The 89897-nt window shown below is 46.4% G+C and carries 93 protein-coding genes, 1 pseudogene and 2 other annotated features; of the genes and pseudogenes, 81 read left to right on the top strand and 13 right to left on the bottom strand.

Annotated features, from left to right (window positions below):
• From tuf to rpsI, 38 genes and pseudogenes are all read left to right on the top strand, one after another.
• A pseudogene (gene tuf, locus V6C11_RS15840) lies at positions 1–158 on the top strand (elongation factor Tu); the annotation flags it as partial.
• Positions 159–336: 178 nt separating this feature from the next.
• Complete coding sequence (gene rpsJ / locus V6C11_RS15835) at positions 337–645, top strand: 30S ribosomal protein S10 (RefSeq protein WP_003544757.1); 309 nt, start codon at positions 337–339, stop codon at positions 643–645.
• A gap of 74 nt (positions 646–719) precedes the next feature.
• The gene (gene rplC, locus V6C11_RS15830) at positions 720–1349 is read left to right on the top strand and encodes a 50S ribosomal protein L3 (protein ID WP_333532169.1); all 630 of its coding nucleotides are present in this window, start codon (positions 720–722) and stop codon (positions 1347–1349) included.
• A 32-nt stretch (positions 1350–1381) separates the two neighbouring features.
• Complete coding sequence (gene rplD, locus V6C11_RS15825; RefSeq protein ID WP_333532168.1) at positions 1382–2002, top strand: 50S ribosomal protein L4; 621 nt, start codon at positions 1382–1384, stop codon at positions 2000–2002.
• Positions 2002–2289, top strand: a complete 288-nt coding sequence (gene rplW / locus V6C11_RS15820; protein ID WP_333532167.1) for a 50S ribosomal protein L23 — start codon at positions 2002–2004, stop codon at positions 2287–2289. The genes rplD and rplW overlap by 1 nt, the downstream gene beginning before the upstream one ends.
• A 14-nt stretch (positions 2290–2303) precedes the next feature.
• Positions 2304–3131, top strand: a complete 828-nt coding sequence (gene rplB, locus V6C11_RS15815; protein ID WP_333532166.1) for a 50S ribosomal protein L2 — start codon at positions 2304–2306, stop codon at positions 3129–3131.
• 67 nt (positions 3132–3198) lie between these two features.
• The gene (gene rpsS, locus V6C11_RS15810) at positions 3199–3483 is read left to right on the top strand and encodes a 30S ribosomal protein S19 (protein ID WP_333532165.1); all 285 of its coding nucleotides are present in this window, start codon (positions 3199–3201) and stop codon (positions 3481–3483) included.
• Positions 3484–3495: 12 nt separating this feature from the next.
• Positions 3496–3837 (top strand): 50S ribosomal protein L22, encoded by a 342-nt coding sequence (gene rplV / locus V6C11_RS15805; RefSeq protein ID WP_333532164.1) that lies wholly within the window; start codon positions 3496–3498, stop codon positions 3835–3837.
• Between the two features lie 4 nt (positions 3838–3841).
• The gene (rpsC, locus tag V6C11_RS15800; RefSeq protein WP_333532163.1) at positions 3842–4507 is read left to right on the top strand and encodes a 30S ribosomal protein S3; all 666 of its coding nucleotides are present in this window, start codon (positions 3842–3844) and stop codon (positions 4505–4507) included.
• Positions 4508–4510: 3 nt separating this feature from the next.
• Complete coding sequence (gene rplP / locus V6C11_RS15795) at positions 4511–4945, top strand: 50S ribosomal protein L16 (protein ID WP_333532162.1); 435 nt, start codon at positions 4511–4513, stop codon at positions 4943–4945.
• Positions 4935–5132, top strand: a complete 198-nt coding sequence (rpmC, locus tag V6C11_RS15790; RefSeq protein WP_333532172.1) for a 50S ribosomal protein L29 — start codon at positions 4935–4937, stop codon at positions 5130–5132. The genes rplP and rpmC overlap by 11 nt, the downstream gene beginning before the upstream one ends.
• A gap of 37 nt (positions 5133–5169) precedes the next feature.
• On the top strand, positions 5170–5439 hold the full coding sequence (rpsQ, locus tag V6C11_RS15785; protein ID WP_333532161.1) for a 30S ribosomal protein S17: 270 nt from the start codon (positions 5170–5172) through the stop codon (positions 5437–5439).
• A gap of 37 nt (positions 5440–5476) precedes the next feature.
• Entirely contained in the window at positions 5477–5845 is a 369-nt protein-coding gene (gene rplN / locus V6C11_RS15780; protein ID WP_333532160.1) for a 50S ribosomal protein L14, read from the top strand.
• A gap of 92 nt (positions 5846–5937) precedes the next feature.
• On the top strand, positions 5938–6258 hold the full coding sequence (gene rplX, locus V6C11_RS15775; protein ID WP_333532159.1) for a 50S ribosomal protein L24: 321 nt from the start codon (positions 5938–5940) through the stop codon (positions 6256–6258).
• A 26-nt stretch (positions 6259–6284) separates the two neighbouring features.
• Positions 6285–6824, top strand: a complete 540-nt coding sequence (gene rplE / locus V6C11_RS15770; RefSeq protein ID WP_333532158.1) for a 50S ribosomal protein L5 — start codon at positions 6285–6287, stop codon at positions 6822–6824.
• Positions 6825–6853: 29 nt separating this feature from the next.
• Complete coding sequence (locus V6C11_RS15765) at positions 6854–7039, top strand: type Z 30S ribosomal protein S14 (RefSeq protein WP_011876617.1); 186 nt, start codon at positions 6854–6856, stop codon at positions 7037–7039.
• Positions 7040–7060: 21 nt separating this feature from the next.
• Positions 7061–7459 carry a 30S ribosomal protein S8 gene (gene rpsH / locus V6C11_RS15760; RefSeq protein ID WP_333532157.1) on the top strand — a complete coding sequence of 133 codons (399 nt, stop codon included), beginning with the start codon at positions 7061–7063 and terminating at the stop codon, positions 7457–7459.
• A 24-nt stretch (positions 7460–7483) separates the two neighbouring features.
• Positions 7484–8032: a 50S ribosomal protein L6 gene (rplF, locus tag V6C11_RS15755; protein ID WP_333532156.1), complete on the top strand. Its 549-nt coding sequence runs from the start codon at positions 7484–7486 to the stop codon at positions 8030–8032.
• A gap of 18 nt (positions 8033–8050) precedes the next feature.
• A complete protein-coding gene (rplR, locus tag V6C11_RS15750; RefSeq protein WP_333532155.1) occupies positions 8051–8419 on the top strand; it encodes a 50S ribosomal protein L18 in 369 nt (122 codons plus the stop codon).
• Positions 8420–8449: 30 nt separating this feature from the next.
• On the top strand, positions 8450–8953 hold the full coding sequence (gene rpsE, locus V6C11_RS15745) for a 30S ribosomal protein S5 (RefSeq protein WP_333532154.1): 504 nt from the start codon (positions 8450–8452) through the stop codon (positions 8951–8953).
• Positions 8954–8964: 11 nt separating this feature from the next.
• Positions 8965–9144: a 50S ribosomal protein L30 gene (gene rpmD, locus V6C11_RS15740; RefSeq protein WP_333532153.1), complete on the top strand. Its 180-nt coding sequence runs from the start codon at positions 8965–8967 to the stop codon at positions 9142–9144.
• A 13-nt stretch (positions 9145–9157) separates the two neighbouring features.
• A complete protein-coding gene (gene rplO / locus V6C11_RS15735) occupies positions 9158–9598 on the top strand; it encodes a 50S ribosomal protein L15 (protein ID WP_333532152.1) in 441 nt (146 codons plus the stop codon).
• Between the two features lie 2 nt (positions 9599–9600).
• Positions 9601–10860 (top strand): preprotein translocase subunit SecY, encoded by a 1260-nt coding sequence (gene secY, locus V6C11_RS15730; RefSeq protein ID WP_333532151.1) that lies wholly within the window; start codon positions 9601–9603, stop codon positions 10858–10860.
• A gap of 12 nt (positions 10861–10872) precedes the next feature.
• The gene (gene map / locus V6C11_RS15725; RefSeq protein WP_333532150.1) at positions 10873–11619 is read left to right on the top strand and encodes a type I methionyl aminopeptidase; all 747 of its coding nucleotides are present in this window, start codon (positions 10873–10875) and stop codon (positions 11617–11619) included.
• Positions 11620–11645: 26 nt separating this feature from the next.
• A complete protein-coding gene (locus tag V6C11_RS15720) occupies positions 11646–11936 on the top strand; it encodes a KOW domain-containing RNA-binding protein (protein ID WP_333532149.1) in 291 nt (96 codons plus the stop codon).
• 38 nt (positions 11937–11974) lie between these two features.
• A complete protein-coding gene (gene infA / locus V6C11_RS15715) occupies positions 11975–12193 on the top strand; it encodes a translation initiation factor IF-1 (protein ID WP_003544696.1) in 219 nt (72 codons plus the stop codon).
• A gap of 28 nt (positions 12194–12221) precedes the next feature.
• Positions 12222–12335 (top strand): 50S ribosomal protein L36, encoded by a 114-nt coding sequence (rpmJ, locus tag V6C11_RS15710; protein WP_003544690.1) that lies wholly within the window; start codon positions 12222–12224, stop codon positions 12333–12335.
• 21 nt (positions 12336–12356) lie between these two features.
• Positions 12357–12728, top strand: a complete 372-nt coding sequence (gene rpsM / locus V6C11_RS15705) for a 30S ribosomal protein S13 (protein ID WP_333532148.1) — start codon at positions 12357–12359, stop codon at positions 12726–12728.
• A 24-nt stretch (positions 12729–12752) separates the two neighbouring features.
• Positions 12753–13142 carry a 30S ribosomal protein S11 gene (rpsK, locus tag V6C11_RS15700; protein ID WP_333532147.1) on the top strand — a complete coding sequence of 130 codons (390 nt, stop codon included), beginning with the start codon at positions 12753–12755 and terminating at the stop codon, positions 13140–13142.
• A gap of 22 nt (positions 13143–13164) precedes the next feature.
• Positions 13165–13791 carry a 30S ribosomal protein S4 gene (rpsD, locus tag V6C11_RS15695; RefSeq protein ID WP_333532146.1) on the top strand — a complete coding sequence of 209 codons (627 nt, stop codon included), beginning with the start codon at positions 13165–13167 and terminating at the stop codon, positions 13789–13791.
• 46 nt (positions 13792–13837) lie between these two features.
• Entirely contained in the window at positions 13838–14785 is a 948-nt protein-coding gene (locus V6C11_RS15690; protein WP_333532145.1) for a DNA-directed RNA polymerase subunit alpha, read from the top strand.
• Positions 14786–14799: 14 nt separating this feature from the next.
• On the top strand, positions 14800–15138 hold the full coding sequence (gene rplQ / locus V6C11_RS15685) for a 50S ribosomal protein L17 (protein WP_333532144.1): 339 nt from the start codon (positions 14800–14802) through the stop codon (positions 15136–15138).
• Positions 15139–15306: 168 nt separating this feature from the next.
• A complete protein-coding gene (locus tag V6C11_RS15680) occupies positions 15307–16137 on the top strand; it encodes an energy-coupling factor transporter ATPase (protein WP_333532143.1) in 831 nt (276 codons plus the stop codon).
• Positions 16125–16988, top strand: coding sequence for an energy-coupling factor transporter ATPase (locus V6C11_RS15675; RefSeq protein WP_333532142.1), 864 nt, complete (start codon positions 16125–16127; stop codon positions 16986–16988). Before V6C11_RS15680 ends, V6C11_RS15675 begins: the two co-directional genes overlap by 13 nt.
• 33 nt (positions 16989–17021) lie before the next feature.
• On the top strand, positions 17022–17867 hold the full coding sequence (locus V6C11_RS15670) for an energy-coupling factor transporter transmembrane component T family protein (RefSeq protein ID WP_333532141.1): 846 nt from the start codon (positions 17022–17024) through the stop codon (positions 17865–17867).
• A complete protein-coding gene (gene truA, locus V6C11_RS15665; RefSeq protein WP_333532140.1) occupies positions 17864–18646 on the top strand; it encodes a tRNA pseudouridine(38-40) synthase TruA in 783 nt (260 codons plus the stop codon). The genes V6C11_RS15670 and truA overlap by 4 nt, the downstream gene beginning before the upstream one ends.
• Positions 18647–18773: 127 nt before the next feature.
• Complete coding sequence (rplM, locus tag V6C11_RS15660; protein ID WP_333532139.1) at positions 18774–19205, top strand: 50S ribosomal protein L13; 432 nt, start codon at positions 18774–18776, stop codon at positions 19203–19205.
• A gap of 33 nt (positions 19206–19238) precedes the next feature.
• Positions 19239–19631, top strand: a complete 393-nt coding sequence (rpsI, locus tag V6C11_RS15655; RefSeq protein ID WP_333532138.1) for a 30S ribosomal protein S9 — start codon at positions 19239–19241, stop codon at positions 19629–19631.
• 163 nt (positions 19632–19794) lie between these two features.
• Here the strand turns inward: rpsI and V6C11_RS15650 are convergent, their stop codons facing one another.
• The 4 genes from V6C11_RS15650 to V6C11_RS15635 all read right to left on the bottom strand — a co-directional run bounded on the left by V6C11_RS15650 (position 19795) and on the right by V6C11_RS15635 (position 24928).
• Complete coding sequence (locus tag V6C11_RS15650) at positions 19795–20493, bottom strand: vitamin B12 dependent methionine synthase (RefSeq protein WP_333532137.1); 699 nt, start codon at positions 20491–20493, stop codon at positions 19795–19797.
• A gap of 179 nt (positions 20494–20672) precedes the next feature.
• The gene (locus V6C11_RS15645; RefSeq protein ID WP_333532171.1) at positions 20673–21947 is read right to left on the bottom strand and encodes a phytoene desaturase family protein; all 1275 of its coding nucleotides are present in this window, start codon (positions 21945–21947) and stop codon (positions 20673–20675) included.
• Positions 21887–22111: an NAD(P)-binding protein gene (locus V6C11_RS15640; protein WP_333532136.1), complete on the bottom strand. Its 225-nt coding sequence runs from the start codon at positions 22109–22111 to the stop codon at positions 21887–21889. Before V6C11_RS15640 ends, V6C11_RS15645 begins: the two co-directional genes overlap by 61 nt.
• Before the next feature lie 165 nt (positions 22112–22276).
• Positions 22277–24928 (bottom strand): LuxR C-terminal-related transcriptional regulator, encoded by a 2652-nt coding sequence (locus V6C11_RS15635; RefSeq protein WP_333532135.1) that lies wholly within the window; start codon positions 24926–24928, stop codon positions 22277–22279.
• 400 nt (positions 24929–25328) lie between these two features.
• Here V6C11_RS15635 and cwlD point away from each other — a divergent pair, with 400 nt between their 5' ends.
• Positions 25329–26141, top strand: coding sequence for an N-acetylmuramoyl-L-alanine amidase CwlD (gene cwlD, locus V6C11_RS15630; protein WP_333532134.1), 813 nt, complete (start codon positions 25329–25331; stop codon positions 26139–26141).
• Positions 26142–26324: 183 nt separating this feature from the next.
• Positions 26325–27491, top strand: coding sequence for an aminotransferase class V-fold PLP-dependent enzyme (locus V6C11_RS15625; protein ID WP_333532133.1), 1167 nt, complete (start codon positions 26325–26327; stop codon positions 27489–27491).
• A gap of 153 nt (positions 27492–27644) precedes the next feature.
• On the opposite strand, the gene V6C11_RS15620 is transcribed toward V6C11_RS15625, so the two are convergent.
• The 3 genes from V6C11_RS15620 to fliK are packed head-to-tail and all read right to left on the bottom strand — an operon-like array spanning position 27645 to position 29740.
• Complete coding sequence (locus tag V6C11_RS15620) at positions 27645–28862, bottom strand: DUF401 family protein (protein ID WP_333532132.1); 1218 nt, start codon at positions 28860–28862, stop codon at positions 27645–27647.
• 14 nt (positions 28863–28876) lie between these two features.
• Positions 28877–29149 carry an EscU/YscU/HrcU family type III secretion system export apparatus switch protein gene (locus V6C11_RS15615; RefSeq protein WP_333532131.1) on the bottom strand — a complete coding sequence of 91 codons (273 nt, stop codon included), beginning with the start codon at positions 29147–29149 and terminating at the stop codon, positions 28877–28879.
• Positions 29150–29152: 3 nt separating this feature from the next.
• Positions 29153–29740 (bottom strand): flagellar hook-length control protein FliK, encoded by a 588-nt coding sequence (gene fliK / locus V6C11_RS15610; RefSeq protein WP_333532130.1) that lies wholly within the window; start codon positions 29738–29740, stop codon positions 29153–29155.
• A 114-nt stretch (positions 29741–29854) separates the two neighbouring features.
• Here fliK and V6C11_RS15605 point away from each other — a divergent pair, with 114 nt between their 5' ends.
• The 7 genes from V6C11_RS15605 (at position 29855) to V6C11_RS15575 (ending at position 37611) form a co-directional block, all read left to right on the top strand.
• The gene (locus V6C11_RS15605; RefSeq protein WP_333532129.1) at positions 29855–30517 is read left to right on the top strand and encodes a LysE family transporter; all 663 of its coding nucleotides are present in this window, start codon (positions 29855–29857) and stop codon (positions 30515–30517) included.
• A gap of 57 nt (positions 30518–30574) precedes the next feature.
• On the top strand, positions 30575–31978 hold the full coding sequence (amrA, locus tag V6C11_RS15600; protein ID WP_333532128.1) for an AmmeMemoRadiSam system protein A: 1404 nt from the start codon (positions 30575–30577) through the stop codon (positions 31976–31978).
• 23 nt (positions 31979–32001) lie between these two features.
• Entirely contained in the window at positions 32002–32862 is an 861-nt protein-coding gene (gene amrS, locus V6C11_RS15595) for an AmmeMemoRadiSam system radical SAM enzyme (protein WP_333532127.1), read from the top strand.
• A gap of 260 nt (positions 32863–33122) precedes the next feature.
• A complete protein-coding gene (locus V6C11_RS15590; protein WP_333532126.1) occupies positions 33123–33773 on the top strand; it encodes a Crp/Fnr family transcriptional regulator in 651 nt (216 codons plus the stop codon).
• A 239-nt stretch (positions 33774–34012) separates the two neighbouring features.
• A complete protein-coding gene (locus V6C11_RS15585) occupies positions 34013–35503 on the top strand; it encodes an SLC13 family permease (protein WP_333532125.1) in 1491 nt (496 codons plus the stop codon).
• Positions 35504–35526: 23 nt separating this feature from the next.
• Entirely contained in the window at positions 35527–37287 is a 1761-nt protein-coding gene (locus V6C11_RS15580) for an adenylyl-sulfate reductase subunit alpha (protein ID WP_333532124.1), read from the top strand.
• Positions 37288–37305: 18 nt separating this feature from the next.
• Complete coding sequence (locus tag V6C11_RS15575; RefSeq protein WP_333532123.1) at positions 37306–37611, top strand: 4Fe-4S binding protein; 306 nt, start codon at positions 37306–37308, stop codon at positions 37609–37611.
• Positions 37612–37674: 63 nt separating this feature from the next.
• Here V6C11_RS15575 and V6C11_RS15570 read toward each other — a convergent pair whose 3' ends face one another.
• A complete protein-coding gene (locus V6C11_RS15570; protein WP_333532122.1) occupies positions 37675–38130 on the bottom strand; it encodes a hypothetical protein in 456 nt (151 codons plus the stop codon).
• A 221-nt stretch (positions 38131–38351) separates the two neighbouring features.
• On the opposite strand from V6C11_RS15570, the gene argC reads away from it, so the two are divergent.
• From argC to cimA, 17 genes are all read left to right on the top strand, one after another.
• Positions 38352–39392 carry an N-acetyl-gamma-glutamyl-phosphate reductase gene (gene argC, locus V6C11_RS15565; RefSeq protein WP_333532121.1) on the top strand — a complete coding sequence of 347 codons (1041 nt, stop codon included), beginning with the start codon at positions 38352–38354 and terminating at the stop codon, positions 39390–39392.
• Between the two features lie 13 nt (positions 39393–39405).
• Complete coding sequence (gene argJ, locus V6C11_RS15560) at positions 39406–40626, top strand: bifunctional glutamate N-acetyltransferase/amino-acid acetyltransferase ArgJ (protein ID WP_333532120.1); 1221 nt, start codon at positions 39406–39408, stop codon at positions 40624–40626.
• A gap of 88 nt (positions 40627–40714) precedes the next feature.
• Complete coding sequence (gene argB, locus V6C11_RS15555) at positions 40715–41578, top strand: acetylglutamate kinase (protein ID WP_333532119.1); 864 nt, start codon at positions 40715–40717, stop codon at positions 41576–41578.
• Between the two features lie 15 nt (positions 41579–41593).
• Positions 41594–42778 carry an acetylornithine transaminase gene (locus V6C11_RS15550; RefSeq protein ID WP_333532118.1) on the top strand — a complete coding sequence of 395 codons (1185 nt, stop codon included), beginning with the start codon at positions 41594–41596 and terminating at the stop codon, positions 42776–42778.
• 168 nt (positions 42779–42946) lie between these two features.
• Complete coding sequence (gene argF, locus V6C11_RS15545) at positions 42947–43894, top strand: ornithine carbamoyltransferase (RefSeq protein ID WP_333532117.1); 948 nt, start codon at positions 42947–42949, stop codon at positions 43892–43894.
• Between the two features lie 189 nt (positions 43895–44083).
• Entirely contained in the window at positions 44084–45289 is a 1206-nt protein-coding gene (locus tag V6C11_RS15540) for an argininosuccinate synthase (RefSeq protein WP_333532116.1), read from the top strand.
• Positions 45290–45424: 135 nt separating this feature from the next.
• Positions 45425–46801 (top strand): argininosuccinate lyase, encoded by a 1377-nt coding sequence (gene argH, locus V6C11_RS15535; RefSeq protein WP_333532115.1) that lies wholly within the window; start codon positions 45425–45427, stop codon positions 46799–46801.
• A gap of 193 nt (positions 46802–46994) precedes the next feature.
• Positions 46995–47246 (top strand) — a binding site (T-box leader).
• A gap of 122 nt (positions 47247–47368) precedes the next feature.
• Positions 47369–47615 (top strand) — a binding site (T-box leader).
• 60 nt (positions 47616–47675) lie between these two features.
• Entirely contained in the window at positions 47676–49340 is a 1665-nt protein-coding gene (gene ilvD, locus V6C11_RS15530; RefSeq protein ID WP_333532114.1) for a dihydroxy-acid dehydratase, read from the top strand.
• A gap of 24 nt (positions 49341–49364) precedes the next feature.
• Positions 49365–51026, top strand: a complete 1662-nt coding sequence (ilvB, locus tag V6C11_RS15525; protein ID WP_333532113.1) for a biosynthetic-type acetolactate synthase large subunit — start codon at positions 49365–49367, stop codon at positions 51024–51026.
• Between the two features lie 164 nt (positions 51027–51190).
• The gene (ilvN, locus tag V6C11_RS15520; protein WP_333532112.1) at positions 51191–51703 is read left to right on the top strand and encodes an acetolactate synthase small subunit; all 513 of its coding nucleotides are present in this window, start codon (positions 51191–51193) and stop codon (positions 51701–51703) included.
• 2 nt (positions 51704–51705) lie between these two features.
• A complete protein-coding gene (gene ilvC, locus V6C11_RS15515; RefSeq protein WP_333532111.1) occupies positions 51706–52698 on the top strand; it encodes a ketol-acid reductoisomerase in 993 nt (330 codons plus the stop codon).
• 184 nt (positions 52699–52882) lie between these two features.
• Positions 52883–54553, top strand: a complete 1671-nt coding sequence (gene ilvB / locus V6C11_RS15510; RefSeq protein ID WP_333532110.1) for a biosynthetic-type acetolactate synthase large subunit — start codon at positions 52883–52885, stop codon at positions 54551–54553.
• A gap of 22 nt (positions 54554–54575) precedes the next feature.
• Positions 54576–56093: a 2-isopropylmalate synthase gene (locus V6C11_RS15505; RefSeq protein WP_333532109.1), complete on the top strand. Its 1518-nt coding sequence runs from the start codon at positions 54576–54578 to the stop codon at positions 56091–56093.
• Positions 56094–56159: 66 nt separating this feature from the next.
• A complete protein-coding gene (gene leuC / locus V6C11_RS15500) occupies positions 56160–57422 on the top strand; it encodes a 3-isopropylmalate dehydratase large subunit (protein ID WP_333532108.1) in 1263 nt (420 codons plus the stop codon).
• Positions 57423–57923 (top strand): 3-isopropylmalate dehydratase small subunit, encoded by a 501-nt coding sequence (leuD, locus tag V6C11_RS15495; RefSeq protein WP_333532107.1) that lies wholly within the window; start codon positions 57423–57425, stop codon positions 57921–57923.
• The gene (gene leuB / locus V6C11_RS15490) at positions 57916–58986 is read left to right on the top strand and encodes a 3-isopropylmalate dehydrogenase (protein ID WP_333532106.1); all 1071 of its coding nucleotides are present in this window, start codon (positions 57916–57918) and stop codon (positions 58984–58986) included. The genes leuD and leuB overlap by 8 nt, the downstream gene beginning before the upstream one ends.
• A 117-nt stretch (positions 58987–59103) precedes the next feature.
• Positions 59104–60660: a citramalate synthase gene (cimA, locus tag V6C11_RS15485; RefSeq protein WP_333532170.1), complete on the top strand. Its 1557-nt coding sequence runs from the start codon at positions 59104–59106 to the stop codon at positions 60658–60660.
• 366 nt (positions 60661–61026) lie between these two features.
• On the opposite strand, the gene V6C11_RS15480 is transcribed toward cimA, so the two are convergent.
• The 3 genes from V6C11_RS15480 to V6C11_RS15470 are packed head-to-tail and all read right to left on the bottom strand — an operon-like array spanning position 61027 to position 63321.
• Positions 61027–62016: a PstS family phosphate ABC transporter substrate-binding protein gene (locus tag V6C11_RS15480; RefSeq protein WP_333532105.1), complete on the bottom strand. Its 990-nt coding sequence runs from the start codon at positions 62014–62016 to the stop codon at positions 61027–61029.
• Between the two features lie 51 nt (positions 62017–62067).
• A complete protein-coding gene (locus tag V6C11_RS15475; protein WP_333532104.1) occupies positions 62068–62301 on the bottom strand; it encodes a hypothetical protein in 234 nt (77 codons plus the stop codon).
• Positions 62302–62355: 54 nt separating this feature from the next.
• Positions 62356–63321 (bottom strand): transporter substrate-binding domain-containing protein, encoded by a 966-nt coding sequence (locus tag V6C11_RS15470; protein ID WP_333532103.1) that lies wholly within the window; start codon positions 63319–63321, stop codon positions 62356–62358.
• Positions 63322–63592: 271 nt separating this feature from the next.
• Between V6C11_RS15470 and V6C11_RS15465 the strand changes: the two genes are divergently transcribed.
• Complete coding sequence (locus tag V6C11_RS15465) at positions 63593–65323, top strand: YcdB/YcdC domain-containing protein (RefSeq protein WP_333532102.1); 1731 nt, start codon at positions 63593–63595, stop codon at positions 65321–65323.
• 64 nt (positions 65324–65387) lie between these two features.
• On the opposite strand, the gene V6C11_RS15460 is transcribed toward V6C11_RS15465, so the two are convergent.
• Positions 65388–66980 carry a DUF4127 family protein gene (locus tag V6C11_RS15460; protein WP_333532101.1) on the bottom strand — a complete coding sequence of 531 codons (1593 nt, stop codon included), beginning with the start codon at positions 66978–66980 and terminating at the stop codon, positions 65388–65390.
• A gap of 345 nt (positions 66981–67325) precedes the next feature.
• Positions 67326–67829: a hypothetical protein gene (locus V6C11_RS15455; protein WP_333532100.1), complete on the bottom strand. Its 504-nt coding sequence runs from the start codon at positions 67827–67829 to the stop codon at positions 67326–67328.
• A gap of 319 nt (positions 67830–68148) precedes the next feature.
• Here V6C11_RS15455 and V6C11_RS15450 point away from each other — a divergent pair, with 319 nt between their 5' ends.
• The 16 genes from V6C11_RS15450 to istA (V6C11_RS15375) all read left to right on the top strand — a co-directional run.
• Positions 68149–69207 carry a Wadjet anti-phage system protein JetD domain-containing protein gene (locus tag V6C11_RS15450; RefSeq protein ID WP_333532099.1) on the top strand — a complete coding sequence of 353 codons (1059 nt, stop codon included), beginning with the start codon at positions 68149–68151 and terminating at the stop codon, positions 69205–69207.
• Positions 69192–70724 (top strand): replicative DNA helicase, encoded by a 1533-nt coding sequence (locus V6C11_RS15445; RefSeq protein ID WP_333532098.1) that lies wholly within the window; start codon positions 69192–69194, stop codon positions 70722–70724. Before V6C11_RS15450 ends, V6C11_RS15445 begins: the two co-directional genes overlap by 16 nt.
• On the top strand, positions 70708–71448 hold the full coding sequence (locus V6C11_RS15440; RefSeq protein ID WP_333532097.1) for a DUF6063 family protein: 741 nt from the start codon (positions 70708–70710) through the stop codon (positions 71446–71448). The genes V6C11_RS15445 and V6C11_RS15440 overlap by 17 nt, the downstream gene beginning before the upstream one ends.
• Positions 71449–71450: 2 nt before the next feature.
• Positions 71451–75896: a hypothetical protein gene (locus V6C11_RS15435; protein WP_333532096.1), complete on the top strand. Its 4446-nt coding sequence runs from the start codon at positions 71451–71453 to the stop codon at positions 75894–75896.
• A 210-nt stretch (positions 75897–76106) separates the two neighbouring features.
• Positions 76107–76931: a diadenylate cyclase CdaA gene (gene cdaA / locus V6C11_RS15430; protein ID WP_333532095.1), complete on the top strand. Its 825-nt coding sequence runs from the start codon at positions 76107–76109 to the stop codon at positions 76929–76931.
• The gene (locus V6C11_RS15425; protein ID WP_333532094.1) at positions 76928–77932 is read left to right on the top strand and encodes a CdaR family protein; all 1005 of its coding nucleotides are present in this window, start codon (positions 76928–76930) and stop codon (positions 77930–77932) included. Before cdaA ends, V6C11_RS15425 begins: the two co-directional genes overlap by 4 nt.
• Positions 77933–78063: 131 nt before the next feature.
• Positions 78064–79398, top strand: a complete 1335-nt coding sequence (glmM, locus tag V6C11_RS15420; RefSeq protein ID WP_333532093.1) for a phosphoglucosamine mutase — start codon at positions 78064–78066, stop codon at positions 79396–79398.
• A 346-nt stretch (positions 79399–79744) separates the two neighbouring features.
• Positions 79745–81574 carry a glutamine--fructose-6-phosphate transaminase (isomerizing) gene (glmS, locus tag V6C11_RS15415; protein WP_333532092.1) on the top strand — a complete coding sequence of 610 codons (1830 nt, stop codon included), beginning with the start codon at positions 79745–79747 and terminating at the stop codon, positions 81572–81574.
• A 691-nt stretch (positions 81575–82265) separates the two neighbouring features.
• Positions 82266–82637: a hypothetical protein gene (locus V6C11_RS15410; RefSeq protein WP_333532091.1), complete on the top strand. Its 372-nt coding sequence runs from the start codon at positions 82266–82268 to the stop codon at positions 82635–82637.
• 331 nt (positions 82638–82968) lie between these two features.
• The gene (istA, locus tag V6C11_RS15405; RefSeq protein WP_333532090.1) at positions 82969–83757 is read left to right on the top strand and encodes an IS21 family transposase; all 789 of its coding nucleotides are present in this window, start codon (positions 82969–82971) and stop codon (positions 83755–83757) included.
• 96 nt (positions 83758–83853) lie between these two features.
• Positions 83854–85449 carry a tyrosine-type recombinase/integrase gene (locus V6C11_RS15400; protein WP_333532089.1) on the top strand — a complete coding sequence of 532 codons (1596 nt, stop codon included), beginning with the start codon at positions 83854–83856 and terminating at the stop codon, positions 85447–85449.
• Positions 85430–86407: a tyrosine-type recombinase/integrase gene (locus V6C11_RS15395; protein ID WP_333532088.1), complete on the top strand. Its 978-nt coding sequence runs from the start codon at positions 85430–85432 to the stop codon at positions 86405–86407. The genes V6C11_RS15400 and V6C11_RS15395 overlap by 20 nt, the downstream gene beginning before the upstream one ends.
• The gene (locus tag V6C11_RS15390; protein WP_333532087.1) at positions 86394–87434 is read left to right on the top strand and encodes a tyrosine-type recombinase/integrase; all 1041 of its coding nucleotides are present in this window, start codon (positions 86394–86396) and stop codon (positions 87432–87434) included. Before V6C11_RS15395 ends, V6C11_RS15390 begins: the two co-directional genes overlap by 14 nt.
• A gap of 173 nt (positions 87435–87607) precedes the next feature.
• Positions 87608–88357: a Mu transposase domain-containing protein gene (locus tag V6C11_RS15385; RefSeq protein WP_333532086.1), complete on the top strand. Its 750-nt coding sequence runs from the start codon at positions 87608–87610 to the stop codon at positions 88355–88357.
• Positions 88350–88691, top strand: coding sequence for an ATP-binding protein (locus tag V6C11_RS15380; protein ID WP_333532085.1), 342 nt, complete (start codon positions 88350–88352; stop codon positions 88689–88691). The genes V6C11_RS15385 and V6C11_RS15380 overlap by 8 nt, the downstream gene beginning before the upstream one ends.
• Before the next feature lie 87 nt (positions 88692–88778).
• A partial coding sequence (istA, locus tag V6C11_RS15375; RefSeq protein ID WP_333532084.1) for an IS21 family transposase occupies positions 88779–89897 on the top strand: 1119 nt, incomplete at its 3' end.

Raw genomic sequence — 89897 nt, 5'->3', positions numbered from 1 at the left:
AACTACCCGAAGGCGTAGAAATGGTAATGCCTGGTGACAACATTAAAGTAGATGTCGACCTGATTACCCCCATCGCCATTGAAGAAGGTCTGCGCTTCGCGATCCGTGAAGGTGGCCGTACCGTAGGTGCCGGTGTAGTAACGGGTATCCGCGAATAATAATAGTTAGAGATTCGGAGTTCGAGGTTAAAGAAAGACCCGGGGGAAATGCCCGGATCGAACCTCGAAACACGAACACGGATCTTCGAGAATGACTAGCGATGAAATGGAAGGTTGCTCGCGGCATGAGGTAATTTCCATGGAGTAGTCCGCGAATCGGACGAAGGGAGAGTAAGTAATGAAAAGCCAAAAAATTAGAATTAGGCTAAAGGCCTTTGATCATCAAATGCTAGATCAGTCTGCAACTAAAATTGTTGATACAGCCAAGCGGACTGGTGCTCAGGTAGCAGGTCCAGTACCTCTGCCCACTGAAAAAAGCATTTACACCATTTTGCGTTCCCCCCACGTCAATAAAGACTCCCGGGAACAATTTGAAATGCGTGTGCATAAACGTTTAATTGATATCCTTGAGCCCACTCCGAAAACTGTAGATGCGCTCATGCGCTTGGATTTACCTGCCGGCGTGGATATTGAAATTAAACTGTAATTGACCCCGCAGTGTATGTTAGGAGCGATGCTATAGGAGGCTTCTAACCTCTGACTATAACAGGAGGTGTTACCATGCCAAAAGGTATTCTTGGCAAAAAGATCGGCATGACCCAGATCTTTAACGATGCAGGTGTTGCTATTCCTGTTACCGTTGTTGAAGCAGGTCCTTGTCTGGTAGTACAAAAAAGAACCCCAGAAAACGATGGTTACAGCGCGATTCAATTGGGTTTTGGTGAAAAACGCGAGAATCTATTGAACAAACCAACCAAAGGCCACTTGGCCAAAGCTGGTGTGCGCCCTGTCCGTTTTTTGCGGGAATTTAAAGTAGATGACCTCGAAGCCTTCGAAGTAGGTCAAGAAATTAAGGCGGACATCTTTGCCGAAGGCGAAAAGGTGGACGTTGTAGGAACATCCAAGGGTAAAGGTTTTGCCGGTGGTATCAAACGTCACAACTTCCATCGCGGACCCATGACCCATGGTTCTAAGTATCACCGTCGTCCCGGTTCCTCCGCAGCAAAAGGCCCTGCTCGTACCTTTAAGGGTAGAAAGCTTCCCGGTCACCACGGGTTTGATCGTGTAACGGTTCAAAACCTTGAGTTAGTAAAAGTTGACCCAGAACGCAATTTGCTTGCTATTAAAGGTGCAGTACCCGGACCAAGGGGTGGCCTATTACTGGTTAAGAATAGCGTCAAAGCAAAGTAGCTGCGACGCAGTGAAAGGAGGACTGTGAACTAATGCCTAAAGTAGCTTTATATAACATCAACGGCGAACAAGTTGGCGAAGTGGAACTTAAAGATGAAGTTTTTGGTATTGAGCCCCACGAGCATGTTATGCATGAAGTAGTAAATATGCAGTTGGCCAACCAACGCCAAGGTACCCACGACACGAAGACTAGATCGGAAGTACGCGGTGGCGGACGCAAACCCTGGCGTCAAAAAGGCACTGGTCGTGCCAGAGCTGGTAGCAGCAGATCTCCGATCTGGCGCAAGGGCGGTATTGTGTTTGGACCCCATCCCAGGGATTACTCCATTTCTCTGCCCAAGAAAGTGCGTCGTTTAGCTCTTAAATCCGCTCTTTCCAGCAAGGTATTGGGTCAGAACATCGTAGTATTAGACAGCCTGAGCATAGATGCTCCCAAAACCAAAGAAATGGTGCGTATTTTGAGTAATCTGAAAGCCGATAAGGCCTTGGTAGTAACTGTTGACCGTGACTTAAATGTTGAAAAATCCGCTAGAAATATTGAAGGTGTTAAATCCTTAAAGGCAGATGGAGTAAACGTTTACGATTTACTGAAATATACCAAGCTGGTTATCACCAAAGATGCCGTTGCTAAAATTGAGGAGGTGCTGGCGTAATGAAAAACCCACGCGATATCCTCATCAAGCCGGTGGTAACTGAAAAAAGTACTGGTTTATTAGCAGAGAACAAATATACCTTTATTGTAGATCTCAATGCTAACAAAACCGAAGTTAAAAAGGCTGTTGAGGAAATTTTCAAGGTCAAGGTTGACAAGGTGACCACCATGCGCGTTAAGGGTAAACAAAAGCGCGTTCGTCAATTCACCGGCAGAACCTCTGACCGTAAAAAAGCCATTGTTACCTTAAAAGAAGGCAACAAGATTGAGATCTTTGAAGGACTGTAAGGAGGGAAGCCCAGGTGGCAGTAAAAAATTATAAACCTACCTCACCTGGCCGCCGGTTTGTAACTGTTCCCGACTTTAGCGAGATAACCAAGGTAGAACCTGAGAAATCTCTGCTAGTTCCCGTAAAAAGGACCGGGGGACGCAACGCCCAGGGCCGACTGACTGTTAGGCACCGGGGTGGTGGCCACAAGCGGATGTTCCGCGTAATCGATTTTAAACGTAATAAAGATGGTATCCCAGCTCGGGTTGCCTCTATTGAATACGATCCTAACCGTTCTGCACGTATTGCTCTGTTGAACTATGCAGATGGTGAAAAACGTTATATTCTTGCTCCGGTAGGACTAGAAGTTGGCCTAACCGTTGTGTCTGGTCCAGATGCAGACATCAAAGTAGGCAACTGCTTACCGTTACGCAATATTCCTGTTGGTACCATGGTACACAACATTGAATTAAACCCCGGCGCTGGCGCACAAATGGTACGCTCAGCTGGTGGTTCAGCGCAATTAATGGCTAAGGAAGGAAAACACGCAACACTGCGTCTGCCTTCCGGAGAAATGCGCTTAGTATTACAAGAATGCCGTGCTACCATTGGTCAAGTGGGTAACATTGAACACGAGAACATCAAGATTGGTAAAGCTGGTCGTTCCCGTAACTTAGGCATCAGACCCACTGTTCGTGGTAAAGTTATGAACCCTGTGGATCACCCACACGGTGGTGGTGAGGGTCGTAACCCAATCGGCCGCAACCCAGCTACTCCCTGGGGCAAACTGGCTATGGGTGTTAAAACCCGGGGCAGAAAGAAAAGCGATCGCTTGATCGTAAAACGCCGTAATAAGAAATAAATAGGGGCAGCAACACACCCGGCCCCGTGAGCATGGAACATGACCATGACCCGGAAGGAGGTTCATAATGGCTCGTTCTCTAAAAAAAGGACCGTTTATTGACGATCACCTTCTGAAGAAAATTGAAGCGATGAATGAGAAGGGCGAAAAAAAGGTATTCAAAACCTGGTCCCGCCGCTCAACTATCTTCCCACAGATGATCGGCCACACCATTGCTGTTTATGATGGTCGTAAACATATCCCAGTATATGTTACTGAAGATATGGTTGGACATAAATTGGGTGAATTTGCACCTACCCGTACCTACAGAGGCCACGCTGATAAATCAGAACGGTCCACAGGACTTAAGTAAGGGGGATAAACCATGGAAGCGAAAGCTATCGCAAAATTTATCCGTGTCTCCCCGCGTAAAGCCCGCATGGTAGTTGATTTAATTCGTGGCAAAAAAGTAGAAGAGGCCTTAGCCATTCTACGTTATACCCCGAATAAGGCTGCTGCGGCAGTGAGCAAAGTGGTAAAATCCGCCGCTGCAAACGCGGAACACAATAACGATATGGATAAAGATGAATTAGTAGTATCCCAAATTTTCGTTGACCAAGGTCCCAGCCTAAAGCGCATGATGCCAAGGGCCATGGGCCGTGCAGATATTATAAAAAGAAGGACCAGCCACATTACTGTAGTGGTTTCGGATAAAAAGGAGGGATAATTGCGTGGGCCAGAAGGTTAACCCAAAGGGTTTGCGTGTTGGCATAATCAAAGACTGGGATGGTAAATGGTTTGCTGATAAACGCAATTACTCCAATTTGTTAATTGAGGACGTAAAAATTCGTGAATATATTAAGCGCAAGCTTTACCAAGCCGGCATCTCTAGAATTCAAATTGAACGTGCGGCTAATCGTGTAAAGGTTTCCATTAACACTGCCAAACCTGGTATTGTCATTGGTCGTGGTGGTGCGGAAGTAGAAGCTTTACGCAAACAGCTGGAGAAGATGACTGGCAAGCAAGTTCACGTAAATATCGTAGAAGTTAAAACACCGGAAGCAGATGCACAATTGGTGGCAGAAAACATTGCCTCTCAGTTGGAAAAACGTATTGCCTTCCGTCGTGCGATGAAACAAACCGTACAGCGCTCCCTGAGAATGGGTGCCAAGGGTATCAAAATTGCCTGCAGCGGCAGATTGGGTGGTGCTGAAATCGCCCGCTCCGAATGGTATAGTGAAGGTAAAGTACCCTTGCATACTCTGCGTGCGGATATTGATTATGGCTTCGCTGAGGCCAATACTACCTACGGTAAAATTGGCGTAAAAGTTTGGATCTATAAAGGAGAAGTTTTACCGGAAGCGAAAAAACCCGCAGCCGGTCAAGGAGGCGAGTAACCGATGCTTATTCCGAAAAGGGTTAAATTCCGTAAGCAGCACCGTCCCCGCGGTAACGGCGGCATTTCCAAGGGCGGTAGAGAGGTAAGCTTCGGTGAATACGGAATCCAGGCCGTTGAGGCTGGTTGGATTACTAACCGTCAAATCGAAGCTGCTCGTATTGCTATGACCCGTTATATCAAACGTGGTGGTAAAGTTTGGATTCGTATATTCCCGGATAAGCCGATTACCCAGAAACCTGCTGAAACACGTATGGGCTCTGGTAAAGGTGCTCCGGAACATTGGGTAGCTGTTGTTAAACCAGGTCGCGTAATGTTTGAAGTAGCAGGTGTTTCTGAAGAAGTGGCACGTGAAGCTTTGCGCCTGGCAATACACAAATTGCCTATTAAATGCAAGTTTGTAGCACGTGGGGAAGTAGGTGAAGCCAATGAAAGTTAAGGAACTCAGAGATCTTTCTGATGTCGAACTGGCTAAGAAGATAGATGACTCCAAAGATGAACTCTTCAAATTAAGATTTCAATTGGCAACCGGACAATTGGATAACCCCATGAAAATCAAAGATGTTAAACGTAATATTGCTCGCTTAAAGACCGTCGAAACCGAAAGAAAATTAGGTATTCGATAGGGTCGTGCAATATGTCATCGACCAGGAAGGAGGTACGATGGTGGAACAAGTGCGTAACATGCGCAAGATTCGTCAAGGTAAAGTAGTCAGCGACAAGATGGAAAAAACGATCGTTGTGGCTGTTGAAGATCGTGTTCGCCACCCTTTATATAACCGCACCATTCGTAAGACTACAAAATTTAAAGCTCATGATGAAGATAACAGCTGTCGCATTGGCGATACTGTACGTATCATGGAAACCCGTCCGCTTTCCAAGGATAAGCGCTGGCGTCTGATAGAAATCCTGGAAAGGGCCGAACAACTTTAATTTTGGCTAATACCGGGCACGAAGGGAGGTTTTATTCGTGATTCAAGTTGAAACGAGATTAAAGGCAGCAGACAACACAGGAGCCCGAAAGTTACAATGTATTCGTGTTTTAGGTGGTGCCCTGCGTCGTTATGCCAGTGTTGGCGATATCATTGTTGCTTCCGTAAAAGAAGCTACACCCGGCGGCGTTGTTAAAAAGGGTGATGTTGTTAAGTGTGTTATCGTACGCACTGCTAAAGAAGTACGCCGTCCAGACGGTTCTTATATAAAGTTTGATGAAAACGCCGCTGTTGTCATCAAAGATGACAAAACCCCCAGGGGAACACGTATCTTTGGACCCGTAGCCCGGGAGTTGCGTGAAAAAGACTTTATGAAGATTGTTTCACTTGCACCTGAAGTTATCTAGTCGGATTAAGCAAGAGGTAAGAGTGGTAGGAGAGAAATTCGATCCAACCTTAAATGTCCTCTCGCCTCTTAATCGGGAGGTGTATGAACTACATGCCGAAAGTTCACGTTCGTAAGGGCGATACTGTAATGGTAATCACAGGCAAAGATGCTGGCAAAAAAGGTAAAGTTGTTACTGTTGAACCAGCTAAAAGTCGTGTGACTGTTGAAGGTGTAAACGTTGTTAAGCGTCATCAGAAGGCCACTCCCCAAATGCCCCAGGGGGGTATAGTGGAAAAAGAGGCCCCCATCCATAGCTCTAATGTTATGCTGTTCTGCAACAAGTGCAACAAAGCTACCCGTATTCAAAAGAAAGTTTTGGATAGTGGTAACAAAGAGCGTATTTGCAAACATTGCGGAGAATTACTCAGCTAATAAGGGCTAGGAAAGGAGGAAAAAACGTGGCAAGGCTAAAGGATAAGTACCTGAGCGAAGTTCAACCGGCTTTAATACAAAAGTTTGGTTATAAGAATATCATGCAGGCTCCTAAGCTTGAAAAAGTTGTTGTTAACGTTGGTTTGGGCGAAGCCGTTCAAAACAGCAAAGCCGTTGATGCTGCAGTTGGTGATTTAATGACCATTACCGGCCAACGCCCCATTACAACTAAAGCTAAAAAGTCAATCGCTGCATTTAAACTGCGTGCAGGTATGACCATTGGTACAAAAGTAACCCTGCGCGGTGAGCGTATGTATGAATTTGTTGATAGACTGTTCAACGTTGCTCTACCTCGGGTTAGAGATTTCCGTGGAGTATCAGATAAATCCTTTGACGGACGTGGTAACTACACCATGGGCCTGAAGGAACAGCTGATTTTCCCAGAAATAGAGTATGACAAAATAGACAAGGTACGTGGTATGGATATTACATTCGTAACCACTGCAAAAACTGACGAAGAAGCCAGAGAGCTACTAAAACTTATGGGCATCCCCTTTGTTAAGTAAGCTAACTTCCGGTAAAGGAGGGTAATTCGGTGGCCAAAAAATCCATGATTAATAAGGCGAATGCACCACAAAAGTTTACGGTGCGAGGACATAATCGTTGCAAACTGTGTGGGCGGCCCCATGGTTATATGAGAAAGTTTGGTATTTGCCGTATTTGCTTCCGGGAGCTTGCCTATCGCGGGGAGATTCCGGGAGTAAAGAAAGCCAGCTGGTAATCAGGAAGGAGGTTGCATCACATGGTCATGACTGATCCCATTGCGGATTTTTTAACAAGGGTTCGCAATGCTAACACTGTTTACCATGATAAGGTAGAAGCCCCGGCCTCCAATGTAAAAAAGGCTATTGCTGAGATCCTGAAGCAAGAGGGCTACATTAAAGATTTTGAAACGATTGAAGATGGTAAACAAGGAATTATTAGACTGTATCTTAAGTACGGTATGAATAAACAACGCGTTATCACTGGACTAAAAAGAATTTCTAAGCCCGGTCTGCGTGTATACGCCAAGAAAGACCAAATACCTAAAGTATTAGGTGGCTTAGGTATCGCCATTGTATCCACATCAAAGGGAATTATGACGGATAAGCAAGCACGTCAATCCGGTCTCGGTGGCGAAGTCATTTGCTACGTCTGGTAAGCGTCGTAACAGGAGGTGTGACAGATGTCCAGGATTGGTAAAAAGCCTATTCCAGTACCCCAGGGTGTTGATGTAAAAATCGACGGCAAAGTATTAGCTGTTAAAGGACCCAAAGGTCAATTGGAACAGGAATTCCACCAGGATATGATCATTAAACTGGAGGAAGGCAATCTGGTGGTAGAGCGTCCCAGTGATGCTAAGAACCACAGAGCTTTACATGGTCTAACCCGCACCCTGTTAAGTAACATGGTGGTAGGGGTGACCAATGGCTTCCAGCGTAACCTTGAGCTGGTTGGTGTTGGTTACCGTGCTGCCAAGCAGGGTAATAAGCTGGTGCTGACCATCGGTAAATCTCACCCGGTTGAAATAGAACCCCCGGCTGGTATAGAGATCGAAGTTCCCGCAGTAACTAAGATTGCTGTCAAGGGATGCGATAAGCAAGCCGTAGGTCAATTGGCGGCCAATATCCGTGCAGTTCGTGAGCCTGAGCCATACAAAGGCAAGGGTATTAAATACGAAGGCGAGATCATTCGCCGCAAGGCCGGTAAAGCCGGCGGTAAAGGCAAGAAATAGGGAAGGAGTTGAACTCGGTTGCTTACCAAACCTGACCGTAAAGCGATACGTGCAAAACGTCGTCGCAGAGTCCGGAATAAAATTTTGGGTACAGCGGCAAGACCACGTCTTAACGTTTTCCGCAGCCTGAATAATATCTATGCCCAACTCATCAATGATGAAACTGGCGTGACCGTGGTTGCTGCTTCAACCCTATCGCCGGAACTAAAGGGAAAAATGAAAAATGGCAGTAACATTGAAGCTGCCAAAGCTGTTGGCGATTTAGTCGGCAAGCTAGCCCTGGAAAAGGGTGTTAAGGAAGTAGTATTTGACCGTGCAGGATACCTCTACCACGGTCGTGTAAAAGCTCTGGCAGATGCTGCCAGAGAAGCAGGATTAGACTTTTAGTCTAATCTTAAAGGAGGGAAGCAACGACACATGGCTGCAAGAATTGATGCCAGCAAGCTGGAACTAACCGAAAAGGTTGTTTATATTAACCGTGTTGCTAAGGTTGTTAAGGGTGGTCGGCGCTTTAGCTTCTCCGCTCTGGTGGTAGTTGGCGACGGTAATGGCCACGTGGGTGCCGGTTTAGGTAAAGCCGCTGAAGTTCCTGAAGCTATTCGCAAGGGAATTGAAGATGCTAAGAAAAACATGGTAGAAGTTGCCTTAAACGGAACTACCATAACCCACGAGGTACAAGGTCGCTTCGGAGCTGGAAAAGTTTTAATGAAGCCAGCCGCTAAAGGTACTGGTGTTATTGCGGGTGGTCCTGTACGTGCCATCCTGGAATTAGCTGGTGTAAGAGATATCTTAACAAAATCCTTAGGCTCCAATAATGCCAACAACATGGTAAACGCTACCATGGAGGGACTTAAGATGCTTAAGACCCCAGAAGAAGTGGCTCGACTACGCGGCAAAAGCGTAGAAGAATTATTAGGTTAGGGGGACGGACAATGGCCAAGCTGAAAATTACGCTTGTACGCAGTCTTATCGGCAGGCCTGAGGCACAGCGGAAAATTGTCCGCGCCCTTGGCTTGGGTAAGACCAATAGTATGGTTGAACAAAACGATACCCCTGGTATTCGGGGTATGATCAATAAAGTTTCTCATCTGATTAAGGTTGAGGAAGCCTAAAGGAGGTGTACCGGTGAATCTTTCCGAACTAAGACCAGCTCCCGGTGCAAGAACAAAACCAACCCGTAAGGGTCAAGGTATCGGCTCCGGTTTAGGTAAAACTGCCGGCAAAGGTCACAAAGGTCAAAATGCAAGATCAGGCGGCGGTGTTCGTCCTGGTTTCGAAGGCGGTCAAATGCCGTTACAGCGTCGGTTGCCGAAGAGGGGTTTTACAAACATTTTCAAGAAGCAGATTACTGCTATCAACTTGGATCAATTAAATGTTTTTGAAGCCGGCACGGAAGTAACTCCAGAATTATTGCTTGAAGCAGGTGTAATAAAGAAGATTGGCGACGGTGTGAAGATTTTGGGAGATGGCACACTTGACAAAGCATTAACCGTAAAAGTTCACGCCTTTAGTAAAACAGCAGCCGAAAAGATTGCTGCTGCAGGCGGAAAAGCCGAGGTGATCTAAGGGTGTTAAACAGCCTGACAACTGCGTTCAAACTTGACGAACTGCGGAGCAAGCTGCTTTTTACCCTGGCAATGCTCTTCTTGTTCCGGGTTGGTGCCCACATACCGGTACCTGGAGTTAACCCGGAAGCATTTGCCAACCTGCTGACAAAGGGTCAATTGCTTGGTTTCTTTGATGTTATTTCCGGGGGTGCATTCAAAAACGCGAGTATCTTCGCCATGAGTATTACCCCTTACATTAACGCCTCGATTATTATGCAGCTCCTGACGGTGGTAATTCCTCATTTAGAGAAATTAGCCAAGGAAGGGGAAGAGGGGCGTAAAAAAATTACCCAATATACCCGGTATTTTACAGCAGTGCTAGCTTTTGTTCAGGCCATCGGCATGACCATGGCTCTAAAGGGTGCGCTGGCTAGCCCCAGTACCTTAAACTACCTGACTGTGGCCCTTACATTTACAGCGGGAACCGTTCTGTTAATGTGGATGGGCGAACAAATCACAGATAAAGGAATAGGCAATGGTATATCACTACTGATATTTGCTGGTATCGTTTCAAGAATTCCCTCAGCGATGGTTAGCATTGGACAGTATCTACAGGCAGGAACAATTAATATCTTTAGCATACTGGCTCTGGTGATTATTGGTATTCTGGTGATAGTTGCCGTTGTATATGTACAGGAAGGTCAACGTCGCATCCCTGTACAGTATGCTAAGCGTGTGGTGGGACGTCGTGTATACGGCGGGCAAACCTCCCACTTGCCTTTAAAGGTAAACCAAGCTGGAGTTATTCCTATTATCTTTGCTTCTTCACTGTTAATGTTTCCGGGTCAAATTGCCTCTTGGTTCCAAGGTAGCGGCGTTGCCGATTGGTACTTAAAGTGGTTTGCCTGGGGTGGCGTACTCAACAGTCTTTTATATGCTTTGCTAATTATTGGTTTTACTTACTTCTACACAGCAGTAATTATGAATCCAGTTGATATGGCAGAGAACATTAAGAAGTACGGTGGCTTCATTCCTGGTTTACGTCCTGGACGGTCCACGGCAGAATATATTGGCAAAGTAATGAGTAGAATCACTTTGGCTGGTGCAGTCTTCTTAGCACTGATTGCTATCCTGCCAAACGTAATACTAGTGTTAACCCGTATTCCCAACGTATACTTTGGCGGCACCGCGCTATTGATTGTTGTGGGTGTTGCTTTAGATACGATGAAGCAGATTGAATCTCACCTGCTGATGCGGAGTTACCAAGGCTTCTTGAAATAGCGGGTGAAATAAATGATTACTATTAAAAACGAGCGAGAACTAAACTATATGCGGGATGCCGGAAGAGTTGTGGCCGAAACCTTTGAAGTTCTCAAAGATATGGTTAAGCCGGGCGTTACAACCAAGGAGCTTGACCAAGAGGCTGAGGATTTTATTGTTCGTAAAGGTGCTAAACCGGCATTTAAAGGGTATGGCGGTTTTCCCGGAACTCTATGTACTTCTGTGAATGAAGAAGTTGTACATGGAATCCCCGGTTTAAGAAAATTGGAGAATGGGGATATTATTAGCATTGACTGTGGTGCGGTAATAAATGGTTTTGTTGGTGACAGTGCCCTTACATTACCAGTGGGTACCATCAGTCAAGAGGCTCAGCAACTTCTAAGGGTAACCGAAGAATCATTATATGCCGGCATTGCTCAAGCGGTGGAAGGCAATCGCCTTTCCGACGTTTCGAATGCCGTCCAAAAATGTGTCGAGAAACAGGGCATGTCAGTTGTTCGGGATTATGTGGGGCATGGTATAGGAGCCAAAATGCATGAGGATCCTCAGATACCCAATTTTGGACCTCCTGGCCGAGGACCCAGGCTAAAAAAAGGAATGACATTAGCAATTGAACCAATGGTAAACTTGGGCACCTTTGAGGTACGTACCCTTGAGGATGATTGGACGGTCGTAACCCTAGACGGAAGGTTGTCAGCTCACTTTGAACATACAATCGCCATAACCGATGATACACCGGAAATTCTAACAAAACTGTAGATGCCCTGCACATAAAAGTGTTGGAGGTGCAAGGTTTGGTAGAAGAAGTGAGGCCCGGGCAATTGGTAAGTTCGACCCAGGGGCGTGATGTTGAAAGGTACTACCTGGTTGTTAGCACTTCTGGCAATAGTTTTGTAAATGTTACCGATGGGGAATATCGTGGTATAGAGAAACCCAAGAGAAAGAACCTGAAGCATCTTAAAATTTATCAGATGTATTCAGAGGTGATCGCTACAAAGCTAGCTGCTCAAGTGAAGTTAACAAATGCAGAGATCATGTCTGAATTGGCTATATTGATCAGAAAGCTCCAGGAGTAGCCTTTACTCAAAGGTTAAGGAGGTTGGTTAAAAGAGCAATGTCAAAAAATGATGTTATAGAAGTAGAAGGTAAAGTATTAGAGCCGCTCCCAAACGCGATGTTTCGGGTGGAATTACAGAACGGACATAAGGTACTGGCACATGTATCGGGAAAAATTCGGATGAATTTTATCCGTATACTACCTGGCGACAGGGTTACGGTGGAACTGTCTCCCTATGACTTAACCCGGGGTCGCATCGTTTACCGCTTTAAGTAAACAAGATCCCCCAAAGGAGGGTTACATTATGAAAGTCAGACCATCGGTTAAACCGATTTGTGAAAAATGCAAGATTATCCGCCGTGAAGGTAAGGTTATGGTTATCTGCGAAAATCCCAAGCACAAGCAAAAGCAAGGGTAACACGGGAGGTGTATTCGTAATATGGCACGTATTGCCGGGGTGGACCTGCCGAAAGATAAGAGAGCAGAAATCGCTCTTACCTATATCTACGGCATTGGTAAGCCAACTGCTCAAAAAATTCTAGCCCAAACTGGCGTAAACCCAGAAACTAGAATTAAAAATTTAACAGAAGAAGAAGTCAACAAGCTTAGAGATTATATTGATAAAAATGTTCAGGTTGAAGGTGACCTCCGCAGAGAAGTTGCTCTCAACATCAAGCGTCTGATTGAAATTGGCTGTTATCGTGGCCTCAGACACCGTCGCGGACTTCCTGTTCGCGGCCAGCGTACAAAAACCAACGCTCGTACCCGTAAGGGTCCCAAGAGGACGGTTGGTGCACGCAGGAAGAAGTAAGGCGAGAGGGGGTAAAGAACAAACATGGCTCGTCGCCAAGTAAGAACTAAACGCAAAGACAAGAAAAATATTGAGTCAGGTGTGGCACATATTAAGTCCACCTTTAACAATACCATCGTTACCATTACTGACCTTAAGGGCAATACCCTTGGCTGGTCCAGTGCTGGTCAAGTTGGCTTTAAGGGTTCCCGTAAAAGCACTCCCTTTGCTGCCCAAATGGCCGCAGAAGCTGCCGCCAAAGACGCGATGGAACACGGTTTGAAAGAAGTAGAAGTTACAGTTAAGGGACCTGGTTCCGGACGTGAGGCTGCAATTCGTTCACTGCAGGCTGCTGGTCTGGAAGTTAACATGATTAAGGATGTTACTCCGATTCCGCATAATGGTTGCCGGCCGCCTAAGCGCCGGAGAGTGTAATTAGGGAGGTGCATGAGTTTCCATGGCAAGATACACTGGTCCACACTGCCGTCTTTGTCGGCGTGAAGGCCTCAAACTGTATTTGAAGGGAGACCGCTGCTACACCGGTAAATGTGCTATTGACCGTCGTAGTTATGCTCCCGGACAACATGGTCAAGGTCGCAAGAAAGTTTCTGAATATGGTATTCAGTTGCGTGCAAAGCAGAAAGCACGTCGTATATACGGTGTACTAGAAAAGCCTTTCCGCAACTATTTTGAACATGCAGAGCGTCAACCCGGTGTTACCGGTGAGAACCTGCTGCGTCTTTTAGAGCGTCGCTTGGATAATGTAGTTTACCGTCTAGGCCTAGGCGCTTCTAGGGTAGAGGCAAGACAACTGGTTCTGCATGGCCACTTTACCGTAAACGGTAAAAAGGTAAACATTCCTTCTTTCCAAGTTCGTGTTGGTGATGAAATTGCTGTTCGTGAGAAGAGTAAAGCCTCCCCACGTATTAAAGAACTAATGGAGAGATCTGCTGATCGTACTCCTCCGGCTTGGATGGAGTATGACAGTCAAGAAGCCAAAGGTAGAGTTATTGCATTACCCAGCCGGGATCAAATCGACGCTCCGGTTGAAGAGCACTTAATTGTCGAGCTGTATTCCAGGTAATTGGTCGGTATGTTAGTTCCGGTCCGGCCAAAGGAGGGTTACCGAATTGTTGGAGATTGAAAAGCCGAAGATTGAGATTGTTGAACAGAGTGAGGATAACACATACGGTAAATTTGTAGTAGAACCGCTGGAGCGTGGTTACGGGATTACCCTGGGCAACTCGCTGCGCAGGATTCTACTATCCTCCCTGCCTGGGGCTGCTGTTACATCCGTTAAAATTGAGGGTGTATTGCATGAATTTGCCACAGTTCCCGGGGTTCAAGAGGATGTTACCGATATCATTCTAAACCTGAAAAATCTTTGCCTTAAAATTCACAGCGACGAGGAAAAAGTTCTTCGGGTGGAAGCTCAGACCGAAGGTCCCGTCACTGCCGGTGATATTATTTGTGATGCCGATGTAGAAATCCTAAATCCGGAGTTGCATCTGGCAACCCTTGACACCGGTGGAAGGTTGTTTATGGAGATATCCGTAAACAAAGGCCGGGGCTATTCTTCAGCAGAGAAGAATAAAAAGGGCGAGCATATTATAGGGGTTATACCCATTGATTCTATCTATACACCGGTACGCCGGGTGAATTACAATGTGGAAAACACTCGGGTAGGTCAGATAACGGACTATGACAAGCTCACTCTTGAGGTCTGGACCAACGGCAGTATCCGACCGGACGAGGCCACAAGCCTTTCTGCCAAAATTTTAAATGAGCATCTTAGGCTGTTTGTTGGTTTAACCGAGACAGTTAATGATGTGGAAATTATGGTAGAAAAGGAAGAGGAGCAAAAGGACAAGATCCTTGAGATGACGATTGAGGAACTTGACATGTCTGTACGCTCCTACAACTGCCTGAAACGGGCTGGCATCAACACTGTAGAAGAACTGATTCAGCGTAACGAAGAGGATATGATGAAAGTTCGTAACCTTGGCAAGAAGTCGCTGGAAGAAGTAATTAATAAATTACACGAACTAGGCCTGTCGCTTAGAACCGAAGACGAGTAAGGGAGGGACGAATTGTGGGCTATCGTAGATTTGGTTTAACCACTGGCCATCGCAAAGCGATGCTGAGAAACCTCGTTACCTCTTTATTCCGGGATGAACGGATTGAAACCACCGGACCCAGAGCTAAAGATGTACGTAGCATTGCTGATAAGTTGGTAACTGTTGCCAAAAAAGGCGACCTGGCTGCTCGCCGCCAGTGCTTAGAATACATCTATGAAGAAGATGTAGTGAAAAAACTTTTTGATACCATCGCTCCCAAATATGCTGATCGCCAAGGCGGATACACACGCATCATTAAAGTGGGTTATCGCCGGGGTGACGCAGCTGAAATGGTGCTGTTGGAACTAGTATAATTCCATGGCGTAAAGAATTGGCGGAAACCCCGGGCTAGTGTGGTTTCCGTTTCGCCTTGCCTAAATGTAAGGCAAAAAGCCCCGGGGATAAACCTATTTTGGTCTCCTGGGGCTTTTTTGGCATATGAGTCCATCCGAGGGCTACCGTTATTTTTTCTGTGAGGTAATATGAGAAACCCAATTATATCTGTTAAGAACGTTTTTTATCGCTATCCAGAGGGAAGTAAAAAATACACCCTAGAGAAGATTAATCTAGAATTCTTTCCCGGGGAAACCATTGCGGTGCTAGGTCCCAATGGTTCTGGCAAGTCAACCTTGGCCCGCCTATTAAACGGTTTGTTATTACCCATTGAGGGCAAGGTTATTGTAGATGGGTTAGCCACCTGTGATGAAACGAATATTTGGGGAATCAGAAGCAAAGTAGGCATGGTCTTTCAAAACCCGGATAACCAGTTAGTGGCTGCATTGGTGGAAGAAGAACTGGCCTTTGGCATGGAAAATATGGGTGTTGAACCAGAAGAAATGAAAAAACGAATTAATGATATAAGTCAGGCAATGGGCCTAACGTCCTTGCTGGAATTTCCCCCTCACAAACTCTCAGGCGGACAAAAACAAAGGGTAGCCATCGCTGCGGTATTGGTCTTGGAACCAGAGGTGTTGGTTCTAGACGAACCCACTTCCATGTTGGACCCTGGAGGCAGGAAAAAAGTTCTCCAGGAACTTAACAGATTAAAAAAAATGGGCAAAACCCTTGTGTTAGTGACCCATGATATGTCAGAGGCAGTAACGGCTGATCGGGTTGTTGTAATGGAACAAGGGAAAGTAGCCTTCCAAGGGACTCCCCAGGAGTGTTTTGCTGATATTGACTGGCTGGCCAAGCTTGGTTTGGAACTTCCTCCGGCGGCAGAACTAGCCCGCAGACTTAAGCAAAAGGACCTGATTGTGCCCAAGGCCTCACTATCTGTAGCAGATTGGATTGAGCATCTATGTCCCCAATAATTGAGATTAAAGGACTAAATGTAGTCTATGCCCCCAAAAGCCCGATGGAGCGACAGGCTCTAGGTGACTTGAATTTCTCAGTGGCTGAGGGGGAGTTTAGGGCCATCATAGGTTCCCAGGGCTCAGGAAAGTCTACCCTACTGCAAGTAATGGCAGGGTTAATAGCAGGCAAGGGTACAGTAAAAATAGCCGGATTAGATTTGTCTATTAAAAAAAACCGTACTCAATTATGGCGTCAGGTAGGGGTGGTTTTCCAATACCCTGAAAAACAATTATTTGAGGATACCGTTTGGCACGATGTAGCCTACGGGCCCCAAAATCTTGGTTTAGGGCAAACCGAGGTTAACCGTAGGGTTAAAAGGGCACTGGACAGGGTAAAGCTGGAAAAAGAATACTTTCAAGTATCACCTTTTAAGCTTAGTGGGGGTCAACAACGAAGAGTGGCCATAGCAGGAATCCTAGCCATGGAGCCTAAAATATTATTGCTGGATGAACCAACAGCCGGTCTCGATCCCCGTGGACGTCAACAATTAATGAATATGTTTAGCACCCTGTGCAGTAAGGAAAAGGTAACCATTGTCCTGGTAACCCACGATATGGAAGAGGTGGCTTGCCGTGCAGACCGTGTAACCGTTTTGCAACAGGGCAAAGTAGCCATGGAGGGTACACCCCAGGAAGTTTTTAACAACAAGGAAAAACTAGAAGCCCTGGGCCTCGGCGTTCCCTTTGCATCCGAGCTAGCTGCTTCTCTTAAGGGGAAAGGAGTTTCTGTTAAGGAAATGACCACCCTCCATGAGGCTGAACGGGAAGTGGGGAGGCTATTAAAGGCCAGGGGCCATTTTAGTAGTTAGCCATTAGTCGTCAAAACAGGAAGGAAGAACACTTTGTCCCTTTTTTCAAATATTACAGTGGGTCAGTATTATCCCGGTAACTCCATAATCCATCGTATGGACCCCAGGGCCAAGCTGTTGGCTTTACCCATTATTGTGGCATCCGTTTTATTCGCTAAACAGCCGTTGGATTATCCTGTGGCTGCCTTACCCGTGTTATTGGCCCTGGCTTTCGCCAAGGTACCACTTACGGCCTTCCTGCGAGGCATGAAATTCCTTTGGATTTTCCTACTAATTGGACTGATTGTACAGTCTATCTCCTACCCCGGAGAAACACTCTGGCAGTGGAGCTTATTTAAAGTTAGCCGTGAGGGGCTTTTCCTAGGTCTTAGGCTTGTTTATCGGTTAGGCCTGCTGATTATATCGACCATGCTGATTACCATGACGACCACGCCGGTGAATCTTACTGGGGCACTGGAAAAGCTTCTCAACCCTTTTAAATCCATGGGGTTGCCAGTTCACGAATTAGCTATGATGCTAACCATAGCCTTGAGATTTATTCCCACTCTATTGGAAGAAGCCGAGGTTATTATGAAAGCACAACAAGCCAGGGGGGGAGATATTGCTTCCGGCAAGCTTGGCCAAAGGGTCAAGGCCTCGGTGGCCTTGCTGGTTCCCTTGCTGGCAGGTTCTCTCAGAAGGGCAGATGATTTGGCCGTGGCCATGGATGCACGCTGCTATAGGGGTGACCAGGGTCGTACAAGGCTAAGGCAGTATCGATACAAAAGGATGGATCGAGTGATCCTGCTGCTAGTGCTGGCTACTTTGGTTACCGTAATCCTTGGAGGTCAGACGCCCGTAAAAATTGCCGGAGATTGGATCGTTGGAGGGGCCGGATGAAAAATATTAAGCTAACCTTGGCCTATGATGGGACAAATTATCACGGCTTTCAAGAGCAAAGGGGAACTGGCTTGTTAACCATACAGGAAGCATTGGAAAGAGCCCTTCGTACTCTTGCTAAAAGCCCCATTCAGGTAATCGGGGCTGGTCGTACCGACGCAGGGGTTCATGCCCTGGGGCAGGTTGTTAATTTTCGCAGTGATAGGTGGCCAATACCCGTGGCAAAGATACACGTAGCAATGAATGCCCTATTACCACCAGATATTAAAATTATTAAAGCAGAGGAAGTACCACTGGACTTTCATGCTAGGTTTTCCGCCTTGGCCAAGACCTATCGTTACTCCATTTACAACCATAGGGTTCTTTCACCCTTTCATCGACTTTATTGCTACCATGAACCAAGGAAGCTGGATCTCAAATCCATGCAGGAAGGTGCCCGGTATCTACTGGGAAGCCATGATTTTAAAAGTTTTCAAGCCCAAGGCACACCGGTTAAGGATACCATCCGAACCATTTTTCGGGCAGAAATTGTTGAGGAATTACCGATTATGCATCTTTACCTAAGGGGAAATGGTTTCCTATACAATATGGTTCGCATTATCACAGGCACCTTACTGGGAATTGGTATTGGTAAAATAAAGTCAGAAGACATACCAAAGATTATTCAGGCCAGGAACCGTACCCTGGCAGGCTCCACAGTCCCACCCCAGGGATTGTGTTTAATGGAAGTGGAGTACGAGGCGAATGCGGGTGCAGAAAATCTTCCAACGATAAAGTAAGACGCTTCTACTTGACAGGGGTATAGCGATGGATTAAAATACTCTTATGTGTGGCCAGTTGCGATTCCCGCCCCGTTATCGTAAGCTGGCACAGGCTTTAAGGCTTTATAGGGAGGGTAACGTATAAATGAAGACTACGTTTATGGCCAAGCCAGCTGAGGTACAGCGGAAATGGTATGTCATAGATGCCGAAGGAAAGGTACTTGGTCGTGTTGCAGTAGAAGCTGCACGTATCCTGCGTGGCAAGCACACTCCTATGTTTACACCTCATGTAGACACCGGAGATTTTGTGGTTGTTATTAATGCTGATAAGGTAATCCTTACCGGTAATAAATTGGATCAGAAAATGTACAACCGGCACAGTGGCTATCCTGGCGGTTTAAAGCAAACTTCTTACCGCGTTATGATGGATAAGCGGCCTGAACTGATGGTAGAGAAAGCCATTAAAGGTATGCTGCCTCACAACCGTTTAGGAGCTCAACAGGCTAAAAAACTAAAGGTTTATGTAGGTAGTGAACATCCCCATCAGGCTCAACAGCCGGAAGTATGGAACTGCTAATTTTTAAGATCTTTACCGGAAGGAGGAAATATTGTGGCTCAAGTACAGTTTTACGGAACTGGTCGTCGTAAAAACGCCGTAGCCAGAGTTTATTTGGTTCCTGGCGAAGGTAAAATTGTCGTAAATAACAAAGAAGTATTAGACTATTTTGGTCGTAAAACTTTAGATATGGTTGTTCGTCAACCCCTGGAGTTAACCAGCACAACAGGTCGTTTTGACGTTCTGGCTAAGGTAATTGGTGGTGGCGTAAGCGGTCAAGCAGGTGCTGTTAGACATGGTCTTGCTCGTGCCTTAATACAAGCCGACCCCAATCTGCGTCCTGTATTAAAGCGCGCTGGCTTCTTAACCCGTGACCCTCGTATGAAGGAGCGTCGTAAATACGGTCTTAAGAAAGCACGTCGTGCTCCTCAATTCTCCAAACGTTAATAGCTACAAAAACCAAAGCCCCGCAAATCCAGTGTTTGCGGGGCTTTTTGCTGTCTTAAGAGCCTTTTAAAATGGCTAAAAATCAACTCGTTAGTAATGGAGAATCGGGTGTCTCCCAAAAAGCATCAAGCCCGTCCGATGCGAGGGGCTTGATCGAATCGCATTACTTTAATTGATACTTTTCTGCATACAAATTTTGATCATAAGGGACTCTCCGCCCGGGGCACTTCTCTCTAGGGCAAAGCTGACAATTCTCGTAACCGCCTTTCTTAGAAAATCGGAAACCGGATACTGTTTTTAGAGGGCTCATGAGAAAGCTTTCTTTCAATTCCACCCCGATTAAGCCTTTGACATCACCTAACAGTTGGAATAAAGGTGCTTGTTCTTTGAGCGGCCAATCTTCAAGAGAACCGGGATTCATGTTGACGGCATGGTCTAAATGATATTCTTCCTCAACTTTGGCAAAAAAGTGCACCCGGGCGGAATGCATAATTGCTTCCATAATGCCATTGGCACAACCGGTTTCAAGCATATGATTAAAGGTTTTTGCCCATTCTTCAAGTTCTTCCCCGCAAGTGATAACATAAGGGACAACTTTAAAGGTTTCTTCCAGGTTGACCCGCAATATTCTACTGGTGAACTTAATTCCGTCCACTACGACAAAATCGTCTCCCTTGGACTCTATATAGGCTAATCGATAGGCGACCTTGGGTTTGCCGATTTTCAACGCTTGCTCAATCATGTTTTCTACATCCTGGGCATAAAGTTCGTCCGGCTTGATATGTAAATGTGTATGTAAATGTGTAAATAGCAAATCACGATCAATAGTAAAAGGAATAGTCGTCATTACATTTGTATTCATTTAGTCCCCCCTCAATTTAAAATTGATTACTTTAATTATGACATAGCAGGATTGTTCTCACAATAATAACCACAAGGGAACACAAAAGAACCGTCCCTTTGTGTCCTCTGTGTTCTCTGATAGCCCCTTGTCTATTTTGGAATTGTTATAGTTATCGAAATGGAAAGAATATACTAGCATTACGGTTTGACCGTAGAAAATTCCATTGCTTCCTGTTCACAGAGAGTTTTCACTAAGTTGCGTCCTGAAGAGATCGACTGCTCAATACCGCCTGCGGGCTGGACCCATTGGCCGACCATATAGAAATTGGCTAAACCCGGCAAAGTTTTAGGTATGGTGGTTCTCATTGCCTCGGGTGTCGGCAGCCAGCCCTCAAAGGAGCCCCGATGATTGCGGGTATACCTCCAAAAAGTATAGGGTGTGGCTACATCCGTTATTTCTACCTGGGAGGAAATACCGGGGTAGAGGGTCTCTAGCCGCCGCAGCACATCGTGGGCCAGCTTTGCCTTTGCAGCTTCATAAAGGGCTCTGTTTTCCTGTAAATGATACCAGTGGTCAAAATCTGTGTCCAGCAAAACCTGAACGACTGTCTTGCCTTCAGGTGCTAAAGAAGGGTCATAGTTAAAGATTCGCAACCGAAAATTATCCGTATCTTGGACACCGGTATGAATGGGTTCTTTAAGTAAAATCTTTTTGACCGGTGGTTCATTAGGGAATTGGCGGGCAACACCGAAACTGATGAGATGAATTGGCCAAAATATGGGCCACTGTGCATACCGTTCACGGATACTCTGGTCAACATATTTTCCGCCCAGCATTTGAAAAATAGTACTGAAACCATCGGCAGCCGAAACGACCACATCAGCCCGGTGTTCGCTGCCGTCAGCCAGCCGAATGCCGATCACGGTGCTGTTTTTTACAAGTATTTCTTCTACGCGGGCCCCATAGGTTATTTCCCCCTGCAAATCCTGATAATACTGAGCAATGGCAAGGGAAAAGTTTAGGGAACCGCCTTCTACCAAACCCAACTGCCCATCGGCCAACAGCCCGAGTGTAAATAACATTGCATACGTCGGCATTTGCGGGACCATCATGTGAGTTATGTACCAACGCAAATAATGATTTTTGAAGCTCTTGGCGAACTCGACTACCGGCATGTTGTAATCTTTCAGAAATTCCACAAGTTCTGGCTTGGGTGCATGGAAAACACCTTGCATAATATGGCAGCCAGCGATAAATTCGTCAATAATTTTTTCGTCCTCGGGTGCCATTGTTTTCATGTCGTTGGCCAAACGCTTCAGGTCAAAAGTAACAACCAATTTTTGACCGGTTTTTTCGTTCAAGAAGGAAGAAAACTCTTTAAGAATCTGAAAACGGTTGTTTTTTAGGATGCCTAACTCTTTACAAAGGGAATGAAAAGGCGAGTTTGGTTGGCAACCAAGTAGCCAGTGTATACAACCATCAATTGTATAACCTTTGCGCTGCCAGGCAGTACAAAGGCCGCCAGGGCAGTATGCAGTTCATAAATATGGGTTTTATAGCCGTTCATTCTAGCGTAGCAACCGGTTGAGAGTCCCGCCACGCCGGCTCCGATAATGATCATGGATTTGTTATTCATTATTTAACCTCCTTTTTTATAGATACTGAGCACCCTCGTTAGGTTTTACAATTGAATCTTTTTAGCTGTTTTTATTGATTTTATCGGAAGGATGGTTAGGTTGTAACCTAACCAAAGTTAGGTTTTAGGGCGAAAAAATGACTGCCCCTTAAGGGCAGTCAAAGTTTAATCCAGCAATCCAAGGTTCCTGGCCTTAGCCGTTGCCTGGATACGTGTTTTGACATTTAGTTTTGAGTAGATTTTATTAGCATGCCACTTCACAGTGCCCACAGTGAGGTGCAACTTTTGGGCAATGTCAGCATTCGATAAGCCACTGGCTATAAGGCTGAGTACTTCCCGTTCACGTTCGCTTAGCGGCTCAATAAGTTCAGTCACCGGGATGCCTTCGCACAAAGTAGGAGTAGCTTTGCAACCGTCAAACACTTTTATTAAATTACTCACAAATACCGGTGACAAGTGACGCACTTCTCGTAGTAACATAGCAACATCTGTGCCCTCATAAAGGAATGTTCGGAAGTAACCTTCCGGGGCTGCAAGTTTGACAGCTTCCTCCATGTAGGGGATGGCTTCTTTTATACCGTATAAGGCCAATTTGACCCGGCTCTGAAGAATGAATATCAATATCAGGCTGCCATTACGTTTACCCTTTCGGGCGAACCGTTCCAGGTTATCAAGGAGTATCCGGGCATCATGATAATGTCCCCTGGCAATTAATATTCTGGCGTAAACATAGTATGATGGTTCGCGTTGGGTGGTTATTGGGTCACCGGGGGAGAGCCCGGTCTTTTCCGCCCACTGGATGGCACCGTTTAAGTCTCCCTCTTTCAGTTTAAAATCTGCCTCCAGGGAATTGTGCCAAAAAGCTATGGAAGAAGGGACAGGCAGGTGAATGTCAGGATGGCTCTTCTTTAGTAACGAAAAGGCTGCTTTCTTATCTCCCATAACGTATAGCACCCTAGCTAGAGCCTGTTCAGCAAAGCCCCCAATTATGCGGTAAAGACCTAGCCTCTTACTGGCCTCAAGCCCTTTAATCAGATAGTCTCTGGATAAATCCAGTTTATCCGTTTCATAGTAAAAGAGGCCCAGAGGTATATTGAGCATACTTGTATATGGATGTGATTTCCAGACTGTAGCCCTATCCGTCTCCAGGGCCCGGTGACAAAGGTCTAAGCCTTCTCTGAGGTTGCCTTGGATATAAAGGTTAGAAAGCAATTCCGCTAATCCTGTCAGTGCATGCATGCATGAACCAAATCGATGTGCAAGGGCAATGGTTTCACGGAATGTTCTGCTGGAAACTTCTATGTTCCCGGTGATACGCTGGGCTCTGGCAAGGTTGTTAAGTGCAAATATTCTAAGCAGGGGGTCATTATCGCCAATGAGATTAAGGGTCTCCTTTGCTAGTTCCAGTGTGTGCGGATCATCCCGGGTGATACCTAAATATACCTCAATGGACAAAAGCCTGGCCCGGCTGGTTATAGAAATTTGACTTGGTGGTATTTTTTTTGATTGAATGAGGAGATGGCCTGCCTCGTCTACCTGGCTGGTCATGAATAAAGCACCAGCTTTAAGGCTGAGAAGTTCAGCGTCATGAAGCAACAATTGACCAGACAAAACATCAAGCCAGCCTAGCAGTGTTCTGGCCTGTCCTCTTTCCAATATTGTATCAGCCACTCTTACTATCACAGACCTGGCTTCCTGTACGTCACCGGATGCCAGCACATGTCTTACCGCGTCGTCGGGATAACCGTGGGCCTCATACCATACTGCTGCCTTCTTGTGCAGCTTTGCCCGCTCTGTTTCCGCCAATTCTGTTCGAAGGAAGTCGGCAAAAAGGTGATGATAGCGAAACCATACTCTATTTTCATCCAGAGATATCAAAAACAGGTTGGCCTGCTCAACCTTTGAAAGCATTACTTTACTGTCATATCTACCTGTCAGCGCGTCACATAATGACGGGCAAAATCTGTCCAGGATGGCAGTTTGACAAAGGAAATCCCGCACATGGGAGTCCTGCTGACTTAGCACTTCCTCCATCAGGTAGTCGAGAATATAGCGATAGCCCCCGTTAAAGTTTTTTATAAAACTGTCAGAGCGTTTTGACCCCCTGACCTGTAATGAAATCGCTGCCAACTGCAGTCCGGCAATCCATCCCTCGGTACGGTTAAATAAAACTGCTATTTCTTCATCCGTTAACTTTAAATTGTCCTTGTGAAAGAAAAAAGCTGCTGTTTCATCAATGGTGAACCTAAGATCACAGGCCCGTAATTCAAGCAACTGACCGCGTACCCGCCATTTTGCAAAAGGCAGCGGTGGGTCTTCACGTGTAAGCAGTACTAAATTCATAACCGGTGGCAAGTAATCCAGAACTTTCTGGATTACCTCGTGGATAAAAACGTTTCGAATAACATGATAGTCGTCAAGTACAAGGATAAAAGGGATTTCTGAAGATGCAATGGTATTTCCAAGCAAGGTAACGATGTTTTCTACAGGAGGTAGATTTGAAGAACGCAGCACATCTGTCAATGCTGCTCCCGAAATGCCCGTTGCAGATTCAACAGCTGCAATCATATATGTAAAAAAACGCGTAGGGTCATTATCACCTTCGTCAAGAGAAAGCCAGGCATAGGGATGGTCGGCCCGGTTAAGCCAACCAGAAACCAGTGTTGTCTTTCCGTACCCAGGAGGTGCAGAAACAATCGTTATTTTTGTACCTGAGTGGGCCCTTTCATTGAGCAAAGCAACTAGACGAGAACGTTCTACCGAACCGGATTGTGGTGCTGGCATATAGAATTTTGCTGCCAAAAGGGAGTTGTTCATAGTGAAGCCTCATTTTTTTATTTATCGATTCTTTGTTTCTGCAAAAAAAACGGGTTTCCTTCGGCATAAAAAAGTTTATATTACCAAGTTTAAATATTTAATAAATATGATTTATATAGGATAGTAGCCGAACGGGCGTTCCCCTAATTCCACAACAAAAAGAGCGATTAAGGTTTTTTACCATTCAACGACATTTTCGTATTTCCTGTTTCGATGTGCGATATATGGTCAACAGAAAGGTCCGCTATTTCAGCCAATGCCTCCGTCCCCTGCTTGTATTGTATGGTCGTTTTTGTTAAATAACGAAAGGATAAATTTTCCTTGGCACATTCTATTTTCCAGTTTTGTTGCATAACTTTCCTTGTAGGAATAGAACCGGTTAAAAGGGAGAGGATATGCGGTGGCTGTAATTGGTGCCTTTCGAATAAAAAAGAGATATATATTGGGGCTGACTGTATTTGGCATTTTAGCTTTTCAAATAGTTCAAACGGCCCTTGTTTGGTGGGGGGAAAAAAACATTACAGCCATGTCCTATGTATTGGCGAATAAGATCATCGTCGTGGACCCTGGTCATGGGGGCCGGGACCCGGGTAAGATTGGCGTGAGTGGGGTTGCGGAGAAGGAAATAAACTTAGAGGTTTCTAAGAGATTAGCCACCGTGCTGGGGCAAATGGGGGCAACCGTGATTATGACACGGGAAGAGGATATAGACTTGAGTGACAATTCAACCACTGGATGGAAAAGTAAAAAGCAGCAGGATCTAACCCGTAGAACCGAGCTAGCGAATGGCAAAAATGCTGATTTATTTATCAGTGTCCATTGTAATGCCTATACCAGTCCAAGGGAACACGGTGCTCAGGTTTTTTCACAGCCCGGTTCGGAGGATAGTAAAAGATTGGCAGAGTGCATTCAGTCTGAAATGACAGGGATATTAAAGAATACTACCCGCAAGGCAAAACAAGTCGATTATTTTGCCCTGCGCAAAACTAAAATGCCGGCAACCATTGTGGAGATTGGATTTATTACTAACCACAAAGAGGAAGAAATGCTTAGAGATTCCTTATATCAAAGCAAAGTAGCTTGGAGTATTGCGGCTGGTATTATAAAGTACTATTCAGATACGCCAAAGGATCAAGAGGAGCTTGATGAGGTCAGTAAAGAAATGATTAAAACCTTCCAACAACAACCGGGCCATTTCATTCCAGCACCCTAAAGAAGGGGGTCAGGCTTGCTGTATTGCAAGTTTGACCCCTTTCTTTTTTAGATGAATTAGTAACTGAAGAATAAAAAATTACATATGATGGAACAGTAAATAGGCCGACAACCACACCCTAAAGACCTAAATTTCCTTTCGGGTGTGGTTGTCAGTCCAGTTTTTAAAAAAGGGGGTAATGAAATGGTGTACTTTGATTCTGCTGCAACATCCTGGCCTAAGCCTCCGGAAGTATGGCAGGCAATGCAATACTTTATCCAGGAAATAGGAGCCAGTCCCGGACGTGCGGGGCATAGAAGGACGGTCAAAGCAAATGAAATCGTAGATGAGACGAGGAAGTTATTAGCAGAACTTTTTAACATAGACGACAAAAAAAGAATCATCTTTACCTTAAATGCCACAGATAGTTTAAACCTTGCCATTAAGGGTTTATTAAGACCGGGAGAACATGTGGTTACCAGTACCATGGAACATAATTCAGTTACAAGACCACTTTATACACTGGAAACCTATGGCGTTGAGGTTACAAAGGTACCTTGTGACATCCAGGGTAATATTAAAGTTGAAGAAATTGAGCGGGCCATTAGGCCCAATACCCGTGCTATCGTTATGACCCATGCTTCAAATGTAACTGGTACAGTTATGCCTGCAGCGGAGGTGGGTAAACTTGCGGCTAAGTATAATTTATATTATATTTTGGACGCTGCCCAAACGGCCGGCTTTTTAGACATAGATGTTAAGAAATTGAATATAAGCATCCTTACCTTTCCTGGGCATAAGTGTTTAATGGGCCCCCAGGGTACAGGGGGGCTTTATATTCGAGAGGGAGTACCACTTCTTACATTGAGAGAGGGTGGCACCGGCAGTGGCTCGGAAACACCAACCCAACCAGATATGATGCCAGAAAAATACGAAAGCGGTACCCTCAATGCAGTGGGCATTGCGGGCCTAGGTGCTGGGATTAAATTTATACGCAAAGTCGGTCTGGCTAAAATCCGTGAACATGAAATGAACCTAACCAAATATTTTCTGGATAGGTCCCTGGAGATTAAGGGATTTCAAATATATGGACATCACGATATGCATAATCGAGTTCCGGTCGTATCCTTTACCATAGACGGTTTCACGGCAGGTCAAGTTGGCAATATACTGGATAAGGAGTATGATATTGCCTGCCGTGCGGGTCTACACTGTGCCCCGGATGCCCACCATACCTTGGGGACCTTTGATGGAAAATTAGTTCGTTTTAGTTTTTCATATTTTAATAAGCCCAAGGAAGTGGACTATGCAATTAACGCCCTAAAAAAAATAACAACCCAAGTCCCCGCGCAGCCAGCAACTGTCCGATGACTCAAAAGGCCCTTCCCAAAGAGGAAGGGCTTTACTTATCCCTAATCATAAGTATAAGATTTTAAGGAGGATCGTATAAAAAAGCACGGCTCGCACATAGGGGCACACCCTTAAGTCATGACCGAAAGGTCACGGCAAGCGAGCCAAGCTTTTCTAATAGGCAAAAATTTTAAAAACTACCGTTGAAAATAAGACAATTAATAGGGTCGGTACAAATAAAGGGCGGTACGACTTTATAAAATCAGCCTTAAAATATTCAACAGTCAAAATAAAGCAAAGGTGCACAGGGGATAACATGACGCCCGAAACACCAGCCACATAGGCCAGCATGACATAGCTGGCGGATGGTTCAACCAAAGCCATGACCAGCGGAAAGGATACCCCGATACAAGCCTGCACCAAGCCTGTCAAAATGCCAATAAGAAGCGGCAGAAGGATTAAGGCAGCAATTGGGTGGATACCGATATTGTTAAAGGCAGAACTTACTTGCTCCACAGCACCAGACACCTCTAGTACATCCTTAAAGGCCATGGTACCCCAGGTAAGAAGAACGATACGCAGGGTAAGGGGTTCAAGCAGTGTTTGCCACACGGACCGTAATGAATATTTTTTTTGAATAATTAGGAGCAGTAAAACAATGGTCAAGGAAAGGGCGATTTGAACATGCAACAAGACAAGCATTACTGTGACCCAGAGGGGCCAGGTCAAGGAACCTATTTTTAAAAGATTAGCAAATACCCGATTGGTCTTTGAACAGGCGGGGTCTGACGGATCATCCTTTGCCTGACCAATATGAAAAACGTACCAATATCCTAGGATGGCAAATACTATCGAAAAAGGCCATTGCCACATTAAGATGGCCGAGAGAGAGATACCTGAAATATGGGCGGACAAAAGTAACCCAGGATATAAGGGTAAAGAGAATTCCCACATATGCCTAAACCAATAATTAATGAAAACTCTTTTTTCCGGTGTAAAAGATCGATTTCGTGTTGCTTGGTCCACCAATGGTGCTGAGAACCTAGCTCCGCCGGCAGAAGGCAATAGACCAATAATTGCTGGGATGGATACAATCAGCAGGCGGGGGTTCCAGGGAAGTTCAAAGATAGAATCGGTCATGGTGCGAAGCATACCCGTTTGTCGCATGATTGATTCCAAAATCATAATTAATACAAGTGAAAGAATAAGTCCCATGGTAGAAGGATCGAGAAGTGTTAGAAACAATTGCTGGGAGGTAACCAAGGGGTTTAAACCAAAGAAAGTCCCTAGCACGAATGTGGCTGCCATCATTGTGGCACCAAGACCTACTTTTTTACGAAGTAAAACAATAATCAAAAAGAAAACCAGAAAGACTTTAATAAGAGGTGACATTCTGCTAACTCCCTCTATCGAAGCATTTTTTTATCCAGGATGGCTACATGGGCTATAATCTTGGCCACGGCCTCATATAGTTCCGGCGGTATTTCTGTACCCAGACCCAATTCGGTGAGGGTATGGGCCAGGGTTTCATCACGGTAAAGTGGAATATTGTGTTCCTCAGCAAGTCGCTCAATGGCTTTGGCCAGATCCCCCTTGCCAACAGCAACTACCTTAGGTGCCTGATCTTCACCAGGGTTATAACGAAGGGCGGCAGCCACCGCTTCTTTTTTTTCTTTCATTACTTACACCTGCACATTCAATAAAAGATACCCTTCACTGGCGGCAAAATCCGGATCAATATCGGCAATACCTCGAATACCAGGTTGTATTCGGCAAGAAACAATAACGTTCTGGTAGCCAGCTTCTGATAAATCCTGTTGTAGCTCTAAGGAACTATTTCGAAATAGTTCAGCGGTGCTATTACTTTCCGTAATGCACTGGACCGATAATAGATTTGGCTGAGTTGACAGGGTAAACCATAAAGGCCCCAGGGTATCCGTATTGATTTGGAAAATTAACTTATATTGGCCATTCGCGTCCGTTTTAGCAGCGAGATCTTTGATCTTTAGGTAGAAATGGGCATTCTCATAAACAGGACTACGTAGGGGTAGCGGTACATAGGATAATTGATCCTGGCGGTCCACCGTGTGGGTTGGTTCCGGTGTATTCACTTTTGGCGTACGATGAACCTTTGCTGCTTCTCTAGCCTCGGCAGCAATGCTTTGATCCATGGTAAAGGGTCTTTGTTGTGTTTTATCAACCTGTTTGCCGGGAGTTACGCGCATGTTTTCGGAAGCTTTGAACAGGGTGGACATGATCCGGTCTATCATAAAAACCCCCCCCTTTATAGACTACCTTCGACATCGTTAAATATGTTCCTTCCAGCCAGGTCCCAGAGGCAGGACTTTTCCCTTTACACACGAACATTAATGCGAGGTGATTTTATGGAAGTATTAGCTATTTTTGCATCATCCTTTGTACTCGCTTTTTCTGGGGCGATGATGCCGGGACCTCTATTAACCGTAACCATTACTGAAAGTGCCAGACGGGGATTTATAGCTGGCCCGCTGCTCATTTTGGGGCATGCATTATTGGAACTGTTATTGGTGGTGGCACTATTATTAGGGTTAGCTTCTGTATTGACCAATCCTCAGGTGGGTTCAACCATAGCCATTGTGGGTGGAATTTTTTTGCTTTATATGGGATGGGGTATGGCACGGGACGCTCACCAGGGTAAAATCAAACTGGAGTTACCAAAGGTTGAAGGCAGTACGAGCGAACCGGAAAGTAAAAAGGTGGGGTTGCATCCCGTAGCTGCTGGTATCTTTGTAAGCCTATCCAATCCCTATTGGTCGCTTTGGTGGGCCACCTTGGGCTTAGGATATATTACCCTATCACTGAAAGAAGGGACAGCCGGTCTGGTTTCTTTTTTCACAGGACATATTTTAGCTGATTTTATTTGGTACAGTTTGATTGCCGGAGCCGTGGTAGCAGGGAGAAAATTTCTTAGTCAAAGGATTTACCAGAGAGTATTGGTGTTGTGTGGTCTATTTTTAATATGCTTGGGCGGCTTATTTGTCTATCGGGGATTTTCCGATATTACCTAAAAATATCTTCCTTATAAAAGGAATACTATAAATATCCTATGTTCGGGAGGGGTTTCAATGACCGTTGTATTTTGTGGTATTATGCCTCATCCCCCCATTGCCTTGCCTGAGGTGGGGGGAGTGGAATCAGATGTTATTATGGCCACCCGTAAGGCTATGTCAGAACTGGGGCAAAGGATTAAAGCAAGTGGGGCCGAAACGCTGGTCATGATATCGCCTCATGCCACTGTCTTTGGTGATGCGATAGCAATAAATGCAAGCCCCCAAACAAGGGGTAATTTTGCAGCCTTTGGTGCAGCCCAGGTAGCCCTTCGTTATCAATATGACCAGGAGATGGGTAGTGAAATAGGCTGGCAGGCCCAAGACTTGGGCCTGCCCGTGGCGGAGGTTGATCCAAAACTAGCGGCTAAGCTTGGTATCCATTTGGAATTGGATCATGGTTTTCTGGTGCCTCTTTATTACCTGGAAAAGGCAGGTGTTCACCTACCCTTAGTGCCCTGTTCCATGGGGGTTTTTGCACCAGATAAATTATATCGTTTTGGGGTTGCTGTCAAAAGGGCCGCGGAGGCCAATGAAACCAAAGTAGCGGTGATTGCCAGTGGTGATTTATCCCATCGACTAACACCAGATGCACCAGCAGGTTATGATGAAAAAGGGATCGTGTTTGACCAGGCCATGGTCTCCTTGATCAAGGCCATGGACGTAGCTGGTTTGTTAAGCCTGGAGGAAGATCTTTGTGAACGGGCCGGGGAGTGCGGGCTAAGGCCCATTGCGATGATGCTGGGTGCCCTGGAGGGCTTGGCAGTTAACAGTGAGGTTTTATCCTACGAAGGCCCCTTTGGTGTGGGCTATATGATCGCCTCTTTGACACCCTTGGGTCCTGATTCCGCCAGGGAAATGTTAGAAACCTTACAGCAAAATCAGAAGAAGAAACTGGAAAAGATGCGCAGTCAAGAGGGTTATTTAGTCCGGGTGGCCCGGCAAAGCTTGGAAAGCTACCTCAAGGGGCAGTGGCAGGACCCGGCCGGCTATGAAATACCAAAGGAATTTGCCGGAGCAGCGGGGGTCTTTGTGTCTTTTAAAAAGGGTGGCAACCTCAGGGGGTGTATTGGCACAACGGCACCAACCAGACCAAGTATGATCCAGGAAGTAGCTTACAATGCTGTCAGTGCAGGGACCCAAGACCCTCGTTTTTACCCTGTTCGATTGGATGAACTGGATGAATTAAATGTTTCTATCGATGTTCTTATGCCACCGGAGGCGATTGATGATCTGGCACAGTTGGATGTTAAAAAGTACGGCGTAATCGTGCGCAAGGGCACCAGAAGTGGTCTGCTGTTACCTGATTTAGAAGGAGTGGATACCCCGCAACAACAGGTGGACATTGCTAAGCAAAAGGCTGGCATTGGTCCGGCTGAAGAGGTAGAGTTGGAGAGATTTGAGGTTATCCGATATAAATAGGTATCACGGGGAGTGTTTTTCCTATGCATGAAGCGATGTTTTATCAGTCAAAGGAAAAGGGGCTGCTATTTTGTGAGCTGTGTCCGAAGGGGTGCAGCATTCAAGAAGGACATAAAGGGTTTTGTCGAGTCAGAGAAAATCAGAAGGGTGTACTATACACCTTGAATTACGGCAAGGTATCCTCCTATGCCTTGGACCCCATGGAAAAAAAGCCCCTTTATCACTTTTATCCAGGGACCCTGATCCTCTCCCTGGGTACAGTGGGCTGTAATTTACGCTGTGGTTTTTGTCAGAACTGGCAGATTGCCCATGGCGATCCCCGAACCCTAAATGTAACGCCCGAGGAAGCAGTGGCGCTGGCCTTGGAGCAAAGGGCCAAGGGCTTACCCTGTACCGGGCTGGCCTATACCTATTCGGAACCCTTTATGTGGTATGAATACGTTTATGATACCTCCCGACTGGCCAGGGAAGCCGGCTTAAAGAATGTCATGGTTACCAACGGCTACGTCCGGGAAGAGCCACTGAAAAAGCTGCTGCCCTATCTTGATGCCATGAACATTGATGTGAAGGGTTTTACCGATGGATATTATCGGGAAAACTGTGTGGGTCAGCTAGGGCCGGTTAAGCGAACTGTGGAAATCGCCCAGGAAAAGTGTCATGTGGAGTTAACGACCCTACTGGTACCGGGTTTAAATGATTCTCCCGAAGAGATTGCCGAATTGGTGGACTGGGTAGCCAGTCTAAACCCAGCGATCCCGGTACACTTTTCCCGCTACTTTCCCAATTATAAATTTGACCTGCCCCCCACTCCCCTGGCAATCCTGCGGCAGGCCCAGGAGATAGCCCAAAAGAAATTGAAGCATGTGCATCTGGGGAATGTTTAAACGGGGTCAAGTCGGATGGCTGTGAATGGAGTATGGACAAGTTCGAAAGGGAAAGGATATACTAACAGGATACCAAATAATTTCATGTTATTATAAAAATGTAAGTTTCGATTATGTTGCGTTAGAGTTTCTGGCTGATTGGATTAATTTCTAACTGTATAATTTGGGGCTTTTTTGCTTGTCATAAGGAATTTAATTCATTTAGGCTGTCCCCCGGATTTTATTATCTGTAAAGAAACTTACCGATTAGGAGTGATGATATGGTACTGACAGACGATGAGATGAGTTTTTTAACCGAGAACGGTTCAGAAATAAAATATCCCAAGGGACAGATTATTTTTTCAGAAGGTCAAAAGGTAAATGAAATTTATTTTATCAAAAGTGGTTTAGTTAAAATTTACCGTACGACAGCAGACGGCCGCCAGGTGTCTGTGGGACTGCGTTATGCGGGGGATTTTATTGGTTGTGCTGAGATATTTAGTAATTATACTGAGCGAGAATACAGTGCGGAAGCCATGGGTAAAGTATCCATCCTAATTGTTTGGAAAGATAGTTTTAAAAAGATGCTCGCCGAAAGACCCCAATTTTCTGAGAAGATCCTGGAGTTGATGAGTACTCGGTTAAGAGAAGCGCAAAATACCCTTTACGATTTTATCATGAATCCCATCCAAGGAAGGCTGGCTATTCTTTTATTAAGTATGGCACAACGTGCAGGAGTTGAGGGAGAAGATGATATTATACCTGTGCGGTTGCGGGTTACCCAGGAGGAATTGGCCTGTGTAATTGGTTCGGCCAGGCAAACCATATCCTCTCTGCTTAACATGTTTAGGGAAGATGGCAGCATCATATATAAAGGCAGAGAAATCATAGGGATAAATACCAAAAAGCTCAAATCATGGATTCAGGAATAACGAAAATTAAATTTATAATCGCAACAACAACCCACCCGACAAATTTATGGTCAGCCACACGACCATAAATTTGTCGGGTGGGTTGTTGTTTTTTGTCATGTAAATGACGGGCAAGTGTCCGACGTTGGATTTAAAGTACCGGCAGGCATTGTTAAAATATTCACATAAGCGAAACGTTAAAGGAGTGATTAAATCAATTTGGGCATAATTAATAAGTATACGATTGGGAGGGAATGAGTGTGTCAAAGAGTTCTTTAAAATCAGAAGTACAGACGAGTGAAGTAACGAAAAAATTGAATGCATCGGGCAAGAAAAACTTTACACTACCAGGGTTCCTGTTTTCGTGGATCGTTTTTGGTGCGATTCTAACAATGGTTCCCACTTCAGAAAGTCTTACTGCGGGTGGCCGTGCGGCCATGGCTGTTATGGGTTGGGCCACGGTGATATGGTTAACCAATGGATTACCACTGGCGATTTCAGGTCTCATGATACCCGTTTTATTAAACCTTACCGGCGCAAGTCCAAAAATCCCAGAAGCCTTTAGTGGCTTTACGAATAATGTTGCCTTCCTTATTCTAGGTTGTTTTATTATGGCAGCTGTTATGCAAACCACCGGCTTAGATAGACGGATAGCGCTGGGTATTGTTTCTAAAGTTAAGCCCACAGTAGGAAGTGTTTTGAAGGGGATCATGGGGGCCCATCTTGTGACCGCAGTACTTGTCCCTGCTACCAATGCCAGGGGGGCACTTTTCCTGCCGATTATACAAGGGTTAAATGGTTTGTTTGAAAAAACCGGCGAAGGTGCTAGGGCTAGAAAGGTTTTTACCATGGTGGGTATTGGTTTTGCCGCCTTAGCATCCGGAACGATCCTGCTGCATAGTCACATGTCGAACGTTATTGTGGCGCAAACCATTAACCAAGCCGTAAATGAGGATATTATTACTTGGGGTACCTGGGCTTGGATGAACTGGCCGCTGTTAGGTATTTTGGTGATCTTATATTACTGGGTTAACTGGGTAATGAAAACCAAGAATATTGAAGTTCCTGGTGGTATCACGGAAATTAAAAACCAAAAAGAGTCATTGGGTAAAATGACCACCACCGAATGGATTGTTTTAGTCACCTTTAGTATTGCGATTTGTTTATGGGCAACGGAACAAATTCACGGCTATAAAATGGCAGTGGTTGCTCTAGTGGCGGTAATGGTGCTCTTCATTCCTGGTTTTACGAACCTTTCTTGGAAAACCGTGCAGTCCAATACGATCTTTGGTACCTGGTTGTTACTCTGTGGTTCCCTATCACTGGTAGCTGCCTTTGGCAGTACCGGTGTAGACAATTGGCTGGCCTCTCATTTAGTTGGTATAGCACCGGCTTGGGGTTGGATTGGTGTTAGTATCTTCATCTGTGTGGTCGTACAAATTCTCCGACTTGGCATTGTGAGTAACGTAGCGGCTGTAACCCTGTTGGCACCCATTGTAGCGGCAATGGCCCCAATGCTTGAATTAAACACAGTGGCCTTTACGATGATGGTGTTAAATGTTGATAGTTACGCCTTTGTATTGCCGATCTCTGTAACGGCTTGCCTGATAGCCTATGGTACCGAGGAATTTACCTTTGCTGAATTTGTTAAAGTAGGTGCTCCCTTTACCTTAATGGTGATTCTATATATGGTCTTTGTCATGTTACCTTGGTATGCAGTAACGGGTTATCCCATCTGGAAACCGATGTAATCAAGAATAAGGAGGAACGATAGATGCCTAGAGCGAGTTTACCAAAAGCAGTTGATAATATCGAAGAGGTTCGCATTGATACAGATATTTTGATTATCGGTGCAGGAAATGCCGGGTGTTTTGCCGGCATTGAGGCAAAACGTCAAAATCCCGATTTGAAAGTTACATTAATGGAAAAAGCACACATCGATCGCAGCGGTTGTCTAGCCGGCGGGATGGATGCCATCAACACCTATATTAAAAAGGATCGTACCATCGAAGATTTTGTCCGTTGGAGTCGTTCCCAAGCGGGTGGCTTACTGCGCGAAGATTTAACCATTTCGATGGCAGAGGTTTTAAACAAGCCCATTGAGGAATGGGAAGAGTGGGGTATGCCCATTAAATACGAAGAAGACGGCGATGAATATAAAACCAGAGGTAAATGGGACATCACCATCAGTGGTTCCGAAATGAAAGTGATTCTGGCTGAAAAAACCCGTGAATGTGGTTGTGAAATTATTAATCGTGTGGTAGCAACGAACTATCTAATGGATGGCAATAAAGTGATTGGTGCGATCGGATTTGGGGTAAGGGATGGCAAAGTATATATCATTCGAGCCAAAGCAACCATCATTGCTACCGGTGGTGCCGCTGGTCTATACAAGCCTTATCAAAACGATGGGAATGATAGTCACCACCAGCTCTGGTATGCCCCCTTTAATGTAGGCACCGGTTTTGCACTGGGTATCCGCCAGGGTGCGGAAATGACTACTTTTGAAATGCGTTGGTGTGCTACCAGAACGAAAGATTTTAATGGTCCGATTGATACCATATCCGTTGGTTATAAAACTCCCATGATTAACTGTAAGGGTGAGCAAATTTTAAAAACGCGCTACGCGCATCTTGGCGGAGACGCTGCCCCTCGCTTTATTCGGGCTGGTTTGCCCATGGATGAGTGGCGTGAAGGTCGAGGCCCTTGCTATGTAGATACTACCCACATGACCCCGGATCAAATTTATGATATGAAATACGATTATTTAAATGAACGTCCAAGCTATGTGTTGTTTTTAGCCAGCCGAGCACAGGATTTAAGCAAGGAGCCCATTGAAATCTATGGATCGGACCCTTACATTGTGGGCGGCCATACGGCAAGTGGCTATTGGGTTGATGTCAAGAGAGCAACTACCTTACCCGGTCTGTATGCCTGTGGCGATGTAGCCGGTGGTACGCCAAATAAATTTGTAGGTGGCTGCGCTGCTGAAGGACTACTATCTGCTAGGGCTGCGGTTGAATATGTATCGGATGTCGAGTTTGGTAATCTTGATGAGGAACAAATTACGAAAGAGAAAGAAAGGGTCTTTGCACCGGGTTTCCGCCATCTTACGGTGGGTGATGGCGTTAAACCAAGGGAAATGGAGGAAAGACTGCAACGTCTGATGGATGAGTATGCCGGCGGGGTGCATCAGTTCTTTAGAATGAACAAAGAAGGTCTAGAGTATGCTCTGCGCCATATCAAAATCTTAAAGGATCAGGTGAAGTATCTGGCCGCTGTGGATTTGCATGAACTGATGGAAGCACATGAAATCATCGATCGTTTAGATGTAGCCCAAGTCCTGGTGCACCACCTGATGTACCGTGAAGAAACCAGATGGCCGGGTTGGCAGAACCGTGCGGACTTTCCGGAAAAAAATGACGAAAAATTTGATTGCTTTGTAAATTCCCGGTACAATCCCGAAACAGGAGAAGTAGAAATGTTTACTCGCCCTTATGAGCAAATTATCCCGGGTGATCGTTTAAAAGCATAAAGATAGGAGGTTAAAGAAATGCCGCCAGTAGTAAATCAAGAGAAATGCAAAGGTTGCGGAAAATGTGAAGAAATATGTCCAGGCGATTTAATGGAATTAAACGAAGAGAATAAGGCGTTTTGCAGGGCCGGAAGAGATTGTTGGGACTGCATGGCCTGTGTCAAGGCTTGCCAATTTGACGCCATTGAAACAAGAATTCCCTATCAATTGGGTTATTATCCCGCCAGGCTGATTCCTAAAATGAGGGAAAAAGAAATTGAGTGGACCTGTATCGATATCAATGGTAAAGTGGACAAGTTCCTGGTAAGGACGCACAATAAGTAAATTTTAGGGTCAGGCTGCCATGCTGCAAGCCTGACCCTTTTTTCTGCTTTGATCCGGAAAGGTTTAATTTGATTCTGGTTTGTAGTAGGAAGGCAGTAGAAACTCAGCGTATTCCGCCCATTTTGCACCGTGGGGTTTTTCTTCAGGGTGTTTCACTGCGACGATAATTTGGCATAGGTCATCTAAGAAGGTATTAATCATATCCACCACCGGGGTGCGGGAGGTATCTGGAAAAATAAAATAGGCAACACCAAGGATTTCCCCGTTCTCTTGGTTAATTTGGTAGTGTATTGAAGAATGAGACACACGGTTTTCATTGATACCTACCGTCATGTGGTCAATCAGGCTTTGCAGTGTCGATTGGTCGGTGGGAGTCAGGATATCTTCCGACACAAGGTAGTTCATACCTTTTATAAAGATTTCACGAATGATTTTTTGATCATAAACCAGGCTGTTTTCAGCTTCTCCTTGGAAGACAAGTAGGCCAAGTTGTTCATGGCCGAAAGTTAACGTTTTCAATTCGAAACCCTCCCGTTGTTGCTTTTCACTTTAACACCATTGTACCGTAATTAAGCACTTTTTAGCCAGTTTATATTTATAGGTGCCTTTTGTGCAAAAATAACAATAAAGGTATTGTTTTTTATGCAATCAAATGTATAATTATTAATATTAAATAATAAATAAACGTTACAACATAAACACATAATGATTTATGCATAACATGATCGGAGGTATTAATGATGATTAAGGTCGGAGTGGTAGGTGCCACTGGTTATGCAGGGGCAGAACTTGTGCGGTTGCTTTCCCGTCATCCGCAGGTGGAATTGACCATACTTACTTCCCAAACCTATGCGGGGAAACAAATGTGGGAAGTGTTTCCTCATTTGTATGGGATGGTAGATAAAACCTTAGAGGAATTAAATATTCCAAAGCTGGTTTCCCAGTGTGATGTGATTTTTACAGCATTGCCCCATGGGCATGCCATGCCTTTGGCGCTGGAGGTTATGGCCCAGGGCAAAAAGCTTATCGATTTGGGAGCTGATTTTCGCTTAAAAGAGGTGGCGGTATATCAATCCTGGTATAAAACAGAACATACCGCCCAACCGTTATTAGCCTCTGCGGTTTATGGTTTACCCGAGTTATACCGAAAGCAAATTAGGGAAAGTGCGATTATTGCTAACCCTGGTTGCTACCCAACCAGTGTCATATTGGGTTTGGCACCCCTACTCAGCAATCGGCTGATTGATCCAGAAACCTTGATCATTGATGCCAAATCCGGTGTGTCCGGGGCTGGCCGGGGCTTAAGCCTAAAGACACATTTTTCTGAGACCACCAATAACTTTCAGGCCTATGGGGTTGCCACTCACCGACATACACCGGAAATTGAACAGGAGCTTAGTCTATTAGCTGGGCATGAGGTCACGGTTAGTTTTACTCCCCATCTTACACCGATGATTAGGGGTATTCTGAGTACCATTTATGCAAAACTAACCACAAGCATAACCACAGAAGAACTAACCAAAATATATCAGCAGTTTTATGGGGGCGAAAGATTTATCAGGGTACTGCCCGCAGGAATGTATCCTGCAACCAAGGCAGTTGCCGGCTCAAATCACTGTGATCTTTCGGTTACGGTGGACCCCCGGACCAAGCGGGTTATTGTTTTGGCGGCCATCGATAATTTGATAAAAGGTGCCGCGGGTCAGGCAGTACAAAACCTTAATGTAATGTATAATCTACCAGAAGATACAGGCCTGGATTTTGCCGGGATGTATCCATAGGAGGAAAAGGATGATGACGGAAGCAGTTAATTATAAAGAAATAGCAGGCGGGGTTACCGCTGCCAAAGGTTTTTTAGCCAGTGGGGTGGTTGCCGGCTTAAAAAAGGATCATAAGTTAGACCTGGCTGCTATTTATTCTGAAGTACCAGCCAGTGTGGCCGGGGTCTATACCACCAATTTGGTGCAGGCTGCCCCGTTGGAATTAACCAGGCAGAGGGTAGCGGGCGGTACGGCTCAGGCGGTGATTATCAATGCAGGAAACGCCAATGCCTGCACCGGGGAGCGGGGACTGCCAGATGCCAAGGAAATGACGAGGTCGTTAGCGGTGGCTCTGGATCTACCAGAAGAGTATGTCATGGTGGCATCCACGGGCGTTATCGGGGTGCCCCTGCCGCTGGATAAGGTGATCAAAGCTGTACCCCAGGCAACTTCTATCCTTAGCAAAGAGGGTCATAGCCTGGCCCGGCAAGCGATTATGACGACCGATTTAATAGCCAAGGAATATGCCCTGGCCATACCAATGGGAGAGCAGGTTATTACCATTGGCGGCATGGCCAAGGGTTCTGGCATGATCCACCCCAATATGGCCACCATGCTTTGTTTTGTCACTACCGATGCGGTCATTAGCAGTGAAGTACTGCAAACAGCCCTCAAAGGGGCGGTGGATCAGTCCTTTAATATGATCACCGTAGATGGGGATACCAGCACCAATGACATGGTTTTGACACTGGCCAATGGTCAGGCTGGCAACCCAGAAATTCAGATAGGTTCTAAGGAGTTCGACCTGTTTTATCAAGGGCTTTTAGAGGTATGTACGACCCTGGCGAAAAAGATTGCCCGGGATGGAGAAGGTGCTACCCGCTTAATTGAGGTAAAGGTAACGGGTGCCCCTTCCTTAGCTGACGCAAGATTGGCAGCCCGTTCGGTGGCTGGATCGAACCTATTTAAGGCAGCGGTCTTTGGTAAAGATGCCAATTGGGGACGCATCCTTTGTGCGGTTGGTTATTCCGGGGCAAAATTTGAACCTACCCGAACGGATATTTTTCTGGGGGATGTTCCTGTATCAAAGGACGGCGGGGCCATACCCTTTGACGAAGACCTGGCAGCCCAGGCATTGGAGCAAGACCCTGTTATCGTTACGGTAAACCTAAAATCAGGCGATGACTCAGCCACCGCCTGGGGCTGTGACTTAACCTATGACTATGTGAGGATCAATGGTAGTTATCGGACTTAGGCCATGAGCCACGGCACACGGACCGCTGTTTTTGCACCAAGGGTTTGTCACCGTTTGGCCTTGGAAGTTAAAAGAAGGAGAGTTTAAAATGTTAAGTGCACTGGAGAAGGCCGGCATCCTGGTGGAGGCCTTACCTTATATAAAGAAATTTTATGGTAAAACCGTCGTTATTAAATACGGCGGTCATGCCATGATTAATGCAGATTTAAAACAGGCTGTGATGACAGATCTGGTTCTGATGAAGTTTGTTGGCATTAACCCAGTGGTAGTACATGGCGGTGGTCCGGAAATAACGGGCATGTTAAATCGATTGGGTATCGAGTCTCACTTTATTAGTGGTCTCAGGGTGACCGATGCACCGACCATGGAAGTGGTGGAAATGGTACTGGGTAAACTAAACAAAGAAATTGTTGCCTTGATTAACCGCACCGGGGGAAGGGGCATTGGTTTGTCCGGTAAGGATGCCAACTTAGTGTTAGCCAGTAAAAAATATAGCAAAGACCAACAGGACATAGGTTTTGTGGGTGAAGTGACAGGAATTAACCCTAAGTTGCTGGAAACGGTTATTCAAGAAGGCTATATCCCGGTTGTTTCCCCTGTCGGCATTGGTGCCGACGGAGAAACCTATAACATCAACGCGGACACAATGGCAGGTGCCATTGCGACCTCATTAAAGGCGGATAAATTGATCATTTTAACAGATGTTGAGGGTATTTTAGAAGATTACCAGAACAAGGAATCCCTAATCTCCACGGTTAAGCTGGGAGATGTAAAAACGTTAATCCAACGGGGCGTCATTCAAGGCGGCATGATTCCCAAAATTGAGTGTTGCATGGATGCCATAGAGGGTGGTGTATCGACCACTCATATTTTGGATGGTCGAGTACCCCATTCCATCCTATTGGAGGTATTTACGGACAAGGGTGTTGGGACCATGGTGGTAGCTGATTAAAAAGGGGTGTCAAGGATGAATAATCAAGAAATACTGGCAATGGGTCAGCAATATGTAATGAATACCTACGGTCGTTTGCCCATGGCTCTGGTCAAGGGTGAAGGGGCCTGGGTTTGGGATGCAGAGGGCCGGCAATATTTAGACTTTGTCAGTGGCATTGCCGTAAACTCCCTGGGGCATGCCCATCCAAGGGTGGTAGAAGCCATCACCAAGCAGGCCCACGCCCTGCTGCATTGCTCCAACCTTTACTGGATTGAACCCCAGGTAAAACTGGCTAAAATTTTGGTGGAAAATTCCTGTGCGGATAAAGCGTTTTTCTGTAACAGTGGGGCAGAGGCGAATGAAGGGGCTATCAAACTGGCGCGAAAGTATGCCTATCAAAACCATGGCCCGGAAAAATATGAAATTATTACTGCTGTTAACTCTTTCCACGGTCGGACCCTGGCAACCATTACCGCCACAGGCCAGACCAAATATCAAAAGGGCTTTGCACCCCTGCCAGAGGGCTTTACCTATGTTCCCTTTAATGACTTGGAGGCATTGACAAAGGCTGTCGGACCCCATACCTGTGCAGTGATGTTGGAACCAGTACAGGGGGAAGGCGGTGTTGTTCCGGCAGACCCGGCCTACCTCACGGGGGTAAAAAGACTTTGCGAAGAAAAGGGCTTGCTGTTGATTTTTGATGAGGTTCAGACTGGTTTGGGTCGTGCCGGGAAATTTTTAGCTTATCAGCATTACGGAGTAGAACCAGATATCATCACCCTGGCGAAGTCTTTGGGGGGAGGGTTCCCCATTGGGGCCATGTTGGCCAAAGATCATGTGGCCAAGGCATTTCAACCGGGTGACCATGCCAGCACCTTTGGCGGCAACCCCTTAGCTTCCAGCGCAGCCCTAGCCGCGATGGAAACACTGTTGCAAGGGGGTGTGCTGGAAAATGCCCAAGTTGTTGGAGAATACTTTAAAGACAAACTAACGGAACTGATCGGCCAATTTTCCTTTGTCAAAGAGGTTCGGGGAATGGGCCTCATACTTGGCCTGGAACTGACCATAGAAGGCAAGGACATTGTTGCCCGCTGCCTGGAGCAAGGCCTGTTAATAAACTGCACCAACGTTAATGTCCTGCGCTTCCTACCCCCCTTGATCATTAATCGAGACGAAGTGGATCAAGCCCTTGAGATACTAAAAAAAGCCATGGCCTAGGTTGATTGCCAATGGAAAACACGAACCGATAAAAGCTAAAAGACCGGACAAGTGTGCTGGCACCATTACTAAATAAATCGAGTCATAGGAACGGTCTTAACCGTTCCGTTGCGGTATTATCCGAAGCGAGAGAACGAGAGTGAAAAGTAAATTGTGAGGTTATGAAGGATGGAGAAAATAAGCAATGCATTAAAGGGCAGGGATCTTTTGACCCTGCATGATTATACTGCCGATGAAGTTAACTTGATTTTGGCGGAAGCCAAGAAGATAAAGGCCATGCAAAAGGCAGGCATCCCTCATCCCTATCTGCAGGGTAAAACCTTGGCGATGATTTTCCAGAAAAGCTCTACCCGTACGAGGGTTAGCTTTGAGGTGGGAATGTATCAATTGGGTGGTTATCCGCTGTTCCTAAGTCCTAAGGATATACAAATGGGTCGTGGGGAGTCTGTGGCAGATACCGCAAGGGTATTAGCCCGGATGGTTGACGGCATCATGATTCGTACCTATGCCCAGAGTGAAGTGGAGGAACTGGCCGAATATGCAGATATACCTGTAATCAACGGACTGACAGATTCATTCCACCCCTGCCAAATTTTATCGGATCTATTGACCATTCAAGAACATAAAGGCAAACTAAAGGGATTGAAACTGGCCTATGTGGGAGACGGGAATAACATTGCCCATTCACTGCTGTTTGGCTGTGCCAAGGTGGGTATGAACATCAGCGTAGCTTCACCGGAGGGCTACCAACCCAATGCCCGGATTTTACAGTTGGCCATACAGGATGCCCAGGCAACCGATGCAAAAATTGAAGTAGGCAATGATCCGGTGGCAGCCATGCGGGATGCCGATGTGGTGATTACCGATGTCTGGGCCAGCATGGGTCAGGAGACCGAGCAAAGGGAAAGGGAAAAGGCCTTTGCATCGTACCAAGTAAACACGGACCTCTGCTCCCTGGCCAAGCCGGATTTCATCTTCCTGCATTGTTTACCGGCTCACCGCGGGGAAGAAGTGACCGCAGATATCATTGATGGTCCCCATTCAGTGGTTTGGGACGAGGCAGAGAACCGCCTGCATGCCCAAAAGGCCGTAATGGCCCTGTTGATGCAAAGCTAATTTAGCTTAGGTCCTGGCTCATGTCTTAGGGTCCGTCAGCCGTGGGCCAGGTTATTTTCTCCGTGTTAGGTCACGGCTGTTACTGTTACACATTTCAAAGGTTACAAATATTTAGATGTTGGTAGGAATATAAAATAATTTGTCGAAAAGAATATGCAAAAAGCTTATTTGAAAGGGGTTCTTTTGAAAATGCCAAAGGTTGTATTGGCTTATTCAGGTGGTTTGGATACCTCTGTTATTATAGCCTGGCTAAAGGAAAACTATGGTTATGAGGTAATTGCTGTTACCGCAGATCTTGGACAAGGGGAAGAACTGGCTCCCCTGGAGGAAAAGGCGATTAAGAGCGGGGCCAGCAAAATATATATTGAGGATTTACGCCAGGAATTTGTTGAAGACTACATTTGGCCCACCCTCAAGGCCGGCGCTATTTATGAAGGAAAATACCTGCTGGGCACTTCCTTTGCCCGGCCGCTGATTGCTAAAAAGCTTGTGGAAATTGCCGAGAAGGAGGGTGCTGTGGCTGTTGCCCATGGTGCCACCGGCAAGGGCAATGATCAGGTTCGTTTTGAACTTGGGGTTAAAGCTTTGGCCCCACATCTGAAAGTTATTGCCCCCTGGCGGGAATGGGACATCCGTTCCCGGGAAGATGCCATCGATTATGCCGAAGCCAGGGGCATTCCAGTACCTGTAACCAAGAAAAGTATTTACAGCAGGGACCGCAACATTTGGCATATCAGCCATGAGGGCGGGGAATTGGAAAGTCCCGCCAATGCTGCTTCTTATGATATGCTGATGCTCACTGTTCCGCCGGAAAAGGCACCAGACCAGCCCACCTACGTAGAAATTGGTTTTGAAAAGGGCATCCCCGTTTCCATCAATGGTGAACAGCTGGACAGCATTAGCCTACTAGAAAAGCTAAATGTTATAGGCGGTGCCAATGGTATCGGCATTGTCGATATGGTGGAAAACCGTCTGGTCGGGATGAAGTCCCGGGGCGTTTATGAAACCCCTGGCGGAGCAATTTTGGTCTATGCCCATAGAGAAATGGAACTATTAACACTGGACAGAGCGACCCTGCATTATAAAGAGCAGCTTGCTTTACGCTATGCGGAGTTAGTATATGATGGCGTTTGGTTTGCTCCCCTAAGGGAAGCCTTGGATGCCTTTGTGGACAGCACCCAGCGTACAGTGACGGGTACGGTCAAGCTAAAACTGTATAAAGGGAACATCATGCCTGCCGGAACCACTTCTCCCTACTCCCTATATGATGAAGAACTTTCCACCTTTGGTCGGGATGAAGTGTACAACCAGGCTGACGCTCAGGGCTTTATCAACCTCTTTGGTCTACCCCTAAAGGTACGGGCCATGATGGAGAAAAAAGCAGGACTTAGATAACAAGTGAGAGGTGGGAGGTTGGCAGTGGGAATTTAATCTCACCTCTCACCTCTCACTTCTCACGTCCATAGTTAGACTATCTAAGTTAAGAAATAATAGAAAATAAGAGAAAACATATAGAGGATGTGTAAAGCTGTGAAACTTTGGGGTGGTCGTTTTCAAAAGACTACGGATCGGTTGGTGGAGGATTTTCATTCCTCCATTTCTTTTGACCAAAGACTATACAAGCAAGATATCCGTGGCAGTATCGCCCATGCCACCATGTTGGGCAAGGTGGGAGTTATAACCGAAGAGGAAGCAAAGCAAATTGTTACGGGGTTAAGACAGGTTCTGGATGAAATAGAGCAGGGAAAAGTTGCGTTTGATATTGCTGCTGAAGATATCCATATGAATGTGGAGCAACTTCTAACGGACAAGATTGGGGCAGTGGGTAAAAAACTGCATACGGCCCGCAGTAGAAACGACCAGGTGGCTGTGGATGTAAGGATGTACCTGAAAGACGAAATGAATGAAATTCAGGCACTTCTAAAAGATCTGGTGGAAACCCTATTAAATCTGGCGGAACAACACACCCTTACCGTTATGCCTGGTTATACCCACCTGCAGCGGGCCCAACCCATTACCCTGGCGCATCATTTGGTGGCTTACACCCAGATGTTTATGCGGGATATAGAGAGGCTGGCAGACTGTTATAAACGTACCAATGTGCTGCCTTTGGGCTCTGGTGCCCTGGCTGGGACAACCTTTCCCTTGGATCGGGAGTACACAGCTGAGTTATTGGGTTTTGCCCAGGTTAGTGATAACTCCCTGGATGCCGTCAGTGACAGGGATTTTGCGGTGGAATTTTGTGCCGCCGCTTCGCTAATTATGATGCACCTTAGCCGTTTTTGCGAAGAGATTATTCTCTGGGCCACCGGGGAATTTGCCTTTATCGATTTAGATGATGCTTACAGCACCGGGTCCAGCATTATGCCCCAAAAGAAAAACCCTGACGTAGCCGAACTTATTCGTGGTAAAACCGGCCGTGTTTATGGCAGTCTAATCGGGTTATTAACCATGCTTAAAGGCTTGCCCATGGCCTACAATAAGGACATGCAGGAGGATAAAGAGGCCCTTTTTGCTGCCGTTGATACAGTCAAAGGTTGTCTCTTGGTCTTCCGTCCCATGATTGCCACGATGACGATACATAAAGAAAACATGGCCAAGGCAGCCCGCGGTGGTTTTACCAATGCCACCGATGTTGCGGATTACCTGGCCAAAAAAGGAGTGCCCTTCCGGGAGGCCCATGAGATTGTCGGTAAGGCGGTATTTTATTGCCTACAGCAAGGCAAGGCCTTAGAAGAACTAACCCTGGAAGAGTACAAAGAATTATCCCAGGTTTTTGACCAGGATGTCTACGCTGCCATTGGTGTAGAATACTGTGCCGCAGCCCGGAAAGTCCGGGGCGGTCCAGCACCAGAGGCGGTAAAGCAGGCCATTGCCAGGACGAGGGAAAGGCTGGGCTGCTGTTAGTCGTTAGCGATTGGCCGGTAGCAATTTAGTAGTGGTGGGGCTTTTTAGCCATCAGCCTTCCGCTTTTTGCATGTATTGCTTTGGGGTCAGGCTAACAGTTAAAAGCTCACGGCCCACGACCCATGGCCCACGGCCAAAATGCCTCTTGACAGAAACGAAGTTTATAAAATATACTATAAATGTATTCCATAAGCAAACAGCTTTGATAGGGATTGGAAATCTGGAACAGGGCTAAAGAGAGCCGGGTTAGGTGAAAGCCGGTGCCAATGACAGGTTAACTTATCACCCTGGAGCTGCCTCCCCGAAAACATTGGTTAGTAGGTGGGGCCGGGTTAAGGAACCCGTTAACAAATCCGCACAAAGCAAGATACTGTGATTATGTGCAAAGTGGCTCTATTGAGCAATCAGGGTGGTACCGCGGAAGGATTTACCTCTCGTCCCTGGCGTTATGCCAGGCACGAGGGGTTTTTTAATTTACGTACAACCTTGATTAAATTTTACCCGATCTCGAAGATTTATTTCTTGACAGTTGTCAACTGAGTTATTATACTTGTTAGTAATTCATATTTAACAGCTGAGATCGGGACAACAGTTTGAAACAAGGCTAAAGAGAGCCGGGTTTGGTGGAAACCGGTGCCTATGACAAACTGCGCTCACCCAGGAGCTGCCCCTGTGAAAGACTTACGAGTAATTGGGGCCGGGATTAGCAACCCGTTATTAAAGTGGCACAGACAGTCGTACTGTTTTGTTGCATGAGTGGCTCTGTTGAGCAATTAGGGTGGTACCGCGGAAGGTTTAACCTCTCGTCCCTGGCATTATGCCGGAGATTGAGAGGTTTTTTGTTTTTTAAATACTTTCATCGGGGGGTAATAATATGCGTAGTGATACCATGACAAAGGGTTTGGAACGAGCACCACACCGTAGTTTGTTTCGGGCCCTGGGCATGATAGATGAAGAAATTTCCCGCCCTATGATTGGGGTGGTTAACTCCTTTAACGAAATTGTACCAGGCCATCTGCACTTAAGAGAAATTGCCGAGGCAGCCAAGGCTGGTATTCGGATGGCTGGTGGTACACCCGTGGAGTTCCCGGTGATTGCTGTTTGTGATGGGATTGCCATGGGACACCCGGGTATGAGATATTCCCTGGCCAGTCGAGAAATTATTGCGGATTCCATCGAAGTGATGGCCCAGGCCCATCCCTTTGACGGTTTGGTCCTAATACCGAATTGTGACAAGGTGGTTCCTGGCATGTTGATGGCTGCCGCCAGGCTAAATATTCCGGCGATTGTAGTGAGCGGTGGGCCCATGCTGGCTGGTAGATTTCAAGACAAGGATGTTTCCTTGAGTCAAATGTTTGAAGCAGTTGGGGCGGTTGTAACGAACCGGATGACCCAAGAAGAATTGGCAGAGCTAGAGGACAATGCTTGTCCCGGCTGTGGTTCCTGCTCCGGTATGTTTACTGCCAACAGTATGAATTGCTTAACCGAAGCCCTGGGTATGGCCTTGCCTGGCAATGGCACGATCCCGGCGGTATCCGCAGCCCGGAGACGGCTGGCCAAGGCAGCAGGCATGAGGGCCGTGGCTCTGGTCAAAGAGGATTTAAAACCCCGGGATATACTGACCATGGAGAACTTCCGCAACGGCTTGGCTGTGGATATGGCCCTGGGGTGCTCCACTAACACAGTTTTACACCTGCCAGCCATTGCCAATGAAGCAGGAATTACCCTAGACTTAGACCTGATCAATGAAATCAGCGAAAAAACTCCCCATTTATGCAAGCTGAGCCCGGCGGGAGAACATCATATACAAGATCTTTATGCTGCGGGAGGAATCCAGGCAGTAATGCAAGAATTAAGTCATAATCATCTGATTAATCTGAACATTAAAACTGTCAGTAGCCTGACGGTCGGACAATTATTAGAACAAGCAAAACTTAGGGATCGCAGTGTCATCCGTAGTGTCGAAGAACCTTACAGTCCGGTCGGCGGTCTAGCCATTCTGAGGGGAAATTTGGCACCGGATGGGGCCGTTGTAAAGAGGGCTGCTGTGGCACCAGAGATGTTAAAGCATACGGGTCCTGTCCGGGTTTTTGACGGAGAAGAAGCAGCCAATGCAGCCATTACCGGCGGCAAAATAAAGCCAGGTGACGTTGTCGTTATCCGTTATGAAGGGCCCAAGGGAGGGCCTGGTATGAGAGAAATGCTAGGTCCTACATCGGTGCTGGCTGGTATGGGACTGGATAAAGAAGTGGCCCTGCTGACAGACGGTCGCTTCTCTGGAGCTTCCCGGGGTGCCTCCATTGGTCACGTTTCCCCGGAAGCGGCGGAAGGAGGTCTTATAGCCGTCCTCCAGGACGGGGATATTGTGGAAATCGACATTCCCAATTATCGACTGGAAGTACAGCTTGACCAAGCAGAAATTAACCGCAGACTGTCAGAATGGCAGGCACCTCAGCCTAAAGTAAGAAGTGGCTATTTGGCCCGCTATGCCGAGAAGGTTTCCTCTGCCGGAACAGGGGCGGTGTTGAATAAAGTATAAAAGACGAACTGGGGGTTTTTTACAATGAGAATGTCCGGTGCGCAAATATTACTTGACAGTTTAAAACAAGTGGGCGTTGATACCATTTTTGGTTACCCGGGCGGGCAAGCACTGCCCATCTATGATGCACTTTATGATTCCGATATTAGACATATACTGTGTCGCCACGAACAAGGGGCCGCCCATGCGGCAGATGGATATGCCAGGGCATCCGGTAAGGTAGGGGTTTGTTTGGCCACTTCCGGCCCCGGTGCCACAAATCTGGTCACAGGAATTGCCAATGCCTACATGGATTCGGTTCCCCTGGTGGCCATTACCGGTCAGGTTCCGACGACGATGCTGGGCAGGGATTCCTTTCAGGAAGCAGATATCACAGGTATTACCCTTCCCATAACGAAGCATAATTACATTGTTAAAGATATTAATGAGCTGGGAAAGGTAGTCAAAGAAGCCTTTCATATCGCTTCCACAGGGCGACCTGGACCCGTGCTGATTGATATGCCCAAGGATGTTTCCGCCGGGGAAATGGATTATTACCCCAATGGTCTGGTGGAATTGCCCGGTTATCGTCCTCCCGGCGAAGCCAGTGAGGAAGCTGTTAACAGGGCCTTTAGGGCTATTGCAGAAAGCCAACGCCCGGTGATTTATGCCGGCGGGGGGATTGTCAGTGCCGGTGCCCACGAAGAACTTAAGAAATTATCCGAAGCTTTACTGGCACCTGTGGCCACCACCCTAATGGGCTTAGGAGGTTTTCCCGAGGATCATCCTCTGTCATTGGGCATGTTGGGTATGCACGGCTCAAAATATGCTAATTTTGCCATCTGTGACTGTGATTTGTTAATCGCCGTTGGGGTGCGTTTTGATGACAGGGTAACAGGCAAGGTTGAGGCCTTTGCTCCCCACGCCAAGATTATCCACATTGATATTGACCCGGCGGAGCTTGGTAAAAATGTACGAGTAGATATTCCCATTGTGGGTAATGTAAAGCTAGTACTAAATCAACTGCTGCAGCGGGTGGAAGCGAAGATATCCGGCGTTTGGCAAGAAAAAATTAGTACCTGGAAGAAGGAATACCCGCTTAATTTTGCTGAAAATGGCGAAGGGCTAAAAGCCCAGCAGGTGATCCAGGAGATCTACCGTCAGACCGGCGGAGAGGCCCTCATAGCCACCGAGGTGGGTCAGCATCAGATGTGGGCGGCCCAGTATTATACCTATACCAAACCACGCTCCTTTATCTCCTCCGGGGGACTGGGTACCATGGGTTATGGTTTTCCCGCTGCCATTGGCGCCCAGGTGGCTTGCCCCGAAGATATTGTGTTTGATATAGCCGGTGATGGCAGCATCCAGATGAATATTCAAGAGTTGGCCACCGCAGTGGATAATGACCTGCCGGTAAATGTTGCCATCATGAATAATGGTTACCTTGGCATGGTTCGCCAGTGGCAGGAACTTCTTTATAATCGACGCTACTCCTACGTAGAAATGAAAAGCCCCAACTTTGTTAAGTTGGCTGAAGCCTATGACGCGGAGGGCTACCAAGTAACCAAAAAGAGTGAAGTTGCTGAGGTGCTCAAGGCAGCAATCCAGTCCCGTAAACCCGTATTGATGGATTTTGTGATTGAACCAGAGGAAAACGTATTGCCCTTTGTTCCACCGGGCAATGCTTTAAATGAAATGATAGGTTAGAAAAGGTGTTTCCTTTTGACATTATAAAAACGCTAGCCCAGAATTAAAACGCCGCCAAAAACCTGATAAAGGTATTGCCTAACCTTACTATCGAATTTCTCCGGTAATTTATGTCTGTGGAGATTATTAGGAATAGTTTCTATAAAGAAAGGAACGGTGGCTAAATGTATCACACACTGGCAGTATTAGTGGAAAACAGTCCTGGTGTATTGGCCAGGGTAGCAGGCCTTTTTAGTCGGCGCGGCTATAACATTGATAGCTTGGCAGTGGGACGCACCGATGACCCGGCGATCTCCCGTATGACCATTGTGGTAGAGGGAGATGAAAGGGTGTTGGAGCAGGTAAGTAAGCAATTGCACAAGTTAGTGGATGTCATCAAGATCAACGATATTACTGCCAATCCCCATGTAGACCGGGAAATGGTGCTGATTAAGGTTAGTGCTGATAATGGTAATAGAAATGAAATCATGCAAGTAGCCCAGATTTTCCGGGCCAATATCGTTGACTATGGTCACAAGAATCTCACTTTGGAGTGCACTGGCAACCAAGAGAAAATTAGTGCCTTTGAAGAGGCCCTGCGCCCCTTCGGCATTAAAGAACTAGTGCGTACCGGTAAAGTAGCAATGCTGCGGGGCGCCAAATATACCAATATCAACAAGACAAAAGAGGAGGACTAATCATGGTTAAGGTTTATTACGATGGTGACGCTAATTTGGAGTTTTTAAAGGGTAAGAAAATTGCAGTTTTAGGCTATGGCAGCCAAGGTCACGCCCAGGCCCAGAGCCTTCGCGATAGTGGTTTAGACGTAGTGGTTGGTTTGCGTAAAGACAGTGCCAGCTGGAGCAAAGTGGAAGCAGATGGCTTACAGGTAGCTACTGTTTCGGATGCTTGCGCCCAAGCAGCGGTTATTCAAATACTGCTGCCGGATGAAATTCAAGGCAGAGTCTATGCAGAAGAAATTGAACCCTACTTAAGCGAAGGCAAGGCCTTAATGTTTTCCCACGGTTTTAACATTCACTTTGGTCAAATCGTACCGCCCAAAAACGTAGACGTATTCCTGGTAGCACCGAAAAGCCCTGGTCATTTGGTAAGACGGATGTATGCCGAAGGCAAAGGGGTTCCCGGTTTGGTGGCGATACACCAGGATTACACTGGCAAAGCCAAGGATATTGCTTTGGCCTATGCGAAAGGTATTGGTTGCACCAAAGCGGGTGTATTTGAAACTTCCTTTAAGGAAGAAACGGAAACCGACCTCTTTGGTGAACAGGCAGTTCTCTGCGGTGGGGTCAGCGAATTAATTAAGGCCGGCTTCGATACCTTGGTAGAAGCAGGTTATGCCCCAGAAATGGCTTACTTTGAATGCCTGCACGAACTAAAATTAATCGTGGATTTGATCTACGAGGGTGGTCTTTCCAGAATGAGATACTCCATTAGTAATACCGCAGAATATGGCGATTACATGATTGGACCTCGTATCATCACCGAAGAAACCCGTGATGAAATGAGACAGGTACTGATGGAGATTCAGGATGGCACCTTTGCCCGCAACTGGATGTTAGAAAACCAGGTAAAATCACCTCAGTTTAGTGCCATTCGCAAAATGGAAAAAGAGCATCAAATCGAAGAAGTAGGAGCCAGACTTCGTGAAATGATGTCCTGGTTAAAGAAATAATCTTTGGGATATTCCTTGGGGGTCTAGCCATCGGCCGTCAACTGTCAGCCCTCTGCTTTGGTTGGTGGTTGATGGCGGCACTTCCTAAGGCACCTTGGAAATTAGTTTACAATAGAGTGTTTAATAAAGCGTTAGGCTGACGGCTGATGGCTGAAGGCTGACGACTATTACGGGAGGGATTGCTTTGGAAATTACTTGCGCCGAAGCTTTGGTTCGCTGCCTGGAAATGGAAGGTGTAGAAAACGTTTTTGGTTATCCTGGTGGTGCCATCCTCCCTGTTTACGATGCCTTGAGAAGCAGCAAGATCAAGCACATATTAACCCGGCACGAACAGGGGGCGGCCCATGGGGCCAGTGGTTATGCCCGAACAACCGGTAAAGTGGGGGTATGCATGGCAACCTCAGGACCAGGTGCCACAAACTTAGTAACTGGATTAGCCAATGCTTATATGGATTCAATTCCTATCGTTGCTTTTACCGGGCAAGTTCCCACATCCCAGGTAGGAACAGATGCCTTTCAAGAGGTTGATATTACCGGTATTACCATGCCGGTCACGAAACATAATTATCTAGTCAAAGATGCTAAAATGCTGCCCAAGATTATTAAACAGGCCTTTCATATTGCCCGTACTGGCAGGCCGGGACCGGTGTTAATTGACCTGCCAAAGGATGTTGCTCAGACTGTAATTAATTTTAACTACCCAACGGATGTAGAATTGATGGGCTATAAACCAACGGTTAAGGGTCATGTGGCTCAGATTAATCAAGCGGCTAAAATAATCATGCAAGCGGAAAGACCCGTTATTTACGTAGGCGGCGGAGTGGTTAATGCCAATGCTTCGGAAGAATTATTGTGGCTGGCAGAAACCATTGATGCACCGGTGGTAGCTACTCTCATGGGTCTGGGGGCCTTTCCCGGTGATCATCGCCTGTTCCTGGGTATGCTGGGTTTACATGGTATCAAGGCGGCCAACTTGGCGGTTACCGAATGCGACTTGCTAATTACCCTGGGAGCTCGTTTCGATGACCGGGTTACCGGCAGATTAGGCGGCTTCGCTCCTAACGCAAAGGTTATTCATGTGGATGTTGACCCAGCGGAAATTAGCAAGAACATCCTGTCACACCTACCCATCGTTGGGGATACCAAGAAGGTGTTGGAGGCTTTAGTCGTTCGGTTAGATAAAAAACAAAATGTTGCTTGGAACACAAAGGTAGCTGCCTGGAAAGAAGAATTTGGGCCAAGATACCGGACGGAGGGCAATCTCCTCAAGCCCCAACATATTATTGAGGAAATCAACCGCCATACCAAGGGCAAAGCCATTATTGCCACGGATGTGGGCCAGCACCAAATGTGGGTGGCGCAGCATTATAACTTTACCGGGCCCAGAGATTTGGTGACCTCCGGTGGTTTGGGCTGCATGGGCTTTGGCTTACCCAGTGCCATCGGGGCACAAATTGGCAGGCCAGACGAAACCGTGGTGTTGGTAACGGGTGACGGCAGCTTCCAAATGACCTTAAATGAGCTAAGCACTGCCAGGGAGCAAGGTTTGCCTCTGAAAATTTTCGTTTTGAATAATGGATGTCTGGGCATGGTTCGCCAACTTCAGGAATTTTATTGCGACAAACGCTATACAGCCGTGGAGTTTTCTTTTGTACCAGACTTTACCGCCCTGGGCAAGGTCTATGGCTTTAAGGGAATATCTGTTCGAACAGAGGAAGAACTACAGAGTGCCTTAACCGAGGTCTTTGGGGAAAATGGACCGTTCATCGTGGATTGTGTCATCGACCCCGAAGAAAATGTTTTACCCATGGTAATGGCAGGCAAGGATCTATGCGATGCGGTGGATATAGAATAAAGATAATATGGGAGGGAATGGTTTGAACAACCGGGTGCATATCTTTGATACCACCCTGAGGGATGGTGAGCAATCCCCAGGGGTAAGCTTAAACTTAAATGAAAAATTACAAATAGCCAGGCAACTTGCACGGTTAGGAGTAGATATTATTGAAGCTGGTTTTCCCCTTACCTCCCCCGGAGACTTTGCTGCTGTTCAGGCTGTGGCCAAAGAAATACGAGGGATTACCGTTGCAGGCTTGGCCCGGGCAAACGTTAAGGATATTGACTGTGCGTGGGAAGCCCTAAAAGGCGCTGAACAGGGACGCATTCATATTTTTCTTGCCACATCTGATATTCATTTGAAATATAAATTGCGGATGAACCGGGAGCAGGTTATTGAAGCGGCTGTGGCTGCTATAAAACATGCCAAGAAATACACCTCCGACGTAGAATTTTCTGCGGAAGATGCCTCCCGTTCGGATTTGGAATACCTTTGTAAAGTTTTTGGAGAAGTCATTAAGGCCGGTGCCACAGTGATTAATATACCGGATACCGTGGGCTATACCACACCGGAAGAATATGCTAAATTTATTCGGGCGATTATAGAAAAAACCCCAGGCATGGATACGGTTACTACCAGTGTGCACTGTCACGATGACCTAGGTTTGGCAGTGGCCAACTCACTGGCCGCAGTGGGAGTCGGTGCCAGACAGGTGGAAGGGGCCATTAACGGCATCGGAGAAAGGGCTGGTAATGCTGCCCTGGAAGAAGTGATTATGGGGCTGCATACCAGAAAGGATCATTATGGCTTAACAACAGGCATCAACACCCAGGAAATTTATCGAACCAGTCGATTAGTAAGTTCTTTGACCGGTATGCCTGTGCAGCCTAATAAATCCGTGGTGGGTAAAAATGCCTTTGCCCATGAATCCGGCATTCACCAGGATGGTGTGCTAAAGGAAAGAACCACCTATGAGATTATGAATCCAGAACAGGTGGGGATTATCGCTAACAACTTAGTTTTAGGTAAACACTCTGGGCGACATGCCTTTAAGGAGCGTTTGTCGGAACTGGGTTATAGCTTAAACGAAGAAGAATTAAATTTGGCCTTTAGCCGCTTTAAGGTACTGGCCGATAAAAAGAAAGAAATTGCCGATCAAGATTTACAGGCCATCGTGGAAGATGAGATCAAGCATATTCCAGATACCTATGTATTGGAATACCTGCACATTTCCACTGGGACCTCTGTGGTACCCACCGCTACCCTGGGACTACGGGTCGGTGAGGAACTAAAAGAGGAGGCTGCCTGTGGGGATGGACCTGTAGATGCTATTTATAAAACCGTGGATAAAATTACAGGGTTTTCCTGCACTTTAGTAAACTATGCCCTTAATGCCATTACAGGCGGCAAAGATGCTTTGGGAGATGTAACAGTAAAGCTACAGTGTGAGGGAAATGAAAAAACCTATACCGGACGCGGTCTCAGCACGGATATATTAGAGGCCTCGGCGAAGGCCTATGTAAATGCTGTAAACAAATTAATTTACGATCAGAAATAAGTTTTGATATAACACAAAGCCGGCGGCAGATGCCGGAAGGCTGAAAGCTATAAGGGGTGAATTACCGTGCCAATGACAATAACGGAAAAAGTATTGGCTGCAGCAGCAGGCAAAGAAGGGGTAAAACCTGGAGAACTAATCAATGCGAAGGTTGATCTGGTTTTGGCAAACGACATTACGGGACCGGTAGCCATCAAGGAATTTGCTAAGATTGGCCGGGCAAAAGTTTGGGATAAAGACAGAGTGGCGTTAGTGCCGGACCACTTCACACCCAACAAAGACATTAAGTCTGCCGAACAGGCAAAGCTGGTACGGGACTTTGCCCATGCCCAGGAACTGACAAACTATTTTGAAGTTGGACGTATGGGGATTGAACACTGTCTACTGCCTGAACAGGGCTTGGTGGGACCCGGCGACGTCATTATCGGGGCCGATTCCCACACCTGCACCTATGGGGCATTGGGAGCCTTTGCCACCGGGGTAGGCAGCACAGACTTGGCCGCTGCCATGGCCCTGGGTGAAACCTGGTTTAAAGTGCCGGAGTCAATGAAGTTTGTCTTTAACGGAAAGTTAAGTAACTATGTTGGCGGCAAGGATTTAATCCTCTACACCATCGGTAAAATAGGCGTGGATGGTGCCCTATATAAAGCCATGGAATTCTGCGGCGAAGCCATCCGCCAGTTATCCATGGATGGTCGCCTAACCATGTGCAACATGGCCATTGAAGCCGGGGGTAAAAATGGGATTATCCAACCGGACGAAATCACCCGGCAGTATGTGGAAGGACGGACGAAACGGCCCTATACCTTCTTTACCAGTGACCCGGCTGCACAGTACTCAGAGGTCTTTGAATTTAACGTGGCGGATATTGAACCCCAGGTGGCCTTTCCCCACCTGCCTGAAAATGCTCGGCCCGTCAGTCAAGCCGGCCATGTGGATATCGATCAGGCGGTCATTGGCTCCTGCACCAACGGTCGCATGGAAGATTTGCGGCTGGCAGCAGAGGTCCTCCAGGGGAAAAAGGTTCATAAACGGGTTAGATTGGTTATTATTCCTGGTACCCAGGAAATCTATCGTCAGGCCATGCGGGAAGGTCTCTTTGAAATCTTCCTGGATGCCGGGGCTGTGGTCAGCACCCCCACCTGTGGTCCCTGCCTGGGAGGTCATATGGGTATCTTAGCCAAGGGTGAACGTTGCATTTCTACCACTAACCGCAACTTCGTAGGTCGCATGGGCCATCCAGAAAGTGAAGTTTATTTGGCGAACCCTGCTGTGACCGCAGCCAGCGCAGTTACTGGTCATATTTCTCACCCTGGGGAGGTGCTGTAAATGAGCTTACAAGGTAAAGTATGGAAATTTGGCAACGACGTGGACACAGATGTCATTATTGCAGCACGTTACTTAAACACCTCTGATCCAGTTGAGCTGGCGAAGCACTGTATGGAAGACGGAGATCCTACCTTTGCCGCCAAGGTAAACACCGGCGATATCATGTTGGCCGGGAAAAACTTTGGCTGCGGCAGTTCCCGGGAGCATGCTCCCATTGCCATTAAGGCTGCGGGGGTTTCCTGCGTTGTGGCAAAATCCTTTGCCAGGATTTTTTATCGCAACGCCTTTAACATTGGTTTACCCATCTTGGAATGCCCGGAGGCCGCTGACGAAGTCAATGAGGGAGATGTTATTTCCGTTGATGTAGGCAGTGGTGCCATTGTTAACCAAACCACGGGTAAGACCTATCAAGCAGTGCCCATTCCAGATTTTATGAGACAAATTATTGATGCCGGCGGACTCATCGGCTATGTTAAAGGGCGGGTGAGCCAGGATGTATAAAATAGCACTGCTGCCCGGTGATGGTATCGGGCCGGAAATTGTTCCCCAGGCTGTTCGGGTTTTACAAGTCATCGGGGAGAAATACCAGCGGCAGTTTGAATTTAAAACTGCCCTCATTGGCGGAGCAGCCTATGATGCCACTGGGCACCCACTGCCGGAGGAAACCCTGGAGCTTTGCCGCAATAGTGATGCGGTGCTTTTGGGGGCAGTGGGAGGACCTAAGTGGGATAATCTGGAGCCCCAGCTAAGACCAGAAAGGGGTGCCCTGTTACCCCTCCGTAAGAAATTAGGCCTCTATGCCAATTTACGGCCCGCGGTGGTGAACCCCGCCCTGGCTGAGGCTTCCCCCTTGAAGGAAGAATTGGTTTCCGGCTTGGATGTTATGATTATCCGGGAATTAACCGGCGGCCTATATTTTGGCGAGAAACACCGGGAAAATTTGCCCGATGGCGGACAAAAGGCAGTCGAAACCTTAGAATATACCACCCAAGAAGTTGAAAGGGTAGCCCGTTTAGGCTTTGAAATGGCCAGAAAAAGAAACAAAAAACTAATGTCGGTGGATAAGGCCAACGTATTAGAAAGTTCTAAACTGTGGCGGGAAGTAGTGATAAAGCTAGCCGAGGAATATCCCGATGTTGAATTGAGCCATATGTATGTGGATAACTGTGCCATGCAGTTGGTACGTAATCCCAAGCAATTTGATGTCATGGTTACAGAGAACATGTTCGGTGATATCCTGACAGATTTAGCTTCCCAGCTTACCGGTTCCATCGGGATGCTTCCCTCTGCCAGCCTGGGCGGAGAAGTGGCCCTTTTTGAACCCATTCACGGTTCGGCTCCGGATATTGCCGGCCAGAACTTAGCGAACCCCATTGCCACCATCCTATCCGCCGCCATGATGCTGCGCGTTACCTTTGGTTTAGACACCGAAGCAGCAGCCATTGAGCAGGCCGTGAATCAGGTATTAGCCCAAGGCTACCGCACCGGAGATATCATGCAGCCAGACAAAACTCAGTTGGGCACAGTGGAAATGACCGATGCTATAATAAAAGCTTTAGGGTAAGAATATGGGGTCAAGCCATGAGTCTTGGGCACGGCCCAGAGCTCATGCCGGACCCTAAAGAAATGCAGTATGAGAAACAATGAGGTGGTTTGAATTGGGGATTTAAAGACAGTTAAAATATACGACACCACACTACGGGACGGTACCCAGGGTGAAGGCGTAAGCCTTTCGGCAGAAGACAAGGTTAAAATAGCCCTAAGGCTAGATGATATGGGTTTCCATTATATCGAAGGGGGTTGGCCGGGATCCAACCCTAAGGATATGGAATTCTTTCATCTTATCAAACACCACCATTTAAAGAATGCTCAAGTCACAGCCTTTGGCAGCACCTGCAAACCAGGTGTGGAACCTGAGCAAGACACCAATCTAAATGGTTTGTTAGACGCCGGCGTTCAAGTAGCAACTATTTTTGGTAAATCCTGGGATTTCCATGTAATCAAAGCCCTTAATACTACCCTGGAGGAAAACCTACGCATTGTACAGGGATCAGTGGCTTTCCTAAAGGGTAAAGGACTTACCGTATTCTTTGACGCGGAACATTTTTTCGATGGTTACAAGGCCAATCAAGAATACGCTTTACAGGTCCTAAGGGCAGCCGTCCAAGGCGGAGCAGATGCAGTGATCCTCTGTGATACCAATGGAGGTAACATGCCACATGAAATCCAGCAAGCTGTAACCCATGTGGCCCGGGAGTTACCGGGAGTGGAATTGGGCATCCATGCACACAATGATGGGGAAATGGCCGTGGCCAATAGCATCATGGCGGTGCAGGCTGGTGTCACCCAGGTGCAGGGAACCATTAACGGCATCGGGGAGAGATGCGGCAATGCCAATCTTTGCTCCATCGTACCAAACCTTAGCTTAAAAATGGGTTGTACCACCATTCCGGCGGCTAATCTAGCCTACCTGACCGAACTCTCACGCTATGTCTACGAACTGGCAAACTTAAACCCAGTGGCGAATCAACCCTTTGTGGGTGAGAGCGCCTTTGCCCATAAGGGGGGCATCCATGTCAGTGCCTTAATGAAGGAACCAGGCACCTACGAGCATATGGCTCCCGAACTGGTGGGCAATGTAAGACGAGTGCTGATGTCTGAGCTGGCCGGGATCTCCAACCTCCTCTATAAATATAAAGAACTCCAACTGGACAAAGGCAGCCCAGAAGGGCGGCAGGTCCTGGAGCAATTGAAAAACATGGAGCACAAAGGCTACCAGTTTGAAGCAGCCGAGGGGTCTCTGGAACTAATGCTCCGCAAGGCCATCAACGGCTACCAAGAACCCTTCCAAATGGAAAGCATGAGGCTGATTCTAGAGATGCGGGAACAAAACCCCATTCATTCAGAGGCGGTTATTAAGCTGAGGGTCGGGGAAGAAATTGTCCATACCGCAGCCGAGGGTAATGGCCCGGTAAACGCTCTGGATAACGCCCTAAGAAAAGCGCTGGAAACCTTCTATCCGGAAGTGGCTGGCATGCGTTTATCCGATTACAAGGTTCGGGTTTTGGAAGAAAAAGCAGGAACCGAAGCCCAGGTTCGCGTGCTTATCGAAACCGGCAACGGCAAAAAGAACTGGGGCACCGTCGGTGTTTCCACTAACATCATAGAAGCAAGCTGGCAGGCCCTAGCCGACAGTATGGCCTATGGTCTACTGCCAGAAACCAAAGTAAACAGCTAATCAAAGCCCTTGTTTTGCCTGTTGGCAAAGACAAGGGCTTATTGTTATTTTTGTTATTGCCGTTAGCAAGTGTTGCATTATGTATAAGGAATGTATCGTTGCCCCAAAACGGGTGGACAGAGTCGTCCCCCTACATGGTTCACAGAAATCCACGGTGATGCAATATAAGAATAATGTTCAGCAACTCATAAATATATTTTTTACATTTTCTTGTAAATAATGTATTTATAAGATATAGCAGAAACAAATATAAAGATTAGCGTACGTGCAATGAATCCATCTGCAAAAAAATAACTATATGCATATTGTAAGATTATGGAGGAAAATACCACAGTGATAAAAAATAAAATTAATCTTTTTAGAGTATTATTCATAAGGAATAAGCCCCAGTCCTTTTATAACAGCCTTTCCATCATCACTTTTCAGCCAGTTGATGATAATCCTGGCACTGTGGTTTTTCGGCAAATCCTTGCGCACCACCGCATAATAACCATCCGTAAGAGAATATGAACCATCTGCCAGGCTTTCCTCCGTGGGAACGAAACCCTCAAATGCGAGGATCTTCAACCTTTCATCGATCCCTGTAACTTCCCCCATGCTTTTTAAATAAGTGTATAGAGTATAGCCAAGTGCATAGCTGTCTGTGGGGCTGCCATTCAATCCGCCATTATGGTAAAAAGCCACTTGTTCCAGCATACCCTCCATGGTTAGCTCCACATAGTTTTTCTGTATGGCGGAGTGCATTTTCTTACCGTTTAAAACAAGGTTATCCATCTGTGATTGGCTGCCGCTGTCCGAATTTCTACAAATTGGCACAAGCGCACGGTTAGGGCCACCTAACTCAGTCCAATTCGTTATGCCATAATCGAGGTATATGCTGCGCAACTGCTCTAGTGTTATATTTTCCGTCTCGTTTTCGATGGGGGTGATAAATACCAGTGCCTCGGCGGCTATTGGGAAAAATTCAAGTTCTACGCCCTTGTCCTTTGCAAGGTCCAGAACATCCGAAGAGGCATAGGGTACAATGATCATATCCACTTCACCGTTTATCAGTGCTTGATAGGAAGGGACTGTTTTTGCTGCTGTTTCAGGAAAATTGTCATTTTCATAATACTGATAGAGCGCTTTATTGATGGCCCGAACAATTGAAAGCGTTGAGGTAGAGCCATCCATTTTCGGATAGTTTTGATGCGTAATTCCTAATTTCCCAGCAGTATCACTCATAAGGTTTGCATTATTAACCGTTGCATCTTTTGATGGAGAAACCGTGGGTTGCGGTGTGTCTGCAACCTTTGTACAAGAAACAAGTACGAGTGCCATAAAAAGCATTAACACAAAGACCAAGGGTTTCCTCATTATTAACCTCCTTCCCGATCACCTTCTCACATTATTAACTAGAGGATAAATCTATACTTTTTTATCCCCGTTTAATTTTTCTTTAATCAGATTAATTTCTTCCATAATCATCATTGTACAAACGATGACCGTAAATAGTAGCGAAATTAAAATGGCATGTGTTGCAGCATGATAGGAACCTTCTACCGAACTGTATCCAATATTTGAAATGATGGGAGCAATGACGATGAGCGATAGAAAGAATATAAATACTGTCGCAAATAAAGCCCAACCGATTCTTTTCATATACAAATACCTCCTACTATTCAACCATGGTGCCCTGGCACCATGGTTGAATAACTATGAAGCAGTGTGCCATGTGTTATCGCCAAACCACTGCTGATAAATTTTTGCATACTCGCCGCTTTCTATGATTTTTTGTAAACCGTTGTTAATCTGGTTCAGTAGTTCAGGTTTGTTTTGAGCCACAGCAATGCCCATTTCCTCTGGGGAAATCAATTCACCTAACAACTTGATGTCATTGTTGGTACGAATATATGTGCTAGCGGAGGGGAAGTCGCAGATGGCGGCATCTACTTGTCCTTTTTTTAATTCTGTCAGGACCTGTTCAACGGTGTCAAAGGGGTGCAGCTTAGCCGAGACCTGTTGTTCAACTAGACCAGAGGCATAGGAACCACCTTGTACAGCAACGCTTTTACCGGCCAAATCAGATAGTTTGTTTATACTGCTGTTATTGGATTTTACAGCAATGACTTGCCCGTAAGTAAAGTAGGGCTGGGAAAATAAAAACCGCTTTTTTCGTTCCTCGGTGATGCTGATACCAGAAATCACGGCATCCACTTGATCAGCCAGCAAAGATGAAAAAAGTTGATCAAAGGAAACATTTTTAAATTCTACCTCCAGGCCCTCAGCCCTAGCGACAGCTTGCATTAGGTCAATATCAAAACCGATATATTTATTGTTTGGTTCCAAAGACTCAAAGGGTGGGAAGGTAGGGTCGCAGCCAACCACAATTTTTTGCTTGGCCATGGCCGGTGTTTCACCAATCCACACCGTTAAAGTATCGCCATCCCATTTTACCGACTGGCCTAAGGATTCTGTCACAAAACGCAGGGGCACATAGGTGGTACCCTGATGGATAAAGGAGGGTTGTCCCTCCGTGGGGGTTTTCTCACTGCCGTTAATAAAAAATTTCAAGGGCAAGGGATTTACCGTAACTGTCTGATCCGCTGCCAGTGCTTGAGTGCTAAATGGGAAAACTACCATTAAGAAACCCAAAAGAATAAGTAAGAAGTTTCTCTTCATAAAGCAATACCTCCCAAAAATTTATATTTAATCATTACTTAGACGAAAGAGAGGAAAAACCTCTTGTAGATTTTCAAATCAATTTTGAAGGGGATGACAATAAACTTCTATCATTTGCGGTAGATTCCAATGCGGAAGGAATGATTGTTAGCACCGAGCGAAAGGGAATTTTGGGGTTACTTAAAATTTTACAACAAGAAAGCCTATAAAAATCATTAAAGGTTATTCCTTGATGGGTTATAATGGTATAAAAACATGGAGGGAAACGAAATTGACTAAGCATATGGTAGCCGGAGTTGTTCTGGCCATGGGTCTGCTGATGACCTCTATGGCGACGGCAAGTGAAAGTAGCCAAGTTGCCGTGCCGGAAAGGATGGAACAAACGAACCAGATAGCAAAAACTGAAGCTGATTCGAAGGAGGCAACTATTGCCACGGGGGTTGAGTTAACAGATTCACAACAGAGGATGCTGGAAAAATATTATCAGATACTGCCGGAGCTGAAAAAACTAACCCTTCAATTTGTAGGAAACTCTGAAACAGACAGCATTTGGATATGGCACTTTTATCAAGAACTTCCGCCGGGAAGCTCCGGTATCGATGCAGCCAGTGCCAGATTAACCTTTGCTGCCAACAGCGATGAACTCTGTACGTTTGACATGTCAATTCCTGAGTGGGCCACGGAAAAACTGCCGTCACAGGAATTAGCCAAGCAGCAGGCAGCTCAATTTATTAAGAGGGTTCTGGGGGACAAGGCAGACCTCTACCAAATGAATGAGCAATTAGGCTATAGTGGTAGTTCAAGTAGTGATAGTGAGGGTAAAGAAATACGGTGGAGTGCAAGGACGATAAGCTTTGATTATTTAGTGAATGGGATACCCTTTTTGAATCAAGCACTAAGGGTAGACGTGGATGCCGCTGGGCATATAACCGGTTATTACCGACAAAAAATGGACAATTTAGATACCGGTGTCTTTCCAGACCCGGCCAAAGCCATCAGCCAGCAAGAAGCCACGGATATATTTAACCAAATGATACAAATGAAACTGAACTACATACAGTGTCAACCCTTGCAATTCGGCATGAGGGGCGAATCAAGGGAGACTCGTCCCGTTCTTATGTATGCGCCGGTGCATGCCAGTTCGATTGATGCCTTATCCGGTGAACCTATACAGGAAATGGGGAATTTGGCCAGCCAATCGGAGAGGGTGCAATTGATTGGTGCAGGGAAGCAACTTTTGGCACAGACCAAGGAAGAAGCGGCTAAAGTACTGGTCGAAGAATTTAAGATGGACATGGGAACGATGGCGTTTAATCATATTCATGAACATAAAGATACTTTCCAAGGAGCTACGAAATATAAAGACTTTTCCTGGAGCACTGCCAATGAGCCCGAGGACGGAAACAACATTAAGTATGTACACCTACAGACTGTTGCGGATAGCGGAGAAGTTTTGCGTTTAAGCGTGCAAGATCACTCAAAGGCAGTTAAAGAAGAGAGGGTTTCCAAAGAGTTAATTCGGCAAAGAGCCCTGCAATTTATACAAAGGTATTTGGCTGCCGGTTCAACCGAAATGGATTTAGTATCCTATGATTTTGATACGATCGCCTGGTTTGATCCGAAACGAAAGAACAAAGAAGAGCTGCCGGAGCCAGTCAGTCATTTTTCGTTTTACCCCCTATATCAGGGAATTCCAGTCAGTGATGGGGGCTATTTTGTTTCGATCAATAATTTAACGGGTGAGGTAGTAGGATATGCCAAAGGTGGTTTGGATCCTTCTGTAAGGCTGCCGGATAAGCAAGGGATTGTCACCGCTGAAGTTGCTAAAGCTGAGTATCTAAAAACCCACCCCCTAGCCTTGACCTATTTCTGGCCGGAATGGCTCGGGCAGAGGGCACCAGCCCCGTATCTGGTTTATATGCCAAAACCTCAAGCGGGTGTCACATATATTGATGCTTTGACCGGCCAATCAGTAGTGATTGGGTATGGCGATAGCGATTAATTTTTAAATAATTAAGAAGAGGAGTGTCGCCTGCTGCTTGATTAAGCAGCAGGCGACACTCCCTTTAAATTTCCACCTCAACCTTAATATTAAAGGCTCGATGCCAGGGCAAAGAAACATCTTGTACCTTAACGTTTAAGTTATGGTTATCGGCAAAGGTCTGGAGCCGGGTTTTAATTTCGTCCTTTACCCTTGCTTCCAGTGGGCCTAAATTATTTTGGCCATAGCCCAAGGGGGAAAGGACTTCCCTTTCAACGGCTTGACGAATATTCGCCTGATAAGCCCAGTCATCCAAATATCGAATGGTCAGGAGCCTTTGCTGCAGCTCGATATCCATATAATCTGCCAGCATGCCTTGACCCAGGGTATAGCCGACACTGTTGCTGCAGGTGTTCCAGCCAGAGTAGGCCTTAAGATAGGGCAGCATTTCTTCCTTTTCCAGCAGGGCCATGAAGGTATTATCCGCCCCGTTGGAAAAGGCAATGTCAGCAACGGCAATTTTTTTGTTTTGCTGTAGAAAGCCTTGCAGGGTTTCTACAAATTTTACCGTGCCGGGCCTGTTTTGGATCACATTGTGGGCAGTAGCCGCCTCTTTGGTGACACCATTCTCCGGGCTATTGACACCGAGGATCAGGTCGGCTTCGGCAGGTTTGGCCACGGTGATGCCACCGGCAGCAACAATGTGATCCTGAACGGTGACCGCTAAAGGTTGGTCTTCATAACCGGGCAGAGTGTTGCCCCCAGCCCCTGGTGCATATTGAATATATACCTTTGGCTTGACCCCGGCTAACTCATTGGTTACCCTGGTCAGCAATACCATGCCCAGTTCATCGGCTCCGGGGAAGGTAATAAATTGACTCTGGGGCATTCCCGTAAAGGCACCCTGTAGCCTGCGGAAGTCATGGTGACTGGCGCAATGAACGGCACAATCATCCCGGGTGAGGGCCATGTAGTCGATGATACCCTTTTTGTTAAGGCTGATTAATTGCTTGGTAACATTCAGGTTTCTGGCCCTGCGGTTAAACCAATCACTGCGGATGGCTTGGGGTATGTCCGCCTGCAGTTGAGCAAACCTTTTCTCTTCCGCCGGAGTTAGCGCTCCCAAATCCGCTCGGTCCAGCAAAGCGCTGTACTGAAATAGTTTGCTGCCATAAGTAAGGTAATAATCCGGTTCTTCGGTGCTGCCACTTTCCCTGGGAGAACGCATAATCGTAGTGAAAATATAAACCTTTGCCTTGGGATTGATTTTCTTGATTTTGGAGAAATTAGCCACTCGGTTGGTTAGGGTTTGGATATCAAGGGAGTGGATGCGGGAGGGAATAAGCCCCCCGTAAATCATGTTATCACTGGCCATTACCAGATAGTCTACCTGGGGACACTGTTCCAAGACCCACTGCCAAAGCCTGTCCGTATTCGCGGCATTTTTTTTATTGGGCAGTAATTCCCTAGGCGGTGTAATTACCTCTACCCCGGTCCCGCCAATGGTTTGGGTTACATAATCCAAACTGACTGGCCTTTCATCCAAAGGCACAAACAATACCTTGCCGGAAACTTTCCCGATGGGGGATTCCTCATTAGCAGGATTGCCATGGGCCATGGAGTGGGAAAAACTTGTGATAAGCAATAAAGAAAAACAAAGCAAAATAATCCTTTTCACGATCATTTACCCCTTATAGAAATATTTGATAACCTATATTATATAAGGACGATAAAATGTCAAAAACGTTCCTGCTAAATAGAATTTGCTAGTGTTTTTAGGCAAATTTGTCGGATTTCCATAAATGCTAAAATTAAAATTTTGTGCTGAGAAAAGATGCGAATAAAATCAGGGGTCTAGCTTGCAACGGCAGAGAAGGAGAATAAACGGTTAGCTCTTAAAGTGGCTGTTGAAAGGGCTGGAACACAAGCTGTTGTTGCCAATATTACGGAAGAGAATGTGTCAGAAGAAATAATGAATGACTGGGTTCGAACGTTGTCCTGCGAGGTATCTGACCTTTCAGCTTTATTTTTTTAGTAGGGCTTTTATGGATGGCTCCAAACCACCATCCTCATTCACTCCTACGGTCCAGAGAATTCCAATCTGTTCTACAGAACCGTTCTTTCGGGATAAAACCAGGAGTGGCTTGCCCATGCTGCTAGTTTCCTTGAGCCAACCAAGTTCATCGACCTGTATGCCGCCGGCCAATGCCACTTTAGCCAAATCCTTAGGAAGTAGGCGGTATTCCAGTGCATATACGTCAATCGGTGTATCGGCCAATTTGTCAAAGGTTTTCACCAACTCCAGGCGGGTTATCTTACTGTCGATAATGTTCACGGCCGGGTTTGCTTCATAATTTGCGATATCCCTGTTAATCACTTCCCGGGCAAAACGAGTAATTTGTTCTAATTCATCTGCCTCTTTATCCTTTGGATGAACCAGCCATTCCATCCCCACTGCGAATACGAGGATGATGGAGAAGATAATCACCCAAAAACTTGGCTTTTTATAGTTCAACACTTCTTTCATTCCTCCTTTTTCCTTTTGAGTTTTCACCTCCACTTAATATGAACGGTTATCGGCAAAGGTCTGAAGGCGTGTCTGATTTTTCCTTAATAGTAGGACGGTAAACGGTCAAAAACGTTACCCAGATGATAATGGAAATGTGAAACGTTAGCTAACATGGGAATCGCAACGACGATTAAGCAGCAAGTGACGCTCCTTTTTATTTTGTATTATAGCACAGGTAACCGAATCCTCAATTACCAGTAAATATAACAAAAAAATTGTAGGAATATGTTTCTTGCACCTAGAAAATAGAAATAACTTGCGAATTAATTTCAGGGTGGTGAGTAAGCTGAATGCACAGGTTTGGCAAAGGCTTTATCAATTTTTACAGGAATATAAAAAGAAGACCGTCGATTTGTCTACACTGCAAAACCTTTTTGATGCCTCGGTGGAATACCCCGCCTTTGCTCATACCGTAGAGAAGTTAGAGGCAGCGGGACTATTGATACCAGTGAAGACCCGGGGCTATAACCATAAGACCCCAGCCTTGGCCTATCGATATCACATTGGCCAGACGGCCCTGCATCAAGATTTTTACCGGGAACTGCAGCGTTTACGCCTACGATTACATCCTGCGATAAAACTGGATTTTTATTATAAAAGCGGTCCGAAGGGTTGGCAACAGGACCTGCCCTGGGTGGAAAAGGTAGATGTCTATTTGAAGGAGTATGGCTTGCCAGGGGACTTGGTACCGGCACCGGAACGTTCGTATCAGATTATGGGAGATGAGAAATGGTACGACGAATCTGGGGGCAAGGAGCTTTTAGAGCGGCTTGGCTTGGGAGATAAGTTGCTGGGTATCTGTCCTGCTCCGGAGCCCCTGGTCTGGGCCTTGCAGCCGGATCTTTGGCGAACCGGCAGACAACAGCACCTTCATCTCATCGTAGAAAACAAGACGGCCTTCCACGCCCTGTTTGGGGATTTTCACCAGCAGCAAAACTTTACCACGTTAATCTATGGACGGGGTAAAGCCGTCATTACCGGGTTGGCTTTGTTTTATCAGCAGACCGGGCTATCACCTAGTCAACAACACACTTTTCATTATTTTGGCGACCTTGATTATGAAGGGATCGGGATCTGGTACAGCCTGCAGCAAAGGATGCCGGTGCAGCTGGCCCGCCCCTTTTACCAAGCCCTGTTAAGCAAGGCTGATCAGCCGGGCAAGGATAATCAAAGGGCCAATGATGAGGCCCTGGCTCAATTTCTGCCGCATTTTTCTTTGCCGGAGCAGGAAAGACTGCAACAGATGTTGCTAAGGGGATGTTATTTGCCCCAGGAGGCCCTAAGCACAGAAGAAATAAAAACGATAGGGAGAAATTACCCGTGGATCAGCGACTAAAGGATTTAACCCGGGGCTACCGGGAAAGAATGAATCGTTTAGCGATTTTTGAACCCCTCTATGAATTGGATCGTAAATTGGGCAAGGATCAGAGGGGCAACCCCATCGATTGGTTCAGCCTGGGCCTGTTAGCCCTGCTGTTTTTCTTTGAGAGCATGTTAACCAGACGACGCCAGACCTCGGTAAGGGATTTGGCCCAATATTTACAGGCAGTAAATGCCACAGGGCCAATTGCCTCCGATGAAGCAGGTTTTTTAAAAATGGCCCGGGAAATTATCGAAACCTTTCGGGATGCCTCGGGTAAAAAGAAGGAGAAATCCTTTTATAACTGGGAAACCAGACGGCGGGAGCAGATCTATTACTCCCTGCTGGAGGTGCGGGAGTCCAATCTGGCCCAAAACATCCAATATTATCGCCTAACCGAGCGGGGATTGGAACTGATTTTTGCCACCAAGGAGTATTACAGTGAATTTCATCTTTCCATTAATCAACTGGTGCTGCGCAAGCAGTTGGAAAAGGGAGAACTGAATGGTGCTTTAAGGGAAATCGATGAGATGAGTATTGCGGTGGAGGAACTGCGACGCAAAATGCTGCAGTTAAACCATGAGGTGCAGCGTAACATCATTTCCCATGAGACACAAAGCAAATATGTGAAAATGCTGGACGAAATTCATGCCCGGCTGGCCAGAGAACATGAGGAATTTAACGAACTGCATGGTTTCGTGCTGGAAACCAAAAAGAAATTTGAGTATGAGCTGCATTCCGAAAAGGAGCGCCGGGCCTATGGACTGCTCATAGAGATTGCCAAGGAACTGGAAATGGTACATCACCAGCACCGTACCCTGCTGGATGAAAGCATCAGTTTAAAACGCAAGGCCATGCAGGCCGCCAGGGAATCCCTCTATCATGCGGGGCTCACTGCCTTTAACTTTAACCAGGACATTACCTCCAGGGTGATGACCTCTCCGCTGCCAACCCTGGCAGTCCAGGGGCTGGTAAGGCCATTCCTGGGACCACACCTGGAAAAAAGCTGGTCTCCTTTGGAAGTCTTTGCTCCCCAACGGCTCAATAAAGCCGGCGCAGAGGAAGAGTGGGAGACCGGTTATTTCCCAGAGGCAGCCACCGATCTGGACGAAGAATCCTTTTTCTTATGCCAACGGGCTAACTATAAAGCCATTGCCGGCTTTATTCGAGAATTAATGGGGGAACGCACCCTGATAGAATTATCCGAAGTAGCAGCCGCATTGGGACAACAAGAAGACCGGCGGCACTGGTTAGAGCATCGCTCTTTTTACGATTTCTGGCTCCTGCTGCACCAATATTCACCGGTCAAGGCAGCCGCCGGTAACCGGGAGGATCGGGCTGCCAACCTACTGGATGAAATCATGGCCAGCTGGCCCGAAGCCTTGGCCATCGAGGTACAGGAGAAGGAGTCACTGCTGCAGCCGACGCAACGGTATGAAATTCAAGAAATGATTTTACAGGTGAGGATGAAGCCAGATGCAATTTCACAGTGATGATATTGAACAGGCCTTTCGGGTACTGGTTCACTTAATTCAACGGGGGAAGGTTGCCGAAGAAGAAGAGGTTTTTCGCTCTTACCTAACCAGCAGTGAAGTACGCAGTTTAATCGATTCCTTTGCTGCAGAAACGGATAGCGTGATCATCAAAACCTCGGAGCACCTCTTTTTGCTGCCTAAATCCGGGCAGTCGATCTTTCATGTGAAAAATGCCTATATCCGACGGGAATATTTTGGTCATCAAGCAACCAACCTGGATATTTATATGATGTACTTTTGCATCATTGTGTTGTTTGGTGCCTTTTACGATAGCTACGAAACCAGTGAAGCGACCAGGGACTTTTTGCCCCTGGGGGAATGGCTCGTCCAGATTCGGGAGCGCATGGACACCCTGAGGGAACACGGCCCGGAAAAACTGGCTCAGTTGGAACAGGAAAGTGAGTGGAACTGGAGCAGTGTCATTGAATACTGGGAAGCCCTGGACGATCTCAAGGAGACGGCCAAGCGTCAGGACAGTAAGCAGCAGAGCAGGCTGGGCTTTTTAAAAAGGGTTATCCGGTTTCTCAAGGATCAGGATTTAGTACTGGAACAGGGCAATGACGAGCTGGTGCTGACCGAAAAGGCTAAAATTATTATTCAGCGCTATTTTATGGATTTAGAATACAATCGGGGTATTCTGGCCTTTATGTACCAGTACGACCAAGTGAAAGGAAATGAATAGCAATGCCAGCCATCTCAAAAATTCGCTTAACCAACGTACAATATGAACAGGGGAATAAGCGTTACAATGATGAACTATTTTTGTTTGATGGCCATAACGGTGCCATCTTGCTGGAAAATGGCGGCGGGAAGACGGTATTTATCCAGAGTGTGATTCAGGCCATGGTGCCCAACGGAGTGCTGGCGGATCGCAGGGTTAGGGATACCCTGGATGTGACCGGGTCACCTGCACACATCGCCGTAGAGTGGCTGCTGGATCATTCCCCCCGGCATTATGCCCTAACCTGTATCACTTTCTATATGGGCAAGGAAGGTCTGGAATATCTGCTCTATGCCTATGATTATCCCGCCGGGGATAAGGGACGCATTGAATTGCTGCCCTTTGTGCGGCAGGATGGCAGTGGGAAACGTCCGGCCAACCGGGACGAGATGAAAGAGTATTATCAAAAAATGGCTGCCAGTTCCATGAACGCCAAAACCTTTGCCACCAAACAGGAATATCAACAGTATCTGGAAAAACAGTTTCAAATTGTCAGCTCGGAATGGGAAGCCATGATCAAAATCAACAGCTCCGAAGGAGATGTGGAAAAATTTTTCGACCATTGCAAGACCACTGGGCAACTGGTGGACAATCTCTTAATTCCAGTGGTGGAGCAGGGCATGGCTGGCAATGGCACCAAGGATTTTGCCAAGACCTTTGATAACCAGCGGCATCAGTTTCGGGAATATATGTCCTTGCAGGAACAAATAAAGGAATATCGTCAGGTGACCGAGCAAATTACCCGCATCATCGAGCGGTACGGGGCATTGGCCCGGGAAGAAGCAGCTCTCTTGCACCAAAAGGCCCGGGCGAAGGGACTTTTTCAAAGGGTAGCCGAAGAATTTGCTTTGGCAGAGACAGAGCAGCAGGACCTGGCGGCCACAGAAAAGGATTTACAGGAGAGAGAGCAATACCACCAACGGAAAAAAGCATCCCTCAAGATTGCTCACCTGCAACAGGAACAGGCCCAATTGCAAAGGGAGTTAGACACCCTGGGTCTGGCCAAAGAGGTAAAAAACCAGGAATATCAGGAATGTCATCATCAACTGGTATCCCTGCAGTTTGCCCGGCTGCAGGCACAACGAACGGAAAAGCAAGAGCATTTATCCTTTCTAGAGTGGGAACTGGCCAACCTGGCACAATCGCCGGATATTGAGCGGCTGAACGGGGAGTTAAACCAAATATTGGCTGGGCTAAGGTATCATTACGATCGGCAGGAAGAGGCCATCGTAGAGCAACAAAGGCTGGCAGAAACCCAGCAAAGGGAGATTTCGTCAAAGGCCCAGGGCCTGGAACAGGAACTGGAGCAAAGCCGTGGCGAATTACAGCGGGCCAGGGTGGAAGAAGCGAGTCTAAGTAGGGACTTGAAGCATATCGGAGAACAACTGGAGCAAATACAGGAAGAAATTTTAGATGACCCGCGACGGGAAACCGTCCCCCAGCAAATACCCTTATGGCAAGAACGCTCGGCTCAGGTGGCTCAGGATTTACAAGAAATGATTCAACAAATCAAAACCGGCAAAGAAAGTAAAGTTCAGTGGCGCAGCCTGATAAAGGAATTACAGCAGGAACTGACCACCGCCAACAGGAACCTAACCCAGGCCGAGGAACGATTGGCAGCTATACAAAGGCAGGAAGAGATGCTGCTGGAACGGCTTTACTTACTGTCGCCCCAGGATCAGGAAATCCAATCCCTTTATCTGCGCCAACCGACGGTCCAACACAGGCTGGAGGAGGAACTGGCTCGGCTAACGGTGCAGCAGGAGAAATTGCTGGAACAGGAGCGGGTCATGCTGCGTCTGTATGATCTGTATAAAGACAACAGCGTTTTCACAGCCGATCCCGCCCTGGAAAAATGGCTGCAAAGGAGTCAGGGTACCTTCCCCTCCTTACAACTGGGGACCTCCTTTGCCTCCCTCTACCTGGAAGAGCATGGCCAACTGAGCATGGCGCAACTTTACCAGCACTACCCCCTTTGGCCCGTTTCGTTGGTGGTAAGCCAGGGGGAGCTGGAGAAATTACAGAAGCAGTTGGAGAAGCAGGGGGATCACTGGACACACCCCATCTTTATCCTGAGTGAACAGGAGGCCAGGAAGTTGGCCGCCACCGGAGAGTCAGCACGACTTCGCCAAGTTACCCCGGCACGCTGGCCTAAGATTGCCCAACAGGAGGACTTTCAGGCCTGGCTTGGGGCACAAAGTAAGCTAGCCGCGGAAGTAACCGCTGAAAGGATAGCCTGTACGGATAGAAAACAGCAGTGGCAAGCCCTGGCGGATGGCATGCGGCAATTTTGGCAGGCATACGATCACCAAAGGATTTACCAACCCCTCAAGGAAGAGGTGGAGCAGGCGAAAGGGCACTGCCAACGACTGAGGGATGAAATTCAGGCCAGGGAGAAGCAGTATCTGGAACAGGAGCGGCGGTTGGAGGAGGCTGTTACCCGGCAGGGAATTTTGGAACAGGAACAAAATCATCTATCCCGGCGGCTGCAGCAGGGTATCAAGTGGCAGCAGCTGGAGGAAAAAAGAGTACATGCTGTGAATCTCCTGGAACAAGCAGGTTTCCGGTGCCAAGCCCTGGCAGAAAAGATGCAAGGGCAAAAGCAGGAGGCAGAGGGTTTAAAACAACAGTTAGACCGTCAACAGGAAAGATTGCGGGATATTGATCGAACGTTGATTACACTGCGGGCCGAAGAGGAGTACAACAGGGTACGGCCGGTTCAGGGACAGGCCACGGCCATATCCTTCGAATTGTTAAAGGAACAAAGATATGGGGTTGCGGCTAAACTGGCGGGCTGGCAAGAAAATAGAACCTCCTTGGAACGACAAATACAGGCCCTGGAAAAAGAAATCTCACGATTAACGCGGGAAAGCAATACGCACCTGACCCAATTTGGCGAAAATATTGATCAAGCAATGCTGTTTCCGCCCGGTGGAGATGCCGAGATTGATCGGTTGGCAAGACTAAGCAAGGAAGCTGCCGCGGCATTAGACAAAGCAGAAAAAGGCTATCAAAGCCGATATACTCAATGGGGTATTCAAGGAGCCACCATCGATAACGAAGTACAGCATTATCAGGCAGGATTTGGTTTGGTATCGGTGGTGGACTTTGGCCAAAGCAACCTGGTGCGGGTTCAGGAGGAATTGATCCAGGAGAAAAACCGCTTGGCAACTGAAGAAAGCCTATTAGGCCAGAGGAAAAGGGAATTACTAACCCTGCAACAACAGTTGGAGCAAGTAAAGCAAAAATTAGAAGTGGCCCAGGGTATTTACCATTACCAACAGGATGAAATAGAAGGGTATGCCCTTAGCTTAAAGGAATTGCAAGAATATCCCTACCGTCGCCTGGCATTTACCGATGGTTTAATAAAGGAACTGGAACTTAGCCAAAAGAGGGTGGCTGAGCAGCAAAAAATAGTGGCAGAGGCCAGAAAACATTTTGAGGATTACTGCAGCCGGGACATTCGGGATGAAAAGACCAGGCAGCAATCCTTAAACGGCATCCGGCTCAAGACCACTTACCCCGATATCAAGGAATGGGGTGAGCAACTCCAGGAGCGTATCCGGGCCGCCACCCATATTTTGGAGGAACACCTGCGTACCCTTGATCAGCAGGTACAGCATTTTGTAGCCCACCTGCATGGGCATCTAGTACGTATCTGCGAAGAACTGCTCACCATCCCTAAAATGACCGTGGTGAAAATAGAGGATCGGAGAAAGCAAATATACGACTTTACTGTGCCCAATTGGCAGGAGCAGGAGGGCAAAGCAAAGCTGCGCAAACACCTGGAGTGGATGATTCAAGAATTAGAGAAGGAAAAGTATAAAACCGATCAGGGTGTTGAAGATGAGGCCAGGATTAAAAAACAAATAGAAAATTGGCTGCATCCCAAGCAGCTTCTACAAGTCATTGACTCCAGCCAGGAAATCAAAATACGCTGCCGCAAGGTCAACAGCGATATCCACGTCAGCACGACCTTTACCGAATGGCCCAGAACGGAAAAGTGGTCCGGCGGGGAAAAGTGGAGTAAAAATATGACCCTGTTCCTGGGGATTCTCAATTATCTGGCAGAAAAGCGTCAGCATATTCGCCGGGGAGAAGGGAACCATCGGGTGGTCATTGTGGACAATCCCTTTGGCAAGGCCTCCAGTGACCATGTGCTGGCACCGGTATTCTTTATCGCTAAACAACTTGGTTTCCAAATCATTGCTCTGACGGCTCATGCCGAAGGGAAGTTTTTAAAGGATCATTTCCCGGTTATTTATAGTTGTCGGCTGCGCCCCACCAAGGATCCTTCTATTGCCGTTATGACCAAGGAAAAGGAAATCAGCCGGGCCTTATTCCACGACCTGGACCCCTTTGAAATCGAACAATTGGGCGAGGAGGAGCAATTATCACTTTTTGCCTAAGGACCGTGAACCGGGGGCAATAACCCCCGGCTTTTTTTAGGTCACAGGCAAGCGAGCCAAGCTTTTCCCATGCAGGTAGTGAAATAATTCATTATTCCAACCAGAAGGTTAATGAAAATTAATAGCGAAAAAGATCAAGTGTACTTTTTCGTGGATTAGCCCAGCGATTTTAGAAATACTAAAAAATATTAGATATAGGGGGAGTGCCAGTTGCTGCCATCACTAAAGGCGCTGAATCTTGACATTATAAATCTCACTAGCATCTTGGACATTCTCCTGGTGACCTACGTATTTTACCGTTTTATGCGAATTATTCAAGGTACGCGGGCTGTCCAACTGATTAAGGGTTTAGTGGTGCTGTTGGTGGCAACCACTGTTACCAGTTGGTTTCATTTGAACACCCTAAACTGGTTGCTGCAACAAGTTATGACCGGACTGGTGGTGGCTTTGCCCATTGTTTTTCAGCCAGAACTTAGACGGGCATTGGAAAGTCTAGGACGGGGGAAGTTTTTTGCCAGATCAATGAGTACTCTGAAGGAAGCAGATAGAAGCAGGATGATCAATGAAGTGGTACGTGCCATTACCGTTTTGACAAAAAACAAAATGGGTGCCCTCATTATTGTTGAAAGAGTTACTGGCCTAGAAGAACACATCGATTCAGGAGTTAAGTTGGATGGCATCGTTTCAGGGGAGTTTTTGGTTAATATTTTTATTCCGAATACACCCCTGCATGATGGTGCTGCGGTTATCCGGGGTGACCGTGTGGTAGCGGCTGCCTGCTTTTTACCACTCTCTGAAAACCCGGATATCAGTAAAGAACTGGGTACCCGCCACCGGGCGGGAATTGGTATTTCAGAGGTATCGGATGCCCTGGCGATTATTGTATCGGAGGAAACCGGGACGATTTCTTTGGCCATCGATGGCGTTTTAGATCGTATGTTAGACGAATCTACCCTCAAGCAAAAATTAATGGATGCCCTGGAACCCAAGACTAGCAGCACACTGGGCGGGGTATTAAGGAGGGATGGGGAATGATTCGCCGCCTTAAACTTAGCAACAAAACGATGTTGCTGCTATCTTTAGCACTGGCCATTATTCTCTGGCTATACGTAAATATCGTCCATAACCCTGGCAGGGAACAGGAATTTCGTGTGGCCTTAGATACCCGGGGCACCATACCCCAAGACCTAATCATCAGTGAATTACCCAAAAATGTTGCGGTTCGTGTCCAGGGGAAAAATATCATCCAGTTATCCGGTGTAAGGAGCCAGGATTTTCAAGCCACGGTCGATTTAAGTAATCTTCAGGAAGGGGTCAACAGCCGCCCGGTACAGGTAACCGCACCAAGCGGATTACAGGTGGTTCAGGTAAACCCGGTGCGGGTAGAAATTAAAGCCGATCGGCTGATTCATAAACAATTGCCCATTATAGCGGCAATAAAAGGAGAGGCCCAATATGGCTATACCGCATTAGAACCAGTCATTGAACCCAACCTGGTGCTTGTTCACGGTACCGCCACGCAATTAAAAAACATAGCCAGTATTACGATTAATATAGATGTAACCGGTGCCACGCAAAATGTGGAACGAGTACAGAGTGTACCCCTGCCCACGGGGCTCACAGCGACAACGGAGAAAGTAAAAATACTAGTGCCTGTGACCCGGTCCCTACCTTATCGAATGTTAACCGTAATGCCCAGCTACACAGGCAATCCCGAGGCAAACTTTCAGCTGGTGCGGGTTATTGCTCAGCCCACGAATGTGCAGGTATATGCACCGGAGGCGGTTTTGGATAAGTTAGAGAGTATTAGCACGGAAACCATCCATATTGAGGGCATCACCAAAGATACCATCAAAGATGTGCCGCTGCAGTTACCCCCTGGCGTAGTGGATCTTATCCCAGGCAGGGTTGAGGTGGCCATTCAAGTAAAACCGAAACAGCCTGTAACAGAGCCGGAACCACCCAAAGATACACCGAATAAAGATAATCCGGAGGGTGCCGATGAAACCAAGCAAACAAATAAAGGCATGGAATAGGGGGAGGTGGTTTTTCCAAGATTTGATAAAGGACCAACAACAGCTATTGTTCATACTATTCTTATAAATTGACTTACCAAATGAATGAACGTATAATAATTCCTCAAATGGATAGGGGGAAAAGAGTGTAAATGGCTAAATTATTCGGAACCGATGGAGTACGCGGAGTTGCTAATACCGAGCTTACAGCGGAACTGGCCTTTAGATTGGGGCGGGCTGGTGCGTACGTCCTTACTCAGCAGGGGCATCCCAAAAAAATTATGATTGGCCGAGATACCAGGGTTTCCGGTGATATGCTGGAAGCAGCACTGGTAGCGGGAATATGCTCTATCGGTGTGGATGTCTATAAAGTGGGTGTATTGCCCACACCGGCCATTGCTTACTTAACAAAGAAGTTAGGGGCAGGGGCTGGCGTTGTTATTTCAGCATCGCACAACCCGGTGCAGGATAATGGTATTAAGTTTTTTGGACCCAGTGGTTACAAACTGCCCGATGAATTGGAAGACCAGATTGAAAAATTGGCTCTGGATGATCAGGCCGAGCTGCCCAGGCCAATCGGTGGAGACCTGGGCCGGATGTACTATGTGGAAGATGCTGTGGACCAATATGTTAACTTTGCTAAAAATACAATTGCCACTGATCTTACGGGCTTAAAAATCGTTGTGGATTGTGCCAATGGTGCGGCCTATCAGGTTGCGCCCAGAATATATGCCGAACTGGGAGCAGAGGTTATTTCGATTTTCCATCGACCGGATGGAGTAAACATCAATGCTGATTGCGGCTCTACCCATCCCGAGACCCTGATGGAAGAGGTTGTTAAGCAAGGGGCGGACATTGGTTTAGCCCACGATGGGGATTCTGACAGAGTACTGGCCGTGGATCATCAGGGTAACCTGGTGGATGGCGACCAGATAATGGTAATGTGTGCGAAGCATCTAAAAGCAAAAAAGAAATTGCGCAAGAACCTTGCTGTAGTTACTGTTATGAGCAACCTTGGCCTGCATAAGGCTCTACAGGCAAGCGATATTGAAGTGGCAGAAACTAAGGTGGGGGATCGCTATGTGCTGGAAAAATTATTGGAAACCGGTGCTCGCTTCGGTGGGGAGCAATCCGGCCATATTATTTTTTTGGAGCACAATACCACTGGAGATGGCATAATCACTGCCTTGCAAATGCTGAGCGTGATAAAAGAAAGCGGCAACCCCCTGGCCCAACTGGCTGGTCAAATGGAAAGATACCCACAGATTTTGAAAAATGTGCAAGTTAAGGATAAAAATTATGTCATGAACAGTCCCATCATTTCCGAAGCCATTCGGCGTTTTGAACGGGATTTAGCAGGTCAAGGGCGCATCCTAGTCCGTCCCTCCGGCACAGAGCCCCTGGTTCGGATTATGGTAGAAGGCAAGGATATGGATGAACTGCAGCGTATCGTGGAAAAAATGACTGAAATTGTGGGCAGCATTTAATGTTGCCCACGAGGATAATTGTATAACTTAAACCCGGCAAGGGAGGTGATGCCGTCAGAATAACGGTTACTACAACTAAATACACTAGCGCCAGAACCCTTTAGGGTTGACGAGGAGAGGGAGTATCGAAAATTCGGCGGATGCCCTCCGGCTTGGTCACAGCCGTAACGCAAAACAAAACCAGAAGGCAACTTCTGGTACAAACTTTGTTGGTGATCAATTGGTGGCATTTTGTAAATGTTTTGCGCCCGGGTATTTTGTTGTCTTTATCCGGGGAAATTAAACAAAAGAAATGAAGCCGTAACCAGGTTGGTTGCGGCATGACTATTTAAGGAGGTCGACATTTATGTGTGGCGTAGTCGGCTATGTAGGCAGCAAACCTGCAACTCCAATTATTTTGGATGGATTAAAGAAACTTGAATATAGAGGATACGATTCTTCTGGCATTGCTGTTTTGGATAAGGACGGTTTGAAGGTTGAAAAAAGAATGGGACGTCTGGCCGAATTGGAAAAAGCCTTGGCTGGCAGGGCTTTAGATGCCACCATTGGTATTGGTCATACCCGTTGGGCTACTCACGGACGCCCCAGCCATGTCAATGCCCACCCCCATACCTCCAACGACGGTAAAATTGCAGTGGTGCACAATGGCATCATTGAAAACTACCTGAAGTTACGGGAATGGCTAACTTCAATGGGACATATCTTTAAGTCCGAAACCGATACCGAGGTTATTCCACACCTGATCGAACATTTTTATAAAGGAGACCTCCTGGAGGCGGTACACAAAACAGTAGCTCAGCTGGAAGGCTCCTACGCCATCATGACCATTTCCAAAGAACAACCAGGACGTATTATAGCCGTCCGACAAGATATGCCATTGGTGGTTGGCCTAGGCGAGGGCGAGAATCTGCTGGCATCGGACATCCCAGCTTTACTTAAGCACACCCGAAATTGCTACCTGCTCAATGATGGTGATGTGGTTGATTTAAGAGCAGACCAAGTGATTATACGGGATGTTACCGGTAATATTGTCCAAAAGGAAATCTTTAAAGTAACCTGGGATGCCGAAGAGGCAGAAAAGGGTGGTTATGATCACTTTATGCTCAAGGAAATCAATGAGCAGCCCCGAGCCCTAAGGGATACCCTAAAGGGCCGGATCTCCCATGCCGGTGATAAAGTTATCCTGGACGAAATAAAGATGACCACCCAGCAAATCCAAAATATTAAACGCATTATCGTTACCGCCTGCGGTACGGCCTACCACGCTGGCATAGTGGGTAAATATGTCATCGAACAATTGGTACGTGTGCCCGTGGAAGTGGATATTGCCTCAGAATTCCGCTACCGTGATCCCCTAGTGGATAAAGATACCCTCGTGGTGGTGGTAAGCCAATCCGGGGAAACAGCCGATACCCTGGCAGCTCTCAGAGAAGCCCGCCGCCGTGGTGCCAGAGTGGTGGCCATCACCAACGTCATTGCCAGCTCTGTGGCCCGGGAAGCAGACGACATTATCTACACCTGGGCCGGCCCAGAAATCTCCGTAGCCTCCACTAAGGCCTATACCACCCAGCTAGTGGCCATGTACCTCTTGGCCCTCTTCCTGGCCCAAGAGCGCAACACCCTGGCTGCCGGCAACATTAAAGAAATACTAGACGACCTCAAAGCCATCTATACCAAGGCCCAGGAAGTGCTAGATGATATTGAATCCATTAAGGAATTTGCCCATAAATATCATCAAGCTGAGAACACCTTCTTCATCGGCCGCGGCCTAGACTATGCCGTTGCCCTGGAAGGCTCACTGAAACTAAAGGAAATCTCCTACATCCACGCCGAAGCCTACGCCGCCGGTGAACTAAAACACGGCACCCTGGCCCTCATCGTGGAGAACATCCCAGTAATTGCCCTGGCCACCCAGCAAAGCCTCTTTGAGAAGATGGTCAGCAACATCAAAGAAGTCAAAGCCAGAGACGCCTCCGTCATCGCCCTGGCCATGGAAGGCCACACCGAAGTGGAAAAAGTAGCCGACCAAGTACTGTATATTCCCAAGACCCACCCGGTACTGGCACCTATTATTACCGTAATTCCATTGCAGCTGTTGGCTTACTATATGGCTGTATACCGTGAGTGTGATGTTGATAAGCCGAGGAATTTGGCGAAGAGTGTGACTGTGGAGTAGGTTGGATAATAAAACTTATTTTTTTGTTCAAAGATTGTGGGTTCTCAAAAAGTTCTGGACTGTGATCAAAAAGTTCCGGATTGTAAGCAAAAAGATCTGGACTGGAAACAGTCAATTTGATAACTTAAAACACTGAGCTACGTATTTTTAATAATTTGCGTGCATAAAAATTCAAAAGTAATGTGTTTTGCTGTCTTTTGCAAGATAGTTTGAGAATGGGAGTAACCCCACCTTTATCAAGACTGTGAAGGTGGGGTTACTTTTAATTTGGATTTAGTACGTTTTATTATTGTAATGTGAACTACCGATTTACTTCCTCACACACTTCGCAACCTTCACAATCGAACCCACAGAAGTTTTCTGGTACTTCATTACACCAGCACCCAAAGGCATTAAAGTTTGTTTCGAGATGCATACCACATTTAACGGGTTTTGTCAAATAAGCAATTTGGCAATTTTCAGCACACTGGTGGGCTAATTTAAATTTTCTTTTTGAACCTAAAAAATAGACGTGCTCCGGCTATCGGGTACCCGTTGATCAAAGTTGAATATACTGTGGTGTATTTTCGATGGTATACGTATTTTAGGGTGGGCAGATAAGAATGGACGAATTTCCGAGATGCATTCAAAAGCATAATCGTCTAAACTTTACATATCGAAAACAGTATATAAAAGAAAAGGAGAGAGTTACATGCTTCTTAACCGAGATGCGATTTTCAACTTACTGAGGGCCAACGGTCAAAACCCACGGTACGTAGAAGGTTCAACAACACTAATTGAAACAAACTCAGCCGGTATTTTTTACATCCTCGAATACAATGGGAAAGGAAGAGTTGGCTGGGGAATATCCGACAAGATTGTTAATGATTTAAAACCATATTCAAAAAGTAGTATCCTCTTCATCAATGTACCAGCAGGCGAAATGTTTATCATTCTCGATCCTAAGGGAAACCCCTTTGCTTCGCTGTCAGAGCAAAAAGGCATCTATAAAATTGACCGTCATAACGTTGATCAATATGCCATTAGTTACGAAAATCTGGATGATTACATCAGCAGCCTCTAACTCAGAAAAGAATGTTAAAGTCCTACTATATAAAGAGACTAGAACAGACAGAGTAATCCTTTTGTCTGTCCATATTATAATTGGAATGTTTTCATTCATGGTATTCATAAGAAGGTTGAGGTTGCTATTTTTCTGGCTGCCTATTCTTAAACTATCTTGTGTATATTACGATAAGATAAGGCCACTATCACGGAGAAATAAGGCCAGTAAAACGGCGTAAGAAGGCCACCATCACAAAACGACAAGGCCACTCTATATTGACGGAAGAATCTCGCCTATAATGAAAAGTGCACACTTTGAGTGTGACAACGTTATAGGAGGTACGATAATTATGATTAATTATCGAGAGATCTTGAGACTGCGAAGCTTAGACTACAGCCAACGTCAAATTGCAGCTAGCGTGCGCAGCTCTCGAGACACGGTTAGCCAAGTCTTTAGGCTGGCGACAATTCACGGTCTTTCTTGGCCATTGCCAGATGAAATGTCCAATCAGATGATTTATGAGATGTTTTTTCCGGCACAGCTTGATTCAAACGCCAAGCGAATTCCCGATTACGCACAGATGCATAAGGAATTGGCAAAACCAGGTGTTACTTTAACACTGTTGTGGTCCGAGTATTGCGAAAAGTGTTATTCAGAAGATGCAACACACTACCAATACACTCAGTTTTGTGATAACTATCGACGGTGGGCTCGGGCCACAAAAGCCACTATGAGGATTAAGCGGAAGCCAGGTGATGCTTTTGAGGTGGATTGGGCCGGAAACACCATGTCAATCTATGATAAAGTAACCGGTGAACAAAGCGAGGCTTATATATTTGTTGGTGTATTGCCCTGTAGTTGCTACGCTTATGTTGAAGCTTTTCCAAGTATGGTTACCGAAAACTGGATCACCGCCCATGTTCATGCATACAACTATTTTGGTGGTGTTACACGGATTGTTATTCCCGATAATTTAAAGACCGGGGTGATTAAAAACACCCGTTTCGAGACTGTTTTAAACCGAAGTTACAATGAAATGGCGGCACATTATGATACCGCGATTATCCCTACCCGAGTGGAACGACCGAAGGATTATCTTCAAAACCACATTATCTTCAAAATCAGCAGAACTGCTTAAGCGTACAGCCAACCAAAAGCATGAAACTGAAGATAATAATCCATATATAGTGTTATTCTTTAGACAGCCTGACACAGGCTCGAAGGAGGATAACATATGACAAAACTGGAAACTATCATCAATACTATTCTGCAGCGGTTGAAATCTGAACTTGCCAATGAAACTTGGGAGTCAAGACGTCGCTACTTCAACCAGATGCTAAAGTGTGCTAAATTGCTTGGCATTACAGAACCATGCGCTAAATTGTATGATGAATTCATCAGAGATGACAATGGCTCGCCGGAACGCCACGCACTGCATATTCGCTGTGTAAAACTGGTTGACGCATTAGCCTTTACACAAGCCCGAGATGAACACGGCATACCGTTCAACGAACCATCCATGCCAGATGATGCCGAAGTCCATGAGTTTTTTCAGGGACGGGAGTTCCCGATAGCAGCAGATGTGCGTATTGATCACCTCATTGTCAAGGCTGAGATTGAAATGAAATACCTTAATCTCACAGATTCTACTATCGGGCAATACAAGCATTCTTGGATGGATATACGGCGCTATTTTTATGATGCCGGTGTCTTTGGATATGATGAAACATTGATGAAATGCTTTATCCAAGAAATAAACAACCTACGTCATAAAGGATCTATGAAGGAATGGAAGTGGAAAATTAACCGCAAGGCAGCACATGTCCTGATCGAAGTCGCAAATACAGGGCGCTTCCTTTGGGGAATGATCAAACGGGATGCCAGATGCCACAGCTTAGAAGCGGAATCCATTCGTTCACAGTACCTTAAGTACCTGGAACAGCGCAATCTCAGCAGATCCACAATCGACCTGCACGATTATGTATTTCGAAAAACTGTGGAGTTTTCTGGAATTGAAACAGCGAAAGATTTACTGTCTCTTTCACCCGGAAAAATCCATCTAGTTATTACAAAGTTTGCAGGCATCTGCAATAGACGGAGCATGGCAACCCTACTCCCAATCCTGCGTTCATTGTTGGCGTTCTTTCATACAACCGGCCTGATCAAAAAGGATTTATCCGGTATTGTAATGGGGGTATTTGTACAGCGAGGCTCGGTGGCCGCATATATTTCTGAAAAAGATCAGACAGGGCTGGTTGCACAGCTAGCTAAAGAGCCTAAACGTACAAAAGCAATCATCCTTCTTGCCATGCATTTGGGATTGCGTGATTGTGATATCTGCAATCTTACTTTTCAGACAATTGACTGGCGAAATGATAAAATCAGGCTGATCCAGAAAAAGACTGGCGAACCTCTTGTTCTGCCACTGCTTCCAGATGTGGGCAACGCACTGATGGACTACATTCTAAACGAGAGACCGAAACGAGCTGACCATTACCCCTATATATTCTTACGGAAACAGGCACCCCATAATAAACTGACCTCTGTTTACCCCACATGTTCCAGACTGCTTGGCAACTTGGGGATTAAACCGATAAACGGTACGGCTAGAGGTGTGCACCTTTTTCGTTATTCCATGGTACATAAACTTCTGGCTGCTAAAGTGCCTCACCAGGTCATTACCGATACACTTGGACATACCTCAAGGGAATCTGACAAGCCTTATCTGTCAATGGAGGAATCTATGCTCCGGGCGTGCGCACTAAATCTTTCCGTCATAGGTAGGGTTTCCTGGAGAGGCGGTGCTTCTAATGACGGATTATCCATTTAAAAGTCTCCTTAGTACCTGCATTAAAGAGTTTGTCGCCCAGAAACGTGCTTTGGGTTATCCTTACCAGTCTTCAGCCCGAATACTGTATCACTTTGATTTACTTGTGGCCGAGAAGTTCCCAGGAGGGAACACCATCACAAGGGAAATGTGCTCTGCCTGGATTCTGTCAAAACCTGGAGAGCATCCAAACGGTCTTTTAAGGAGGGTTACTCCGGTAAGACAGCTTGGTAAATACATGAAAGGGCTTGGCTATGATGTTTACGTCATTCCCGGTCACATCCCAGATAGGCAGGTTAAGTATGAAGCCCATATTTATACGACCGCTGAGTTGAAATCCTTTTTCCATGCTATTGATCGCTGCCCCCCTTCGCCGTTTTCCCCGACCAGAAGGTATGTAATACCGGTTATTTTCCGCATGCTGTACTGCTGTGGGCTACGTAGTTCGGAAGCACGCCTGCTGAAAAAAGAGGATGTTGATCTTAAAACGGGAAAGTTATTTGTCCGGGAATCCAAAGGCTGGAAAGCCAGGGTCGTATATATGAGCGAGGATCTGCGGGAAGTATGCAGGGAGTATGATTCTATCATTGAATCAATGTTTCCAAACAGGCAGGTATTTTTCCCTAACAAGGATGGAGGCTGTTTTAATAAATCAACAATTGGCCACTGGTTCCATGAGTTCTGGGATAAACTGCCTGAATCTGGTGCAATTACAGGAAATCCGGCAAGAGTTCACGACTTCCGGCATGGGTACGCGGTTTACCGACTAAATCAGTGGGTTAAGGAAGGTCAGGATATAAACACCCTTTATCCTTATTTGAGCGAATATATGGGGCACTCCAACTATGCTAGTACGGATTATTATCTTTCCCTTGTGGAAGATTTTTACCCTGAAATAGAACAACGGCTTTCTTCAGTAAATGATGACATCCTGCCGGAGGTGCATCATGAAGAGGAATGAAATCCATTTTTACCAGTTGCTCCGTGATTTTCTGACTGATTATCTCATAACCAAAAGGAACTTCAGCGACAAGACAGCTAGATCCTACCGGCAATCATTAAATCTTTTGCGGAATTATCTGCGTGAGGAAAAAGGCATCAACTTTGATCGGATGGATTTTTCCTGTTTTTCAAGGGACAGTATTTATGATTTCCTAATGTGGCTTAAGAACACTCGGAAGAATTCTGCGCAGACGCTTAACTTGAGACTATCAGCCATTAAATCCTTCCTGAAATACTGTAGTGAGGAAGATATGGTACTGATGCCGGTATACCTTGGCGTTGCCAGCGTCCACGCATTTAAGGGCTTTAAGCAGCCGTGTGTTGAGTATCTGACACAGGAACAGCTGAAACTTTTATTTTCATTACCCGATATGACAACAAGGCTTGGCCGGCGCGACCGTTTTTTCATGATCTTTGCTTATGAAACAGGCGCAAGAATTCAGGAATTACTTGACTTACGGTTGAACTGTATCATCCGCGGCGATACCAGTGTACGGGTCAGAATCCATGGCAAGGGAAATAAAACAAGGTATGTCCCTCTTCTTACATCAACGGTTAAGCATCTGGATGCCTATCTTGCAAGCTTCCATAAAGGAAGTCCCATAGAGTCTTTACTTTTCTATACCATACATGATGCGCAGAAAACACAGATGAAAGCCGGAACAGTCGATTATTTTCTTAAAAAATATGGAAAACTCGCCCATGAAGCCGATACTGCTTTTCCGAAAGGACTGCATGCCCATATGCTTCGGCACAGCGTTGCAATGGCTATGCACAAAAAAGGGATTCCTATCTCTTACATAAGAGACTTCCTTGGTCACAGCAGTATTGAAACAACAAGTGTTTATTCCTATTCGGATGAAGAAACCATCACAAAAGCATTAGAGTCTGTTGATCTTGAAGGAACCATTGGTAAAAAAGTTGTAAAGCAGAAAAACTGGAAAGGCAAGGAGCAGTATCTGCTTGAGTACTGCGGATTAAGCTGATTTATTATCTTCAAAAAACGGCGGAACTGCCTTGCAATTGAAGGTAGTTCCGCCGTTTTTTGAAGATAATGTGGTTTTGAAGATAATCTTTAATATCTTCAATTGAAGATATTAAAGATAAACCCAATGTCGAAGGCACCGTGAATCACACAGCTACGTGGATTTGTGCGGCTTTGAGAAATGAAAAATTCTTTACCATTCAAGAATTACACGATGCCATCTTCCTTAAACTGGAGGAATTCAACGCAAAACCATTCCAGAAAAGAGAGGGAAGCAGACTGTCGGCGTTTTTGGATGAAGAGAAACCATTTCTAAAGCCTCTGCCTGCTTCCCCGTATGAACTCGCAGTATGGTCCACTGCCGTAGTTCAATCTGATTATCTCATAACAGACGGAAAAAACAAATATTCCGTTCCCTTCGATTTAATCGGCGAAGAGGTCAATATTCGTCTAACGAGTCGAACCGTAGAGGCATTCTTTAATGGGTCCAGGGTGGCTTCCTTTCCTCGTGAAGCAGTCCGGCATCGCGAACCCATTGTCAATGTTGAGCATATGCCAGACAATCATAAGAAATATCTGATGTACAATGAAACAGCGTTTTTGGAATGGGCTGAGAGTATCGGTTCAAGTACACTTCTCACAGTTAAACAGTTTTTAGCCGCAGGCTCCGTTGTGGAGCAGGGATTTAAAGCCTGCGCTAGTCTAACAAGGCTGGCTGATCGTTATGGACATGCACGCCTTGAAAGAGCTTGCTCTCGTGCATTGGCCTATACCCCCGCACCTAGTATTAAAATCATCAATACTATACTTAGAACCGGTCAAGATAAAGTAGATCAACAATCATCGCCAAACGAAACCAACCCGGGAAGCCGTTATGGCTTTACTAGAGGGGCGTCCTACTTTGGAGGTGAGAAGAATGATTAATCAATCTACAGTCGAAACCCTTCGCCAAATGCGGATGGGAGCGATGGCACAATCCCTGGAAGAACAACTATTGGATCATGAAACGTATGTAAAACTATCTTTTGAAGAACGTCTTGCCCTATTAGTTGACGCCGAGTGGAGTAAGCGGCAGGCCAACAAGTTGAATCGTTACATCAGAAGTGCTCAATTATCCAATCCCGAAGCCTCTATTGAAGGCATTGAGTACCATCCTGATCGCAAGCTCGATAAGATGAGTATTCCGGCCTCTCAGAGCCAGTTAATCCGATGCGAAGAGCCACTATTTCCGAATGAGGGAGCCACTAGCTTCAATTGACTAATCCGCTATTGAGAGCCACCTTTTGAGAGTATTACAATTTATCCTGCGGATATTGCCGTAATACTTCGAGAGGGGGACATCTTTATGTCCAAAGAAAAACAAATCTTACAACTGCTCCAGCAAGGGTATAGCCAGCGGAGGATTGCAGATACGCTAAACGTATCCAGAAACACAGTGTCCAAGGTAACCAAGGCAGCAGTTGCGCATCCTGTTCCCGAGGACATTCTTAATTCCATAGGTGAACTGGAACTCCGCCAAAAGCTATTCCCAGAGGAAGCGTTAGTACCGGTTCTTGTCATCCCTGACTTTACTTACATCCACAAAGAGCTTTTAAAAAGCGGTGTAACATTAAAGATTCTGTGGGAAGAATACGTTGACACTTGCCGCAGTGTGGGCAAGCCACCTTACATGTACTCACAGTACTGTAAACTCTATCAGGATTATGTGGACAAAAATAAACTTACGATGCACATCCGGCATAAGCCTGGGGATAAGCTGATGGTGGATTGGGCTGGCACAACTATACCCCTCTATGACAAAGTGCTAGGTAAGAGTTGTAAGGTCTATTTGTTCGTTGCTGCTCTTCCTTTCAGCATGTACTGTTTCGCCAAGGCATGCCTCACTATGAAGGAAGAGGACTGGATTAATGTCAACATCAGCATGTATGAATATTTCGGGGGAAGCAGCCGACTTTTAATTCCTGATAATCTCAAGACGGGGATCCTAAGTCACAAGAAATATGAGGATCCTGTCGCAAACCGTGCCTATCAGGAGTTAGCTGATCATTACCACACAGCCCTCCTCCCAGCTCGGGTATTGGCTCCACGGGATAAAGCAGCAGTAGAAGGTACCGTGGGTAATCTGACTTCCCATATCATAGCAAAGCTGCGCAATAGCAAATTTTTTGGTATCAACGAACTGAATGCGGCCATCCGTAGAGAACTGGATAAATTCAACCATGCCCCATTTCAAAAGAAGGATGGAAGCCGTTATTCGGTTTTCATGGAGGAAGAGCTCCCCTTCATGCGGCCACTGCCTAAATATCCGTATGAATTCGCACAGTGGAAGATAGCAACGGTGCAGTTGAATTATCACATAACCATAGACCAACAGAATTATTCCACGCCTTATGAGTATGTCAAAAAGAAAGTTGATGTCAGGTACACCAACAACATTATTGAGGTCTTTTACAAAGGCACTAGG

The sequence above is a fragment of the Desulfotomaculum sp. 1211_IL3151 genome, from assembly GCF_036763075.1.
In the GTDB taxonomy this organism is placed as follows: Bacteria; Bacillota; Desulfotomaculia; order Desulfotomaculales; family Desulfotomaculaceae; genus Desulfotomaculum.
This window is presented reverse-complemented; position numbering and strand designations above follow the sequence as displayed.

Excerpts from the sequence above, each read along its gene's own strand:
- rpsJ (WP_003544757.1), top strand. The coding sequence starts at position 337 with ATGAAAAGCCAAAAAATTAGAATTAGGCTAAAGGCCTTTGATCATCAA.
- rplC (WP_333532169.1), top strand. The coding sequence starts at position 720 with ATGCCAAAAGGTATTCTTGGCAAAAAGATCGGCATGACCCAGATCTTT.
- rplD (WP_333532168.1), top strand. The coding sequence starts at position 1,382 with ATGCCTAAAGTAGCTTTATATAACATCAACGGCGAACAAGTTGGCGAA.
- rplW (WP_333532167.1), top strand. The coding sequence starts at position 2,002 with ATGAAAAACCCACGCGATATCCTCATCAAGCCGGTGGTAACTGAAAAA.
- rpsS (WP_333532165.1), top strand. The coding sequence starts at position 3,199 with ATGGCTCGTTCTCTAAAAAAAGGACCGTTTATTGACGATCACCTTCTG.
- rplV (WP_333532164.1), top strand. The coding sequence starts at position 3,496 with ATGGAAGCGAAAGCTATCGCAAAATTTATCCGTGTCTCCCCGCGTAAA.
- rplP (WP_333532162.1), top strand. The coding sequence starts at position 4,511 with ATGCTTATTCCGAAAAGGGTTAAATTCCGTAAGCAGCACCGTCCCCGC.
- rpmC (WP_333532172.1), top strand. The coding sequence starts at position 4,935 with ATGAAAGTTAAGGAACTCAGAGATCTTTCTGATGTCGAACTGGCTAAG.
- rpsQ (WP_333532161.1), top strand. The coding sequence starts at position 5,170 with ATGGTGGAACAAGTGCGTAACATGCGCAAGATTCGTCAAGGTAAAGTA.
- rplX (WP_333532159.1), top strand. The coding sequence starts at position 5,938 with ATGCCGAAAGTTCACGTTCGTAAGGGCGATACTGTAATGGTAATCACA.
- rpsH (WP_333532157.1), top strand. The coding sequence starts at position 7,061 with ATGGTCATGACTGATCCCATTGCGGATTTTTTAACAAGGGTTCGCAAT.
- rplF (WP_333532156.1), top strand. The coding sequence starts at position 7,484 with ATGTCCAGGATTGGTAAAAAGCCTATTCCAGTACCCCAGGGTGTTGAT.
- rpsE (WP_333532154.1), top strand. The coding sequence starts at position 8,450 with ATGGCTGCAAGAATTGATGCCAGCAAGCTGGAACTAACCGAAAAGGTT.
- rpmD (WP_333532153.1), top strand. The coding sequence starts at position 8,965 with ATGGCCAAGCTGAAAATTACGCTTGTACGCAGTCTTATCGGCAGGCCT.
- map (WP_333532150.1), top strand. The coding sequence starts at position 10,873 with ATGATTACTATTAAAAACGAGCGAGAACTAAACTATATGCGGGATGCC.
- infA (WP_003544696.1), top strand. The coding sequence starts at position 11,975 with ATGTCAAAAAATGATGTTATAGAAGTAGAAGGTAAAGTATTAGAGCCG.
- rpmJ (WP_003544690.1), top strand. The coding sequence starts at position 12,222 with ATGAAAGTCAGACCATCGGTTAAACCGATTTGTGAAAAATGCAAGATT.
- rpsM (WP_333532148.1), top strand. The coding sequence starts at position 12,357 with ATGGCACGTATTGCCGGGGTGGACCTGCCGAAAGATAAGAGAGCAGAA.
- rpsK (WP_333532147.1), top strand. The coding sequence starts at position 12,753 with ATGGCTCGTCGCCAAGTAAGAACTAAACGCAAAGACAAGAAAAATATT.
- rpsD (WP_333532146.1), top strand. The coding sequence starts at position 13,165 with ATGGCAAGATACACTGGTCCACACTGCCGTCTTTGTCGGCGTGAAGGC.
- V6C11_RS15680 (WP_333532143.1), top strand. The coding sequence starts at position 15,307 with ATGAGAAACCCAATTATATCTGTTAAGAACGTTTTTTATCGCTATCCA.
- V6C11_RS15675 (WP_333532142.1), top strand. The coding sequence starts at position 16,125 with ATGTCCCCAATAATTGAGATTAAAGGACTAAATGTAGTCTATGCCCCC.
- truA (WP_333532140.1), top strand. The coding sequence starts at position 17,864 with ATGAAAAATATTAAGCTAACCTTGGCCTATGATGGGACAAATTATCAC.
- rplM (WP_333532139.1), top strand. The coding sequence starts at position 18,774 with ATGAAGACTACGTTTATGGCCAAGCCAGCTGAGGTACAGCGGAAATGG.
- V6C11_RS15650 (WP_333532137.1), bottom strand. The coding sequence starts at position 20,493 with ATGAATACAAATGTAATGACGACTATTCCTTTTACTATTGATCGTGAT.
- V6C11_RS15640 (WP_333532136.1), bottom strand. The coding sequence starts at position 22,111 with ATGAATAACAAATCCATGATCATTATCGGAGCCGGCGTGGCGGGACTC.
- V6C11_RS15635 (WP_333532135.1), bottom strand. The coding sequence starts at position 24,928 with ATGAACAACTCCCTTTTGGCAGCAAAATTCTATATGCCAGCACCACAA.
- V6C11_RS15625 (WP_333532133.1), top strand. The coding sequence starts at position 26,325 with ATGGTGTACTTTGATTCTGCTGCAACATCCTGGCCTAAGCCTCCGGAA.
- V6C11_RS15620 (WP_333532132.1), bottom strand. The coding sequence starts at position 28,862 with ATGTCACCTCTTATTAAAGTCTTTCTGGTTTTCTTTTTGATTATTGTT.
- V6C11_RS15615 (WP_333532131.1), bottom strand. The coding sequence starts at position 29,149 with ATGAAAGAAAAAAAAGAAGCGGTGGCTGCCGCCCTTCGTTATAACCCT.
- fliK (WP_333532130.1), bottom strand. The coding sequence starts at position 29,740 with ATGATAGACCGGATCATGTCCACCCTGTTCAAAGCTTCCGAAAACATG.
- V6C11_RS15605 (WP_333532129.1), top strand. The coding sequence starts at position 29,855 with ATGGAAGTATTAGCTATTTTTGCATCATCCTTTGTACTCGCTTTTTCT.
- amrA (WP_333532128.1), top strand. The coding sequence starts at position 30,575 with ATGACCGTTGTATTTTGTGGTATTATGCCTCATCCCCCCATTGCCTTG.
- amrS (WP_333532127.1), top strand. The coding sequence starts at position 32,002 with ATGCATGAAGCGATGTTTTATCAGTCAAAGGAAAAGGGGCTGCTATTT.
- V6C11_RS15590 (WP_333532126.1), top strand. The coding sequence starts at position 33,123 with ATGGTACTGACAGACGATGAGATGAGTTTTTTAACCGAGAACGGTTCA.
- V6C11_RS15580 (WP_333532124.1), top strand. The coding sequence starts at position 35,527 with ATGCCTAGAGCGAGTTTACCAAAAGCAGTTGATAATATCGAAGAGGTT.
- V6C11_RS15575 (WP_333532123.1), top strand. The coding sequence starts at position 37,306 with ATGCCGCCAGTAGTAAATCAAGAGAAATGCAAAGGTTGCGGAAAATGT.
- argC (WP_333532121.1), top strand. The coding sequence starts at position 38,352 with ATGATTAAGGTCGGAGTGGTAGGTGCCACTGGTTATGCAGGGGCAGAA.
- argJ (WP_333532120.1), top strand. The coding sequence starts at position 39,406 with ATGACGGAAGCAGTTAATTATAAAGAAATAGCAGGCGGGGTTACCGCT.
- argB (WP_333532119.1), top strand. The coding sequence starts at position 40,715 with ATGTTAAGTGCACTGGAGAAGGCCGGCATCCTGGTGGAGGCCTTACCT.
- V6C11_RS15550 (WP_333532118.1), top strand. The coding sequence starts at position 41,594 with ATGAATAATCAAGAAATACTGGCAATGGGTCAGCAATATGTAATGAAT.
- argF (WP_333532117.1), top strand. The coding sequence starts at position 42,947 with ATGGAGAAAATAAGCAATGCATTAAAGGGCAGGGATCTTTTGACCCTG.
- V6C11_RS15540 (WP_333532116.1), top strand. The coding sequence starts at position 44,084 with ATGCCAAAGGTTGTATTGGCTTATTCAGGTGGTTTGGATACCTCTGTT.
- ilvD (WP_333532114.1), top strand. The coding sequence starts at position 47,676 with ATGCGTAGTGATACCATGACAAAGGGTTTGGAACGAGCACCACACCGT.
- ilvB (WP_333532113.1), top strand. The coding sequence starts at position 49,365 with ATGAGAATGTCCGGTGCGCAAATATTACTTGACAGTTTAAAACAAGTG.
- ilvN (WP_333532112.1), top strand. The coding sequence starts at position 51,191 with ATGTATCACACACTGGCAGTATTAGTGGAAAACAGTCCTGGTGTATTG.
- ilvC (WP_333532111.1), top strand. The coding sequence starts at position 51,706 with ATGGTTAAGGTTTATTACGATGGTGACGCTAATTTGGAGTTTTTAAAG.
- leuD (WP_333532107.1), top strand. The coding sequence starts at position 57,423 with ATGAGCTTACAAGGTAAAGTATGGAAATTTGGCAACGACGTGGACACA.
- leuB (WP_333532106.1), top strand. The coding sequence starts at position 57,916 with ATGTATAAAATAGCACTGCTGCCCGGTGATGGTATCGGGCCGGAAATT.
- V6C11_RS15480 (WP_333532105.1), bottom strand. The coding sequence starts at position 62,016 with ATGAGGAAACCCTTGGTCTTTGTGTTAATGCTTTTTATGGCACTCGTA.
- V6C11_RS15475 (WP_333532104.1), bottom strand. The coding sequence starts at position 62,301 with ATGAAAAGAATCGGTTGGGCTTTATTTGCGACAGTATTTATATTCTTT.
- V6C11_RS15470 (WP_333532103.1), bottom strand. The coding sequence starts at position 63,321 with ATGAAGAGAAACTTCTTACTTATTCTTTTGGGTTTCTTAATGGTAGTT.
- V6C11_RS15455 (WP_333532100.1), bottom strand. The coding sequence starts at position 67,829 with ATGAAAGAAGTGTTGAACTATAAAAAGCCAAGTTTTTGGGTGATTATC.
- V6C11_RS15440 (WP_333532097.1), top strand. The coding sequence starts at position 70,708 with ATGCAATTTCACAGTGATGATATTGAACAGGCCTTTCGGGTACTGGTT.
- V6C11_RS15435 (WP_333532096.1), top strand. The coding sequence starts at position 71,451 with ATGCCAGCCATCTCAAAAATTCGCTTAACCAACGTACAATATGAACAG.
- V6C11_RS15425 (WP_333532094.1), top strand. The coding sequence starts at position 76,928 with ATGATTCGCCGCCTTAAACTTAGCAACAAAACGATGTTGCTGCTATCT.
- glmM (WP_333532093.1), top strand. The coding sequence starts at position 78,064 with ATGGCTAAATTATTCGGAACCGATGGAGTACGCGGAGTTGCTAATACC.
- glmS (WP_333532092.1), top strand. The coding sequence starts at position 79,745 with ATGTGTGGCGTAGTCGGCTATGTAGGCAGCAAACCTGCAACTCCAATT.
- V6C11_RS15410 (WP_333532091.1), top strand. The coding sequence starts at position 82,266 with ATGCTTCTTAACCGAGATGCGATTTTCAACTTACTGAGGGCCAACGGT.
- istA (WP_333532090.1), top strand. The coding sequence starts at position 82,969 with ATGATTAATTATCGAGAGATCTTGAGACTGCGAAGCTTAGACTACAGC.
- V6C11_RS15400 (WP_333532089.1), top strand. The coding sequence starts at position 83,854 with ATGACAAAACTGGAAACTATCATCAATACTATTCTGCAGCGGTTGAAA.
- V6C11_RS15395 (WP_333532088.1), top strand. The coding sequence starts at position 85,430 with ATGACGGATTATCCATTTAAAAGTCTCCTTAGTACCTGCATTAAAGAG.
- V6C11_RS15390 (WP_333532087.1), top strand. The coding sequence starts at position 86,394 with ATGAAGAGGAATGAAATCCATTTTTACCAGTTGCTCCGTGATTTTCTG.
- V6C11_RS15380 (WP_333532085.1), top strand. The coding sequence starts at position 88,350 with ATGATTAATCAATCTACAGTCGAAACCCTTCGCCAAATGCGGATGGGA.